At 33.9% G+C, this 115,343-nt stretch carries 117 protein-coding genes and 1 other annotated feature (2 of these 118 cut by a window edge); of the genes, 24 read left to right on the forward strand and 93 right to left on the reverse strand.

The genetic code is table 11. The annotated features are described in order from the left end of the window. Window positions 1-256: the end of a M50 family metallopeptidase gene (locus tag NGI30_RS08570; RefSeq protein WP_251943361.1), read on the forward strand. 494 nt of this gene lie to the left of the window's left edge; the window shows 256 of its 750 coding nt (coding positions 495-750); its start codon lies beyond the left edge, outside the window; the stop codon is at window positions 254-256. Window positions 257-383: 127 nt separating this feature from the next. Here NGI30_RS08570 and NGI30_RS08575 read toward each other — a convergent pair whose 3' ends face one another. Next, window positions 384-1,034 (reverse strand): metal-dependent transcriptional regulator, encoded by a 651-nt coding sequence (locus NGI30_RS08575; RefSeq protein WP_251943363.1) that lies wholly within the window; start codon window positions 1,032-1,034, stop codon window positions 384-386. A gap of 120 nt (window positions 1,035-1,154) precedes the next feature. Here NGI30_RS08575 and NGI30_RS08580 point away from each other — a divergent pair, with 120 nt between their 5' ends. Genes NGI30_RS08580 through mntC form a run of 3 tightly spaced genes read left to right on the forward strand, consistent with a single transcriptional unit; the run spans window position 1,155 to window position 3,636 of the window. Further along, window positions 1,155-1,883 (forward strand): metal ABC transporter ATP-binding protein, encoded by a 729-nt coding sequence (locus NGI30_RS08580; protein WP_251943365.1) that lies wholly within the window; start codon window positions 1,155-1,157, stop codon window positions 1,881-1,883. Further along, entirely contained in the window at window positions 1,883-2,716 is an 834-nt protein-coding gene (locus tag NGI30_RS08585) for a metal ABC transporter permease (RefSeq protein ID WP_502960381.1), read from the forward strand. Before NGI30_RS08580 ends, NGI30_RS08585 begins: the two co-directional genes overlap by 1 nt. Beyond that, the gene (gene mntC, locus NGI30_RS08590) at window positions 2,713-3,636 is read left to right on the forward strand and encodes a manganese ABC transporter substrate-binding lipoprotein MntC (RefSeq protein WP_251943366.1); all 924 of its coding nucleotides are present in this window, start codon (window positions 2,713-2,715) and stop codon (window positions 3,634-3,636) included. The genes NGI30_RS08585 and mntC overlap by 4 nt, the downstream gene beginning before the upstream one ends. A 292-nt stretch (window positions 3,637-3,928) precedes the next feature. On the opposite strand, the gene NGI30_RS08595 is transcribed toward mntC, so the two are convergent. From NGI30_RS08595 to NGI30_RS08635, 9 genes are all read right to left on the reverse strand, one after another. Then, a complete protein-coding gene (locus NGI30_RS08595) occupies window positions 3,929-5,980 on the reverse strand; it encodes a cation:proton antiporter (RefSeq protein ID WP_251943368.1) in 2,052 nt (683 codons plus the stop codon). A 372-nt stretch (window positions 5,981-6,352) separates the two neighbouring features. Continuing rightward, complete coding sequence (locus NGI30_RS08600) at window positions 6,353-6,799, reverse strand: Na+/H+ antiporter subunit G (protein WP_251518808.1); 447 nt, start codon at window positions 6,797-6,799, stop codon at window positions 6,353-6,355. Next, entirely contained in the window at window positions 6,774-7,076 is a 303-nt protein-coding gene (gene mnhF2 / locus NGI30_RS08605; RefSeq protein WP_251518806.1) for a Na+/H+ antiporter Mnh2 subunit F, read from the reverse strand. The genes NGI30_RS08600 and mnhF2 overlap by 26 nt, the downstream gene beginning before the upstream one ends. Further along, complete coding sequence (gene mnhE2, locus NGI30_RS08610) at window positions 7,073-7,555, reverse strand: Na+/H+ antiporter Mnh2 subunit E (RefSeq protein ID WP_251518803.1); 483 nt, start codon at window positions 7,553-7,555, stop codon at window positions 7,073-7,075. The genes mnhF2 and mnhE2 overlap by 4 nt, the downstream gene beginning before the upstream one ends. After that, window positions 7,555-9,057 (reverse strand): Na+/H+ antiporter Mnh2 subunit D, encoded by a 1,503-nt coding sequence (gene mnhD2 / locus NGI30_RS08615; RefSeq protein WP_251943370.1) that lies wholly within the window; start codon window positions 9,055-9,057, stop codon window positions 7,555-7,557. Before mnhD2 ends, mnhE2 begins: the two co-directional genes overlap by 1 nt. Further along, window positions 9,050-9,391: a Na+/H+ antiporter Mnh2 subunit C gene (mnhC2, locus tag NGI30_RS08620; RefSeq protein WP_251518799.1), complete on the reverse strand. Its 342-nt coding sequence runs from the start codon at window positions 9,389-9,391 to the stop codon at window positions 9,050-9,052. Before mnhC2 ends, mnhD2 begins: the two co-directional genes overlap by 8 nt. Beyond that, entirely contained in the window at window positions 9,388-9,813 is a 426-nt protein-coding gene (gene mnhB2 / locus NGI30_RS08625; protein WP_251518797.1) for a Na+/H+ antiporter Mnh2 subunit B, read from the reverse strand. Before mnhB2 ends, mnhC2 begins: the two co-directional genes overlap by 4 nt. Beyond that, window positions 9,800-12,196 (reverse strand): DUF4040 family protein, encoded by a 2,397-nt coding sequence (locus NGI30_RS08630; RefSeq protein WP_251943371.1) that lies wholly within the window; start codon window positions 12,194-12,196, stop codon window positions 9,800-9,802. The genes mnhB2 and NGI30_RS08630 overlap by 14 nt, the downstream gene beginning before the upstream one ends. 22 nt (window positions 12,197-12,218) lie before the next feature. After that, complete coding sequence (locus tag NGI30_RS08635; RefSeq protein ID WP_251518793.1) at window positions 12,219-12,770, reverse strand: tyrosine-type recombinase/integrase; 552 nt, start codon at window positions 12,768-12,770, stop codon at window positions 12,219-12,221. A 146-nt stretch (window positions 12,771-12,916) separates the two neighbouring features. Here NGI30_RS08635 and sroA point away from each other — a divergent pair, with 146 nt between their 5' ends. Together sroA and NGI30_RS08645 are read left to right on the forward strand one after the other, a co-directional pair. After that, window positions 12,917-13,123: a sigS mRNA-stabilizing protein SroA gene (gene sroA, locus NGI30_RS08640; protein ID WP_251518791.1), complete on the forward strand. Its 207-nt coding sequence runs from the start codon at window positions 12,917-12,919 to the stop codon at window positions 13,121-13,123. A 13-nt stretch (window positions 13,124-13,136) separates the two neighbouring features. Further along, the gene (locus NGI30_RS08645) at window positions 13,137-13,349 is read left to right on the forward strand and encodes a DUF2922 domain-containing protein (protein WP_251518789.1); all 213 of its coding nucleotides are present in this window, start codon (window positions 13,137-13,139) and stop codon (window positions 13,347-13,349) included. A 97-nt stretch (window positions 13,350-13,446) separates the two neighbouring features. Here NGI30_RS08645 and NGI30_RS08650 read toward each other — a convergent pair whose 3' ends face one another. Then, window positions 13,447-13,683: a hypothetical protein gene (locus tag NGI30_RS08650; RefSeq protein WP_251518787.1), complete on the reverse strand. Its 237-nt coding sequence runs from the start codon at window positions 13,681-13,683 to the stop codon at window positions 13,447-13,449. A 254-nt stretch (window positions 13,684-13,937) separates the two neighbouring features. On the opposite strand from NGI30_RS08650, the gene NGI30_RS08655 reads away from it, so the two are divergent. Beyond that, window positions 13,938-14,867, forward strand: a complete 930-nt coding sequence (locus NGI30_RS08655; protein ID WP_251518785.1) for a DMT family transporter — start codon at window positions 13,938-13,940, stop codon at window positions 14,865-14,867. Window positions 14,868-15,585: 718 nt separating this feature from the next. Next, on the forward strand, window positions 15,586-15,960 hold the full coding sequence (gene sarA / locus NGI30_RS08660) for a global transcriptional regulator SarA (protein WP_251943372.1): 375 nt from the start codon (window positions 15,586-15,588) through the stop codon (window positions 15,958-15,960). Window positions 15,961-16,401: 441 nt separating this feature from the next. Here sarA and NGI30_RS08665 read toward each other — a convergent pair whose 3' ends face one another. The 7 genes from NGI30_RS08665 to NGI30_RS08695 form a co-directional block, all read right to left on the reverse strand. Then, a complete protein-coding gene (locus tag NGI30_RS08665) occupies window positions 16,402-17,199 on the reverse strand; it encodes an alpha/beta fold hydrolase (RefSeq protein WP_251518782.1) in 798 nt (265 codons plus the stop codon). A gap of 165 nt (window positions 17,200-17,364) precedes the next feature. Next, a complete protein-coding gene (locus NGI30_RS08670; RefSeq protein ID WP_251943373.1) occupies window positions 17,365-18,078 on the reverse strand; it encodes a hypothetical protein in 714 nt (237 codons plus the stop codon). Window positions 18,079-18,266: 188 nt separating this feature from the next. Further along, window positions 18,267-18,773: an SA0570 family protein gene (locus NGI30_RS08675; RefSeq protein WP_251943374.1), complete on the reverse strand. Its 507-nt coding sequence runs from the start codon at window positions 18,771-18,773 to the stop codon at window positions 18,267-18,269. Between the two features lie 259 nt (window positions 18,774-19,032). Beyond that, entirely contained in the window at window positions 19,033-19,833 is an 801-nt protein-coding gene (locus NGI30_RS08680; protein WP_251518778.1) for an alpha/beta fold hydrolase, read from the reverse strand. A 3-nt stretch (window positions 19,834-19,836) separates the two neighbouring features. Continuing rightward, complete coding sequence (locus tag NGI30_RS08685) at window positions 19,837-20,532, reverse strand: HAD family hydrolase (protein ID WP_251518777.1); 696 nt, start codon at window positions 20,530-20,532, stop codon at window positions 19,837-19,839. Between the two features lie 71 nt (window positions 20,533-20,603). Beyond that, window positions 20,604-21,548 (reverse strand): FecCD family ABC transporter permease, encoded by a 945-nt coding sequence (locus tag NGI30_RS08690; protein WP_251943375.1) that lies wholly within the window; start codon window positions 21,546-21,548, stop codon window positions 20,604-20,606. A 71-nt stretch (window positions 21,549-21,619) separates the two neighbouring features. Beyond that, the gene (locus tag NGI30_RS08695; RefSeq protein ID WP_251943376.1) at window positions 21,620-22,174 is read right to left on the reverse strand and encodes a helix-turn-helix domain-containing protein; all 555 of its coding nucleotides are present in this window, start codon (window positions 22,172-22,174) and stop codon (window positions 21,620-21,622) included. 107 nt (window positions 22,175-22,281) lie between these two features. Here NGI30_RS08695 and NGI30_RS08700 point away from each other — a divergent pair, with 107 nt between their 5' ends. Further along, entirely contained in the window at window positions 22,282-23,481 is a 1,200-nt protein-coding gene (locus tag NGI30_RS08700) for a CynX/NimT family MFS transporter (RefSeq protein ID WP_251518772.1), read from the forward strand. A gap of 67 nt (window positions 23,482-23,548) precedes the next feature. Here the strand turns inward: NGI30_RS08700 and NGI30_RS08705 are convergent, their stop codons facing one another. The 15 genes from NGI30_RS08705 to pta all read right to left on the reverse strand — a co-directional run bounded on the left by NGI30_RS08705 (window position 23,549) and on the right by pta (window position 38,211). Then, window positions 23,549-24,442: an ABC transporter substrate-binding protein gene (locus tag NGI30_RS08705; RefSeq protein WP_251518770.1), complete on the reverse strand. Its 894-nt coding sequence runs from the start codon at window positions 24,440-24,442 to the stop codon at window positions 23,549-23,551. A 62-nt stretch (window positions 24,443-24,504) separates the two neighbouring features. Further along, the gene (locus NGI30_RS08710; protein WP_251943964.1) at window positions 24,505-25,140 is read right to left on the reverse strand and encodes an endonuclease III domain-containing protein; all 636 of its coding nucleotides are present in this window, start codon (window positions 25,138-25,140) and stop codon (window positions 24,505-24,507) included. A gap of 157 nt (window positions 25,141-25,297) precedes the next feature. Continuing rightward, complete coding sequence (gene argS / locus NGI30_RS08715) at window positions 25,298-26,965, reverse strand: arginine--tRNA ligase (protein ID WP_251518768.1); 1,668 nt, start codon at window positions 26,963-26,965, stop codon at window positions 25,298-25,300. A gap of 2 nt (window positions 26,966-26,967) precedes the next feature. Next, complete coding sequence (locus tag NGI30_RS08720) at window positions 26,968-27,381, reverse strand: YwiB family protein (protein WP_251943377.1); 414 nt, start codon at window positions 27,379-27,381, stop codon at window positions 26,968-26,970. Between the two features lie 226 nt (window positions 27,382-27,607). Then, window positions 27,608-28,120, reverse strand: a complete 513-nt coding sequence (locus NGI30_RS08725; protein ID WP_251518746.1) for a YwhD family protein — start codon at window positions 28,118-28,120, stop codon at window positions 27,608-27,610. Window positions 28,121-28,243: 123 nt separating this feature from the next. After that, window positions 28,244-29,557, reverse strand: a complete 1,314-nt coding sequence (locus NGI30_RS08730) for an HD domain-containing protein (protein WP_251943378.1) — start codon at window positions 29,555-29,557, stop codon at window positions 28,244-28,246. Between the two features lie 19 nt (window positions 29,558-29,576). After that, window positions 29,577-30,056, reverse strand: coding sequence for a GNAT family N-acetyltransferase (locus tag NGI30_RS08735; protein WP_251943379.1), 480 nt, complete (start codon window positions 30,054-30,056; stop codon window positions 29,577-29,579). A 123-nt stretch (window positions 30,057-30,179) separates the two neighbouring features. Further along, the gene (locus NGI30_RS08740) at window positions 30,180-30,728 is read right to left on the reverse strand and encodes a flavodoxin family protein (protein ID WP_251519076.1); all 549 of its coding nucleotides are present in this window, start codon (window positions 30,726-30,728) and stop codon (window positions 30,180-30,182) included. A gap of 163 nt (window positions 30,729-30,891) precedes the next feature. Further along, window positions 30,892-31,827 carry an aldo/keto reductase gene (locus tag NGI30_RS08745; protein ID WP_251518733.1) on the reverse strand — a complete coding sequence of 312 codons (936 nt, stop codon included), beginning with the start codon at window positions 31,825-31,827 and terminating at the stop codon, window positions 30,892-30,894. A gap of 378 nt (window positions 31,828-32,205) precedes the next feature. After that, window positions 32,206-32,547, reverse strand: a complete 342-nt coding sequence (locus NGI30_RS08750) for a YuzB family protein (protein ID WP_251518731.1) — start codon at window positions 32,545-32,547, stop codon at window positions 32,206-32,208. A 215-nt stretch (window positions 32,548-32,762) separates the two neighbouring features. Beyond that, window positions 32,763-33,845, reverse strand: a complete 1,083-nt coding sequence (locus NGI30_RS08755) for a phosphomevalonate kinase (protein WP_251518729.1) — start codon at window positions 33,843-33,845, stop codon at window positions 32,763-32,765. A gap of 12 nt (window positions 33,846-33,857) precedes the next feature. Next, window positions 33,858-34,841, reverse strand: a complete 984-nt coding sequence (mvaD, locus tag NGI30_RS08760; protein ID WP_251518727.1) for a diphosphomevalonate decarboxylase — start codon at window positions 34,839-34,841, stop codon at window positions 33,858-33,860. Window positions 34,842-34,844: 3 nt separating this feature from the next. Next, window positions 34,845-35,768, reverse strand: a complete 924-nt coding sequence (mvk, locus tag NGI30_RS08765) for a mevalonate kinase (protein ID WP_251518725.1) — start codon at window positions 35,766-35,768, stop codon at window positions 34,845-34,847. A gap of 614 nt (window positions 35,769-36,382) precedes the next feature. Further along, on the reverse strand, window positions 36,383-37,225 hold the full coding sequence (locus tag NGI30_RS08770; protein WP_251518723.1) for a lipoate--protein ligase family protein: 843 nt from the start codon (window positions 37,223-37,225) through the stop codon (window positions 36,383-36,385). A gap of 2 nt (window positions 37,226-37,227) precedes the next feature. Continuing rightward, window positions 37,228-38,211, reverse strand: coding sequence for a phosphate acetyltransferase (gene pta / locus NGI30_RS08775; protein WP_251943380.1), 984 nt, complete (start codon window positions 38,209-38,211; stop codon window positions 37,228-37,230). Between the two features lie 225 nt (window positions 38,212-38,436). Here pta and hemQ point away from each other — a divergent pair, with 225 nt between their 5' ends. After that, on the forward strand, window positions 38,437-39,186 hold the full coding sequence (gene hemQ / locus NGI30_RS08780) for a hydrogen peroxide-dependent heme synthase (protein WP_251943382.1): 750 nt from the start codon (window positions 38,437-38,439) through the stop codon (window positions 39,184-39,186). Window positions 39,187-39,703: 517 nt separating this feature from the next. Here the strand turns inward: hemQ and NGI30_RS08785 are convergent. From NGI30_RS08785 to NGI30_RS08810, 6 genes are all read right to left on the reverse strand, one after another. Continuing rightward, window positions 39,704-41,083: a DHA2 family efflux MFS transporter permease subunit gene (locus NGI30_RS08785; RefSeq protein ID WP_251943967.1), complete on the reverse strand. Its 1,380-nt coding sequence runs from the start codon at window positions 41,081-41,083 to the stop codon at window positions 39,704-39,706. A 113-nt stretch (window positions 41,084-41,196) separates the two neighbouring features. Then, window positions 41,197-41,667, reverse strand: coding sequence for a MarR family winged helix-turn-helix transcriptional regulator (locus NGI30_RS08790; RefSeq protein ID WP_251943384.1), 471 nt, complete (start codon window positions 41,665-41,667; stop codon window positions 41,197-41,199). Window positions 41,668-41,809: 142 nt separating this feature from the next. Further along, window positions 41,810-43,285, reverse strand: coding sequence for an APC family permease (locus NGI30_RS08795; protein WP_251518715.1), 1,476 nt, complete (start codon window positions 43,283-43,285; stop codon window positions 41,810-41,812). Window positions 43,286-43,347: 62 nt separating this feature from the next. Beyond that, on the reverse strand, window positions 43,348-43,710 hold the full coding sequence (locus tag NGI30_RS08800; RefSeq protein WP_251519074.1) for a DUF423 domain-containing protein: 363 nt from the start codon (window positions 43,708-43,710) through the stop codon (window positions 43,348-43,350). 24 nt (window positions 43,711-43,734) lie between these two features. Further along, window positions 43,735-44,112, reverse strand: a complete 378-nt coding sequence (locus NGI30_RS08805) for a DUF5327 family protein (protein ID WP_251943386.1) — start codon at window positions 44,110-44,112, stop codon at window positions 43,735-43,737. 2 nt (window positions 44,113-44,114) lie between these two features. Beyond that, window positions 44,115-44,771 (reverse strand): uracil-DNA glycosylase, encoded by a 657-nt coding sequence (locus tag NGI30_RS08810; RefSeq protein ID WP_251518711.1) that lies wholly within the window; start codon window positions 44,769-44,771, stop codon window positions 44,115-44,117. 176 nt (window positions 44,772-44,947) lie between these two features. Here NGI30_RS08810 and thiD point away from each other — a divergent pair, with 176 nt between their 5' ends. Together thiD and vraX are read left to right on the forward strand one after the other, a co-directional pair. Continuing rightward, on the forward strand, window positions 44,948-45,778 hold the full coding sequence (gene thiD / locus NGI30_RS08815) for a bifunctional hydroxymethylpyrimidine kinase/phosphomethylpyrimidine kinase (protein ID WP_251943388.1): 831 nt from the start codon (window positions 44,948-44,950) through the stop codon (window positions 45,776-45,778). 222 nt (window positions 45,779-46,000) lie between these two features. Continuing rightward, the gene (gene vraX, locus NGI30_RS08820; RefSeq protein WP_251518707.1) at window positions 46,001-46,177 is read left to right on the forward strand and encodes a C1q-binding complement inhibitor VraX; all 177 of its coding nucleotides are present in this window, start codon (window positions 46,001-46,003) and stop codon (window positions 46,175-46,177) included. 579 nt (window positions 46,178-46,756) lie between these two features. Here the strand turns inward: vraX and NGI30_RS08825 are convergent. From NGI30_RS08825 to nagB, 8 genes are all read right to left on the reverse strand, one after another. Then, the gene (locus NGI30_RS08825) at window positions 46,757-46,846 is read right to left on the reverse strand and encodes a type I toxin-antitoxin system Fst family toxin (RefSeq protein WP_251518705.1); all 90 of its coding nucleotides are present in this window, start codon (window positions 46,844-46,846) and stop codon (window positions 46,757-46,759) included. Further along, window positions 46,833-47,111, reverse strand: a complete 279-nt coding sequence (locus NGI30_RS08830; protein WP_251518703.1) for a hypothetical protein — start codon at window positions 47,109-47,111, stop codon at window positions 46,833-46,835. The genes NGI30_RS08825 and NGI30_RS08830 overlap by 14 nt, the downstream gene beginning before the upstream one ends. A 1-nt stretch (window position 47,112) precedes the next feature. Further along, the gene (locus tag NGI30_RS08835) at window positions 47,113-47,475 is read right to left on the reverse strand and encodes a VraC family protein (RefSeq protein WP_251518701.1); all 363 of its coding nucleotides are present in this window, start codon (window positions 47,473-47,475) and stop codon (window positions 47,113-47,115) included. Continuing rightward, complete coding sequence (locus tag NGI30_RS08840; protein ID WP_251518699.1) at window positions 47,447-48,589, reverse strand: thiolase family protein; 1,143 nt, start codon at window positions 48,587-48,589, stop codon at window positions 47,447-47,449. The genes NGI30_RS08835 and NGI30_RS08840 overlap by 29 nt, the downstream gene beginning before the upstream one ends. Further along, window positions 48,586-50,025: an AMP-binding protein gene (locus NGI30_RS08845; protein WP_251518697.1), complete on the reverse strand. Its 1,440-nt coding sequence runs from the start codon at window positions 50,023-50,025 to the stop codon at window positions 48,586-48,588. The genes NGI30_RS08840 and NGI30_RS08845 overlap by 4 nt, the downstream gene beginning before the upstream one ends. Before the next feature lie 186 nt (window positions 50,026-50,211). Continuing rightward, on the reverse strand, window positions 50,212-50,760 hold the full coding sequence (gene hxlB, locus NGI30_RS08850) for a 6-phospho-3-hexuloisomerase (RefSeq protein ID WP_251518694.1): 549 nt from the start codon (window positions 50,758-50,760) through the stop codon (window positions 50,212-50,214). A 1-nt stretch (window position 50,761) separates the two neighbouring features. After that, window positions 50,762-51,394, reverse strand: a complete 633-nt coding sequence (gene hxlA / locus NGI30_RS08855) for a 3-hexulose-6-phosphate synthase (RefSeq protein WP_251943390.1) — start codon at window positions 51,392-51,394, stop codon at window positions 50,762-50,764. 120 nt (window positions 51,395-51,514) lie between these two features. Beyond that, complete coding sequence (gene nagB, locus NGI30_RS08860; protein ID WP_251943392.1) at window positions 51,515-52,237, reverse strand: glucosamine-6-phosphate deaminase; 723 nt, start codon at window positions 52,235-52,237, stop codon at window positions 51,515-51,517. Between the two features lie 333 nt (window positions 52,238-52,570). Here nagB and NGI30_RS08865 point away from each other — a divergent pair, with 333 nt between their 5' ends. From NGI30_RS08865 to folE2, 3 genes are read left to right on the forward strand one after another with little or no spacing between them, the layout of a single operon-like run. Beyond that, a complete protein-coding gene (locus tag NGI30_RS08865; protein WP_251518688.1) occupies window positions 52,571-52,963 on the forward strand; it encodes a YojF family protein in 393 nt (130 codons plus the stop codon). 12 nt (window positions 52,964-52,975) lie between these two features. Next, window positions 52,976-53,641 (forward strand): bacillithiol biosynthesis deacetylase BshB2, encoded by a 666-nt coding sequence (gene bshB2 / locus NGI30_RS08870; protein ID WP_251518686.1) that lies wholly within the window; start codon window positions 52,976-52,978, stop codon window positions 53,639-53,641. Window positions 53,642-53,655: 14 nt separating this feature from the next. Next, window positions 53,656-54,534, forward strand: coding sequence for a GTP cyclohydrolase FolE2 (gene folE2, locus NGI30_RS08875; protein ID WP_251518684.1), 879 nt, complete (start codon window positions 53,656-53,658; stop codon window positions 54,532-54,534). Window positions 54,535-54,805: 271 nt separating this feature from the next. On the opposite strand, the gene NGI30_RS08880 is transcribed toward folE2, so the two are convergent. Together NGI30_RS08880 and NGI30_RS08885 are read right to left on the reverse strand one after the other, a co-directional pair. Next, a complete protein-coding gene (locus NGI30_RS08880; protein WP_251518682.1) occupies window positions 54,806-55,027 on the reverse strand; it encodes a hypothetical protein in 222 nt (73 codons plus the stop codon). 2 nt (window positions 55,028-55,029) lie between these two features. Then, complete coding sequence (locus NGI30_RS08885; protein WP_251518680.1) at window positions 55,030-56,217, reverse strand: DUF418 domain-containing protein; 1,188 nt, start codon at window positions 56,215-56,217, stop codon at window positions 55,030-55,032. Window positions 56,218-56,358: 141 nt separating this feature from the next. Between NGI30_RS08885 and NGI30_RS08890 the strand changes: the two genes are divergently transcribed. Both NGI30_RS08890 and NGI30_RS08895 read left to right on the forward strand, forming a co-directional pair. Next, window positions 56,359-57,018, forward strand: a complete 660-nt coding sequence (locus tag NGI30_RS08890) for a response regulator transcription factor (protein WP_251518678.1) — start codon at window positions 56,359-56,361, stop codon at window positions 57,016-57,018. A 4-nt stretch (window positions 57,019-57,022) separates the two neighbouring features. Further along, complete coding sequence (locus NGI30_RS08895; RefSeq protein ID WP_251943393.1) at window positions 57,023-58,501, forward strand: sensor histidine kinase; 1,479 nt, start codon at window positions 57,023-57,025, stop codon at window positions 58,499-58,501. Between the two features lie 230 nt (window positions 58,502-58,731). On the opposite strand, the gene NGI30_RS08900 is transcribed toward NGI30_RS08895, so the two are convergent. The 5 genes from NGI30_RS08900 to tadA all read right to left on the reverse strand — a co-directional run bounded on the left by NGI30_RS08900 (window position 58,732) and on the right by tadA (window position 63,100). Next, window positions 58,732-59,583 (reverse strand): LysR family transcriptional regulator, encoded by an 852-nt coding sequence (locus NGI30_RS08900; protein ID WP_251518674.1) that lies wholly within the window; start codon window positions 59,581-59,583, stop codon window positions 58,732-58,734. Next, window positions 59,584-60,789 (reverse strand): YbfB/YjiJ family MFS transporter, encoded by a 1,206-nt coding sequence (locus NGI30_RS08905; protein ID WP_418129283.1) that lies wholly within the window; start codon window positions 60,787-60,789, stop codon window positions 59,584-59,586. It lies immediately after the preceding gene. A gap of 267 nt (window positions 60,790-61,056) precedes the next feature. Next, entirely contained in the window at window positions 61,057-61,623 is a 567-nt protein-coding gene (locus NGI30_RS08910) for an NADPH-dependent FMN reductase (protein ID WP_251943394.1), read from the reverse strand. Window positions 61,624-61,641: 18 nt separating this feature from the next. Continuing rightward, window positions 61,642-62,514, reverse strand: coding sequence for a Cof-type HAD-IIB family hydrolase (locus NGI30_RS08915; RefSeq protein WP_251518668.1), 873 nt, complete (start codon window positions 62,512-62,514; stop codon window positions 61,642-61,644). Between the two features lie 94 nt (window positions 62,515-62,608). Beyond that, window positions 62,609-63,100 carry a tRNA adenosine(34) deaminase TadA gene (gene tadA / locus NGI30_RS08920; RefSeq protein WP_251943396.1) on the reverse strand — a complete coding sequence of 164 codons (492 nt, stop codon included), beginning with the start codon at window positions 63,098-63,100 and terminating at the stop codon, window positions 62,609-62,611. 62 nt (window positions 63,101-63,162) lie between these two features. On the opposite strand from tadA, the gene NGI30_RS08925 reads away from it, so the two are divergent. Both NGI30_RS08925 and NGI30_RS08930 read left to right on the forward strand, forming a co-directional pair. Then, window positions 63,163-63,780 carry a deoxynucleoside kinase gene (locus tag NGI30_RS08925; RefSeq protein ID WP_251518664.1) on the forward strand — a complete coding sequence of 206 codons (618 nt, stop codon included), beginning with the start codon at window positions 63,163-63,165 and terminating at the stop codon, window positions 63,778-63,780. Beyond that, window positions 63,773-64,435 carry a deoxynucleoside kinase gene (locus NGI30_RS08930; RefSeq protein WP_251518662.1) on the forward strand — a complete coding sequence of 221 codons (663 nt, stop codon included), beginning with the start codon at window positions 63,773-63,775 and terminating at the stop codon, window positions 64,433-64,435. Before NGI30_RS08925 ends, NGI30_RS08930 begins: the two co-directional genes overlap by 8 nt. A 111-nt stretch (window positions 64,436-64,546) precedes the next feature. Here the strand turns inward: NGI30_RS08930 and NGI30_RS08935 are convergent, their stop codons facing one another. The 4 genes from NGI30_RS08935 to NGI30_RS08950 all read right to left on the reverse strand — a co-directional run bounded on the left by NGI30_RS08935 (window position 64,547) and on the right by NGI30_RS08950 (window position 68,748). Further along, window positions 64,547-65,236 (reverse strand): HAD family hydrolase, encoded by a 690-nt coding sequence (locus NGI30_RS08935; protein ID WP_251943398.1) that lies wholly within the window; start codon window positions 65,234-65,236, stop codon window positions 64,547-64,549. Window positions 65,237-65,504: 268 nt separating this feature from the next. Continuing rightward, entirely contained in the window at window positions 65,505-66,584 is a 1,080-nt protein-coding gene (locus tag NGI30_RS08940) for a branched-chain amino acid aminotransferase (RefSeq protein ID WP_251518659.1), read from the reverse strand. A 134-nt stretch (window positions 66,585-66,718) separates the two neighbouring features. Next, a complete protein-coding gene (locus NGI30_RS08945; RefSeq protein ID WP_251943400.1) occupies window positions 66,719-67,663 on the reverse strand; it encodes an NAD-dependent epimerase/dehydratase family protein in 945 nt (314 codons plus the stop codon). Window positions 67,664-67,818: 155 nt separating this feature from the next. Then, window positions 67,819-68,748 (reverse strand): LysR family transcriptional regulator, encoded by a 930-nt coding sequence (locus NGI30_RS08950; RefSeq protein WP_251943402.1) that lies wholly within the window; start codon window positions 68,746-68,748, stop codon window positions 67,819-67,821. Window positions 68,749-68,865: 117 nt separating this feature from the next. Here NGI30_RS08950 and NGI30_RS08955 point away from each other — a divergent pair, with 117 nt between their 5' ends. Then, a complete protein-coding gene (locus NGI30_RS08955) occupies window positions 68,866-70,047 on the forward strand; it encodes an MFS transporter (protein ID WP_251518656.1) in 1,182 nt (393 codons plus the stop codon). A 52-nt stretch (window positions 70,048-70,099) separates the two neighbouring features. On the opposite strand, the gene NGI30_RS08960 is transcribed toward NGI30_RS08955, so the two are convergent. Both NGI30_RS08960 and NGI30_RS08965 read right to left on the reverse strand, forming a co-directional pair. Next, a complete protein-coding gene (locus NGI30_RS08960; protein ID WP_286009876.1) occupies window positions 70,100-70,513 on the reverse strand; it encodes an SRPBCC domain-containing protein in 414 nt (137 codons plus the stop codon). Between the two features lie 163 nt (window positions 70,514-70,676). After that, window positions 70,677-72,041 carry an amino acid permease gene (locus NGI30_RS08965; RefSeq protein WP_251943404.1) on the reverse strand — a complete coding sequence of 455 codons (1,365 nt, stop codon included), beginning with the start codon at window positions 72,039-72,041 and terminating at the stop codon, window positions 70,677-70,679. Between the two features lie 415 nt (window positions 72,042-72,456). Here NGI30_RS08965 and NGI30_RS08970 point away from each other — a divergent pair, with 415 nt between their 5' ends. From NGI30_RS08970 to NGI30_RS08980, 3 genes are all read left to right on the forward strand, one after another. Then, window positions 72,457-73,464: a fatty acid desaturase gene (locus NGI30_RS08970; RefSeq protein WP_251943406.1), complete on the forward strand. Its 1,008-nt coding sequence runs from the start codon at window positions 72,457-72,459 to the stop codon at window positions 73,462-73,464. A 276-nt stretch (window positions 73,465-73,740) separates the two neighbouring features. After that, window positions 73,741-74,685, forward strand: coding sequence for an agmatinase family protein (locus NGI30_RS08975; protein ID WP_251943408.1), 945 nt, complete (start codon window positions 73,741-73,743; stop codon window positions 74,683-74,685). Between the two features lie 17 nt (window positions 74,686-74,702). Then, window positions 74,703-75,926 carry an Nramp family divalent metal transporter gene (locus NGI30_RS08980; protein ID WP_251518647.1) on the forward strand — a complete coding sequence of 408 codons (1,224 nt, stop codon included), beginning with the start codon at window positions 74,703-74,705 and terminating at the stop codon, window positions 75,924-75,926. A gap of 497 nt (window positions 75,927-76,423) precedes the next feature. Here the strand turns inward: NGI30_RS08980 and NGI30_RS08985 are convergent, their stop codons facing one another. From NGI30_RS08985 to NGI30_RS09070, 18 genes are all read right to left on the reverse strand, one after another. Beyond that, the gene (locus tag NGI30_RS08985; RefSeq protein ID WP_251943410.1) at window positions 76,424-77,320 is read right to left on the reverse strand and encodes a LysR substrate-binding domain-containing protein; all 897 of its coding nucleotides are present in this window, start codon (window positions 77,318-77,320) and stop codon (window positions 76,424-76,426) included. Between the two features lie 1,652 nt (window positions 77,321-78,972). Then, on the reverse strand, window positions 78,973-79,812 hold the full coding sequence (locus NGI30_RS08990) for a sialate O-acetylesterase (protein WP_251518643.1): 840 nt from the start codon (window positions 79,810-79,812) through the stop codon (window positions 78,973-78,975). 48 nt (window positions 79,813-79,860) lie between these two features. Continuing rightward, entirely contained in the window at window positions 79,861-80,823 is a 963-nt protein-coding gene (locus NGI30_RS08995; protein ID WP_251518641.1) for an ornithine cyclodeaminase family protein, read from the reverse strand. A gap of 202 nt (window positions 80,824-81,025) precedes the next feature. Next, window positions 81,026-81,955 (reverse strand): LCP family protein, encoded by a 930-nt coding sequence (locus NGI30_RS09000; RefSeq protein WP_251943412.1) that lies wholly within the window; start codon window positions 81,953-81,955, stop codon window positions 81,026-81,028. Window positions 81,956-81,970: 15 nt separating this feature from the next. Further along, window positions 81,971-83,113 carry an aminotransferase class I/II-fold pyridoxal phosphate-dependent enzyme gene (locus tag NGI30_RS09005; RefSeq protein WP_286009867.1) on the reverse strand — a complete coding sequence of 381 codons (1,143 nt, stop codon included), beginning with the start codon at window positions 83,111-83,113 and terminating at the stop codon, window positions 81,971-81,973. Between the two features lie 5 nt (window positions 83,114-83,118). Continuing rightward, entirely contained in the window at window positions 83,119-83,736 is a 618-nt protein-coding gene (locus NGI30_RS09010) for an acetyltransferase (RefSeq protein WP_251943414.1), read from the reverse strand. Beyond that, window positions 83,736-84,329 (reverse strand): sugar transferase, encoded by a 594-nt coding sequence (locus NGI30_RS09015; RefSeq protein WP_251943415.1) that lies wholly within the window; start codon window positions 84,327-84,329, stop codon window positions 83,736-83,738. The genes NGI30_RS09010 and NGI30_RS09015 overlap by 1 nt, the downstream gene beginning before the upstream one ends. 3 nt (window positions 84,330-84,332) lie before the next feature. Beyond that, a complete protein-coding gene (locus NGI30_RS09020) occupies window positions 84,333-85,580 on the reverse strand; it encodes a glycosyltransferase family 4 protein (RefSeq protein WP_251943417.1) in 1,248 nt (415 codons plus the stop codon). 27 nt (window positions 85,581-85,607) lie between these two features. Then, on the reverse strand, window positions 85,608-86,813 hold the full coding sequence (locus tag NGI30_RS09025; protein WP_251943419.1) for an O-antigen ligase family protein: 1,206 nt from the start codon (window positions 86,811-86,813) through the stop codon (window positions 85,608-85,610). A gap of 34 nt (window positions 86,814-86,847) precedes the next feature. Then, window positions 86,848-87,456 (reverse strand): hypothetical protein, encoded by a 609-nt coding sequence (locus NGI30_RS09030; protein WP_251943421.1) that lies wholly within the window; start codon window positions 87,454-87,456, stop codon window positions 86,848-86,850. Window positions 87,457-88,052: 596 nt separating this feature from the next. Further along, window positions 88,053-89,171: a glycosyltransferase family 4 protein gene (locus tag NGI30_RS09035; protein ID WP_251943424.1), complete on the reverse strand. Its 1,119-nt coding sequence runs from the start codon at window positions 89,169-89,171 to the stop codon at window positions 88,053-88,055. A gap of 19 nt (window positions 89,172-89,190) precedes the next feature. Beyond that, window positions 89,191-90,468, reverse strand: coding sequence for a nucleotide sugar dehydrogenase (locus tag NGI30_RS09040; protein ID WP_251943426.1), 1,278 nt, complete (start codon window positions 90,466-90,468; stop codon window positions 89,191-89,193). Between the two features lie 34 nt (window positions 90,469-90,502). Then, window positions 90,503-92,272, reverse strand: a complete 1,770-nt coding sequence (locus NGI30_RS09045; RefSeq protein WP_502960385.1) for a polysaccharide biosynthesis protein — start codon at window positions 92,270-92,272, stop codon at window positions 90,503-90,505. A gap of 54 nt (window positions 92,273-92,326) precedes the next feature. Continuing rightward, complete coding sequence (locus NGI30_RS09050) at window positions 92,327-93,094, reverse strand: tyrosine-protein phosphatase (RefSeq protein WP_251943430.1); 768 nt, start codon at window positions 93,092-93,094, stop codon at window positions 92,327-92,329. Then, window positions 93,087-93,782 carry a polysaccharide biosynthesis tyrosine autokinase gene (locus NGI30_RS09055; RefSeq protein WP_251943433.1) on the reverse strand — a complete coding sequence of 232 codons (696 nt, stop codon included), beginning with the start codon at window positions 93,780-93,782 and terminating at the stop codon, window positions 93,087-93,089. Before NGI30_RS09055 ends, NGI30_RS09050 begins: the two co-directional genes overlap by 8 nt. A 14-nt stretch (window positions 93,783-93,796) precedes the next feature. Further along, complete coding sequence (locus tag NGI30_RS09060) at window positions 93,797-94,462, reverse strand: YveK family protein (RefSeq protein ID WP_251943435.1); 666 nt, start codon at window positions 94,460-94,462, stop codon at window positions 93,797-93,799. Between the two features lie 233 nt (window positions 94,463-94,695). Beyond that, window positions 94,696-95,199 (reverse strand): GNAT family N-acetyltransferase, encoded by a 504-nt coding sequence (locus NGI30_RS09065; protein ID WP_251943436.1) that lies wholly within the window; start codon window positions 95,197-95,199, stop codon window positions 94,696-94,698. 214 nt (window positions 95,200-95,413) lie between these two features. Further along, complete coding sequence (locus NGI30_RS09070; RefSeq protein WP_251943438.1) at window positions 95,414-96,604, reverse strand: glycine C-acetyltransferase; 1,191 nt, start codon at window positions 96,602-96,604, stop codon at window positions 95,414-95,416. Window positions 96,605-96,777: 173 nt separating this feature from the next. Here NGI30_RS09070 and NGI30_RS09075 point away from each other — a divergent pair, with 173 nt between their 5' ends. Continuing rightward, window positions 96,778-97,974 carry a M20 family metallopeptidase gene (locus NGI30_RS09075; protein WP_251943440.1) on the forward strand — a complete coding sequence of 399 codons (1,197 nt, stop codon included), beginning with the start codon at window positions 96,778-96,780 and terminating at the stop codon, window positions 97,972-97,974. 107 nt (window positions 97,975-98,081) lie between these two features. Here NGI30_RS09075 and tuf read toward each other — a convergent pair whose 3' ends face one another. The 15 genes from tuf to rpmG form a co-directional block, all read right to left on the reverse strand. Next, complete coding sequence (gene tuf, locus NGI30_RS09080; RefSeq protein WP_251518605.1) at window positions 98,082-99,269, reverse strand: elongation factor Tu; 1,188 nt, start codon at window positions 99,267-99,269, stop codon at window positions 98,082-98,084. Between the two features lie 224 nt (window positions 99,270-99,493). Further along, window positions 99,494-101,584, reverse strand: a complete 2,091-nt coding sequence (fusA, locus tag NGI30_RS09085) for an elongation factor G (protein ID WP_251943442.1) — start codon at window positions 101,582-101,584, stop codon at window positions 99,494-99,496. A 119-nt stretch (window positions 101,585-101,703) separates the two neighbouring features. Further along, window positions 101,704-102,174 carry a 30S ribosomal protein S7 gene (gene rpsG, locus NGI30_RS09090; protein ID WP_251518589.1) on the reverse strand — a complete coding sequence of 157 codons (471 nt, stop codon included), beginning with the start codon at window positions 102,172-102,174 and terminating at the stop codon, window positions 101,704-101,706. 70 nt (window positions 102,175-102,244) lie between these two features. Then, window positions 102,245-102,658 (reverse strand): 30S ribosomal protein S12, encoded by a 414-nt coding sequence (gene rpsL / locus NGI30_RS09095; RefSeq protein WP_251943444.1) that lies wholly within the window; start codon window positions 102,656-102,658, stop codon window positions 102,245-102,247. 95 nt (window positions 102,659-102,753) lie between these two features. After that, a complete protein-coding gene (locus tag NGI30_RS09100; RefSeq protein WP_251518587.1) occupies window positions 102,754-103,008 on the reverse strand; it encodes a ribosomal L7Ae/L30e/S12e/Gadd45 family protein in 255 nt (84 codons plus the stop codon). 348 nt (window positions 103,009-103,356) lie between these two features. Beyond that, entirely contained in the window at window positions 103,357-106,953 is a 3,597-nt protein-coding gene (gene rpoC, locus NGI30_RS09105; RefSeq protein WP_251943977.1) for a DNA-directed RNA polymerase subunit beta', read from the reverse strand. 171 nt (window positions 106,954-107,124) lie between these two features. Beyond that, complete coding sequence (gene rpoB / locus NGI30_RS09110) at window positions 107,125-110,676, reverse strand: DNA-directed RNA polymerase subunit beta (RefSeq protein ID WP_251943446.1); 3,552 nt, start codon at window positions 110,674-110,676, stop codon at window positions 107,125-107,127. Between the two features lie 201 nt (window positions 110,677-110,877). Continuing rightward, window positions 110,878-111,486 (reverse strand): class I SAM-dependent methyltransferase, encoded by a 609-nt coding sequence (locus NGI30_RS09115; RefSeq protein WP_251943448.1) that lies wholly within the window; start codon window positions 111,484-111,486, stop codon window positions 110,878-110,880. Window positions 111,487-111,672: 186 nt separating this feature from the next. After that, a complete protein-coding gene (gene rplL / locus NGI30_RS09120) occupies window positions 111,673-112,038 on the reverse strand; it encodes a 50S ribosomal protein L7/L12 (protein WP_251518582.1) in 366 nt (121 codons plus the stop codon). Between the two features lie 44 nt (window positions 112,039-112,082). Further along, a complete protein-coding gene (gene rplJ, locus NGI30_RS09125) occupies window positions 112,083-112,592 on the reverse strand; it encodes a 50S ribosomal protein L10 (protein ID WP_251518581.1) in 510 nt (169 codons plus the stop codon). A gap of 60 nt (window positions 112,593-112,652) precedes the next feature. Then, window positions 112,653-112,799 (reverse strand) — a sequence feature (ribosomal protein L10 leader region). Window positions 112,800-112,886: 87 nt separating this feature from the next. Next, a complete protein-coding gene (rplA, locus tag NGI30_RS09130) occupies window positions 112,887-113,576 on the reverse strand; it encodes a 50S ribosomal protein L1 (RefSeq protein WP_251518580.1) in 690 nt (229 codons plus the stop codon). A gap of 230 nt (window positions 113,577-113,806) precedes the next feature. Next, the gene (gene rplK / locus NGI30_RS09135) at window positions 113,807-114,229 is read right to left on the reverse strand and encodes a 50S ribosomal protein L11 (RefSeq protein ID WP_251518579.1); all 423 of its coding nucleotides are present in this window, start codon (window positions 114,227-114,229) and stop codon (window positions 113,807-113,809) included. A 218-nt stretch (window positions 114,230-114,447) separates the two neighbouring features. Next, window positions 114,448-114,996 carry a transcription termination/antitermination protein NusG gene (nusG, locus tag NGI30_RS09140; RefSeq protein WP_251518578.1) on the reverse strand — a complete coding sequence of 183 codons (549 nt, stop codon included), beginning with the start codon at window positions 114,994-114,996 and terminating at the stop codon, window positions 114,448-114,450. 14 nt (window positions 114,997-115,010) lie between these two features. Then, a complete protein-coding gene (gene secE / locus NGI30_RS09145; RefSeq protein ID WP_251518577.1) occupies window positions 115,011-115,190 on the reverse strand; it encodes a preprotein translocase subunit SecE in 180 nt (59 codons plus the stop codon). Between the two features lie 125 nt (window positions 115,191-115,315). Further along, on the reverse strand, window positions 115,316-115,343 hold the final stretch of the coding sequence (rpmG, locus tag NGI30_RS09150) for a 50S ribosomal protein L33 (RefSeq protein WP_251518575.1). The gene runs 116 nt beyond the window's last position; 28 of the gene's 144 nt are visible here — the last part of the coding sequence; its start codon lies off the right edge, out of view — the gene reads right to left on this strand; its stop codon occupies window positions 115,316-115,318.

The raw sequence follows: 115,343 nt of genomic DNA on the forward strand, positions 1-115,343 counted from the left end.
ACAAAATAACGATCCGATTATCATGACTTATATCGTCCCAATTGTATATCACTTTATCGTAGGCGTATTGCTTGGCGAAGTCCTACAATCATCTTGGACAATTGTGAATCTAACGTTTAATGCTCAATCTATTACTTGGGACGGCAGTACATTAAAGGATTTAACCCACATACCAACTTTTATTTTTAGTATTGTTTGGATAGCGATTAACCTTCTAACCGTATACCATTTATTTGGAGATTATTTACCTTGGTAGAATTACTTCAAATGCCTACATATTCACTTCATCACAATATAAAATAAGCCTCTCAAAAGATTTATTAAAATCTTTTGAGAGGCTTTACTCTTCGAATTTTTTAAATACACATTTTTACTCTTCTTTATTATTCGCTGACCTCTGCATAAACATGTTGCGCATTGTCGTAACTTAACAAAATCGTGTCATCTGCTTTCTTTAAGATAATTACACGATTAGTTTCATCTTTATCTATGATTTTAACGGTTTCATCAATGTAAATGTTTTTACTCGTTAAATAAATGAGTAAATCAGTTTTATCACGGACACGTTTGATTTTTACACTTTCACCAGTCTGGTATTGCAATATATTTGATGTATATAACTCTTTATATTGATGATCTCTTGGAATAATACCACCGTGCGGACATGTCTTAGGGTAATCTAACAATTCATCCAATCGTTCGACAAATAACTTCGAAACTTTATGCTCTAATACCTCTGCCTCTTGATGGACCTCTTCCCAATTATATTTCAATATTTTAATTAAAAATAATTCAATTAATCGGTGGCGTTTAATGATATCTAAGGTGTAAGTCAAACCAGTTTCTGACAACTGAACCCCTTTATAAGGCTTGATGTTAACGTAACCTGATTTTTCCAATCGGTTAATCATCTCACTTACTGAGGGTGGCTTTATATTTAAGTATTGGGACAACGTTTTATTAGAAACAAAGGATTGATCACCATCATGCGTCAAAATAGCTTTCAAATAGTCTTCTTTTTCTTCAGTCAGCATTTTCTCACCTCTTAAATCATTCATCTTATTGTATCACGAAATAACTTGACACGCTAAAAGTTTCTGATATATCATAAAATAAATTAGGTTAACCTAAACTTTTAATTAAGGAGGTCTAAAGTGTTATCTATTAAAAATTTGAATTTAACTTTAGGTGTGAAACACGTCTTACATAACGTCACCTTAAACATTCCTATACAAGGAGAAATTATCGGTGTATTTGGTCCAAATGGTGCAGGAAAATCCTCACTTTTCAAATCTATTATTGGTGAATTTAAATATTCTGGTCAGATTAACTACCAAAATAAACCGATAACCAATCATCTCAAAGCCATTACCTACATACCTCAAAAATCACAAATTGATTTGGACTTTCCAATAGACGTGACAAACGTGATTATTTCTGGATCGTATAAAAATATAGGATGGTTTAAGAAAAAAGGACGTGAAACGAAAGATAAGCTCAATGAATTACTCAAAAAGATGGAATTAGAGGATTTGAGACATCGCCAAATTTCTCAGTTAAGTGGTGGTCAGTTACAACGTGTATTAATCGCACGTGCATTAATGAGTGAGAGCGATATCTATTTACTCGACGAACCATTTGTAGGCGTGGATTTTCGTAGCGAACAAATTATAATGACCCAACTCAAACAGTTAAAGGAAGCAGGCAAGTTACTACTCATCGTTCACCACGATTTATCATCTGCTGAAACATATTTCGACCGTATCATTTTGATTAATAAAACGGTAAAGTTTTTTGGAGATAGCAAACAGGCAATGGAACCGGAACAAATCAATAGCGTCTTTCTTTCGGCCAACAAGGAAACGAAAGGAAGTTATGCATAGTGGATTTTTTACAACATTTATTCGATTATAAATTTTTAAATCATGCCTTTATTCTCTCGATTATCGTAGGGATTGTGTGTGGCACAGTTGGTTGTTTAATCATTCTTCGAGGACTGTCGTTAATGGGAGATGCGATGAGTCATGCTGTGTTACCAGGCATTGCTTTATCTTATTACTTCGCAGTCCCGATGTTTTTCGGAGCGTTAGTAACTGGTATGGTTGCAAGCTTTTTTATCGGTTTTATTACAAAGAACAGTAAAACGAAGCCCGATGCCGCCATTGGTATTAGCTTTACAGCATTTCTAGCTTCAGGCGTCATTTTAATTAGTTTGATAAATAGTACAACAGATTTATACCATATTTTGTTTGGAAACTTATTAGCAGTTACAAACGAAACCTTTTGGTCAACGATTGGCGTAAGTGTTTTTGTCATGGTCCTCATCATCGTATTTTATAGACCACTAATGATTTCAACTTTCGATCCAACTTTCAGTAGACTAAGTGGATTAAAAACAACATTTTTACATTATTTCGTTATGTTGTTACTGTCTCTTGTCACTGTACCAAGTATACAGACAGTAGGTATTATATTAGTTGTCGCCTTATTAATTACGCCCGCTTCAGCGGCCTTTTTAATCGCGAAACGTTTATCCACGATGATGATCATTTCAAGTTTAATTAGTACGATAAGTGCAATCATCGGTCTTTATTTTAGTTATATATACAATATTCCGAGTGGAGCAACTATCGTATTATGTGCCTTTAGTATATATATCATTATTTTTATTTATAAAAAGTTAACTATTTTAACAAGGAAAGGACAAACAACATGAAAAAACTATTCGTAATTATGCTCTTTACTATGCTCATATTAACTGGGTGTAATACACATAAAAATAACGCATCAGACCACGAAAAGTTAAAAATTGTAACAACGAACTCTATTATTTACGACATGGTAAAAAACATTGGTGGCGATGACGTCGAAGTACATAGCATCGTACCCATTGGTCAAGATCCACACGAATATAAAGTAAAACCAAAAGATATTAAGGCGTTAACTGATGCTGATATTGTGTTTTACAATGGATTAAATTTAGAGTCAGGCAATGGTTGGTTCGATAAAGCATTAGACCAAGCTGGTAAATCTACGAAAGACAATTCAGTCATTCAAGTATCTAAAAAGGTTAAACCACTTTACTTAAATAACGAAAAAGGCAATGCGTCCAAACAAGACCCGCATGCTTGGTTAAGTTTAGAAAATGGCATTAAATATGGTAAAACGATTCAAGAAACACTTATTAAAAAAGATCACAAACACGCAACAACGATTAAAAAACGTAGCCACAACTACATAGACAAATTGGAAACGTTAAACAAGAAGAGTCATCGCTTATTCAAAGATATTCCTAAAAAAGAACGTTCTATGATTACAAGCGAAGGTGCGTTTAAATATTTCTCAAAGCAATATGACATCAACTCGGGTTATATATGGGAAATCAATACAGAAAAGCAAGGGACACCTAACCAAATGAAACAAGCAATTTCATTTGTAAAACAACACAAGCTTAAACATCTTCTTGTTGAAACAAGTGTCGATAAAAAATCAATGAAAAGTTTAAGTGAAGATACGAACAAAGATATTTATGGTGAAGTGTTTACTGACTCCATCGGTCCAAAAGACTCAGATGGTAACTCCTATTACGATATGATGAAACATAACATAGACACGATTCATAAAAGCATGAAATAACGAGCAGGCTATTTTAAGAATTGAGACTTAACCACAGTAATCACCTCAAGTTAAATCTCAATTCTGAATAGTTCCATGCCGTACGTTATCCTCCCCTAGTACGTACGGCATGGCGGTATTCAATAGCCCCAATCAATGAGAGCATTACTATTATATAATAATGTTTTTATAATCTAGTACTGCCTAGGCACAGCTAACTCAGTTTGAAATAAGTTTCATATTCCCTTTTTCGTGTAAGTTAGTAGTTGCCAATAAAAAGGCTGGGAAATATAAGATTTCCCAGCCTTTTTATTTAATCTGTTAAGCGATCTACGATAATCATTTCATCATAGTTAATCGCTTCACGAATTTTCAATGCAGTTGCTTCGCTCACCTTTTCATCTTCAATCATTTGTCCTAAAATACGGCGTTGTTCTCTCAATGCTGTGAGTTTAATTTTCGTTACAGAAGTTTCCTTTTGAGGACTTAAGAAGTTTGAAGGCGTTAAGTTTTCAGAACGAATTAAATAACTATCGCCGACCATACCAATTTCAAGTTTATTATCTTCAGTTGTTTCTTCAACTAGTCGTGTAACCACATCATAGTGTACATGACGCATGACAGCTGAAATTTCTTTTAAATTTTCAATAATTGATAAAGATGATGCAGCATTCACTCTCATGTTGCGTTTCATTCTCTTTCTCAAAATAAGTAATTTCCCTTTTAACTTCAATCTTTGCAATAACGTTGCCTGCTTATAAATTTGTGTTCTTTCAGAATATCGAATGTAGTTATCTAAAATACTAGATGTAATTTTGCCTTCTTCGACTAATTTATTAAGCGTTTGATTTTCCACATCGAAGGCTATCGCTTGTAGTCTTTGAAGCTCTTTCGTGTTTTCATCGTCCTTTTCAACAGTTCTTATGAACGCAAGCTTGTCATGATAGTCTTTTATTACATTACCATATTGGAAACTAGATTCGATTGAAGACATTTGATGTAAATTATCTATCACTTTTTCCAATATATAAATACGTGCTTGTTTAAAGTTCATCCCTTTATCTTCTGGTTCTACGATTGAAGGTGTGACGAGTGGCAATACAAACTGTGCCACGATGAGACTTATCAATACCATACCTGAAGATATGAATAATAAATCATCACGGAAAGTAAATGCTTTTTGATTCGCCAATAAGTGCGGTAAAGTCAATGCAATTGCCAATGAGATTGTTCCATGAACACCACATAGTGACATGATAAAAGCATATTTTCTACGTTTAGGTGGTGTTTCAGTTACAGCCTGATCTTCTTCGTTTTGTGTAATCATTTTTTGGAATGGGTTGACAGGTAAGTAGAAATATGGATAGAGCACTAACACCCATAAGAATCTAAACGCATAAACAGCAAGTGCGATAAGACAAGTGATTATAATTAAAAATAACAAATTCTCTGGTTCATGTTTAATAATACGTCCTACAACTTCAGGTATGAGATAACCTAAGATCGAGAATACAAAGCCATTTAACGCATAACTCAATATATTCCAAGTATGATTGTAACTCATTTGAAGTTGTGTCCTAGATTGGGCAATTCGATCACGTTCAAATCCATGGATGAGTCCTGCAACGACTGCTGCAATAATGCCTGACGCATGAAACATTTCAGCTACAAGATAAGTAACGAAAGGCGTCATTAATTGGATAAAGGTAAACATATTAATATTTTCTATACTTCGGCGTGATAACGTCACTCTGAAACGTACCAATGCCATACCAATAATAAATCCTACGACTAAACCACCTATAGAGGAAATTAGGAATTGTTCAACCGCCTGTCCTATTGAAAATACGCCCGTCACTAATGCGCCGACTGCTATTTTAAAAGAAATAATACCAGCAGCATCATTTAACAGCGATTCACCTTCAAGAATTGTCATAGAACCTTTCGGCAAGACTTTACCTTTAGTGATTGCTTGCACCGCTACCGCATCTGTCGGACAAAGAATAGCTGCTAATGCAAAAGCGGCTGCCATAGGTAAATCAGGCCAAATCCAATGTACAAAGAAACCTACGACAATAACAGTTGTAAATACAAGGCCTAACGCCATCATCAACACAGGTTTAATATACCGTTTCAAATGTACTCTGGATACATCGACACCTTCAACAAATAATAATGGAGCGATTAAAACAACCATAAATAATTCAGAATCGAAGTTAAATTCCACGGGGATAGGTGTAACATAAAGTAACACACCTAGTATAATTTGAATAAAAGCAAGTGGGACTTTAGAAAGGAATATATGTACTAAAGAACTAATAATAACTAAAGCCAAAAATATGAGTAGTGTTTCAAATAGTTGCAAAGTTTCACCTCTTACATCTTATTTTGTGATTGATTATTTGTGGAGGTTGAAACAAATATAAACTGCTGAAGCTAAATGTGTCTCAATCTCTAATTTGTCATTTACTGAATGTTCTGACAACAACTATTTAACTTATATTAAGCACAGGCACCTTATATCATTTTTAACCCATGCTAAATTTCTCAATAAATTAAACATACAATTACACTCGAATTAATTTTACCATTATTTTTGTTATTGATTAAATGTCTTGCTCTATTTTACTTATAATTACATTACTTTTAATTATTTTATATTATTTAAATATATATAGAAAAACCTATTCGCAATCTATTATCTCACAGATTACAAATAGGTTATTACATTTTTATTTTAATCTTCATCAGTTGTTTCAGCATAGTCACGTCTTCGCGCCTCGCGTGCTTCCGCTCTTTTCTTTAATTGTTCAAACGTATTATTTTCATTGGAACTTAATAAAATACTCGTTCCTCTAGGTGCATCACTCTTACGGTACATATAGGCGCCATTTCTATAGGCCGCTCGAGCAATCAAATGGCCTCCCACAGGCGAAGTCAAGTTGATAAATACGAGTGCTAATATTAAACGAACACTGATGTATCCTTGGGAAGAGATAAAGTAAATAATAACGCCAACTAAAGTGAGTAATATGGATAGTGTCGAACTCTTGGTTGAGGCATGACTTCGTAAAAATACATCTTGGAATTTAATCAATCCAATCGCACTAATCAAAGCAATAATACTACCTAAAAACATCATAATCGCTGCGATAAGATTAACGCTTTCGTTTACTGTTGGCATGGAAGACGTGCCCCCCTTCGATAAATCGTGAAATCGATACAGAACTTACAAATGAAATAATAGCAATGAGCAATATTGAATCTAAAAATGTGAAAGTCCCAAATATTATACTTAAAACACCCACGATAGACATGAGCACCGCACTAACCGTATCAAATGCGACGACTCTATCTGCAGTCGTTGGACCTTTAATGATTCTGAATAATGTTAACAACAACGCAATACCGAAAATAACAAGTGAACTGGTAATGAAAAAGTTAATTAATATATCTATCATTCCGTCACCTCCAAAATGAGACTTTCATATTGTTGAATGCTTTTAAGTAATTTCTGTTTCTCTTTTTCCGAAATATCTATGGCATGAATGAAGAATTTCTGCTTTTGCTTTGAGATACGCAACACTGTAGACCCCGGAGTAATAATGATTAAGATCGTTAAAAAAGTGACTTCCCAGTCACTAGTCAGCTTTGTTTCATATGCTACGAGTCCTGGATTGATACGCTTTGTTTTAAATAAAATATAATTAATTGTCGAAATACTTGAAGTAACGAGTTGGTATAAATATACTGCTAAAAATTTTACAGCTACCCATACTTTTTTCAGGTAAAATTGTTGTCCAAAAAAACGATGTAATATATAAATTACGATGACACCGATTAAATATCCTGCAAAGAATGTCGAGGCTTTAAATGCTTCTTCGTCTTGGAATAAGACCCATAATAAAGCAATGACAATATTGAGTAAGACTTGTCTCATTATTTAGCCTCCTTTACAAGATGAGGATTGACTGTTTGTTCATATAAACCATCTTTATAATTTAACTCGGTAGCTTTATTAGTGACGCTTAATAAGACAGGTGCAGCTATTCCGATAAAGATAACAGCCGTTAATAATATGCCAAAGAGCACTTTACGATATTTAGGAATAGATAGGTAATCTTTGTGCTCTCCTTTTTCACTATTTCCGAAGTACATGACGAAGAAAATTCGGAACAAACTATACATTGCAATCAGACTCGTTACCACCATCATACCTAACGCGACATAATTTCCATTTTGTATCGCACCTTGGAAAATTAATAATTTCCCAGGAAATCCACTAAACGGAGGAACGCCACCAATTGCAAGAATCATAATTACAAATACTACACCGAAGAATGGCTCTTTCTTCGCCAATCCTTTGAGATGGCGAAAATGACGGTGTCCAGTAACGTAAACTAAGCTACCGATAACAAAGAATAGTAGTGTTTTTACGACAATATCATTCGTTAAATAATAGATTGCCCCGTTCGTCCCAGCGAAAGTATGTGTACCAAGCCCTAATATGATGAATCCTATCGATATAATCACTTGATAGGCAGCGATTTTTTTCATATCAGTGTATGCGAGCACACCAAATGCACCAATAATCATCGTCAAACACGACAAGAAGATCATAAGATTGTGCGTAAGACCTACTTTTTCATCAAAGATTAATGTAAAGAATCGAATCAATGCATAGGCACCTACTTTCGTCATTAACGAAGCGAATAATGCTGCAAGTTCAGTATTTAACACTGCATAGGCTTTCGGTAACCACATAAAGAGGACCAACGCAGCTTTAGCACTAAATGCCACGAGAAAAATCATCGAAATAATGAAAACTGCACTGTTGTCATGCATGTTTCCTATGCGTTGTGCAACTAACGCAAAATTGAGTGTGCCAGTTAACTTATAGAGTAATCCAACCCCAAGTAATAACAACCATGAGCCAATAATATTTAAGACTACGTATATAATTGCTGCACGTAGCTGTTCAACTGATTGGCCTAATGTGATAAGTACGAACGAGGCTAATAACATGACCTCAAACATGACATAAACATTAAATAAATCTGCTGTTAAAAATGAGCCAATCACACCAACTGTTAGGAATAAAATAAAACTTGGTAAATAATAACGGATTGCTCTTTTTTCAGCACGACCAAAGCCATATGACAAGATAAGCGTTACGACAAAGCTCGATGTCGTTACTAATAGTAAACTCAACTCATCACCAACAAATTGAATACCATAAGGTGCTTTCCAACCACCGAAATCTAATACAATCGGTTTATATCTCATAACATGTATTAATAAATATAAGGAAATGAGCGTCGTAAGCGCCATTACACCGATAGATAACACACGTGATAATCTACTTTGAGTTCGGACAAAAGCAAGAATTAATCCACAGACGGCTGGAAGTAACAATGGAAAGATTAATAAATTACTAATCATTCTCTTCACCTCTCAACACGTCAATTTCGTCCTCTTTCGTCACACGATACGTTCTATATACGAGCACAAGTAAAAACGCTGTCATCGCAAAGCCAATGACGATCGCAGTCAGCACGATTGCTTGTAATAATGGATCAACATATGCCGTATTACCAGAACCTATCAATGGTTCATTCATATGCTTATTATATTTCCCCATGCTCATAATGATGAGGTTGCCTGCATGAGTAAAAATAGAAATACCGATAACGATACGGATTAAATTCACTGACAGAACCATGTACGTTCCAATAAATATTAAAAATCCTATAACTAATAACAATAAAATATTCATGAACGACCCCCACTTATCGACAACATCACAGTCACTACTACACCAACAACTGCTAAAACGATGCCCGCTTCAAATAGTGTCACTGTAGTCACATGTACTTCACCTAATATAGGAAAATGAATGTGTGCGTCCGTTTGATAGAGGAATGGTTTACCAAAAAACATTGGTAAAACTGCCGTAACAAATGAAATTAACGAACCAATAATCATTAATATTCTAAAATCCAGCGGCAATGAAACTAATACCTTTTTGACATCAAAGGCCAAGAACATGAGTAAAAACGCTGAACTGAAAATCAATCCGCCAATGAAGCCACCGCCAGGATTATTATGTCCTGCTAAAAACAAATAAAATCCAAACGTTAACAGAATAAAAACGACAATTTTTGTCACGGTTTTTAATACAACGTCATTCTCTTTCATCTTGACCCCTCCTATCTTTAAAGTTAAGTAACGTATAAATACCTAAACCAGCGATAATCAATACTAAGCCTTCAAATAATGTATCCAATGCACGGAAATCACCTAAGATAGCATTAACAATATTTTTACCACCTGTTAATTTATATGCTTGATGATAATAAGTAGAAATTGAAGACATCGCATCACTTTGTTGAGCTATAAATACGAGTGTCACGACCGTGATTGCCATCATTAATGAAACACCAATTTTAATAGCTTCTCGACGTTTATGTACCTTGGATCTTGGCACGTTAGGTAATCTAGAGAAACTGACGATGAATAAAATTGTGGTAATCGTCTCAACAACGAGTTGTGTTAAAGCTAAATCAGGTGCTTTCATTAAAATGAAAAAGATTGTGACACAATAACCAATGATTCCATTTAATATGACCATCGTCAGACGTTGACGTATAAATATTAATGCAATACCAATGATAAATACTACCACCAAGGTAATCACTTCTAACGGGCCAAATCCGCTGACATGTATGAGATGTACTTTAGGCATACCTATTTGAATCATTCCATAAAAAACAATGCCAATAAATATGAGCAACGTAAGAATAATATAATGATTCAATCGGTTATTCATTAACCCCCGTATACTTTTACCAGAATAATGTTCAAACTGTTTAAAAGTATTTAAATACATACTAGAGATAGATTGTTCTGATGTAATTGCGCTATACCTTTTCCAGTTAACTTTAAGTGCACCGAGTATACCGATGAGGATAACAATAACACTTAATAATAATGGTAAATTAAATCCATGCCATTGAGAGACATGCGGTGCGAACTTATCTACCTTCTCTCCAACTGTAATACTTCTTAGCGCTGGTAATACAATAAAATGACCAAACACGTTAGGAACCACAAATATGATTGGAAGTAACAACATCATGATGCCGGAAGGTAAGAGGAATTTAAGTGGTTCATGTACAGGTGTTGGCGCTTGCTCGGGCTTTTCAAAATCACCCCAAAATACCTCTTTAATCATGTATAATGCATAAATTAACGTAAAAATACTCGCTATCACGCCGATTGAAGTAATTATAATGGTCAACACAATATTGAATTGTGGTAATTTGGATGCATGCACGAGTCCATCAAAGAACATTTCTTTACTTAAAAAGCCATTTAAAAACGGTATCCCTGCCATAGATAAAGCCGAAAGTAACATAATGATATGCGTTAGAGGCAAGACCTTTTTCAAACCAGATAATTTACGGATATCTCGTGTTCCTGTTTCATGATCAATAATGCCTACCCCCATGAACAATGCCCCTTTAAATAGTGCATGATTCATCAAATGGAAGATTGCTGCAAATAAGATTAAGCTGTAACTTTGTGCTAATGCACCTGTACTATTTTGTGCAAAACCACTTCCTAACCCGACCATGGAAACAATCATACCTAATTGACTGATAGTAGAAAATGCAAGAATGCCTTTTAAATCATATTGTCGGATTGCATTGATAGCACCGTAAATCATCGTTACGAGACCTACAAAAGTGACCACATAAAAATAAAAGTTACTTAGACCGAGTAACGGTGTCAATCTCAATAATAGGAAGATACCGGCTTTTACCATTGTAGCTGAATGTAAATAAGCACTAACTGGCGTTGGGGCTGCCATTGCTTTAGGTAACCAAACATGAAATGGAAATTGTGCAGATTTAGTAAAGGCACCGATTAATATCATAATAATGATTGGTATGAATAAAGTACTATGTGCAATCTCATCACTATGTTTCAATATTGAAGTAATAGTGAATGTACCGGTAATTGTGTAAATCATAATAAAACCGATAAGCATTGCTAAGCCACCAAACACCGTAATGACGAACGACTGCATGGCGCCAAATTGACTTTTACCCTTACTATACCAATATGAAATGAGTAAAAACGAAGCAACACTCGTTAGTTCCCAGAAGATATATAGAACCACTAAGTTATTTGAAGTTACTATTCCTAACATACTTAACATAAACAGTATTAAATAAATATAAAATCGCGGTAAATGGTCATAATCCTTAGATAAATATTGTGTTGCGTAATAAAATACTGCCACGCCTATTAGCGAGATAAGTAAACTGAAAAATAAACTCAACCCATCTATTCTAAAATCAAGGTTAATATTCAAATTAGACATCCAAGGTATATGCACATTAATATAATGTCCATTTAACACCTTTGGTAACTGTACTAAAAAATAAATAGATGTGATTACTGGTGCTAATAATGCAATGTAACCGCTGAGTCGTTGTAGTTGATCATTTAAACAAGTTACTAATAGCACACACATGATTAGCAACAGCATACAAAATATTACGATTAAACTCATCATCTACCCCCTTCCCTAAAGTTTATAAATTTAATGCAATTGTGGTTTTACTTTTTTGAGTAGAAATGCCAATAAATTTCATCGTTTCGAATGTTGTTTGATGACCTAAATATTTCTGAATAATAGAAATAGAGATACCTGATTGGTATGCATGATATGCAAACGTCTTTCTCAACGTAGTCAATCCAATATGTACCATACCTAACTCAGCCGCAGCTGAATGAATAATGCGGTAAGCTTGTTGTCTAGACAAACAGTTTGCAGTTCGATTTGATTGAAATAACAAACCATCATCTTCTAACTGTTCTACTTTAATATATTGGGATAACTCGTCACGGAGTAAGTCAGGTAACTGGATATAGATATCCGGCGCTTGTTGTTCTACCCAATAAGCCTTTACATCCCCTTCTGAATCTTTAATATCATTTACCTTCATATTTAATAAATCACTGAGTTTCACTCCGGTATGTATTGCAAATTTAAATAATAAATAGTCTCTCGTCGATTTATGTTGTAAAACATCATACATCGCAGTAATTTCTTCAATTTCCCTTATTGGATCAACTTGATTCAACTTCGTCACCTCTTTTTCAATGTTCCTTATTTAAGGATATAATATATTTTAGTAACATTAAAGTATTTAAGCTAAATTTTCAGAAATTTATTTGTCCAATTGCGCTATTTTTTTCGATATATATAAGTGAAAGGAGGGAAATCATCATGAATAATATTAATAAGTTAGAAGTTACTATGTCGCGCAATACAAATGATAAAGACGGCAAACCTGTTACTTATAAACGCCACTTCTCAAACTTAAACACTTCAGCAACGCACGACCAATTAAAGAGTTTTCAAGCTATTATTGAAAAACTAACTGGCGAACGATTCGAAAAACTTGAAGTTATTACTACAGAACAAATTAAATAAGGAGGAAAAATTAATGACACAAACTTTAGAACTTTTATTCAATGATGCTGTTAACAAAACAATTAAGTTACAAATTCCTAAAATTGAACACTTCACGCATGATTCAGTGATTAAAGAGAGCATGAAAGATATGCTTGCTTTAGATATACTACGCCCTAAAACAGGCATTCCGACAGATATCCAATCTGCTCAAATTATAGATAAAACGACGAAAGTATTGTTCTAAACTTTATAATACCCAGTCAATAAAATCAGTAATTCATTTATTTAAATTCATAGAAAATAAACGCCCTAGTAGAGAACGCCTATAATCTCTGCTAGGGCTATTTATGTTTAAGTGGTCTCAATCTCACTGTATCTCCAAAGAATATTTTCTTTTCTCCTAACTTTTCGCACATCGCATATTGGTCAAATACCTCAGTGACTTGAGCTAAGTTTTTATAAGATCTACGCGGGTTAAGCACCTCGATAAATTGATTTTTCACAATACCGATGTCATGACCAGCACCAATGAAAAATATATCTTCATTCAAAAGACGTATGATATTTAATTGCTTCAATATATTTTCTCACTCGTTTCTAATGTGATTATGACTATTTTAAATAATAGTATTTACCATGTATTCCTTTGGCAAATTGGAATTTATTAATTACTAACTTAAAAGTAATCACTAATTATATTTTAATGTATTTTGTGTATTGTGTACATCATTTTTTTATTATGTAATTAAACACATCAAAAAAATCGGTTTAATGGGAAATTATTTTACAATAAACTATAATGATTTTACAACTACATATAAAAGGTGATTCTATGTTTTTACTTTATTGTTTAGGTATCATTGCCGGAATGGTGCTACCTTTTCAAACTTCAATCAATTCACGATTAAGTCTTTATACTAAATCTTCTTTTTATGCGTCGACGATATCTTTTGCTACGGGTACTGTTTTCTTAATTTTTTTAAATTTATGTATTAACCCGCACGTATTTACGCCACATTTTTACGAATCACAATCATTCAATTATTTATGGTTTTGTGGTGGATTATTAGGTGTAATATTCCTGACAGGAAATTTATTACTATTACCTCGGTTAGGCGCTTCGTTAACCGTTGTGATCACTGTTGCCGGACAAATTATTATGGGTGTCATCATCGATACGTTTGGTTTCTTTGGTGCTAATGTAGAATCGTTTACATGGTTAAAGGCGCTTGGGATAGTGTTATTACTTTTTGGCATTATTTTAATGAATTATGTGCGAGAGCAAAACACTACATCGGTTCAAAATACAAACACGCGCTTATGGCTAATACTAGGGTTTTGCTTTGGATTTTGTCCTCCAGTACAAACTGCCATTAATAGTGCTTTAGGAAAGCAACTACATTCATCTTTTATGGCTTCACTCGTATCATTTGCTGTCGGGACTATTGCTTTATTTATGTTGACGCTTATCTTTAATCGCAGTTTAAAAATGACAAAACATCATAAACAACAAGGACGTTTAAAACCTGTGTATTTTATAGGTGGTTTGTTAGGTGTAGTATTTGTAACTACAAATATTATTTTAATGCCTCATCTTGGAGCTGCTTTAACAACCATCATTGTTATGCTCGGTCAAATGTTGATGGGACTTATCATTGATCATTTCGGTTTATTAGGCACACATGTAAATAAAGTCACTACAAGAAAAATAATCGGTATCACAGCTATTTTGGTTGGCATAATTATATTACGTTTATTTTAAAAATATTACATTTATTTATTGATAAAATCGTTATAAAGTTGCGACTTGCGAATCAAACACAATAAATATTTATCATTATTATTTTCAAAGAAATCCTTATAAACTTTAGTCTTATTGCAATCACATTTTGCTAGACCCTTCGTAAAATTTATTATTGTAATATTTCTTAAAAGAAAAAGTTGATACACCAAAAGTTTATCAGCAATATTAAATTTATAGTAATTATTTTACGATTAAATTATAATTTTATTAAAACCGTTAATCTGGTGTGATAATGGGTATTATTGTTTATATATTAAAGTTTCATTTTCTGAAATTTAGTGATGCTTTAATTAAATTATATGTAACATATGGATAGATTGTGTACACATCGTAAATATAATTTTTTTGAACGTTTTATTTTCTAGTATTATATTTATTGAATGACAAAAAATTGAAATGGTGTGAAATAAATATATATAAAATTTTGGGTAAGTTAATTATTCAATTTATAGCTTATTCCATTGTTGTGTTGCTTAAACATTTTTTTGTTTACTTTTTATTTTCATTTAGTTATAATTAACTAAATAATAGAGGCTTTAATATATTCATCATGAATATAATTAAGCCATAAATTATTGTAGGTGTTTGAATACCTAAACAATTTAAGCTAGGCAATGATACAAAAATATAATTATTATGTATTCTAAAAGGCTATTTCAAATAGGGAGGAATTTCAATGGCTATTTCAAAAATCAATGATTGCTTTGAATTATTAGCTATGGTTACATATGCTGATAAATTAAAAGGAATTATTAAAAAAGAATTTTCAGTCAGTTTTGAAGAATTTGCAGTATTAACGTATATCAGTGAAAATGAAAGTGAAGAATATTATTTAAAAGATATTATTAATCACTTAAATTACAAACAACCACAAGTTGTAAAAGCTGTTAAAAACTTATCTCAAGAAGATTATTTCGCTAAAAAGCGTAATGAACACGATGAGAGAACAGTATTAATCTTAGTTAATAAAAAGCAACGTAAAAAAATCAATGAACTATTAACACGCGTTAATGACCGAATTAAAGAAGCAAACGACAACAAAGAAGTTTAATTAATATCACATTCACACAACAAATAAAACGTGTGTACCTTATAAATACACTATTCATATTTTATAAACGTATATGCGTCTGGAATATCACGTTCACAGACCGAGAAAAGGCAATTTCTATTGAAAAATATAGAAATTGCCTTTTCTATTTTTATACAATGAAAGTATCTTATTTTAATAATTATTAACTATAAGATTTGGTTAAAGTTTGAACAGGACATATTGAAAGTGAAGCTCGTACAAATTATATAAATAAAATAATACAAAGCCCATTTCAAAGATTGAATGAACCTTTGAGATGGACTTTTTTCAATAATTTACTATACATATTCAAGTATAACATTGAAATATTTTTAAAATTGCAAAAAATTCGCATAAAAGGATGTAAGTATAATAATCAATAACATGTATATTATAAAGACTTAAACCTTGACTATCTTGCTATTCTACAACGCCTTGATTAGTAAATTCTAAGTATTTTTGAATAAAATTTTCAGCTTCTTCAATATGCGGGGCATGTCCCGAATGTTCAAAGGTATATACGGTTAATTCATCCCCTGCTATTGATTCTTGATTGAGATTATCTAAATCAACTAACGGGTCATGTTTTCCATAAATCATAAGTGTTGGTACATTTACTGTTTCAATCACTTCATTTTGACTCAATAATGGAAAATTCATTAATGCTCGCGTTGCAATAGCACTATCTTCTGACGTTTGTCTGCTGTAAATTCTTTGATCCTGTAACCACTTACGGGCTTTAAGTTGTTCTTGATAAATATAAGGGAATAAAATAATCAACGCTTCAGATTTATCAAACCCTTCTATTTCATCTTGGTGGTCGATCATTAATTTATTTAAACCACCCACACTATCAAATAGGTTGGTAGCTACCAATGTTAAAGATAAAACTTTTGTGTCAAATTGATTTGTAAAATGTTTAGCGATTAAGCCACCCATATCATGTCCGACTAAATGTGCCGCTTCGATATTTAATTTTTCCATTAAACTATATAAATCTTTAACATGGTCATTTATATCAAAAGATTCATGCTTCGTTGATTTACCGTGACCACGTACATCATAAATGATGACTTCGAAAATCGTCTTTAATTCGTCTTTCAAACTATAAAATGAAGCCATATTACTATCCAGTCCATGGATTAAAATTAAGGGCACTCCATGGCCTTCACGAATATAAGCAATTTCATTGTCGAAACTTGTTTCAACTTTTTTCATATTGGGTCACCTCCCTTTACTCTGATTTATACCCTCAATGCGTATAGGTTACGCTTGATACAGAAAACTCCTATTATCTTTTTACATAAACGTGCTTTCCCTTGAATTTTATAGTGTCTTTTAAAATAAAAAAGGTCGATTCTAACGTAGAACCGACCTTTTTTATTAAGCATTTCTTGAAGAAATACGAATGGTATAATAAATAATTACGATTAACAGTAGAACCCAAATAACGAGTGAAACAATTTGAGCAATATTTGGGTCACGTACCATTGAATCTATTGTTTTTTGACAGAGTAATAAACCAATACCTGTGAATTCTAACCTTTTAAAATAAACACCCGCAATACTAAGAATAATACCTACAAAAAATACAAATTGGTGTGTAACCATCGTCACGGAGACAATGCCTAAATTTAAGCCAAATGTATGTGCTACTACGAGAATAAAGGCGACAACCGCTATAACGGATGCGATAATCCGTTCAAACCTATTACTATATAAATAATTTTTCCACTGTATGCGGAAATAAATAAATATCGATAATGGTAGAATGATAATTAAATAAAATATGTTTAGACCAGGTGTCGCTTGGAATTCAACGTAATGTTTGTCATATAAGTACGAAATCAATATAAAATTGATAATAAAGAATACGACGGGGTTAATTTGTAACGTGAATAAATTCCTTTGAATTGTCAAAATGATTTCAGCTGGAGATTTTGACCGATATTCAATATAATCCATTTTTCGTTCTTCTGATTTTTTCATGTCTTTCTTTAACTTAACTTTGATATCATCTATTAAATTAGGAGAAAGCCCTTTATGAGTAAAATAATCATTAATATTTTCAATTAATACTTTGTCATTCGCTTTCATAATCGTCTCCTTGTCTACTTCAATTGAAACGTGCGCTTTATATTATGTATATCTTATGTTACTACATCCCACATGTAATTCAATTTAAATTTATTATATCAACTATAATAACAAATAAAATAACCGACAAGTCCTATTTATTTAAACTTGTCGGCTATAATATATTTTAATTTATATCTATAAGCGCTCTATTTTGCAATATCAATGCGATATAATTTAATATCTTTGTCTTGTGGTGATTGTGAACTGAATTGGTATGAAACGTTACCGTCTTGGATGTAGCCAAAGTTACCTGTTACACTGTTATAATTTGAACGTGAAATAACATCGTCACCTAGTTGTTTTTTAACATCTTCGAAAGATGGGCCATTTGTTTTATTATAACTCATAGAAATACGTGTAATATGGCCTTTGTTCTTTTTACCGTCTGCTGTAATTACAAAACGACCGTCTTTTTTATTAAATTCATAAAAGTGTTCATTACCATCAGCACTTTCTGAATAAATTGGTGTGCTATTATGTTTCAATACGCTTTGAATTGAATCACCTAATTTGGCATTTTCTAATGTTGTATCACCATTCTGTAATTGTTCAACATTGTGCATTGTATTACCTGTTGCTGCTGAAGCATTGCCCGCACCTACGCCTGTAACTGCTATACCTGTGACTAAAACAGCCGCTATCATTTTTTTCATAGCACTCTCTCCTTCTCTATATGTAATGCTTTATATCCATTTTACTTTTGTCAGTTATCAATACATCTTTTATATTACAGAAGTGTTACAAATAATGCAAATAATTTAATTTGACTTTAGAAGTGCAAAGTGAAAAATATTGTTACTTACTATAAAAAACAAAGATTCATTGAAATTTTCAACGAGATGTATAGTTATCATTACCCAAAATATAGAACATTATACACATAGAGAAATATTACTAAGGACAAGAATGTATTTATTTTTCTTTCACTAAATTATTTTCCAAAAAATGTTTCACTGATGTTACAAACTTTTCTTTTTCTTCGCTAAATGGATATAGACCTGATTTATCAAATACTACAAATTTCACTTCATTATTAATGTAATCTCCTACTTCTTTAGCTTCTACAACTGTTGTACGTTCACCGTGTTGCCCAGCAATAATTAAAGTTGGTAGATCTAATTGACTTAAATAATCCGTAATACGGTTATCATTAAATGAGGCTTTAACAGCATTTCTTTCTTTTTTCGTTAATAAATCATTTGTCGTAGACATATGTTTAAGTTGTTTTTTAGCTTTACGTTTAGAATAATACAAATGTGAATCTAAGAATTTTTGTTGATCATTTTCATCCCAGTTACGTATTTTTTCCGCATACTTGCGATATAAACGTTCTCCTGGGAACATATCATTAAGTAATGTTGGGTTTATTAAGGTAAGAGATTTCACCATGTCTGGATTACGCGCTGCAATCGTTGCGGCAATTGAAGCACCCATTTCATGCCCGATAAATGAACAATGATCTATATATAAGTAATCAAGTAATTGTTTAATATCTTCAGCATATTCTGCAAAATGAATATAATCCTTTTTATCTGAGTAGCCATGACCTCTTAAATCAACGAGTACGACTTGATATTTATCATTAAATTCGGACTCTATATCATTAAAAATAGTTAAATTATCAAAAGCTGTATGAAGCATTACAATTGCTTCACCTTCACCTGTTGTCCTGTAATTGATTACTGTACCATCGTTCGTAGTAAATAAATCCATTCGCTAACTCTCCTCTTTTGAAATTGGTAATATCGTCAATAGCTCTTCTAATGTGGAAATAGTAAAATCTACTTCCTCAGGTAATGGCTCTATTTCAGCCTCACCTTCTTTGAACCAAACGCTAATCATTCCCATTGCTCTTGCAGGGGCGACATCATTTAAGGCATCATCACCTACATACATTGTTTCTTCAGGTAACGTTCCTAATTGGTCTAACATATCTTCAAAAATCTTTGGATGTGGTTTACGATAACCTACTGTTTCAGACGTTGTTAAATAATTGATAGCATCTTCTACACCTAAAGCGTGCATCCGAAATTGCTTGATTTTCGATTTACCATTTGCGATAACACCAGTTAAGTATTCATGTTTATTTAATTTTTCTAACGTATATAACGTATCATAATATGGAAAAACATAACGATAAAAATGCATTTCAAAATCATTAAACAAATCTTTCCAAGTCAGACGATCCACATGGAAATCTCTAATGATAGCTTTATATACTTCAGGCTTATCGTGGTCTTCGTCATCATCTAACTCGATAAATTTGTTTCTGAAATCAGCTTGTTGAATACGAACGAAGTAATCGTGAAAACGTTCATACTGTTCCTCAATAAATTTATCACGTGATTTTTTTCTATCTAAGAGTGTTCCTTCTAAATCGAAAACAACTGCTTTTACTTTTGTTAAGTCCATTATTCATTACCTCTTCATTTAAACAAAGCGTTCTTAATATAAATTCTTAAATACTCACATCAATATCTAAACTAGCTACGTTGCTCTGTTACCATCATATAAAATAAAACCGGAATGCCTAATAATGCCATTACAATGCTCGCAGGAATTTGTAACGGTTGGAATAAGCTACCGCCTATCCAATCTGCAATTACCATTACAATACCGCCAATGGTCACATTTAAAATCATTTGTTGTGTTAAGTCAAAGCTATTACACTGACGCCGTACAATTTGAGGAATAACCATGCCTATAAACCCTATGATACCTACAAATGCAACAATCACTGCTGTTAAGACTGATGATATCAATAAAACACCATAAGTTACAATAGTCACATTTAAACCTAAAGATTTAGCGCTTAACTCTCCTAATTGTAATAATTTAATACTTGGCATCAACGTTAATAGAATGATGATACTTAAGATAAATACAATACTAATATACACGACTTCGTGATATTCTGCAGAAGAAAAACCACCGAACATATAATTAATAATATTATTTAGCTTTCTTTCATTAAAGATAATTAATACATACAGAAATGCATTGAATAAAGCTCCAACCATAATCCCAGATAAAATCAAAGTTCTCATAGGATAACCTTTAGACATCGCCATAGTAAGCGTAAGCACAAGTATTAATGTAAGCACACTAAACATAATTGAAAATATTGATAACCAGACAAAAGATAACCCAAATACCACCGCTAGTCCTGAACCAAATGTGGCGCCACTAGATAACCCAAGTGTAAAGCTGTCTGCTAAAGGATTATTTAATAAGGTTTGAAACATATGACCTGCTAGCGTTAAGCCCATCCCTGTTATCATCGCTAGTAAAATTCTAGGCACACGTACTTGTACTAAAATCGGTTCAAATAGATTTTTCTCAATACTAGAAATATCCCACATCAAACTCAAAGCCACCGACATACAAAGTACGATAAAACATATTGAAAAGACGCTTTTGAACTTCATGTTTTCCACACTTTCATTGAATTTTTCAATACTCACTATACTATTACTTGTTAACTTTTTTGAATATTTTATTAGTCAATATAGTGTAATAGAGAAATAAATTTCGATAGTTTTGATGAATCATTCATATAATGGTGATTTAAATTGGAATTAAACTTGATCGCTTGTTCTTCATATAAATGATATGTTTCACCCTCTATATTTATTTTCAATTCACCTTTAGTAACAAATAAAAAAATCATTGATTCTTCGTGGTGCGAATTCGTCACTAAACAACTATTCGGCTGCAACTCTGTTTGGAACATTTCAAAGGGTCTATATTTTTTATATAAAAAATAAGGATATATAGCTGTTGTCTTATCATCGTTGTACATCGGTTGAATCTGGGATTTATCAACAATATCAATATCTTCTTCATTATCAGTAATCAGATTACTAAGTGGTATATTTAATCCGTTTGATATTTTCCATAATACAGTAATTGAAGGGTTGGATTGACCTGACTCGATTTGGTTGAGCATTGTCTTACTCACTTCAGTCATTTCTGATAACTTCTGCAAACTCAAGCCAGCTTGCTTTCTATATTCCGAGATATTGTCCGAAACTATATGTCTAATATCTTTCATCTATTTCCCCACCATTTACAATTTAAGTTAATTTATTATATCATAACACTGGACGTTATAGTTGTACATTCGTACACTAAAATGATCAATTGAGGAGTTTTATATTTATGTCTTTTATTCGTAAACATAAAAAGGCGATTTTATTATTAGGTATTTTACTCATTGGCGCAAATTTACGTGCGCCCATTACTTCAATAGGTGTAGCTATCCCTAATATTAAAATCGATTTACACTTGTCTAATAGTGTAATTAGCTTATTAACAATTATGCCATTATTGGCTTTTGCAATCGCTTCGTTATTTGCAGCAAAAACAGGTAATCGCATCGGGTTAGAGCGAACGATGTTTATTGCACTTATACTGATCGTCATCGGCTTGTTAACACGTACTTTTACCAATACTTATTTCTTACTTATAGGCACCCTTTTAGTTGGCATCGGTAACGCCTATGGGAACGTACTTACACCAGCGATAATCAAAGGACGTTTCCCACGTAGAATAGGCGTCGTAACAGCATTGTATACAGTAGTTATGAATCTATGTGGCGCATTATCTTCATTTATTACGGCACCATTATTACATCAGTGGCACTATAACATTGTGTTAAATTTAGTTATTCTTGTCACATTATTTACGATGTTTGTATGGGTCTTTCAATTAGATAGATACCAACTTAAAGTAAAAGGTGCTGATTCATTACAATTTAACGTATGGAAGTCTACGCTTGCTTGGCAAATCACTTTATTCATTGGCAGCCAATCATTAATATTCTACTCATTCCTAAATTGGTTACCAGAATACTTATCCAGTAAAAAGGTCGACTTAAGTGTATCTGGAACATATTTAACGATTTTACAACTTTGTCTGATTCCAATGACTTTCGTAACTCCAATGATTATTGAAAAAATGAGAAAACAAAACTTAATTATCTTTATATCCGGCCTATTATTTATCATAGGTACATTATTAGTCATGTTTAATATCCATCTTGTACTACTAGGTGTCATCTTCATCGGCGTTGCGAGTGGCATCTCATTCGGTATCTTTAATACTTTCTTCGCAATGAAGACTGAAAGCAGTGTTACTGCAGCTAAATTATCAGGTATGGCCCAAGCGGTTGGCTATTTAATCGCAGCAGTCGGACCTTTATTATTCGGTATATTGCATGAACTTACGCATACATGGTTGTTCTCATTCATCTTACTAATCATAACAGCTTGTATTATTATGACTTACTGTACACGTTCAGGACGAAAACAAACTGTTGAAGGTGAATTAAGATCTAAAGGTCAGCCTACGCAATTATAGTAAATAAAAAAGAGTCGAGCGTCCATATAATTATATTATTGGACGGCCGACTCTTTTTTTATTATGTTTAATTGGTTTTTTCTTCATAAATTGCTTTTTCTAATACTTTCAAACCATCATCGATACGTGGACCGGGACGGGATATTTTATCACCATCGACGGCTTTGATTCGGTTATTTTTAACTGCTTTAACTTGGTTAAATCCTCCACGTCCCTTGACTTCTTTCTGGTATGCTTTTTGTGAAATACCACTTGTAGCTATCATCATATCTGGGTTCTTCTTAATAATATCCTCTTTACTTACCTTTGGCCATCCTTCTAATCCCGCAAAACTATTTTTCACTTTCAATTGCTTTAACATATCATTGAAAAACGTATGTTTACCTGCCGTATAAATTTCAGGTTGTGAAGAAATTTCCATAAATACTTGTTGCGATTTTTGAGAATTAGGAATTGATGATTTTACTTTTTCCACATTATGCTTCGTTTCTCTAACTAGATCATTCGCTACTTTTTCTTTCCCAGTAATTTTACCAATTTGTTTAAATGTATCATAAGTTTCATCTATTGACTGAGCGTCTTTAATATAGACAACTTTAATGCCACTCTTTTTTAACGACTTTAATACATCACCAGCTGTTGATTTTTGAGATTCGTGAGCTAAGATTAAATCCGGTTTAGCTTTCAGTAATGCTTCTTTATTAAGTTTCATGGCATTGAATTTCTTCTTATCTTTAACTTGTTTTGGATAGTCATCGACTGTAGATACACCTACTATTTTTTTGCCTAGACCTAATTCATATAAAATTTCCGTATTACTCGGCATTAAAGAAATAATACGATGATATGGATGCTTATTTGACTCGTGTTGTTCTGTAGATTGCTTGCCACCTGAACTACAAGCAGATAACACTAGCATGAGAATCAGTGTTAAATAAATCAATAAATTTATTTTTTTCATTGGCTTAACTCCTCAAAATAACGTTAAGTTTATCATAGCAAAACCACGCACAATTTTAACTACTATTTAACAAAATATTGATCTAAAAAAGTCATCTTTTCTGTATTTTTTCCGTTAAAGTAGTTTTTTCCAAAGTTATCGAGTAAGGCGTGAAATTCTTTTGCATCTTGATTCGTAAAGTCCGTAGGTAATTCAATATGTTTCTTGAACTTATCATATGTTTCTATTTGGTCGTAACCTAATTTTTCATAAATCCTACGTGTATATTTATCGGGGATAAATTCGATACCGCCAAATACGTACACAAATAATACATCTGCAGTTTCACTTCCAATACCTTTAATCTTCAACAATTCATCTCTCATAGATTTGTGATAATAGTTCGCGATGGCTTCATAATCAAAATCGTGTACATCAAGCCATTTTAGTAATGCATGAATTGTTTTTGCTTTATTTTTATAGAAACCACTTGAACGGATGAGTTGTTGCAATGTTTCTAAATCTAAACGCAATATGTGATGAGGGTCGAGATTCGTAGCCTCCTTCAATGATTGTATCGCATAGGCTGCGTTCCGCCAGTTTGTATTTTGTACTAATATCGCGCCTAACATCATCTCTATTTGTGTTTCGGCTGGCCACCAGCCTTGTGGCCCCATATGTTGATATAATTTTTTATACAGTGACGCTGTATCTAACATATTCCAAAATCCCTTTCTCAAAGTTTCATCATTAAACAAAAAGAACCCACGTACCATGCTGCAACGTTCATTTTATTTAAATCGTTGTATTTGCATTGGCAATGGATTCTTTATCATTGTTGTTTATTCAATTTGGATGTAATGCGATTTTAAATCATTACATTGATTCTGGTGCATTGACACCTACTAAAGCTAATGCATTGTGTAATGTGATTTTCACCGCTTCTACAAGTGCAATTAAAGCTTTTGTTTTCTCAATATCTTCTGTTAATACCTTTTCAGCATTATAAAACTTATGGAAATGAGCCGCTAAATCTTGAATATAGTTCGTAATTCTATGTGGTGCACGTTGTTCGGCAGCATTTTGAATCGTTGGTTCAAATTCAGCTAATTTCTTCATCAATTCAATGGCTTTGTCGTTTGTAATTGGTGAGAAATCAACATCAGCTGATGGCGTGATATCGCGCTCTTCTGCTTGCTTTAAGATAGAGCAAATACGTGCATGTGCATATTGTGCATAGTACACTGGGTTGTCTTGTGATTCTTGTTTCGCTAATTCCATATCAAAGTCAAAGTGCGTATCCGGACTACGCATCGTTAAGAAATAACGTGCCGCATCTACACCAACTTCATCCATGATTTCACGTAAAGTAATCGCATTACCTGTACGTTTACTCATCTTAACTTCTTCACCGTTTTGTAAAAGACGTACCATTTGCATGATTTGAATTTCTAGACGTTCACTATCAACACCGAATGTTTCCATTGAGGCTTTCAAACGGTTAATGTAACCATGATGATCTGCACCAAATAAATTGATTAATGTATCATTTCCACGTTCAATCTTATCGAAGTGATATGCAATATCTGGTAGGAAATACGTATAATTACCGTCGTTTTTAATTAACACGCGATCTTTATCATCTTTAAAGTCCGTTGTACGTAACCAAGTCGCATCATCTTGTTCATACGTATAGCCCAACTCTGTCATCTTATTTAACACTGCTTTGATTTCACCTTTTTCATAAAGTGAAGTTTCACTAAACCAGTTATCAAAGTGTGTATTGAAATCAGATAAATCTTTTCTTAATTTCTCCATTTCATAATTTACACCGAGTTGTCTAAACGTTTTGATGCGCTCCTCTTCAGCTAAATCCTTTAACTCTGGTTGTTTTGCAGCTAAATCGTTAGCGATATTGATGATATCTTTACCATGATAGCCATCTTCAGGCATCGTTACTGATGAATCCCCTAACGCTTCGAAATAACGCGCTTCAATTGAACGTGCAAGGTTTGTAATTTGGTTACCTGCATCATTGATATAATATTCTCTTGTGACTTGATAACCAGCTGCAGTTAAGATGTTTGCTAAAGTATCCCCTACTGCCGCATTTCTCGCATGTCCAATATGTAAATCACCTGTCGGGTTAGCTGATACATATTCAAGTAGTATGCTTTGATCTTTCGATGATTCTGCATAACCAAATTTATCGCCTTTATTAATCGCTTCTGGGATAACAGCTGTTAGATAGTGGTTATCTAAATAAAAGTTTATAAAACCTGGGCCTGCGATATCTACCTTTTCAACATTTGCTTTCGCTGTATTTAAATTGTCAACAATTGCTTGTGCGATTTCACGTGGGTTTTTCTTAGCGATTTTCGTTAAAACCATCGCTATATTTGTTGAATAATCACCATTTTTAGTATCTTTAGGAATCTCAACTTTAATTTCTGGTAAACTCTCTGAATCTGCGAGCTCTGAAGTTAAAATACTATGTTTGATTTCTTCAATTAGTGTTTGTTTCACTTGGTCAATAATATTCATCTTTACAGCGTCTCCTTATAAGTTATTTCATATTGGTAAGTGCCCATTTTCTCTTCATCTTGAATTAAATCATAATGTATTTTAAGTTTTCCACCATTATCATTTAAAAAATGGTTAACACGGTGCGTATGCACTGTTAAAGGAATACGTCCACCGCCGATTTCATATAAAGTGATTGTGTCTTCACCTTCTACAAAGTGAAGATTCATATTGATATCGCCTTTGCGAATGATTTTTATTCCACTTTGTTCAATCTTAACCGTAACGTTAACCGATGCATCTTCAATCTGTTCTTCATAACGAATGAACTCAGCATGGCGTTTTTGCCATGTCCCATGTGTGTTAAATGCAAATTTCTGTTTATCTCCATGTTGCTTAACAACTTGCTTGGTCTCGATACTCACATTGTTTTCCAATGAACGCTTCACCCTGCTCTTTAAATTATTACACATTATTATAGCATATTTATACATTGCAAGACAGGTGTGCATACCTAACAAACTTCGATGGTAAGCCCCCATTTAATTTAAAATAAAAAAGACACTTCTTTATCATTGTATTGAAATAAAAGAAGTGTCTTGCTTATAAAAATGATTCAAATTAAAGTTTTTAACTTTCCTATACTAAAAACTTCATAAACAATTATGATTCTGAAAATGCCTGATGTAATTCTTCTGTTGAATTGTCCCACATTTTAATATCATGTTCTTTTAAGAAATCTTTTAATATCGCTCTATTTTCTGCTCCGATATGATCAACAATAATATGTCGTTTCATTGATTTATCCATCATATTCACATGTTCAGGCATACTCTTATAACCGCGTCGAATAGATTTATTTACTAACATATAACAAGCTGTAACACCAGCGTAGTATGGGCCATTTTCACCACGTTCGGTCGTCACCCAACATAACCAGTATTCCTTGGCTTCGTCACCTTCAACAGTTTCTTTATCTTTAATCCATTTAACGCCTTTTTCAACTTTTGCACGTGCATGCATACCACCAATATCAATAAATGCCTCTTTATTTGCAACATCAATAAAGACTGGCGCAACGTTATCTAAACTAATTGAACCAATATTCGTTCCTTTATGCCCATCAAGTGGATCGTTTTTTATAATATTGAAATTAAATCCTTTATTTTCAGCCATTCATTACACCTCCATCTCTGTTATTTAGACATCTAGTGAATATCTTACGCGTTACCATACCTACTATGTCTTTTAAAAATAAATTTAACAAATATAACCCTAATTTCTCAAATAAATGACGTTTTAGTTTAATTCATTCAAAATACCGAAAATAGCATTACGTACTTGTTCATCTTCAATATTTGAGATGAGTTCTTTAGGATAATACAGTTTATAATCTTTACGATTAATACCAGTGATGCTAGCGATAACTAGCGATTGATTACTAATTTCTCTAATATCTCCGTTACGTCTTAACAAATGTATCGGCTGTCGATTTGATCCCGGACGATCATAATCATACGGTAAATCTGAAAAGCCTTCACTCACAAAGTAATAGTTCGGGTCAATATCTGCTTGGATAAATAAATCAGTCAGTTCTGTAATCGTAATAATCGAACCATCGAATGGCATATATTTAAATAAATCTCTATTAATAAATCGGCGCGATAAATCACTCAATATTTCATCTTCTTCATTAATCCATGATTTTAAATAATACACTACTACCGCTTCGTCTAATTCAACATATTGTTCTATCGTCATAGACTCTTCAAAAAATGGTATAAACTCATGTGGTGGCTTGTTAAATGAATAACCTTCTTGATATAACTGTTTCGCACGTTTTAAGCAGTTGTTTAGTAGTACTTCTCCACCACGACTAACGGGATGGAAGTATACTTGCCAATACATTTGATATCTACTCATGATAAAGTTTTCAACTGCATGCATACCACTTTCTTTGATGAGCACCTCATCCTTTGTCGGTCGCATCAATCTTAAGATACGTTCCATATCAAATTGACCATATGTCACACCAGTAAAGTAAGCATCTCTTTGTAAGTAATCCATTCTATCAGCATCTATCTGTGAAGAAATCATCGAAATCACAAGTTTGTTATCATGCGTCTTGTTAATTACATCGGCAACTTGCTGAGGGAAGTCTTCACTTACACGCTTTAATACTTGATTCACTTCGGTCGGCCCAGTAATAATCGCTTGGGTAAAGGCTTCATGATCCGTATTAAAAATCTTTTCAAAGCTATGAGAAAACGGACCATGCCCTAGATCGTGCAACAGTGCTGCACAAAGTGCTAGCGGTCTATCATCATTATTCCATGCCTTTCGCCCATTAAATGAGTCGTCTATCAATCGGCGTACAATCTCGTAAACACCTAAAGAATGCCCAAAACGACTATGCTCTGCTGTATGGAAAGATAAATATAATGTGCCTACTTGCTTAATTCTTCTAAGACGTTGAAATTCTTTGGTCTTTATTAAATCCCAAATCACTTGATCTTTAACATGGATGTATCGGTGAATAGGATCCTTAAAAACCTTTTCTTCATGTAACTTTTGTGTGGCATATGTTGAAAGTGTCAATTTTGTCCTCCTCATTATGCATGTTAAGCAATAGCTAAGTTAATGATTTACACATCAATGCTAAATCCATAGCTTCGCCATACATTTCATGTTGATATGAACGTATCTTTTCAAAGCCTTTCTTCTCATAAAATGAAACTGCATCACTGTTTTTATTGTCTACCTCTAAATAAACCTTACTGTAATTATCCTTATAATAATCTAAACCTTCCGTTAACAAATCAGAACCATAACCGTGGTGTTGCCATGAAGGTCTTACATAATGGGCTGATAAATAAAGTTCTTTACCATTTATAAAATTAGCGAACCCGATAATTTCATCTTCCTCTTCGATTACTAAAAATAATTGGTCGTCTAATCGTTTCAATAAATGTTGTTCATTGTAAGAAGCTGCTAATAACTCGTTCACAGTCTTTGCAGCATAAATATTTAAATATGTGTTATACCAAGCCTTTGTTGCGACATCTCTTATACCGACAACATCATCTGCTGTTGCTTTCCTCACTTTATGCATGTTGCTCTCCCCTTACTCACAATAGGTATTAATGACTTTATTATATCATAATTTCAATAGTCAAAATACTTAATCTATTTAAGATAAAATAGTTAGGGTAACGCTACAATTTCAGACATTCATTTAACCTGCAAAATCGCCTAATGTTTCTTGCCATTCTTTCGCGCGTTCTAATGCATAGACATCTTTTTTAATATCTCCAGGCTTTTCCGCTCTGCCTATAATATAACCACTTAAATGCGCATTGATATATTCTAAACTATATTTAAATTGAGAAATGCATGGTTTTGCTTTAATCTTAGGCCAATCGCCACCTACCAATATTAATCTTATATCTTTTTTAGACATTTTTTCTTTAAAATCTTTATAGTTAGGATCCATCAACGTCTCAGACCAATGATCTATAAATGCTTTCATAGAGGCTGAAACACTGTACCAATAAACAGGTGACGCAAAAATGATTGTATCGCTTTCTAATACCTGATCAATTAATGTCTTGTAATCATCATTATAAGTCGTGATTTCTCCATTATCGTGTCTCACATCTCTCACTGGGTCTAACTGATATTGAGTTAAATCAATCCAACGGTATTCATGACCAGCAATTGCTTTCTGAGTTATGTAAGCCGTATTACCATCAGGTCTGCTTCCACCAAATAAAACTGTTATCATCATTTTCACCTTCTTAAGTTTTTAATGATTTATTCATATATTCAAAAATAGTTGTACCTATTTTATCAAATTTCTCTAAATTTAATAGTTTGATACAATTTAAATATATAAAACACTACGAACAAAACTGAAAGTTTATTCGCAGTGCTTTGGCTTAAATGTCTTATTTTAAAGGAAATAATGTCTCAATTTTTTCGATATCTGCATCCGTCAGTTGAACATCTAATGTTTTCAAATTATCTTCTACTTGTTCTGGACGTTTAGCACCAGGAATCACAACATCAAGGGATGGTTTTGTTAAATAGTACGCTAATACGACATGAGCTACTTCCGCATCATGTGCTTTTGCGATTTCTCTTAAACCTTCAATTTTTTTCAAGTTTTCTTTGAATTTATCACCTTGGAATTCTGGATTTTTAGCTCTGATGTCATCAAATGTTGTATTTTCGTTATATTTACCTGCTAATAATCCAGAAACGAGTGGGAAATAAGGCACAAAAGTAATATTGTTTTCCGCAGTATATTCAAAGATAGCTTCGTTTTCTCGGTTTAACAGATTATATTCCATTTGTACTACATCTACGTCACCATTTTTATTCGCTTCTTTCAACTGTTCTAATGAGAAGTTCGATACACCAATTGCTTTAATTTTCCCTTCGTCTTTAAGTTCTTTTAACGCTGCTACTGCCTGATCTTTAGGCGTATCTTTATCTGGGAAATGAATATAATATAAATCGATATAATCAAGTTGCAAACGTTTTAAACTTTTTTCTACTTGATCTTTTAAATATTCAGGTTTATTAGACATTTTAATTTCTTTGTTTTCATCGAAATAATGTGCACCTTTTGTAGCGATAGCAAAATCTTCTCTATCAAAATCTTGAACGGCTTCGCCAACAAGTTCTTCTGAGCGCTCTGGACCATAAATATACGCCGTATCAATTAAGTTCATACCATTGCGTATTGCATTGCGAACTGTTTCTTTACCTTGTTCTTCATCTAAATCGTTATAAAAATTATGTCCACCAACAGCATTGGCTCCCATTGCAATTGGTGTTACTTCAACGTTTGATTTGCCTAATTTCACTTGTTTGACCATCTCGACACAACTCCTTTTCTCTTGTATAACGCTTGTTTAAAACTACTCTTATGAATAAAAGGCTGAGACAAAAATAGTTGTCTTAGACGCTTAGTCAACTAGGTGGGACTACGAAAGCTTTATTAGAAAATTCGATTTCTGCCCCACTCCCAATTAGCCATTTGATATAATATACTACATTAAAAAAATATCATTAATCTATGTAGTATCTAAATAATCTGCTTATTACTATGATGATAAGTACTTTTTATAGCTAGAAGATAAATTGAGGTATGAAGCATAAAGTAAGATTAGATTTTAGTAAAAAGTATTGTAATTAAAAAACCAGTAAATGCATTCATTATTCAACATTTACCGGTTTTATCAAATTTATATTTATTATTTTGCACTTTTACGTCGTGCAATTTTTTCTTTTAACTTTCTATCTTGTTCTTCTTTACGGCGTTTACGTTCTTCGTGTCTTTGTCTTAAACGCTCTTCTTCTTCTGGGTCTCTTGGTTTTTGTAATTGCTTAATGACCTTTTCCATGAGTTCATCTTCAGTAAGTGCAGCTAATGGCCGATTATTAATGAATGCAAATGTTTTACGACGTCCAGGACCACAATATGACTGACAACCAATATCGATTTCTGCATCAGGATCTAATTTCGTTAATTTCTTCTCCAAAGATTTACAGTTCACCCCATGGCAGTCATCGCAAATCATAAATTTATTTTGCAAAGACACCCTCACCTTTCTTTAAAATTCATTCTATTTATATAAAAGCAGTTATCTACAAACAACTTATTTCGAAAAATTTATGTACGTTATTACTTACAACTCTAATTATTTTACTCTCTTTGGGAAAAAATTCAAGTTCAATTTATTGGTTATTACACTTTCTCATTATAAAAATCCCGAATCTAATCGAATAGATTCAGGATTCTTTCCCCGTATTATTGGCCATTATAAATATTAAATTCTAACGGTTTCACTTCGTTAACGCGCCATTCACTATAAATCGCTTGTTTATCAATTGCATTGTGAATAATCGTAATACCACAATCGCCGCCACCTGCACCTGATGTTTTAGCAGCACCGCCATATTTTTCAGCAATAGAACATAACGTCTTTAAATGTGCTGTTTCAATTTCAACAGTGGCTTCTGCATCCATAGATTGAATGATTTCTCTATTTTGGCGAATCATCTGTTGGACACCTTGAATATTGTTTGTCTTAAAGGCATGAATTAATTTTTCTACACATGCATGAGATTGTTCTAAAAATCGACTATAAAATGAGGGATCTGATTTCAAACGTTTTACTTCACTCACTAAATGATGTGATGAGGCTGGAGAACCTGTCCAACCGATCAGTACTTCCATATTTTCTGGAGCTTGTAATGGTTCAATATGTAAACCTGGCCAATTTTTCATAACAACTTCATCTACTGACGTATCTTCAATTTGTTGAGATACCCATTCATGATCAAAGGTGCTATATGCTAACCAACCTGTATAGACGCTAACTGCAATATCTCCACACGAACTCAAACTTTGCAATTTCATATTGGCAATGACTGCTAATTTGTAAATGTAAAGGTTAGATAAATGCATCTCATAAAATTCATTTAATGCTTTAATGACTGAGACTAATACCGCTGCACTTGAACCTAATCCGTACTTATGGCCATTTGCATCATCCAAATTACTATCTATAGTTAAATGGAAATGGGTTAAATCGATGTCGTGCGTTAACGCATACTGTTCAAATACGTTGATTGCAGTAATGACATATTTTAATTGTTTTGCTGAATTTGTATCAGAAACAATGATTTCATCTTCATCACGGTAAAATACAACCGGTTCGTGATGCAATGTTTTCGAATGAATCGTGCCTGTACCTTCTACAGAATCTGCTTTTTCTATAGCGGCAGTTACAAAACGATCAACTGCGATGAGTACTGATTTATAACCAGGTTCTGTTACCGCATATTCACCTGCAATATACAATTTACCCGGTGCTTTTACATGAATCATTTTATCTCTTCCTTATTCAATAATTTCTACACCTGAACGCGTGATATCACTCGATAGAACTTGTGTTTCATCAAATACTTTACATAGTTCTTCCATAACTTGTTGTTGGTGTTCTTTCTTAACTAAAATTTTAACGTTGGGACCTGCATCCATTGTAAAGTAACAAGAAAGATTCTGTGCTCTACATTGTTCAACAATGTCCATAACTTGGTAACTTTCATCGACTAAATAAGAAAATGGTGGTTTAGCACCTAAATTTGTAGCATGCATGCGTAAGCCATTTTCTTCAAATACTTCTCCTAATCGGTCGAAATCTTTAACTTCAATGGCCGCCTTTGCTTCAGTTAAATCAGCATCCACATGATCTAACCAGTATTGATAAAAACGTGACGTCTCGCGTGTATGCGACATACCTGAACGACTTGATACTTTTTTCGATTGATTGTTAATCACTACAAATATCATAGCTAATTCATCTTCCCAATGATTTGTATCTAACGGGAAACTGTATGATGTCTTATCACTATCCCCTTTTTCCCATTCAACAAAACCACCGAAAATACTTCTAGAAGCTGAACCAGAACCACGACGTGCTAAACGGGATAAGTCTTTGTCTGATAGGTTCATTTGTAAAGCTTCATTGCAGGCAGTAGCTAAAGCAGCATAAGCACTTGCAGATGAGGCTAGACCAGCAGCTGTCGGTACGAAATTTTCACTTTCGATATAAGCATACATTGAAGTGTTTGCACGTTCTCGCACAACGTCCATAAAACGGCGTATTTTGGCAGATTCTTTATCATTAACCGCTTCACCATTTAAAATCAATGTATCTTTTTCGTAAGATGCATCAAAAGTTACCTTCGTTTCTGTATAAAAACGCTCTAAAGCAACCGATAAACTGTTATTCATCGGTATAATATATTGTTCATCTGCTTTACCCCAATATTTGATGAGGGCAATATTTGTATGTGCACGTGCTTTGCCACTGTTTACCAACTTTTATCCTCCTAAATATTCAATCCAAGTATGATGCGCACCTAAATCTAGTGCATTCTGTGCAATCTTTTCAGCTATATCAATGCTTGCAGCTAGCATAATCATGCTACCGCCACGTCCACCACCTGTTAACTTACCAGCGATAGCACCTTGGGACATACTTGATTTGATTAGTTTCTCAATTTTTTCATGACTCACAGTTAATGTGCGTAAGTAATCTTGGCACAAATTAAATACTGAAGCTAACTTTAAGAAATTAGAGTGTTCTATTGATTCACTCGCTTCAAATACTAACTTACCAATTTGTTTAATATACTGCTTATATGTGTTGTCATTGTTACATAGTTGATGTACGTCTTCTACAGCTTGTTTCGTAGATCCTCTTACACCCGTATCGATCACAATCATATAACCTTTTAAGGATAAAGGTTTAAGTTGTGTGACACGACCTTTATGGAACCAAACTGGTTTATTGGAAACAATCGTTTGTGTATCAATGCCACTCGGTTTACCATGAGCAATACGTTCTGCCCAGTTCGCTTCTTCGATAAGTTGTGCATCAGTTAAAGGCTTGTTGATATAGTCGAAACTTGCACGTACGAAAGCAACTGCCATGGCTGCACTTGAGCCTAGTCCTCTTGAAGCAGGCAAATTCGTTTCAATCGTTACCTTGATTGGTGTATTGATATGATATTGTTCAATAAAACGATCTATGACTGATTTTAAATGCTCTGGCGCATATATTAATTCACCTTCATATACATCGCTATTCACGTACGATTGACTATTCTGTTCTAATTCATCAATCGACGCTCTCACTATTCCAGTCGTGAAGGGGATTGCAATTGCAGGTTCGCCGAATGTCACTGCATGTTCACCTATTAATATTACTTTTCCATTTGCTTCCCCATATCCGTGTTGTCCCATTTTCCTAATCACCTTAATATATTCATTAAATTTATGGTTTAGACATCATTAATTGATGGGCAGTTCAACAGCTTACATTTTACAATGTCCCGTAAATTGCAGTGTTGGGCTAAAACCATATTTTCTTTTATTTATCGATCGATCTAATTACAATTGGTTGTTAGTGCTCGTAGTTATGTAAAATCTTGATAGATACTGTAGAAGATGTTTTTACCATTTTATATTACCTTACATATGAACATAACTCTATACAACTATAGTCATAGATATTATGAAACACATCTCTTGAAAATTAATACCAGATACTAATAATTTTTAACATGTACATATTATAAAACGCTTTAACATTATATTCAAAAAGTACACTTTATTTCGTATGAAAGTGTAAATAATTATTATTTTAGACTACACTTTGTCTATATTACTTTTTCAATAATATAATTCAACAATTTATCAAAGAATAAGTAGAATTTTTATTGCCATATAAAAACCCTAAAAAGTCGTTGTTTGGGCTCGTACTTTTTAGGGTTTTTGTCATATTTATTATGTGGTTGATGCCATTGTGACTTATAAAGTTTTACTGAATTTAAATTATAAAATATATGTCAATCTTACTACGCTTCGTTCATTTTTTGATTTAGTTTCGCGTTACGCTCAATCATTTTCTCAAAGTACACTTCATATCTCTCATACTCATTGTCCGTCATAGGATCCATATTGAGTTGCCCGCCTAAATCTTTAATTGCATGTAGTAATTTAAACATGACATCTTGGACAGTTAGAGATTGACCTAACAATGTATTGAGAGAAGCCATACATTCAGGATCGATATCTGGGTATTTAAATTTAGTTTCTTCTCCCTTTAATGCATGTTCATAAAACGTCTTCATCATCGCTGCCCGTTCACTTCCATCACCTTCAACACAAAGGTACACTTGGACAGCTATGCCGCCACGCACGCGTCGTTGAGAAATACCTGCAAATTTCTTACCGTTGATACTTAAGTCAAATTTACCTGGACAATAGGATTGTTCAATTTCATGTGTTTCTATTTCCACATCTTCATCTTCGAACATTTTTGCGACTAATAAATACATGACGGTAAACGCTTCATCTATTGTTGTTTCATTCTTTCCTTTAAAAATCAATGAAATGTTAAGAATACCTTGATCTAATACCACGCCAAGGCCTCCGGAATTTCTGACAATCGCATTATAGCCTTGTTGCTCCGTTAAATAACGGATACCATCTTGCAAGTAAGGTAATCTCGAATCGTGGATACCTAATATGACTGTATGTTGATGTACCCATGTGCGAACTACATTACTAGATAAAGACTTGCCAACACTTTCAGAGAAAGTATCGTCAAACGCGAAAGATTGCATTGGCGCTAACCCTGAAGAATGATCAATGTAACGCCAATTAATATGATTAAAATATTTAGCTGCTAAATCCATAATTACAGTGTTTGAGCTGCAGTAATGATTGATAGATTAAATACGTCTTCAGTTGAGCAACCTCTTGATAAGTCATTAACAGGTGAATTTAACCCTTGTAATACAGGACCTACTGCATCATAACCGCCTAAACGTTGTGCAATTTTGTATCCAATATTTCCAGCTTCTAAACTTGGGAAGATGAATACATTTGCGTTACCTTGAATATCAGCTTCTGGCGCCTTTTTCTTAGCTACTTCTGGGACAATAGCAGCATCAAATTGGAATTCACCATCGATTTGGACATCTTCCAGTTGTTCTGATTTAAGTTTATCTTTAGCAAAGTCGACAGCTTGAGCAACCTTTTCAACGTCATCTGATTTTGCTGAACCTTTAGTTGAGAAGCTGAGCATAGCTACGCGTGGATCCATGCCAAAGCTTTTAGCCGTTTTAGCACTTTCAACTGCAACTTCTGCTAAATCCTGTGCTTCTAACTTAGGATTGATGGCACAGTCACCAAAGACATATTGTTCGTCTCCTTTAATCATGAAGAAAACACCTGATGTTTTAGAAACGCCTGGTTTAGTCTTAATAATTTGTAATGCAGGACGTACCGTATCTCCAGTAGAATGTGCTGCACCACTCACGAGGCCTTGTGCTTTACCAGTGTAAACGAGCATTGTACCAAAGTAATTGACATCATTTAACATATCTTGTGCTTGTTCTTCGGTTGCTTTACCATTACGACGTTCAACAAATGCATTGACTAATTCTTCTTTTAATTCACTTGTTGCAGGGTTAATGATTTCTAATTGTGAAATATCTAAACCTTTGTCATTCGCTAAAGCTTTAATGCTATCTTCATCACCTAATACAATTGGATTTACGTAATTTGTTTGGTGCAACTCTGTAGCTGCTTTTAACACACGCTCATCTTCACCTTCAGGCAATACAATACTCACTTGTTTACCTGATAGCTTGTCTTTTAATACATCTAATAAAGTCATAGTGCCCTCCTAGAATTTAAAATTATTCCTTTTATCAGTATTATACGTCATATTTTTATATAATGCCATGACACTAATTTGAGAGAGGAACAGAAATCGAATTTTCTAAATAAAGTTTTCGAGTCCCACCTAATTGATAAAGAGGCTGAGACATCTATATTTGTCCCAGCATCCTTTTATGATAAAATTTACGTGTATACAAATGTTAAAGAAGGAGCGATTTAAATGCCACAAGCACCAGAAACTTTAGACGGTTGGTACAGTTTACATTTATTTTATGCTGTTGACTGGACAAGCCTACGTTTAGTACAAGAAGAAGAAAGACAACAACTTGTTGAAGAGTTACAAGCATTTTTAAACAAACACGAAGAAGCACGTACAAACAACGTTGGTGATCACGCCTTTTATAATATTATGGGTCAAAAGGCCGACATTTTACTTTGGGCATTACGTCCTGAAATGAAAGATTTAAACCAGTTTGAGAACGAATTTAACAAATTAAAAATCATGGATTTCTTAATCCCTACTTATTCATTTGTCTCAATTATTGAATTAGGCAATTACCTAGCTGGTAAATCTGATGAAGATCCATATGAAAACCCACACATCAAACCAAGATTGTATCCAGAATTACCACAATCAGAATACATTTGCTTCTATCCAATGGATAAACGTCGTAATGAAACATATAACTGGTATATGTTACCTTTAGAAAAACGCCAAGAACTTATGTATAATCACGGCAAAATCGGTCGTCAGTATGCTGGTAAAATCAAACAATTCATCACTGGTTCAGTCGGTTTCGATGATTATGAATGGGGCGTGACGCTTTTCGCTGACGATCCATTACAATTTAAGAAGATTGTATATGAAATGAGATTCGACGAAACAACAGCACGTTACGGTGACTTCGGTAGTTTCTACGTAGGACACATTCTTAAAAAAGAAGAATTGCAAGGATTTTTCGAACTTTAACGTTAAAACTTTATAATATTAACTAAAGCCACATCCAATGTTTAAACATTGAATGTGGCTTTTTATAAATTGCTTCGTATTTACTTTGGAAATATAAATAGTAGCATTGAATTGTCCGAAACAGAAGGGAGTGGGACAGAAATCGAATTTTTAATAAAGCTTTCGTAGTCCCACCCCGGCAAGGATGACTAGAATTGAAAAAAGCTTGATATAAGCGCATTTCAATTTAGACATCTACTGCCAATTTGACAAAGAGTCTGAGACGCCTATTTTTGTCTCAGACTCTTTAAGTGTGTGTTTGGGAGAACTTTAATCACACTTAAACTTATTAACTGCTACTATCATTGTTACATTGTCGCTACTCAATAAACATATAAAACAGTTAACTACTTATATATTATCCGATATAATATTTTTGAAACATAATTGTCTTGTAAAAAGTGGTGACACTATAAGTTAGATGGTAACTTAAAATAATATGTCTGTCATCTTACTTGTTCAAGGCCATTTCTATGTTTTAAACTGCGTTGTTTTCACCATCATCCATCGATTTTAAAAACAAAGCAGGCACTATAATAATCATTAATATTATTATCGAAATACCGAAGCCTAGATGATAAGCAGTAGCTATATTTAAATTTGATACATGTACATATGTTAAGGCCGCGGAAGTGATCGATGCCATTAAAGCAGATCCAAAACTAGAGCCAATATTTTCAATCATATTAATACCTACACCCGCTTCAGATATGGCTTTAGAGTTCAGTCCGATATAAGCAGAATTAGTTAATGGCAACATAATACCTCCAACAAATAAACCACGTATAAACAATGCAATCACATCAAAAATAATAGGTGTAGATTGCGAGATAAAAATAAACGGCAAAGTCCCAATTACTGAACAACTGACACATATAATAATTACAATTTTCGCACCATATTGGTCAGTTAGACGTCCAATATACGGTCTTGCTATAAGCATACCAATACCTTGCGGCATGAGTAACATCGCTGCTTCTGTTTCATTAAAGCCATTAATTTGTTGAAAGAAAATAGGAAATAAAATCATCGGACCGAGGATAGCAATGTTCGCTAAGAATAGTCCTAAACTAGATAAACCGTAATTTCTCTGTTTAAATAATGTCGTAGGTAACACAGTAGCGTAATTTTTCTTACGATTATAAATTAAATAGATAACAGCTAGTACGATAGCACTCAAAAATGTCACTATTGTTTCAAAATTAGTGAAACTTGCTTTTTTCGAAGCTTCGGTCACGCTTTCTATGAATAACACGCTGATGAGTGATAACAAAATCACGCCTAGGATGTCTAACCTTTTAGAACGATTAATCGGTAAAAACGAAGGCAATTCCTTAACCATGATAGGTACTAACACCAAAGTGATTATGACATTAATAAAGAAAATCCAGTGCCATGAGGCCATATGAACGATGAATCCACCTAACACTGGTCCAAATATAGGACCAAGTATCATCGGCGTGCTCACGATTGCCATAACTCGGCCTAAATATTGTTCTCCTGCAATTTTAACGAGCATCGTCGACATTAAAGTCGTAATAATACCTGCACTAAATCCTTGAATTAGCCGTAATATAATGAACATTTGAATCGTCCAACTCAACCCCAAACCAATTGATACGAGACCAAATAGGGTTGCAGCAAAGATGAAAACCTTTTTACTATTAAATTGGTCCATGAACCAACCTGAAATCGGCACGGCAATCGCCAATGCCAATACATAACCTGTTATGCTCCATTGTACGATGTCCAATGGTACTTTAAATTCTTGGGTCAATTGATTCACTGCGATATTCACCATAGTAGAATCTAACATCGGCGCAATTGCTCCCAAGGCAAGTGCCCATGCTGGTTTCATAATATCGGCAGGAATCTTTGTAGATTGTTGAGACAAAAACAACCCTCCTTTTTGTTTCTCCGTCAACAAAATATAACGTATTTTTGTTTCCTAGTCAACAAAAAGAAAGGCGATTAATTATTTTTTTGTGTCCCTTTGCCTTCAATTTCTTCAGTTAAATGTTGATTGTATTTTTCAAAAAACGATAACATTACTTCATACTGTTCATCCGTAACTTGGTCAAATACTTCAGCATCTCTTTCACGAAATTGTTGATGCAAACTTTCATGTTTATCGAAAATAGCTGTCCCTTTATCAGTAAGTTTAAAATAGACTTCTTTTTTATTGTGTTCATCTTGGTAGCGTTGAATCGCATCCTTATCTATTAATTTCTTCGTTAATTTACTTATAGCGCCGCGCGTCATAAACATATTGTAAGATAAGTCACTGACATTCGGTTTTGCATGTCTGCCTATTTCTTGGATACAGTGCACCTCGCCTGACGTATATCCAGCTAACTCTTGTTCCATAATCGGTTTATTTAATAATACGATTTTGTTATAAACCTGTCTGATTTCATTTAATAATTGTTCTTCCTTATCCATAAGTTTCACATCCTTTTCATTGCCTTTAACGTGTTTATCATTATTATGACCAATTTTCCATATATTGAAAAGAAGTTCATTTGTATACCTATACAAAAAGAGTCTGAGACATCTATTTTTGTCCCAGACTCTTCATTTATAATTATTTATTTGACTTCGTACCTTTAACCATTTTATTTACTTCACTTTCAGATTTATTTAAAATCAATTTACTTAACGTGTCGTTGTCCATTTTCTTCAATTTAGGATAACGGATGATAAAGAAGATAAGTCCTATTAAGAACCAACCAGCTAAAGCGATATATGATGGCATTGATAAACCTGCTGGTGAAAATGGCACTAATAATAAAATTAAGAATGCTAATGACATGATTGAACCTATAATTGCAAATGTCTTATATATCGGTGCATATGTCGGACTATTTTTATCATAGCTAAATAATCGAACTGCAGACAAGCAAGTAACTAAATAAGCGATAGACACACCAGAAGAAGACATGTTTACAATCCATGTTAATGCTGTTCGACCTAACCAAGGTGCGATTAGAGTTATAGCTACTAAGAAGATAATCGCAACGTAAGGTGTTTTATATTTTCTGTGGAGTTTACTGAACATTGAAGGCATGATACCTGAACGTCCCATTGAGAAGAGTAGACGGCTTGAGCTCATTAAGAAACCGTTTAGTCCAGTAAAGATTCCCATAATTATCGCAATGGCTAAAATGGCTAAACCGATATATCCGAATGCACTTTGTGTCACGGCACCTGTTAACCAAAGGTCACTCTTGCCGCTTGATTTACTGTGCAACCATCCAGTATAAAGTAACATTAATACGTATGTGAAAGCTGCTGCTAATAAACTATATACTATTAGTTTAAATGTCTTATTTGGTGAAAAATCAAATTCTTCTGCTGTTTGTGGAATATTATCGAATCCTACATACGCCCATGGTGCTATCGCAACGATAGAGATGATTGATAAGAACCAACCCTGTTTTTCACTTTTAAGTGGCTGTAAATTATCCAATGAAAAACCATGACCGAAAAATGAGCCAATGAATAATAATACAATTGTAACTACCATAGCCACACAGAAGTAATATTGTAACGATCCTGAAACACTCGTACCTTTAATGGCAATGAACATAAAGATTATTAATAGTACGGATGCAATAAGAATTTCCGTAATATAGACGTCCCATCCTGCAATGGTGTATAACTTACCATGTTCTAACACGCCCGGCATTAAGAATTTAATCAATAAACTAAATGCGGTTGCGTTCAAGGCTACTACACATATGTAGCCAAACGTTAAAAACCAGGATGAGAAGAAACTGACGTATCTACCAAATCCTAAAAAACTAAATGCGAAAGCGCCACCAGAAACTGGAAAGCGTTCAACTAATGCACCATAACTGACTGCAATGAGTATCATCAATAATGCACCAATAACAATACCTATTGCTGATGCGATTGGACCTGCTTTATGAATCCAATCACCTGGTAGGATAAATGCCCCCCATCCTATACAGGACCCATAGGCAATTGCCCATACAAACTTCTCTGATAGATTTTGTTTTAAATCTCCTCTATCAACTTGCCTTTCATTTTTGCCCATAAAAAAATTCACCTCATGGGTTGTATTATAACCAAAAGGTGAATCCTTAAACAACGTAAATTTTACAATTTAAAGGCAGCGATAACGAGTAATAACCAACTCACGATGAATAACACACCGCCGATTGGAGTAATCGCACCTAATATACGGATTTGAGTTAGTGCTAATACGTATAGTGAACCACTGAAAAATACAATACCAAAGAACATTAACCAACCTGCCCAATTAATATGAATGGGTGTTGTACCGGTAATAATTCCAAGTAGGATTAATCCTAAACCATGATACATTTGATATGTTGTGGCTTTCTCCCAAACATTCATGTATTTATCAGACAGTTTTCCTTCCAAACCGTGTGCACCAAATGCACCTGTTCCTACTGCCATAAGAGCATTGAGCGCTCCTAGAATAATAAAAACTTTCATCATAATATGATTATCCTTTCTCTATTAGAAATCAAAAATTGAATCTCCATTACCTATGCCATCGTCCGTCTTAAGGTTAGACGATGTCGTCATATCTGACGAAGAATGGGATTGAGCTGACTTATATGGTACTTTCGCCCCCATCGCTTTCAGTTCTGCATCAGAAATACTCTGATTCTTAGAAGCTTGCTGTTGTGAGGGTTGTGTAGCTGCTAACTCCGTAGAACTTGGTGTTTCATATAAATCAGTATGTTGTGAACGTTGTCCGCTTTTATCGGTAGCAATCAATTCCGTCAATTTATAAATCGCATACATATGCTTTTCAAATTCTACCTCTGATGTGGACTCATCTGCAGAAACGAGTTCTTGTTCTATTAACTGAATCATTTTCTCTTTTTCCATAGTTATTCCTCACCTTCGCACCAATTTACAGGTGTAATATTGTGTGCCTGTAAGTATTCATTCGTCCTAGAATACGGTTTCGATCCTAAAAAACCTCTATGAGCTGATAACGGACTGGGATGCGACGATTTAATAATATGGTGTTTCGTTTGATCAATTAATTTAATCTTTTGTTGCGCAGGTTTACCCCACAAAATAAACACAACATTATTCAACTGTTCAGAAATGGTCTTAATCACAGCATCCGTAAATACTTCCCATCCGATATTACGATGAGAATGTGCCTCTCCTTGGCGAACGGTAAGCACTGTATTTAATAATAATACACCTTCACGTGCCCAATCTTGCAAATGTGGAGACACGCGACAACACCCGATGTCAGCTTCTAATTCTTTATACATATTTCGTAATGATGGTGGAAACTTCGCGTTAGGTTGTACTGAAAACGCCAAACCATGCGCTTGATTCGGGCCATGATATGGATCTTGACCTAAGATTACGACTTTAATATCTTCAAATGGCGTTAAGTCGAACGCTTGATATATATTCTCCCTATCAGGATAAACGACTTGCGTTGTATATTCCTTTTCCAGAAAATCATGCATCTCTTGGAAATCATGTTGGGAAGTAATTTCGTGAAACACCTCTGACCATTCCATTAAACATCTCTCCTTACTTGAATATATTAACATATACGCACTATCCGTGATTATCTTTTATAATTATGGTAATTTCATTTTATGTATAAAACAAGTACCAAGAGAACGATAAGATTTAGAATAGTCGATAATCGTGGTATGATATAGATAAAAATTTAGTGAGGGAGTGATTTTTCATGGCATTGAAAACAACACTAACAATCGCCGGTTCAGATACAAGTGCCGGTGCAGGCATGCAAGCAGATTTAAAGACATTCCAAGAATTAGGAACTTATGGCATGGTAGCCTTAACATCCATCGTAACTATGGATCCAAAGACGTGGTCACATGACGTCACACCAATTCCATTTGAAACCTTTAACAAACAATTAGAAACAGCTATTTCTATCCAGCCTGATGCGGTTAAAACAGGTATGCTTGGCACACAAGAAATTATTAAACGTGCCGGAGAAGCCTTCTCGGAGTCTGGCGCAACATACTTTGTTGTCGATCCAGTAATGGTATGTAAAGGGGAAAATGAAGTACTTAACCCGGGAAATACAGATGCGATGATCGAATATTTATTACCAAAAGCAACAATCGTGACGCCTAACTTATTTGAAGCAGGTCAATTATCAAATTTAGGCACGTTGAAATCTATTGATGATATGAAAGAAGCGGCTAAAGTGATACACCAACAAGGCGCGCAACATGTCATCATTAAAGGTGGTAAAGCGTTAGATCAAGAAAAATCATACGACCTTTACTTCGATGGAGAGCAGTACTATCAATTAACTACTGATATGTTCCAACAAAGTTATAATCACGGTGCAGGTTGTACATTTGCAGCTGCAACGACGGCATATTTAGCAAATGGTAAATCACCTAAAGAAGCTGTAGTAGCAGCTAAAGCATTCGTCGCTTCAGCAATAAAAAATGGTTGGAAGATGAACGAATTCGTTGGTCCCGTTGACCATGGTGCATACAATCGTGTAGAACACATCGATGTAGAAGTTACTGAAGTATAGAGTTAAGTTATAACCCGTTCACATCCCATGTGGACGGGATTTTTTGTTGATATAAAAATGCGCATTTTAAAAGAAAAAAAGGATGCTTTAATAACGCTATATTTAAACAAAATATAAACTCCGTCGTAAGTACCATCCAAATTTGATACTACGGCCTCATGTTAAATATTGAAATTTGTATTAATCTATAAAGTGTAGAGAGAGAAAGGAGGTTATAACAACATGATTATCTACAAACAGACCATTGAAAACGGCAACCCAATTTATGAGATTATCACCAAGAGTTTTAAATCAATATCTGTTAAATTCGATGAAAGCTTTAGTAAAAATGAGTTATACAAGTTACTCTCTCTACTTGAAGGTGACGTTGATAATATGAAAAGTTTAAATTATCAATAACACTTTCTATCAATCGAATGAGAAATACAGACGAAAGCTCCAGAGACAAATTCATAAGTTTAAAACCCCTACTAAAAATATATGAAGTTAAGATATGAAATTATAGTAATTTTGTCCCTATTACTATAGTTTCACACATATCCCTATAAACACTCACCCTATAAGATAAGTGACACAGAGTCAGACAAAGTTGTCCCCTTTGCTTAGCTTGGAGAGCATCTCGAAGCAATTCTGACTCCAGTGTCACTCTTTTTGTATGACCTTTACCTTACTCAATATTATTCACCTGTAAATGGATTACGCTAAAAAGCACAGAAAAGATATATAGAGTTATGAATCAGCTAAATAAAGTGTTTATAGATCGCTCATTATAAAGCTTTTTATACATAGTATCGCTACACAATTCAAAGTGATAATCACTGTTAGAAACCCTATATTATTTCCACCTCCTGTATAGATAATCGTTTGGTATTCCTACCCACTATGGTGTTATAATTCAAGTAACAAAGATGTCGTGCAGGTATGCACCACCCCCTCACTATGCCAGTAGTGAGGGGATTTTTTTGGTATGACTAGTCACTATTTATCATTGCGTTTGCGTAGCCAGTTCGCAAATAAACCAACGATACAACCGCTTGTAGATGACAGAACTTGTTTACATTCCGTCACCCTTTTTATTAATAATTTGAAACTTTAGCTTTTCTTGAATATCCGAAACTATAATTTTATCTTTTTCTAAAAATTCTACTTTGAATTCTTCATATACATAAATACTTTCAATGTATTTAATCCTGTATTCAGACCAATTGATATTTAAGTTTATAAAAACGCTTTGCACGATCATTTGACCTGGCACCACTTTCGCATGCACAGGGTTTTTATCATTAACTATAGTAAGGTACCTTTCAACTTCTTCGGGAGTAAAATGCATCATTTTAAATCTCCTCCAAAAACACTTGTGTAATAGAAATACACTTTTCTCTATTTTTATTTATTTCTAATTTAAAGGTATATTTCATAAATTGTCTCACCTTTGATTGATTCAAAAAATACAAATGTGCATGATACCGTTCATTAACATATAAGGTTTGTAGTTGCTGAACTTCTGTTTCTCTCAAGATTAAATTTTTATATCTAAATGGTTGAAACAATTGAAACTCAGGCCATAATTTCGCACAAAATAGTGGTGCAACTTGAGTGAGCGGTTGAATACCAAATAATTGATTATATGCTTTAACTTCTGATGCATCGAATTCAATTTCTAATAACTCATGACCATCTTTCAAATAACGCTGCATTGCCAATACCTCCACCGATGCCCATCGTCGCAATCGTCCGATAGTAGTTTTCCATATAAAATAAACGCGTTACGAGTGCTGCACCACTTGCTCCATATGGATGCCCCGTTGCAAGTGCGCCTCCAAACAAGTTTAATTGCTCATCAGAAATCCCTAATAACTGCTTACTTGCCAAGACTTGTGAGGCAAACGCTTCATTCAATTCCACCGCTTCTATGTCATTTATTGTCAATTGTTGTCTATGTAAAAGTTGTTTAACTGCATTTACTGGACCAATACCTAATATTGTAGGATCAACACCAACCGTTGCACTATCTATAAATCTCATTCCTGTTGTAAATCCAAGACTTTCCGCAGTTTCTCTCTCCATAATGAGAAGTAATACTGCCCCATCATTCTTCATACAACTATTACCAGCTGTCACGGTCCCATCCGTTAATAATGGTTTTAACCGACCGAGTAAAGCAGGCGTCAACCTAGATTTAACACTTTCGTCTTGTTGAAATATAGTTGTTTTTGCCTTTACAGGTATAATTTCTCGGGAAATAATATCTTGCTCATAAGAAGCTATCGTTTTTTGGTGACTCTTCCATGCATATTCATCTTGGGCTTGTCGAGAAATATTATAACGTTGCGCTACATTTTCAGCCGCTTCAATCATCGAAACATCTTGCCCCTCAGGAGCGAATGACGCGCGCTCGAAAAACGCAGGCGTTGGTGCATCATAAACAGATTGGGGCCTCTGAATCTTCCAAGGTGCTCGACTCGTACTTTCTACTCCACCTACGATATAAATCGAACCTGCTTGCGCTTGAATCATACGACAAGCAGTCGTAACTGCATCTAACCCTGAACCACACTGTCTATCTATAGTGACACCAGGGATGGATTTAGACATCCCTGCTTCTAACAATGACTTTCTCGCAATATTGCCGTCATTACCCACAACATTCCCTAAAATAACATCATCCACTTTCGCCATTGCTTCTGGATAATAAGACTGAAAGTGTTGAAATAAAGGTTTAAGCAACATTTCAGGCTCTATGTGTTTCAATGTGCCCCCAAACTTACCGAATGCTGTTCGTTTTGCTGCAACAATCACTGCTTCTTTCATGGCTTATACCTCCCATTTAAATACAAAGACTTCATTTCTGAGCGCGCAATTTTACCACTTGCAGTATAGTTCATACGAGGAACTTGAATTATTTTAGAAGGTATTTGATAACGTGCTAATCGATTTGATAAATACGTTCTTAGCGTTGATTTTGAAAGAGTTTCTGAGGCGGTATACAACATACACGCAATTTCACCAAAGCGATGATGAGGCACCCCCATGACCACTACTTCTTCTATTTCGGGATACGTCATCGCTACCCTTTCAATTACTTGTGGGAACACGTTGCGACCTCCAATTATCATGCGATCATGCTTTCTTCCATGTAGAAATAAATAGCCGTTACAATCGACGGACGCATAATCCCCTGTTTCAATCCAATCAAGTGAATGCATCGATCCACTATCTACGTATCCACTAAATACCATATCACTACACACCTGTAATAACCCTATATGATGTTCATCTTGATGAGATAATTTAACTTCTACATTTGAAAATAACTTCCCAACAGAATGGGTAGGCGCTTGATTATCATAGTTATAACTAATAAAACTCGCTTCTGATGTGCCGAAAAATTCTATCAATACACTCTTTGGAAAGGTATGTCTTACTCTTTCTCTAAAATGGTCATGCAATTTATCACCAGTAGAAAAAATATGATGCGTTTGTGTTAGCTCATCTTTTGTAGCCGTGCACGCTGCGAGCATCGTAGGTACTAAAAACATCGCCACGTTTTGTTGTGCTTGCTCAATATTTTGTAACAAACGTTGGGCATTGAAGTGATGCTGGCCTTCAAAGGTTCTACCACTATATAAAGCATAAACACAAGCATAGAGTGATAACGAATGAGATAAAGGACCAGGAGCCACAATCGTTTCAATTTGATTTAACATCAATGATTCATTCTCTTCAAAAGAAATAATCCACGAATATTCATTTCTATAATAAGCCTTAGGTAAACCTGTTGTACCTGATGTAAATCCAATATGTAATAATCCCTCTATGTCGGATGTAAATTGATTTGTTACGTCCTTATTAATATGTACACGCTGTGTATCATCTACTAAATACGATAAACCGTAATGTCGAATCAATTGATCTTGTTGTTCTCGAGACCAACGATGATCTAATAAACACGGCACACATTCATGCATTAATAATGCTAAATAATATATCATCGTATCCATGGGATGACTTAACGTAAGTCCAACATAAGTTTGTTTAGGAATATGTGCTATGCGATGTTTAATCTGCATTACTCTGTCGTACAATTCTCCATAGTTCAAAGTAGCTTGATCAAATCTAAAAGCACATTGATGAGGGCGTTCTTTTGTATATCGTTTTAATCGATTTAATAATTCCATAATCACACCACTTTTGTTAACTTCGATACAAGTTATCTTAACATTAATTTCTACAATTTGTCTTTTCATCCTATGTGGTAACACGTAACATATTAATCCCAAATAAGCATTATATTGAATCAATTTATGGAAACCATATATTGAATAATCCCATTTTCAACCTTTAAAGTGGAACTTCATCCCAAAAGCAATCAATTTAAAAACAAAAAAGGCATACTCACTAATGAGTATGCCTTGTCTATTGATTAATAAAGATTATTCTAAATTTGCGTGATTACTTTGCATCGTTGTTTCATCGACTTTAAGTGATTTCATTAAGTCTAACACAATACTGTCTAAAAATATTTGTGCAGATTGTTCAAATAAACTACCTAAAGGTTGTGAAGAACCTTCTATGTCATATTTCGTGCCTGCAGGTAATTCAATGACTGCATTTGCTAATTCACCAATAGCCGACTCTGGCTTTGTTGTGAGTAATACAACTTCAGCACCTGCTGATTTCGCTTTATCCGCAAGTAAACGTAAGTGCTCTGTTGAACCAGAACCTGATGCTACGACGAATAAATCATTTTCAGAAATCGATGGTGTTGTTGATTCCCCAACAACATGAGCTTGTTTACCCAATTGGTTTAAACGCATTGCAAAGCTGTTCGCTACGAAACCTGAGCGTCCTTTACCTGCAACAAATACACGTTCACTTTCTACGATACGGTTTAAAAATGTCGTTGCTTCATCACCATTTACATGGGATAATGTTTGTTCTAATTCATCGAGAATTAATCGATAATTTGTAAATTCAGTCATATTATTTACCTTCAATCGCATCTCTGCATTGTTTTGCAGCTGCTACTGGATCGTCAGCATTGGCAATACCGCCACCTACAACAACTAAGTCAGGATCTTCTGCTACGACTTCTTTAATAGTTTCTGGCTTAATGCCTCCGATAACAGCTACTTTAGAGTTATTTATTACTGACTTAACTTGACGTAAGCTTTCTAATGGTGATTCACCTTCTGCTTGTAAATCATAACCTGTATGCACTGCGATATAATCTGCACCTAATTCATCTAATTCTTTCGCACGTTTTTGTAAATCTTGTACAGCAATCATATCTACAAGTAATTCTTTATCATTTTTATGTGCTTCTTCAACTGCTGCTTTGATTGAAGCATCTTCTGCAACACCTAAGATTGTAACTACGTCTGCACCAAATTTAACTGCTTGGCTTACTTCGTAGTCTGCAGCGTCCATGATTTTTAAGTCGGCAAGCACTTTAACACCATCAATGTTATCATTTAAATGTTGTACAGATGGTAAACCTTCATTAATCACAATCGGTGTACCAATTTCTACGATATCTACATAATCTTTCACTTTATTTGCAAGCTCTGCAGCTTCTTCTTTATTTAATAAATCAATTGCTAATTGTAATTCCACTTTAATCATCCTTTCCATTGTTTAAAATGTTCCATAAGTCATGATTAAATATCCCTATTAAATCAATGCTTTTACATTGTTTTCGTACCCTTTTGCATACAATTTAAACGCTAGCCACGTTTAAGGCATCGCCTCATCGTCCACATACACCTCAACATTAGGATGCTCATGTAAGATTGTAGCTGGAACATCAGGATTCACTTTACCCTCTTGTAATCGCATCATTGCTTCTCGTTTAGATTTACCAAAAGCTAATAAAATAATACGTTTCGCTTTAAAGATTGAATTCAATCCCATGGAGATAGCTTGTTTAGGTACTTCAGCTTCATTATCGAAATAACGACTATTCGCTTTAATCGTACTTTCAGTTAAATCTACAACATGTGTTGGACTATCGAAAGGTGTCCCTGGTTCATTGAATCCGATATGACCATTTTCACCAATACCTAATATTTGTATATCTACAGGCCCCTGTTGATTAATTAAACTTTCATAACGTTCCGCTTCTTCTTCTAAATCAGGTGCAACGCCATTGGGTACATGTATTAAATCCTTTGAAAAATGAGGATAAGGATTAAATATAATATCTTGCATATAATGGTGGTAACTTTCTGGATGATCTTGAGACAGACCGACATATTCATCTAAATTGAATGTTTCTATTTGTGACACATCTTGCTTATTTTTTAACAATAACTCTACGAGATAATGATAAACTTCTATCATTGTCCCTCCTGTAGCTAATCCTAATATACTCTTTGGTTGTTCACTGATTTGGTTAAACAGTTCACATGCAACATAAAATGAAGCGTGATCACGAGAACCTAAGTTTGTTATTTTCATAAAAGTACAACCCCCTATGTCATTGAATCAACAAATATATTCACAATCTTCTTAATTATCTAAGTTTCGAACTCACCTTCATTATACGTCTTTAACTATGGAATAAAAGCATTGCGATGAGTACTTTAAAGTCTTATCAATATTTTAAAATTCTTTACAGAAATTGAGCAGAGATATACATTTATTTAACTTTTTCTAGTAAAATAGACAGATAAACATTTCACAATTACATTGTATATAATTTGAGTTAAATAATTAAAATGCCAGTTGACAATCAAAGTGATCGAACTCATCATATATATATTACGATAATTATTATTATTTATTGGGAAGATGTCAGGTTCAAACGAGCAAGGAGGCAACACTTTGGAACAAATAAATGAACAGAAAGTACAAGAAATCCTTTCTTCATACGCAAACCAACCTGTCTACTTACACGTAGAAACGACAAACGGGGCATACGCTGCACACTTTGATCAACGTGTTTTTAATGCAGGTACTTTTTTAAGAAATATCCAAGTCACATACGAACATGCGCAACTTAAAGGTGGAGACAAAGACCCATACAGAGTTGGGCTTAAATTAAAGGATAACGGTTGGACTTATGTTCAAGGGTTAACACATTACGAAATAAACGAGAGAGGCGAATTCCTCTTAGCAGGCTTTAACTACGAAGGTCAACTTGCGGCTGCACTCGAAATTAGCACGCAACCATTTCATGTATAAGGAGGTCGAATAATGGCAGAGGACAGTCAAGTATTAGTTATATTTCCACATCCTGATGATGAAACTTTCTCATCTGCTGGAACATTAGCTAGATATATAGATAACGGCGTACCCGTAACGTATGCTTGTTTAACACTTGGACAAATGGGACGTAACTTAGGCAATCCGCCATTCGCAACACGCGAAACGTTACCTGACATTAGAGAGAAAGAGCTAGAAGACGCAATGGACGCAATTGGCATTACTGACTTACGTAAGATGGGATATCGTGATAAAACGGTAGAATTTGAACCTCACGAAGAAATGGATGCGATGGTGAAATCACTGATTGATGAATTACAGCCATCAGTCATCATTTCATTTTATCCTAAATTCGCAGTACATCCGGATCATGAGGCAACTGCTGAAGCCGTGGTACGCACAGTAGAACGCATGCCTAAAGCAGAACGACCACGCTTACAACTCGTAGCATTTAGCAATGATGCACCTGAAAAACTAGGCGAACCTGACATATTAAATGAAATTGGTGAATACAAAGACGTTAAATTACGTGCATTCGAAGCACATGCATCACAAACAGGTCCATTCTTAAAACAATTAGCAACACCAGATGTCGCTGGAGGCGCACAAAGTTTCTTAGAAGTTGAACCTTATTATATATATAACTTTGAATCTTAAGTGGAGGCAATAGCATGACTGAATTTGATTTATCTACAAGAGCAGGTCGGTGGAAACACTTTGGTTCCGTCGACCCAGTAGAAGGTACGAAACCGACAAATAAAGAGCAGATGACAGATTTACAAAGCACACATAAAAATTTCCTATTTGAAATAGAAGAAGTTGGAATTAAGAACTTAGTTTACCCTGTGCTTGTAGATCGTTTTCAAACTGCAGGAAACTTTAGCTTTTCAACAAGCTTAAACCAAGACGAAAAAGGCATTAACATGAGCCGTATTCTTGAAAGCGTAGAGAAACACTATCATAACGGTATAGAACTCGATTTCAACGCACTTTACCAAATCTTACGTAGCTTACAAGAGAGCATGCAACAAAATGCAGCCGGCCTTGATGTCTCAGCAAAATGGTTCTTTGACCGTTTAAGTCCTGTAACACAAATTAAAGGTGTCGGACATGCAGATGTCACTTATGGTTTAGCAATCGACCAAGATCAAGTGACGCGTAAAGAGGTGACGATTGAAGCGGCTGTTACAACACTTTGTCCATGTTCTAAAGAAATTAGTGAGTATTCTGCGCACAATCAACGCGGTATCGTAACTGTGAAAGCCTATATCGATAAAGATACTGAACTGATGGATAACTTTAAAGAGACGATACTAGATGCGATGGAAGCGAATGCAAGTTCTATCCTCTATCCTATCCTGAAACGTCCAGATGAAAAACGTGTCACTGAACGCGCATATGAAAATCCAAGATTCGTTGAAGACCTTATCCGTTTAATCGCTGCCGACTTAGTAGATTTAGATTGGATCGAAGGTTTCGACATCGAATGTCGTAACGAAGAATCTATTCACCAACATGACGCATTCGCGAAGTTAAAATATAGAAAATAAGCAAGAGGTCGGGACAAAAGCGTTTAGAATTTGAGCAGAACCGTACAAAGAGGCGAAACTGTTCTTTAGTTTAACGAATTGTACGAGTTTCTGCCGAAAATTCTGCTTTTGGTACGCCGTATATCGGTTTCCCAGCGCACAAAGTCAAAATGTCCTCCCCCCCTCACAGATATAACAAACGCCATTGAAACAAGCTGTACGCTATTCCAATGGCGTTTTTTCTCGATTTAAATAAATTGAGTATATCCACTATACAAATGAAGGATGATTTTTAACCTTTTTCGTCGCTATTTTTAAAAATACTATTCATTACAACACAAATCATGAATAAAATGATAACCACCGTAAAACTATGCGGTAGATTTTCTAAACAAAACCAACTAATATCGAAACCTGCATAATGATTTAGATTTTGAATAAAAAACCTTGTTACAAGTAAAAACGTTAAAATTACTGTCATAACACTTGTTAATTTTTCTATAATTTTTAACATGATTAACTTTGCCCCTTAGCTTTAACTTTCACTTTCCAATACGTAAACATTCTTAAAATATATTCTAAAGGCCCATATCTAAAGTATTTTTGATACCATGATGCTAAAAATATTTGAATGACATATATCCCTATAAATCCTAGAGAAGTATAAATTAGTATATTTTTCCCAAATAAGCCTAAACCGTAACTATATAATACGAGTGTCCCAATAATACTTTGCATAATGTACATTGTTAAAGACATCTTCCCCATATTTTCAAGACCTCTGAAAATTTTAAAAGTGGTGTATTTTTGATATAAATATTTGAATAAACATATATAGCCAAAAGCTAATAGTATTCCGAAAATATTATTTAAACTACCACTCACGCCTTCATTGTCTAGCCATAATATGGATGATTTTAATACTAAACTAATAGGTATTAAATATATAAATAGTTTAGACGACCAAAATGATTTTGCAGTTTTTTCGAACCATTTGTATCTTGAAAGACAAATTCCTAAAGTGAAAATAGGAATTTGTAAAAGTATGGCTCCTATAAAGAATAAACCTACTCCTTTTCCATTTCCTAATTGTTGTTCTAAGTCTTCAAACTTAGGATTTTCAGTCAAATTTTCAACATTTCTTATATCTGCATAACTTCCATTACCAAATATTTCTTTAATGTCATGAATATAATTAATTTTATCTTGAGCACTTATTGAACTCTCTGCTTGTCCAAATATTGACAAACTAAATATCAAGACAATTATAGAAAAACCTATAATCGTAAACCATTTAAAGTATTTCTTATTTAACGATATAAAAGGAATAATCATTAACATTGCAAGACCGTAAGTTGTTAATATATCCCCTTCCCAAATAAATAAGCCATGTAGTAAACCAAGTACGATTAAAAAGAACGCTCTTCTCAATAACTTTAATTTCGGTCTTTTCATTTGTCTCCACTTCATTGATTGATATAATTTATCCATTGAAAAACCAAATAAAATGGCAAATATCGGCATAAAACTGCCTTCAAATACAATCAATATCAAATTAAATACACTTTGATTTGCGGTATCTAAATGAAAATATTCTATGAAGCTATGACCTGATAAGCCAAATTGAAATATTAATAAATTGGCCATAAATATCCCTAACAAACAAAATCCTCTTAGTCCATCTGCGACTTCTATTCTTTTCATCTCTCTCACCTCAATGATGATGTTAGCAATCCAAAATAAAATCACACTTATATTAACCTTAAATGTATCTTAAATTTATAATTTCAGGTAGAAATCATTTAATTAGACATATAAAATTAAAAATAGATTGAGGTGTATAAGATGAATGGAAAAATATTAATAATAGAAGATGATCATGATATACAAACTTTAATAAAAATTGCGTTGTCGAATAAACAATTTGGCAATATTTATACTGCCGATGATATACAAAGTGCAGAAAAGCTATTACGCTCGTATACTTTTAACGTCGTACTACTAGATTTAAACTTAAAGTCGGAGAATGGATATCAACTTGTTAAATATTTAAATAATAATGTAACTAAATTAATTGTTGTGACAGCTAAAGATACTGACCTTGATGTCTATAAAGGATTTGAACATGGTGCAGTAGATTACGTTAAAAAGCCATTTGACCCAATTGAACTAGCATTTAGAGTAGGTGTACACATAGAAAAAAACAATATACATAAAAATGGTAATTTAGTCGTTAATTTTGATACTACCGATGTCTCTTTAAATGGCGAACCGATTAGTTTAACTACGAGAGAATATGATTTACTAGAATATTTTATTGAAAATAAAAATCAAATTCTTACTAAAAATCAAATATACGACCGTGTGTGGGGATATTCAGTAAGCGTGGACGACAATACGTTAATGGTACATATAAGGATGTTACGAAAGAAAATTGAAAATGATGCAAATACGCCCCAATTTATTCAAACAATTCGTGGCAAAGGCTACATTTATAGGAGCTAATCATATGAACAAACGATTTACTTTGAAAATTTTTAAATATATTTTTATATTTTTAACTATAACGTTAATCATCATGAGTATTGGAATTGTTTTGTTTTTTACCAATATAACTAAATTAGTTTATTTAGATTTAAATGAAGTAGACGAGTTTTATACAGACCTAGCAATATCTAAAAAAGGTCATACTTATGATCCAGAAGACAACTTCAAACGTATGCTAAAAGAAAAAAACGCAAAATTATATATTACCGACAATCGAGGAAATACAAAATACCCTAGTAAACATAAAAATATAAAAAAATTAATTGTTAATAACATCAATAATACAAAAGCAATTCCCTTCAAAAACAAAAACACCAACGTTATTATTATTTATCCCAAAAAAGAAAATATTAAATTGAAAAATACAAACGAAATTAATACTAAAAAATTAATAAAGAGTCTGTACATAAATAATTTAAATCCATATCAACATCACATCGTAGACGGGAAACTCAAATATACTAAAAACCCTGCAGCTAGAAAAATTATTTATGGTCAAGATGATGACTTATCCACCGTTGAAAAAAAGACACTCATATTTATATTTGTAGTTATCTTATTGTTATTCTTACTTAACTTTCTATTTGTAATTATTTTCGCAATTATTATTTCCAAACGACTTACTAAACCTTTATTTTTCTATACCGATTGGATTGCAAATTTATCAGCAGGAAAGTTATTTAAACCAAGTTCTAAACATTACAATAAAAGAAGTAAAAAGTTATTCAAAGAACTTAATGATTCAGTAGAAACACTAAATACCCAACTTACTCAAAACAGGATATATCAAAATCAAATTAACTACTATAGAGAAAAATGGTTAAATCAAATTTCTCATGATTTAAAGTCACCTTTAACTTCGATATATGGTTATGCTAGATTACTTTCAATTCAAACAGAAGATGTCCACAAACATTCAGAACTCATCGCAGATAAAGCTTCTTACATGAGTAAACTCATAAGCAGTTTGAACGAAAACTTTAAAAATGAAACTGATCAAATGAAATTGCACAAAGAAAAATTCAATGTGACAAAGACTTTCGATGAACTTATTAGATCAATCCAATATGATAAATTCAAATTAAATAACCATTTACACGATGATGAATTTTACGGAAATAAACTTTATTTCCAAAGAATGTTGATGAATTTAATTGACAATAGTATTGATCATAATAAATTCAACCCCTTCATTGAGGTCACTTTAGAAAATGATGGAGATTTTTTACTTATTGATTATAAAGACGACGGCATTGGACTCAAAGAAGATATTTTTGATCAATTATTCAATTCGAAATATACAACTAAAGAAAATAAACAGAATCATGGTTTAGGAACGATGATTATTAAAGAAGTGATAGATTATCATAATGGGAAATTTAAAATTTTACCAACAGAAAAAGGAGTACATTTTAAAATTTACTTAAAACATGATCATTAGCATTTTAACAGTAAATAATCATCCACTAATACACAAACGTAGTATTAATGACGAGTCTCCTGAGGGAGCAGTGCCAGTCGAAGACCAAGGCTGAGACGGCACCCTAAGAAAGCGAAGTCAGAGAATACGTAGTATTATATATAAAAGAAGCACAAAGATGGCTTGAAATTGAAAATCATCTTTGTGCTATTATTTTGGGTTTATGTTCCATACTTTTTTATTAGTTATTTTCAAAAGTAGTTGTGTAATGTCGTCATGAATTGATTAAATACGGGTGTTTGCATCACATCTTCTCGATGTACGAAATAAATAGGTACTTGTTCAAAAGGACTGGAGAGTTCATAAACATCGAAGTCGTTGTGGTACCCTTCTTTTAATACAGATTTGGGCAGCATTGCAAATCCTAATTCAGCTTGCACGCATCCTAGAATACCATCTAAAGTATTTAAGGTGATGTAGTTATTGACTTGAACTTGATGATAGTCGAGCCAATTTTCACAGTAGCCTCTATAGAAACACCCTTCTACAAAGACGATAATGTTATGCGGTTGATGACTTTCCAATGGGTTACCATAACCTTTAGCTGTAATGACGACTAACGTTTCGTTGTATAAATGTAACGCTGATAAAGATGGGTCGTTGACTTCACCTGATAAAAACGCACCTTCAATCTTCCGATGTCTGATTTGTTGCAATAGTTGTGCCGTCGCATTGGTCGAAATTTGTAGTTGTACATCTGGTTTCTCTTGACGAAACGCACTTAGTACATTAGGTAATACCGTAGCAGCAATAGTTTCAATTGATCCAAAATGAAATGGTGCAGATGTGCCACCTAACAATGTTTGCTCAGCCTCATTTATACGATCTAATATTTGATTCGCATAAGTTAACAATACTTTCCCATCAGGTGTAGGCGTTACTGATTTTTTATCACGGTACAATAATTGAGTTCGGTAATGATCTTCTAGTCTTTTTATCTTAGCAGTGACATTAGACTGTACAAAGTTCAATTCGGTCGCTGCTCTCGTAAAGCTCTGCAATTCAACAACTTTTTTAAAGGCTTTGAGATCTTCAATATTCATTTATATCTCTCCACGTTTCTTTATTTTAAAGCTGATTATACTACAAAATAACCCAATTAATAATACGGCTGTTGCGAAGATTAAAGCAGCATTATAGTTATTCCCTTCACCAATGAGCACACCTGCAATCGACGGCGCAATCATCTGGCCAATACTGTATACAATCGTTAAAGTAGCTACAAGATTCGTCTTACTCGTCGTCTGATACATCAATGTTTGACCCTGAGACATAAAGAGTGTCGTTAAGCCTAAAAAGGTACCCCCAAATAGTAAAGCACTTATAATTAAACTGAGACTATGGTGCGATATAACAGGACATATGACACCGATGATTTGCAGTACAAATGCACTATATATCGCTTTGTTGAACCCATACTTTTCAGCGATAATTGACCACACAACTGTTGAAGGTATCGCTCCGAGACCGACAAACATCCAACTGAGCGCTGCATAATTCGATAGTTCAGGAATGGATTTGACTATAGATACTAAGAAAGTACCTGTAACAATGTAACCTGCACCTTCACAGAAATAAGCAATATAATAAAAGCCTATAAATTTCTTATTTAACGTTGTAGTTGGGGTTTTTATACTTTCACTTTGTTGCTCATGTCCAGAGGACTTACGCGTGTTGTTTTGTTGTATCACTGGATTTTCTTTCATAAATAACACTACACATAGCCCTAACGCGAGCGAAATAACGCCGAGGATAACCCATGTGAGCGACCATGTCTTCGTATTAGTAAATAATAATACAAAAATACTACTCAAGAACAATCCGATTCCGACAGCACTATACAGAAATCCGGATATACTACCTTTTCTTGCTAGCTTTAACGCCTCTAACACAACATTTGAAGCAAGTACAAATACTGTCCCGCTCGTAATCCCCGAAATTAATCGTAGGATATTCCAAATAATATAATCATCAGTTAAACCTGTAGCAATTGTCGTTACGATATTAATGATTAAATAAATCTTTATATCGGTTACTTTACTCTTAAACACGTACCACATAGGAATCATCGCGCCAATGAGATAACCTAAATAGTTAACAGACGCCAGTAAACTCGCCTGTTGGTTCGTCATATTTGTTCCATGTTGCATAAATGGCATCATCGGTGTATAAACAAACCTTCCAATTGCCATGACGATTAATAATGCACACATGCCTAATAATAATTGTCGATAAGCATGTTTGACCACAGTCATTCCTCCCTTTTATGTATATAAGTTGAGTATACATCTACATAATCATTAATAAAAATGATTGTTTTTGATATTTAGGATTAATAATAATGATTGATAACACCATGGTCGTTCACTAAAATTTTAGACACGTTGCAATCTATAAATAATTGCACATAAAAAAACCAGTAAATGAATTAATTAAACTCATTTACTGGTTGATTAGTCTAGAATTTATATCCTATTATCCATTAACTAAAACAATCACATTAATTAACATTCAACTTATTTTAAATGTTCATATGGACTATTATTCGCAAATGATACGATTTGATCTACGAATAATTTACAACGTAATTGGAATTCGTTGTTATCAAGATAATATGTGCCGTCCTCTAATTTATTATAATCTGAATCATGTGTTGCAATTTGTGTTGGTACTGCAATACCTAATAATGTACGTACGATTAGACGTAAATGTGATAATGGTTCCGCACTCACGATACCACCACTATTTCCAACTAGACCAACAGGTTTCATTTTGAAATCATCCATTGTTAAATGATCTAAAGCATTTTTCAAAATGCCTGAGAATGAACCGTGGTAGTTTGGTGTACCTAATACGAAGAAATCAGCTTCTCTAGCTTTAGATTGTAGTGATTTAACATTATTTAAATAAGCTTCACTTGGTTCTGATGCACCTGAAACATCTAATTGATGAATTGGTGTTTCCGCTAAATCAAAGATATCAACTTCGATATCATGCTCTCCAAAGTGTCCTTTCAAATAATGTGCTAATGCGTTTGTATGTGAGCCTGATTTTGCGCTGCCTACGATGGTTAAACCTTTCATTATTACTTCCACCTCATATTATAAATTATTATTTTCTTTTAGTAATTTCATAATTGCTTTACCTACGCCACTTTCTTCATTTGAAGTTGTGACAAACTCGGCCTCTGACTTCACCGCTTCTTCAGCGTTGCCCATTGCTACCGGATGACCTACACGTTCTAACATAGAAACATCATTTAAATTATCGCCAATCGCTACGACATCTTTTAAATCAATCTTTAAACGATCTGCTATCGTTTCTAAAGCGATACCTTTTTGTGCATCAGCATGTGTAATTTCTAAATTACCTCTAGATGAAGAAGATACGGCTAAGTTACTCGCTTCTGATAACTGGACTTTAACACGGTCGATCTTTTCTAAATCACTATCAAATGCCAGAATCTTCATTACAATTTCGCCTGGCGTTTGCTCAATCTTATCGTAATTGTCAACGACCTTTAATGTACCATTATCGATACGTTTCTGGATTCCAGCTTGTATCTTTTCAACATCCGCTTTCTGTCCAGCTCGTTCAGCGATATCAACATATATGTCTAAATCACGTTGAGGGTCTTCCGTATATATTCCAAAGTTTGTATAAACTTGATAATAAATATCTTCAGCTTTCAACGTAGTTGTTACTCTTTTAATTAATTCATGATTTAAATTTGAAGTACTCATGATATTGAATGATTCATCTCTAACTTCAGCGCCATTTAAACAGATATACGGAACTTGCAAATCTGTTTGACTGATTGGTGTATTTGCCTCATAAAAAGCTCTACCCGTAGCAATCACTACAGTAATACCTTGTGATTGTGCATATTTAATCGCTTGAATATTCTCTTCAGAGACTTCGTGTGCTGCATTGAGTAATGTTCCATCCATATCTGTCGCAATTAGTTTTATCATGCATTTTCCTCATTTCTGATGATTATCCATCATACATTTAACGTTATAATGTAAAGATTAATGATGTTGTAACACAAACTATTTTAACAAATTATCAAACATTTGTATTATCGTCTGTTTGTATGATTTTTTTATTTTTTCTCAATTTTTTAAAAAAGTTAGTGAGTAATTGGCTACATTGTTGTTCTAGTACCCCTGTAGTTACTTCAGCACGATGATTAAATCGTGGTTCAGCAATTAAATTCATTAAACTGCCTGCACAGCCGCCTTTAGGGTCTTCAGCACCATAAACGACACGTGGTATTCTACTCATCACAATCGTACCTGCACACATCGCACATGGTTCCAGTGTGACATATAACGTACATCGTTCTAATCTCCAGCTCCCTATCACTGTAGCAGCTCTTTGAATCGCAATATGTTCAGCGTGAGCAGTTGGGTCTTGTAGTGTTTCACGTAAATTGTGTGCACGTGCAATCACTTCTTCATCTCTAACGATGATGGCACCTATAGGCACCTCACCTATTTGCTCTGCTTTCTTGGCTTCTTCTATTGCAATTTCCATATATTTTTGATCAACCCTCATGTGTCTCACACCTCACATATGATACAATATTGAATGTCTATTTTAACATTGGAGTGTTCAATATGAAAAAAACTTTTATCGCTATCGAAGGCCCAATTGGCGTTGGGAAGTCTTCTTTAACTCATAAACTTAGTCAAACTTATCACTTCTATGAAGAGAATGAAATTATAGATGAAAATCCATTTCTATCCGATTTCTACGACGATATTTCAACTTGGAGTTTTCAAACAGAAATGTTTTTCTTATGTAATCGTTACAAACAATTTCAAGATATTGAACACATCAATTCAGGTGTAGTAAGCGACTATCATATATATAAAAATAAAATCTTCGCTAGTAATACACTATCACAAGATGAATTTGATAAGTTTTCAAGAATTTATAATATACTCACCGAAGATTTAGAAATGCCGAATGTAATTATTTTCCTAGATGCTGATTTAAATGTTTTAAAATCTCGTATCGCCAAGCGTAATCGTAGCTTTGAACACCATATTGAAGACGATTATTTGCTCAATCTAAAGCGTGATTATCAACGATTCTATGAGTCAATGAAATCTGCAGAAACACAAGTTATCCGTATTGATACGACTAATCTGGATTTCGTCAATAATGATGCGGACTATCAACAAATTTTAAATTTAGTAGAACCACTCATTGGAGGTTATAAACATGAATAAATATGGTATCCCTCAAGATGCGATTATTACAGTTGCGGGTACAGTAGGTGTAGGTAAGTCCACGTTGACACGTGCGCTAGCCGAGCGATTGAATTTCCGCACTTCGTTCGAAAATGTAGATCATAACCCTTATTTAGATAAATTTTATCATGACTTTGAACGTTGGAGTTTCCATTTACAAATTTACTTCTTAGCTGAACGCTTTAAAGAACAAAAACGCATGTTTGAATATGGTGGCGGGTTTGTGCAAGATCGCTCAATTTATGAAGATGTCGATATCTTTGCGAAAATGCACCAACTTCAAGGAACGATGAGTGAAGATGATTTCAAAACATACTCAGAATTGTTTAATGCAATGGTCATGACACCTTACTTCCCGAAACCTGATGTATTAATTTATTTGGAATGCGATTACGATGAAGTAATAGAACGTATTAATCAACGTGGTCGTCAAATGGAGATGGAAACAGACCCTGAATATTGGAAGAAATTATATACACGTTACGAAGAATGGATTCGCGATTTCAATGCTTGCCCAGTCGTGCGCGTCAATATCAATGAATATGATCTGCTCGAAGATCCTGATTCATTAGAACCTGTTATAGAAAAAATAAGCCGTATTATTAGTGCGTATCGCAATGTCGATCAACGTTAGACAATCTATGAATAAAAAACCAACGCAAGAGATTAAATCAATCTTTTGCGTTGGTTTTTATATATTCAGATGTTTTACTAATAATATTATAAACCCAAAGCTTTGCTCTTATTATTTAATAATTTTAATAATTTCATTTGCGGTTTCGAAGACATAATCTGCTTTAGTGAACTCTTCTTCTAAGCCTACGCCAGTTAATACAGCTACACTCAAACCAAGATGAGCATTTACACCTGTTTGTATATCATTAGCGGTATCACCAACAATCATGACATCTTGTGGTGCTACATCGTAGTGATGAAATAACGGATTCAATACTTCAGCGTTCGGTTTTTCTACCGCATCCGCTTCTGTAGAAATCACAACATCAAAATAATGTTCAAGTTGTGTTGCTTCTAAAAATTGTTCAACACCTACTTTAAAATCACTCGTCACAATACCTAAACGGTAACCATCCTTTTTCAATGTGTCTAAAGTGTCGGTAATACCTTCAACTAAAATATTTTCAGGAACACGTTGATCCACTAAAGTTTGACTTCGGCGTTGTGCCCACTGCGTTACATCTTGACCTGCAATTTCGCAAAACGCCTTGATCATTTCATCTAATGCACCGGAAGCCATGATTGTTCCCGGTTGAATCTCGCCATCAATCACACCAAGCTGACGGTAAGCACGATCCACGTCATTGATATTTTCTCGATATTCATCCATAAAATCATCGACGAGTTGCAGACCTATCTTCATCCAACTACGGTCAAAATAAATTAATGTACCGTCTTTATCAAATAATATCCATTCCATGTTGCTACATCTCCTACATCATTACATATTTCCTCTTTAATTATATTCACCATTTAAGTTTAATACATTAATTTTTGATTTCCTAGAAATGTGACTAATATAAAATAGGAGCAGGACAGAAATCTAATTTTCTAATTGAGATTTCATTGTCCCACCCCAGTAAAGATGACTAGCGTTGTACGAAACTTGATATAAGCTTTAGCTATCTACTGTCTAGTTGATTAAAAAAGTCTGAGACAGCTCATTTTGCCTCAGACTCAATTGATTATTATTCATATCTTGGTACTACAACTCTCCAGCCTTCTGGATCATCCAATTTACCGCTTTGAATGCCTACGTAGTTGTCGTAAAGTTTTTGCGTAATCTCGCCTGTTTCATTGTTGTTGATAACGATTTCTCTATCTTCGTATTTCAACTTACCGACTGGTGAAATAACTGCGGCAGTACCTGTACCAAATACTTCTGTAAGTTCACCTTTATCGTATGCTTCAAATAGTTCATCAATAGATACGTGGCGTGTTTCAACTTCGTAGCCTAATTTTTGTGCTAATTCAATAACAGTCTTACGTGTAATACCTGGTAAGATACTTCCATTTAATTCAGGTGTAACAATTTTTCCATTTTCAACGAAGAAAATGTTCATGCTACCAACCTCTTCGATATATTTACGTTCAACACCGTCTAACCATAGCACTTGGTCGTAACCTTCTTCTGCTGCATTCGTTTGAGATTTAAGGCTTGCTGCGTAATTTCCTGCAACTTTCGCAAACCCAACGCCTCCACGCACGGCGCGCACATATTCATCTTCTACATAAATCTTCGTAGGTGTTAATGACTCTCCGCCATAATAGTTACCAGAAGGAGATAAAATAATTAACATTTGATATGATTTTGCAGGTCTTACACCTAATACGCCTTCAGTTGCAAAGACAAATGGACGAATATAAAGTGATTGACCATCGCCTTCTGGAACCCAGTCACGTTCGACATCTACAAGTTGTTTAAGCCCTTCTAATAATAATTCTTCATCGACTTTAGGCATTTCTAGTCTTTCTAATGAGTTATTAATACGCTTAAAGTTCTGAGATGGACGGAATAAGTCAACTTCTCCATCATGTTTATATGCTTTCAATCCTTCAAACACTGCTTGTCCGTAATGAAGTGCTTGAGCAGCTGGAGATATTTCGATTGATCCGTATGGCACAATCTTTAAATCATGCCATCCTTTATCGGCATCATATTGAAAACTTAACATATAATCCGTGAAGTGCTCCCCAAATCCTAAATCTTTTGGGTCTGGCTTTTCTTTTAATTGTTGTCGCTCTACAAATTGTATTTTTTCTGACATGATTTATCCTCCCAAAGCTTTCAAAGTTTGTATATTAAATTATATCAATGTGAATAACTTGATTCAATGAATTTTCGAAATATTTAAACTTTAACACAATTATCTAATTGTTTTATATACAATAAATGATGAAGTTATTTCTGTTTAATAGCCTCTAACATAACCTCAGTCATTTTGTTGAGATCATATTTCGGGTCGAATCCCCACTCTGCTCTAGCACAACTTACATCTATACTATTCGGCCAACTATCTGCTATGGCTTGTCTTTGCGGATCAACGTCATAACTTAATTCAAAATCTGGTAAATATTCTTGATTAGATGCTTTAACCATTTCTGGTTCAATACTCATCGCACTTAAATTATAAGCATTACGGTTAATCAATTTCACACCATCTGCTTCCATCAATTGAATGATAGCGTCGATCGCGTCATCCATAAACATCATATCCATATAAGTATCTTGTGCAATATAGCTCGTGTATTTACCTTGGCGTACTGCTTGGAAGTATATATCCACGGCATAATCTGTCGTGCCGCCACCAGGTTCTTTAACATGTGAAATCAGCCCTGGAAATCTAACACTACGCGTATCCACATTAAATTTCTCAAAGTAATATTGGCACAATAATTCACCAGCAACTTTGTTAACGCCATACATTGAAGTCGGTCGTTGGATTGTAACTTGAGGTGTGTTTACTTTTGGAGTAGATGGGCCAAATGCGCCAATTGAGCTTGGAGTAAAGAACTGTAAATCATATTCACGTGCTACTTCTAAAGCATTCATTAAACCACCCATATTTAAATCCCAAGCAAATATCGGGTTCTTTTCTGCTTTCGCCGACAATAAAGCTGCCATATGCATTAAAGTATCAGGCTGAAATGATTCAACTAATTGGTTCATATGTTTTCTATCAGTCACATCTAAAATTTCAAACGGTCCATTTGAAAGTGATGATGCTGGTTCAGGTTCTCTTATGTCCGTAGCCAACACATTGTCATTACCATATAAGGATCTACACTTTAACACAAGTTCAGTACCAATTTGTCCTAAAGCGCCAGTTATCATAATTTTTTTCATTATAAATCTCCCCTTTGTTTACTACAGAAACGTGTTGTGTTCTCTAGATGTACAAATATATTATTATTAACTATATTATAGAACATTATAATTGATTTGTATACTTAGAGTGAACAAAAGCGTAATATCAAGGAGATAAGTATCCTTATTGTGTACTATTTTCCATCTTTGTATTTGATACGATACGGAAAAACAACTCTCATTAAATAATCTACAAATGTCTCAATCGTCGTTAAATTATTACTATCTTTATGCGTCATAGCTACAAAGTGAAGGAAATAATCAAACGGCGCTCCAATTGTTACCATTTCTACCATACCACTTGCGATATAAGGATCGTCTTCTAACATTAACCTTGAGACAATACTTACACCTAATCCCTCAGATATTGTTTTAATTAATACACTCGGATTGTTTGTTTTGAAAACAATTTTTAACGGGCCGTTTTTATCTTCAAAGTTCTTTAAGTTCTCATGATAAAAATTGCGATCATAAAGTACAAAAGGATATGGCTGTATCATTGATAAATCTACATTTTCTCGTAATGATAATTTTGACTTTTTCGGTACAATCAAACGAAAGTCTGTCGAAATATTTAATGGGTAACTCGTTAATGTCTTAGCAAATGTTTCAGATTCACGTTTTCCTATTAATCCAATATCAACTTCATTGTTTTCCATCATTTTAATCACTTTATCTTTATCACTTTCGAACACTTGAACTTCAATATGAGGGAAATCTTTCTTAAAAGCAGATAAAGCTTTAGGAATAATCTTATTAAATAACGTCGGTATCGTCGCAATTTTTAGAGATCCTGTTAGATTACTCTTTAACGAATCGACTTCTTGTAATAACTGTGTACGCGCATCTAAGATATCAATAATATATGGAATAATACGTTGACCAATTTCAGTTGCAAAAGTACCTCTTCTAGATCGCTCGAATAATTGGTACCCTAACTCAAATTCTAAAGCGCGCAAAGACTGGCTCATTGCAGACTGGCTTACATGCATTTTATCAGCCGCTTGAATGATAGATTCCAATTCATATATCTTTTTTACATAGGTAAGTTGTTCAAAATTCATATTTAGCTCCTTTATATAAGCTTTACTTATATTAATATCATTAATCTTAATTATACATAAGTATGCATAATTTATTATAATGAAAATATTCAATAAATGTAGGGGTGATTCTGTTTTATGAATGAAAAGTTATGGACGAAAGATTTTATTACAGTAACACTCGTTAATTTTCTAATGTATTTAATACATTATACTTTAATCGTTACAGTAACGACGTATGCAATTCATACGTATCATGCCTCAGAAAGTATGGGTGGTCTAGCAGCCGGCATCTTTATCATTGGGATGTTATTTGGCCGACTCTTATCCGGTCGATTTATCGATCATCTTAAGCCAAGAAAGGTATTGCTATACGGTATTATATTCTCAATTATTACCGTAGCACTTTATTATACAATTAATAGCTTAACGATCTTAATGTTAGTCCGACTCATTCACGGCTTTGCATTTGGTATATCTTCTACAGCTACAGGTACCATTTCTTCACGTATTGTACCAGAAAAACGTAAAGGTGAAGGTATTGGCTACTATGCACTTAGTGTCACATTAGCTTCAGCTATCGGACCATTTTCAGGTATTATTTTAAGTCAACACTTAGGTTTTAAATCTATCTTTAATGTAAGTTTATTATGCATTGTATTATCACTTATATTAACTTTATTTATTAAAAATCTTCCAAAAACAACTAGTCTACAAAATGCACAACAAAGTCAACCTAAAGGTATTGATGCATTCATTCAACGAGAAGCGCTACCTATCTCTATCGTGGTAGCTTGTGTAGGTATTGCTTATTCAAGTGTACTATCATTCTTGTCAGCTTATACTGAACAAATTAATTTAGCATCAATTTCTAGTTTCTTCTTCGTTGTTTATGCTGTAAGTACTTTTGTTACAAGACCATTTACTGGTAAAATCTACGATAAATTCGACGAAAACAAAGTAATGTATCCAGTGATGATTAGTTTCATCATAGGGTTATGCTTGCTAGGCATGACGCACACAAGCTGGTTATTACTTATTTCAGCAGTATTCATCGGTATAGGTTATGGTACGATTGTTCCTAGTGCACAAGCGATTGCAGTGCAACAATCACCTAAGAAAAATATTGGACTCGCAACTTCAACATTCTTTATGTTTGCTGACTTTGGTGCCGGCATCGGACCATTTGTATTAGGTATTATCATTCCACTCGTAGGCTATAGATTCTTATATATCATTATGGGCATATTAGTACTGGTTTCAATCGGTCTTTACTACCTATTACATGGTAAAAATGTCCCGTATCAACACAATCATTAATCAACAAAAAAGCTGAGGTTTACGTACTAACGTAAACCTCAGCTTTTTGCGTTTATAAATCAAGTTGATTTTTAATTTCGTTTGTTACTTCATCAAAGTTGTAATTTTGTTGGTCAAGTGGTGAACCTTTTTCTACTAACTGCTGTATACTTTTCATATGAAATTGCCATCCTGTAAAATCAGCTGCAATATGTGGAAACTCGTGAGGTAAATGTTCTTCAAGTGTTATTTGAGTTGCACCTTGTATTTCAGCTAATACAAACTTCACAGTACCTTTATCCCACGTGAAACCTACTACCTTGTTTGGCTCGTAATGCGTGATTTCCATTTCTTGTCGAGTATCTTCCATATTAAATACCACTGTGCCACCAACTTCTTGGTCTTTAAATGACAATTGAGGGAACCATTGTTGTATCCCTTCAGTCGTACTTAAATAAGGAAATACCTGATCCGTAGTGGCATCAATATGTTATATGACATTTTGAGTGATACCTTGTTCGCCCTTCAAATATTTTACTTCCATTACATTTACACTCCTTGATTTCATTATAAGGTTCACATCTACTCTATTAGGTTATTCCTTTTTACAAATTACACAAAACCTCTATAAAGAAATTTAGAAACAAAAATTACTCATTCGTAGATTTAGATTTTTTCATCATAAACCAGTAAATAATGCCAAGTAAGATAAACCACAATGGAGATAGAACTACGCCCATGCGTGTATCAGGTGCAATAAATAAAAGCACTAATACAAAGACAAAGAAGAGTTGTACCACTCTCGCACTATGAATACCTCCTGGTAATTTATAATGGCTTTTTTTATGTTTTTCAGGATTATTCTTAATATATTTAATGTAAGCGTAAACGATAAACATCCATACAGCTACAAGTAAAATCGTTGATATCGCAGTTACATAGAAGAATACTTGCGTTGCGTTTGGTATAAAATAGTTCAGCAACACTGTAATCGATAGCAATAAACAAGTAACTAAAATGGAAATTACCGGTACCCCACGTTTATTTGTTTTCATTAAGTAACGGTTCGTCTGTTTTTTCTCGGATAAGCCATGTAGAATACGACTATTTGCGAAAATACCACTGTTACAAGCAGATGAGGCAGCTGTTAATACAACAAAGTTGATAACGCTTGTAGCAAAAGGAATACCAATAATTCCAAATAGACTAACAAATGGACTATCATTTGGATCGATTGTATTCCAAGGCATAATCGTCATCATTACAGCTAAAGCACCAATATAAAATAATAATATTCTCACTGGAACACTATTAATTGCTTTAGGAATTGTTTTGTGAGGATCTTTCGTTTCCCCAGCTGTAATACCTAGCATTTCTAAGCCAGTAAATGAAAAGACTACCATCTGGAATGACATAAAGAAACCAGATGCCCCATGAGGGAAGAAACCATCATGTGAGACTAGATTACTTAAGCTAGTCTTACCATATGGCGTGTGAAATGCAAAGACAATCATCACTATTCCAATCACAATAAGAAAGACGATTGTAATTACTTTAATAATAGAGAACCAAAATTCAAGTTCCCCGAATACTTTCGTACTTGTTAAATTAAGTAACATTAAAATTAATACACACGATAGTGAAGTAATCCAGTTAGGTAAATCAGGTAACCAAAATTCTACATATTTTGCAACAGCGGTGATTTCTGCCATCCCTGAAGTAATCCAAGTTAGCCAATATGTCCACCCTGTCACAAATCCTGCAAATGGCCCTATTTCATCATGCGCAACATCTGCGAAAGTCTTATAACCTGTATTAGACAATAATACTTCGCCCATTGCACGCATAAATATAAATAGGAATAGACCTACAACAGTGTAAGTTAATAAGATCGAAGGCCCAGTAATACTTATAGATTGACCTGCCCCTAAGAAGAGACCTGTACCAATGGAACCACCAATGGCAATGAGTTGAACATGTCTGTTACTCAGCTCTCTGTTTAAACTATTCTGCATCTAATTACTCCCATTCACTTTGTTTTAAAAAGCATTATTAAATGACTAAATAGTGTTTACAACCTCCTTTAATATGTAAACGACTATTTTGCATCATTTGAAAAAACTAAATTAATGCTTTGTTGTATAATATTCTTTTTTTCAGAAAATTACAACTACTTTCAAAGTAAAAATGACTTAATTTCATAAAAATCTGTTGGGAATTTAGTCCAATTTCAATAATTTTTCTTTTCATTTTCTAGCATAGCCTTAAATCAAAAGACACAAATTTTTTTAAAAATCAACTAAAACATAAGTATTTTTTATAATATTAGACTAAAGTTATAAATATTTGTAATCGCAAATTTAATTTTATATAATAAATCCATGCTACAGAGAAACAGAATAAAAGCTTGTAGTGAAAAGGTTGGTAAAGATGGAAAAAGAAAAAAAGAAACAATTATTCAAAAATGTAAAGCCATTTGCGAAAACAAATCATAAAAAAAGTGCTATTCAAATAATGAATACATTATTACCATTAGCGATAATACTCATAGCAAGTTTACTTTTATTTCAAATTCATTGGTCACTTGCAGTTATTAGCAGCATCATCGCTTCAATATTTTTAGTTCGAACATTCATTATATTTCACGATGCATGTCACGGCTCTTATTTGAAAAAGCAATCACATAATAAAATACTTGGTAACATTACAGGTTTCCTTACGTTTTTTCCATATGAAAGATGGCGTAGAGAACATCTTATTCATCATGCCGGGAACGGTAATTTAGAAAAACGAGGAACTGGCGACATTTGGGTAATGACTGTCACTGAATATAGTGAAGCCACTAAGTTCAAACGTTTATGTTATAGAATATATCGTAATCCATTTGTGATGTTTGTCATTGGTCCATTCTTCTTAGTATTTGTATCAAACCGCTTTAACGTGAAAGACGCAAAAATGAAAGAACGTATCAATACATGGGCTAATAACGTGCTATTGTTATTAGTGTACGGTGGCTTATTTTATTTGTTAGGTCCAGCTCAATTTTTAGCTGTATTCTTGCCTATGGTATTCATCTCAGGAATGATGGGTATTTGGTTGTTTTACATCCAGCATACTTTTGAAGATTCTTATTTCGAAGAACCTTCTGAGTGGGACTATGTCAAAACTGCGATTGATGGCAGTTCATACTATAAACTCCCTAAATTTATGCAATGGGTAACAGGTAACATCGGTTATCATCATGTACACCATTTAAATCCTAGAATTCCTAACTATGAATTAGAGACAACACATGAAAACGTCACACCATTGCAGCATGCAACTACGATTTCAATAGCTGAAAGTCTTAAATCGTTAAAATACAAATTATATGATGAAAGTCGTAAACGTTTTATTACTTTTAAAGAGTATACACGCCAATATAAAGCGACTTATTAAAGCAAATTAAAAAAGAGAGCGGGACAGAAATCTAATTCTCTAATAGAGGTTTCGCAGTCCCGCAAGTTGCCAAAGAGTCTGAGACACCTATTTTGTCTCAGACTCTCTTTTTATTTTTCACATAAACCAATAAAAGTATAATATACGTCCCCTTACCCAAATAAGCGTGTTCCAATTTTCAAAATGTGGTTATTATCGGGTTTTAGTTTTCAGACTTATTTGAAATGTCCGACTATTAACTATATAATTGTTTTCAATAAAGGGGATGATTAAATTATGAAACAAAATATTTACGGTAATGTACCTTGCTTTTTAAATGGAAAAAACTTAACACAATCACAATCGTTAGATACAGATGTGATTGTGTACGGTGTCCCATTTGAAGGTGAAAGCACATGGGGTGACTATACAGGCGTTGAACTTGGCCCTAAGCAAATTAGAGTAAGTTCAGCCCGTTATAGTCAATATTTACCTGAACTTAATCACATAGATATTAGTGAGCATTTATCTTTAGGAGATGTTGGAGACGTTCCTTATATTGCGCATAATAACGAAGAAAGCTATAAAAATATTGAAGCATTTGCCAAAAAACTATGGGAAAGTGAAAAATTCTTAGTCGGTTTCGGCGGAGAACACGGCGTCACATATCCAATTTTAAAAGCACTAACAAATACCGGCAAAAAAGTCGGTATCATACATCTTGATGCACACTATGATAATATGCCTGATTATGAAGGCGAAATATATGCCCGTAATACACCTTTTATGCATTTATATAACACTGAAGGTATACGAAATGAAAGTATTATTCACACAGGTATTCATGGACCACGTAATAAACCAGAAACAGGTCGTTATGCACAAGAAGCTGGTGCAGTAACGCTAACGATTAATGACATTAGAAATGCGAATGATTTAAAACAATACGCACGTGACATTTACAAACAGGCAAGTCAAGATGTCGATGTAGTATATCTGACGATTTGTAGTGATGTATTGGACTTCGCCTTTAACCCTGGTGGCCCGGTGGATGGTAATGGCCTCAGCTCTTATGAATTACTCACGATGATTTATGAATTCGCATCATTAGGTATTTGTGGCATGGACTATGTAGAAGTTTATCCAATGAATGATGCAAACCAAAACTCAGCCCATTTCGTTTCAACTGCGGTATTATACGTCTTAGCTGGTCATGTTGCTTATTTAAATAAAAATCAATAATACGAGGAGTGATTACCATGTTGAAAAACACGAGTAAACTGTTGAAGTCACTTGGACCTGGGATGATTATCACTGCCTCATTTATTGGACCTGGTACCGTTACGACTATGTCTCAAAGTGGAGCCGGTTTCGGTTATAGCTTGTTATGGGCTGTACTATTTTCAATTATTGCAACAATTGTATTACAAGAAATGATTATTCGACTATCGCTCGTTACAAGAGAAGGCTTAGGCGAAGCAATTCAAGATTTATTTGCACATAAAGTCGGCAAACTTATTCTCGTCTGCTTTACGTTGATCGCAGTAACAATTGGCTGCGCCGCTTATATTAGTGGAGACCTAATTGGTACTTCCTTAGGTGCTTCATATTTACTTCATTTACCTGAACACGTCGTAGCCCCTATTATCGGACTAATTATTTTACTCATTGGTTTATTTGGGAACTATCAGATACTCGAAAAAATTATGATCGGTTTAATGGTAGTTATGGGCATTATTTTTATCACTACAATGATTATTATCCGTCCCGATGTTATTGGTATTCTCAAAGGGATTTTTATCCCTTCACTACCCGATGGATCATTGTTAACTGTAATCGCTTTAATCGGAACAACAGTCGTACCTTACAATTTCTTTATTCATTCAACTGCAGTTCATGAACGCTTCGATAGTATTAAGGCGCTACGTTTCGCACGATGGGACACAATCATATCTATTTCAATCGGAGGAATTATCTCAGCAGCAGTACTTATTTCGGCTGCTAGATTAATGCACGGAAAGAAAATCACAAGTGTTATCCAACTTGCTGAACCTCTGAAGCCATTATTAGGAGATGCTGCTCCTATCGCAATAAGTATCGGACTATTTGCTGCAGGTTTATCCTCTGCAATAGCCTCTCCAACTGGTGCTGCTGCGACGATTAGTAGTTTGTTAAAATGGGATAAAGGCATGAACAGCAAAAAATACAAAACCGTATTCGCCTGTATCATATTAATAGGTATGATTACCTCTGCATTAGGATTCGAACCATTGCAAGTACTTCTTGTCGCTCAAGCACTCAATGGCATTATCCTCCCAACGGTAGCTATTTTAATATTTATCATTATAAATAAAAAAGGACTCATGGGTTCTCATGCAAACAATATATGGTTAAATATCATTGGTGGTCTCGTCGTTCTCGTTGTTACATTTCTCGGTATTTATAGTTTAGTAGATGCAATCAATAACTTTATTCATGCATAATCGAAATGAAGTCATTTATCTTAATACAACGATTTGAAGGTTGATACATTAAAAATAGCGTCCCAGATTACATTGGACATTGATGTAATCTGGGACGCTATTGATTTGAAGAGATATTGAACAATGAGGGGGATAAACAACCTGTGTCGTTTCAACTGTTTTGTATGTGATATAAATGTAAAAGCAGAATTAAACAGAGCGATACTAATATTCTGCGACTAACCTAAGATAGTTATAAGACATTAACAATTTAAGATGGTATGAGAACTATATAAGTACTATAGCCTTTTCAATAATAGAGATACCATACAATAGCAGCATTATTTCAATCGTCTCTGAAGTTTATATCATGGCTGCAATGCAATAATGGTTATGATTCGATTCAGAATTGAGAACCCCCTACAAGGTTATTAAATTATTTCTTCACCTATGATAAAAATACATAGTTGGAATATATTATATTCGTTTAAGGCATGCTTTAAAATGTGGAACTTCCATTATATATTTTTTGGACAGTCGGTCGTGGACCCTTTTAAAAATTCAATTAATTCACGTGTAGCAAAGTTCATATAATTACCTTTCTTCCAAATAACACCTAAATTCCATGAATCATCCGCCCCTTCTAAAGGTATACCAACAAGTTCATCATTTAAAATCTTCACGATACTTTCGGGCAAAACAGTTATACCAATACCATCCATAATCATATTCTCTATAAATGTAATCTGAGACATTTTAGCAATCGTTTTCGGTTCGAAACCTACATTTCTACAACTCTCAAAAAATTGATCTTTCAAATAGTAATCATCGTGAAACATTAAAAAATACTCATCTTTCAAATCTTTCAAATGAACAGCGTTCACGTCCGCATATTTAGAGTCTTTATTTACTACAAGTAACAACTGTTCAGTATATAAAGGTATTGAGTCATAAATATCATCGTTCACTGGTAATGTCGTTATACCAACATCAATTTCATCATTATTTAAAAATTGTTTAATGGCCTTTCCGCCACTTTCAATTACTTCATACGTTACATTAGGATATTTATTATGAAATTGTTTCAAACGTCCCGTAAAAAATCTTACATTCAGTATTGCAGATATCCCTAATCGAATATGCCCACTATCAAGATTCATAACATCTCCCATTTCAGATGTCATATCTTCAATTACTGCTAAAGTTTCCACACATTTTTCATAAAACACTTTCCCTACATCTGTTAAGTCGATGTGCTTTTTACTACGATCAAATAACTGGATAGAAAATTCATCTTCTAATAACTTTATATTCTTACTGATTGTTGATTGTGCAATAAATAATTGCTCAGATGCTTGAGTCATGCCTCCACGTTTAACAACCTCGACGAAATACTTCATTTGTTTAAATTCCATGCTTTGCTCCTCACAATACACATTTATTTTTCACCCGTTTAAAATTTAAATAATAATCTAAAAACAAGCACGTCATTGTATCAATATATTAATATTTTATTTTACAATATAATTACTATTACTAATAATTATAATTACAGCGACTTAATAATACAAATGTTATCAGTCCTTATTTCCAATTAATTTCCAAAAAATAGAACCACTTAACGTTAGGTTTTTAAAAATTTTTAATTATTTTTAAATAGCGTTTTTCGATAAAATTTACTCTGTTTTTAACTGAAAATTTGAATATATATTCTACAAAAAATCACTATAAATATCTAAAAAAATTGTCATTGTTTCTACAAGACTCATTTATTGATTTAAATTTAAATTAAATATACAAATCGCTTTACAATGCGATCCATCTGTGTCCGAGTTTTGAAATCCCTACAAAATCACTATATTATAACTGTGTTGAATAAAGTTGAAAAACATCATTAATTGTCACCTTACTCAATTTGTAAAAATTCTAATTACCGTTTAAATATTAAATAAGCGTGATAAAACTTTTTATTAAATTTTCTGAATATCTTGAATTTAAAATGTTTGAATTCGAGATAAATTGGTTAAAGATTACTGCTCAAATTAAACTGTAGAAATAAAAAAGATAAAATCATCTTAAGCCATGATTGTATTTTCAATAACTATACTTAGAGAGAGAAATTAATAGTTACTCTGAACATATTATACTTAGATTATTTTTTATTTTTACAAATTAATATGTTCGAGCTTAAAATCATTGGGTTATATTATTCATGTATGATCATTTGAAAATAAGGAGGGATTTCGATGGTACACCGTTTCTTAACACTTTTAGGTCAATTCTTCTACGATGAGATTGGTTATTATGGTCAAGATAAACCTTATACAAAATAATTTTATTTTGTAACTAATTACAAAGGAGGCTTTACCATGATTGAAGATATTTATGAAGCTTTCATCGGATTCATCAAAAGAATCGGACTTTAATTTTCTAAAGCAACCAGTTTTTTAGATTTCTAAGTGCATTGCACTTAACATACTATACTAATCAAAGGGGGCTTTTTAAATGTTACATCGTTTCTTAACACTTTTCGGTAAGTTCTTCGACGACGAAATCGAATATTATGGTCAAGACAAGCCTTACACTAAATAATTTAAGCTTAATCAATTCAATCTAAAGTAAAGGAGGCTTTACCATGATCGAAGATATCTATGAAGCATTCATCGGATTCATCAAAAGAATCGGACTTTAATTTTCAAATTGGAACAACGACAAATTCAATCAGTTTTAATCATATAAATTAAAGTATAAGGGGGCATTTATAATGTTACATCGTTTCTTAACACTTTTCGGTAAATTCTTCAACGACGAAATCGAATATTATGGTCAAGATAAACCTTACACTAAATAATTTAAGCTAATATTAGTATTAAATTAATAAAGGAGGCTTTACCATGATTGAAGATATCTATGAAGCTTTCATCGGATTCATCAAAAGAATCGGACTTTAATTTCTAATTAGAATTTTTTTTGGCAAAAATTCTTAATTATTAGGCTGTATAATTTTTGCGGTTGATGGAACACGGATTCCACCAACCGCCTTTTTGTTTCATGTATAACATAATTTTTAATAAAGGGACTGCATTTGCTTCTCAAAATCTTCGTATGATATTTGATTTCTAGATAATTTAGCTATAAGCATATACATCTTTTCATTTTTCGTATATTTCTTTTTCGTTAACTTAGATTCAATATTCTCTTCCCCATTTAATGGTACATCCACATTACTTCTCTCATTAAACGCTTTATAATAACGCATACCAAACTTACGTTGTGATAATGCATCAATATGGATACCGTCAGGATTTGGCGTTAACGCTTGTGCTGTAACGAAATAACAATTGTCTTTTTGTTGCGCAACTTCTTGAATACATGTATTAATATGTTGAAATTCAGGCGCACTGAGACCGAAACCTTGCTGTCCGAGATAATCTCCTAATAACCCCATCACGAAAGGACACTCTGGCTTATTAAACGTTTCTCTTAAATAATCAATGAGACCTTTCAATTTTTCACTATAAGTCGCATAATTACCGTTTAAACTATCACTTTCACCTTGATGCCACAATATGCCGATAAGATCACTCGATTCCATTGCAAACTGAGTTTCTGCAATTGCATGTCTCGTTAACATTTGATCTTTCGCCCATTCATCAATTGATGTACCTCCATCAGCACAAGGAATGAGCCCAATTGTTTCATTTGGGTGCGCATCTACCCACATTTTAGCGAAAGAGGCTGCTGGACCGATACCAGCAACTGCTCGATCACTATGAATCGGTTCATCCATCATTTGCCAACGACCATTGCGCAGTACAAATATACGTTCATCTATAATTGGTTCCACTTGATTTGTGAACCCTCGACCAGCCATATTAGACTGCCCGATAAGTAACACTGATTTCATATTTTTCTTCCTCCAAACAATCTATTTCATAAAAACTGTTATTGACCTTTACGATTCATTTTGTTGTTTGAACTTTTGATAAAAATAGTTTGCCACTACAATATCAACAATAGCTAAACCTACTGATTTAAATACTGTCTTCTCTTCCTCTGAAGTTCGTCCATCGAGCTGGCCTGAAACGATACGACCTAACTCACCATATAAATCGTCTTTATTAAATTCACCTTCAGAAATAGGCGTCACTAAATCACCAGTTTCCTCTAAAGCTGCTTCAGCCGATTCAACGACAACTTTATCTGCAGATGAAACCACATGTGTCGGTAACTCTTGCATTTCAGGTTTAAACGATCCTACTGCATTCACATGTACACCTGGTTTCAACTCATTATTGAATACTGGTTCTGAGGCATTCGTTGCAGTAACAATCACATCGGCTTGATGAATAGCGTCTTCCACATTTTCAAAAACTTCAACGTCTAAATCTGAATGTTGACTCTGCACTTTCTCTGAAAATTTAACTGCTTTATCATATGTGCGATTAAAGAATTGAATGCGTTTAATATTTCTTTCTGCAAGTACTGCTTCAATTAATCCTTCAGCTTGATCTCCCGTACCAACTACACAAAGTGTTTCAGCATTTTCTTTCGCAAGGTAACGTGTTGCAACGCCTGAAATCGCACCTGTACGAATCTTCGTTAAGTATGAACCTTCTAGAACTGCTAACGTTTCCCCCGTTTCATAATCTGACAAAATGACCGAACCAACAATTGTATTTTTACCAATCTTCGTATTATTCGGTGCCATCGTAACCGTTTTTAGACCAACGATCTTTAGTTCATCAGATAAAGCCGGCATAACAAGATATCGATTATCCTCATTAAATGGCAAAACATAACGCAACGGTGTTTCGGTTTTACCTTCCGAATATGCCTGTAACGATTCTGCTACCGCATCCACAACCTCTTTCATATTTAATAATTCTGCTTGTTTTTGTTCATCTATAAATAACATCATTACACCTCTTTAACTTGAATTTTATCATTTAAAACTTTCAAAAATTTTTCTTTATATTCATAATAGCAATTATATAAATTTCAAATGACGTTCTCCTTCATTATCATATGAATATGAAACAGACACAATGATAATGTTTATGGTAAATATAAAAACCCGACAACATGACGTTGTCGGGTTAAGTTGAAAAATGATGGTGTTATTTTAAATTTAAATTTTTCTTATACGCATTGATAATGGCATCATTATTACCTGGATAGAAATAGTAAATACCATCTTCACCTTTTTTATTTTGTCCTTCTAAAGTGTGACGATTCACTTTATTTTGTGCATTTTTATAATCCGAACGAATACCATTTAGCTCAGTGATACTTAAGTCTGTCTTAACGTTATCGCCTGCTGCATCAAATATACCGTTCATCTTAGGAATAGAACTTGGTTGTAATGCTTTCTTCGCTACCGCTTCAATCACGAGTTGTTGACGTACCTGACGCCCTTCATCGCCACCAGCACCTGGTTCCTTTCTACTGCGCATAAAGTTCATTGCTTCTTTACCATCCATATGATATTTCTTCCCTTTTTTAAAATCATATCCTTTGATAAAGAAAGAAGCATTGCTGACTACATCTACGCCATCTAACTCATCGATGACAGTGGATACGCCGTCCATATTAATTGCGGCATAATGATCAATCGGCACATCCATTAATTTTTCTACTGATTTAACCGCCATGTCTGGCCCGCCATATGCATAAGCATGATTGATCTTATCTTCTTTATGCTTTCCTACAATTTCAGTTCTTGTGTCTCTTGGTACACTAATCATTTCTACTTTTTTATTTTTCTTATTAATTGACATTAAGATGATAGAATCCGAACGCTGACCTTCATTCTGTTGATGTCGCACCTTGTCATCATCAATACCAAACAAAGCTATAGAAATCGGTTCACCCTTTTTCACTTTGCCCTGCCTTAATTCAGAGTGATCTCCACGGTCAAGCGGATTATTAATCGCAGTATTCAAAGCTGTTAACTTGTAGAAAATAAAAGCAGCTACTAATAACACACCAATCGCTAAGATAATGAAGCAAATGAGAATAATCTTTTTAGTTTTGGATTTTTTCTTCATATTGGTGACAGATCCTTACTTGTCACTATTTAAATCTTTAATTATTTGAATAACTCGATCCTGTTGTTCAGCTTGCATGTCAGAACTTGATGGAAGACAAATACCATTTTCGAATAAAGCTTTTGCATTATCACTATTTAATTTTATGAAGTCATAATTTGAATACAGTGGTTGTAAATGCATTGGTTTCCATACTGGACGAGCTTCGATGTTTTCTTTTTCTAAAGCTTCAATAACATCCTTAGATGAAAAACCAGCTTTTTCAGGATCAATCGTTAATGCAGTAAGCCATCTATTAGATTTAGAATTTGTAATCTCTGGTTGGAATTCGAACCCATTAATATTTCCTAATGATTGTTGATATTTTTCAAAAATGCTACGTCTTATACTCACCCTGTTATCTAAAACTTCCATTTGTCCTCTTCCAATACCTGCAGAGATATTACTTAATCGATAATTATAACCTAATTCACTATGTTCATAATGAATGGCTTTATCTCTAGCTTGAGTTGATAGGAATAATGCGTGATCTCTTGAAACCTTATCATTAGTAACTAACATACCACCGCCACTTGTAGTGATAATCTTATTACCATTAAATGAATAAATGCCGTAGTCACCAAAGCTCCCACTTTTCTTACCGTTATATTCTGAACCTAAAGACTCCGCTGCGTCTTCAATCAACACAACATCATATTGATTACAGATTTCACGAATTTCATTTAATTGAGCTGATTGCCCATATAAATTCACAACTATTACAGCTTTAGGTTTTTGTCCTAATTGTTCATACTTTTCAAAGGCTTTTTTTAATGCTTCTGGAGACATATTCCATGTATCTAGCTCGGAGTCAATAAATACTGGTTGAGCCCCTTGATAGAGAATTGGATTTGACGTAGCGCAAAACGTTAAAGAAGAACAAAATACGATATCGTCTTGACCTACATTACTTTCTATAAGTGCAAGATGTATTGCTGCTGTTCCACTACTCACTGCTAAACCTTCTCCAACGCCTGTATAACGTTTGATATCATTTTCAAATTCTGTAACATTTTCACCTAATGGAGCTATCCAATTTTTTTCAAAAGCATCTTCTATATATTTTTGTTCATTACCGCCCATATGTGGTCTCGATAAAAATACTCTTTCTTTTTCCACTATATTCACTCCTTTGGTTTGGCAGGTGTGCCTATAACTGTTTGTTCTGAAGGTACATCTTCAATTACAGTAGCTCCTGCACCGACAATACTATTACTGCCAATTTTCACTTGAGGTAGTACGTTAGAACCAATTGCGACATGTGCTAATTCACCTACTGTTACACCACCAGCTAAAAGTGCGCCTGGTGAAATGTGGACATAATCCTCAATTACATTGTCATGCTCTACAACTGCTCCTGAATTCACAATTGCATGATTTCCTATACGAGTATCCGCATTTATTACAACGAGGGGCATTACGACTGTACCTCTCCCTATTGAACTAAATGGACTTATAATGGCTGAAGGATGTATAAGCGTAGCGAACTGTTCTATATTCAAACCATATTTCAAAACAATTTTTTCTCTAACATGATTATTACCAATCGCTATAATAAAAAAATGGTCCGATGAATACTTATTAATATTGTTTAAATTATCAAAAAATAAATCATCTTGTTCATAATAAGATTCAATCGCATTATCTAAGTAGCCAACTAACTGATATTCACCTTGAGCTAAAATAATATCCCTAATGACTTTAGAATGACCACCTTTACCAATCATAATAAGTTGTTTCATTAGCTATTACCTTTAAACCTTTCCATTGTGACATGTGCATCTGCACTAATATCTTTTTTCTTTAAAACATTCTCAACTGTTTTGTATAAAATATACATATCTAATTTGAATGATTGGTTTTCAGCGTACCAAACATCTAATTTAAATTTTTGTTCCCAAGTAATTGCATTGCGTCCATTGATTTGCGCCCATCCGGTAATCCCCGGTTTTACGCTGTGCCTTTTTCTCTGTTCTTCATTATATAACGGCAAATATTCCATCAATAAAGGTCTAGGGCCAACTAAACTTAAATCACCTTTAAGCACATTAATAAGTTGAGGCAATTCATCAATACTTGCACTTCTTATTGTACTACCTAGTTTAGTCATCCTTTGTTCATCAGGTAATAATTCACCATATTCATCTTTTTCATCAGTCATCGTACGAAATTTGTATATTTCAAATGGCACTTCGTCTTTACCTGGTCGTGTTTGCCTAAATAACACAGGTTTATCTAATTTTTTAGCAATCAAAATAGAAGATACGACAATAATAGGAGATGTTATCACCAAACCTATTAAGCTAACTGTAAAGTCAAATAATCTTTTAAGCAAAGTTTACACCTCCTCATTTTCTATTACTTTTATTAATTTTGAAGTTAACTTTTCAAAATCAAATTCGTGCGCCGCACTTCTTGCATTTTCACCTTGTTCAAATGATTTTCTTTCATTATTAGACATTTCTATAATAGCATTAGCTATCATATCAGGTGTTTGTTTATCAAGGCACACACCTGCATTAAACCTATCTATTACGCTATAACCTGTTTGATAAGTCTGTAAAATTGGCTTCCCAGCTGCCAAATACTCAAATAATTTATTCTGACTTTGCCCGTATTTATTTAGTTGCGTACTTTTATTATGAAGAATGTTAGCATAGGATTGTTTTAAAATAGAAGGTATATATTTTTTTGGTACACTACCTTTAAACTCAATATTTGTTAAACCTAACTTCTGCACTTTATCTATTAAATATTCTCTTTCGTCACCATTTCCGTAGATTAAAATTTTTATATCTGATTTTTTATACTTGTTTTGTATAAGGTCCGCCGCTTCAACTAAAACCTCTATATTATTCACTTTTCTAATAGATCCTGTATATACGAACGCTTTTATATCATATTCTAGATTTTTATTTACAAAAAAGTTTTGACTATTGTAATCAAAATCACTTAAAACTACACCATTGCTAATATGGTATATTTTATTTTTGTTTATTTTATTAAACCATCCTTTATTTTTGATATAGTCTTTACCACCCTCCCATGTCATTATAATTGCGTCCGCTTTTTGGTAAATTATCTTTTCACATTTGTACATAAGCTTGCTTAGTATATTTTTTTCACTTAATATTCCGTAAGCTACAATACTTTCTGGCCATAAATCTCTAATCTCCACTATACAAGGGATATTTAATTTCTTTGCTATTCTTAACCCAACCATCAAAGTTAATGGGTGGACACTAGAGGCCACAATAATATCCGGTTTCCCATATTTACTCACAAATTCATTAGATAGATTCAATAAATTTTTGCTAAATGTTAATATGTTTATGATTCGTTTATAATTATTTTTTTCGTATAAACTTGATTTCACGAAAATAAATGGTATATCATTTTTTATTTTTCTTATATACTTACCACCGTTCAAACTAATTACATCTTTTGAATTATGACGCGTATTAGCGCAAAAAATACTTACATCATACCCATTATTTTTTAAATTTTGGCTGAACCAATAATGTCTACCGCCTTCATTAAAATAATTATCTGTTGCATAATGATTTAAAATCCATACTTTTTTCATATACAATCTCCCTTTTAAATGCTTAAATTATTTATGATTCTTACTCAATGAAGTCTCAATTACTACACTTAATCCCACAGCTAAAATAAACCATTGTAATAAACCTACTGATAATTGGTTTTGAAATAATGTTATTTCAAAAGATTGATGTACTAAAATACCTACAAAATAACTACCTACTAATCTTGCTATAAAATTATTTCTTAATTTAGTTAACCCATGCCAAATCACAAGAAATAAAAGTATATTTAAAAACAAACCAATGTAGCCTATTTGCATTAATATATTTAAATATAAATTATGCGGCGACTGATCAGTAGCAATTAAATCACTTGCTAAAGTACCAGGCCCATAACCTAAAAATAGCTTTTGATTAATCATTTCTATTAATGGAACCCACAATACATTTCTACCTGACATGATACTTTTACCTGTATGGGTTACCATCCATTGTTCAGCTGAATTAAAAAAGGAAAAGGTAGGTAATATAGGGTAGACAAATACAAACATTAATATAGCTGAAATTAATAAAATAAAGAATATAAATGATAAAATCTGTGATTTACTAATGTACTTCCAAAAAGAGAATATAACTATAGAAACAAAAACACTTAATAAAATTGATCTAGCATCACTTGCTAATATTAATATAAAACTCATAAATAAAATTAAAGAATATAAAAGTTTCTTTTTTGAATATCTAAATCCTAATATCAAAAAAAATGATGAATAAAACATATACGGCCCAATTAAATTTGAATTATTATAGATACTAGCAAACATTCGTGGACATCCAGATATAATCCAAATTATGAAATGAAAAGTAATAAATAAAGTTACAAAGAGGTTAATGAATTTTAATTTTGAATAGTCAAACTTAATACAGGATACAAAAACTAATAAATTAAAGCATGATAACATCTGCAAGGTATTAATTAGGTCTTTCAAATCATACCTATTATTAATTACAGAAAAAAAACACACTACAGTAGAAATTATTATAATAAATAAAATAATAAACTGTAACGGCAAAAAATTCTTTTTGACAAATATAAAGATTAATATTCCTATTGTTGAAACTAATAAAGTCGATATAAGAGATAATAATCCTACTATTTTCAAGGAAGACTCCATTGCATTCATAGAACCTATAAGAATTAGTAGATATAAACAAACGGTTATTAATGTGGATACTTTAATTTCAAATTTTCCAGTTTTTTGGATATTTTCCATTATCATTTCCTCCTTCCTTTAGATATTTAAATTACTAATCCTCGACTTCTAACTTTAATAGAATGAATATTTCAATAATAACTTTTAGAAACATTGAAACTAACTGTGCTAATGCAATTGATAAAAGTGAGTGATTAATTAAAACCAAGAAAATTGATAAAACTATAAAAATCAACAAAATAGAAATATCTAAAACTGATTTTTTTATTATTGAATAGTATTTCAATATAAAACTTCGTACTATACTATCTACGCATACTAACCCAAAAGTAAATACCACTATAAAATAAATACTTTGGATATTATCATAATATTCATCATATAATAATTTAATTATTAATAGTCCTATAAGATAAGAAAGAGAAGATACTATTATAAATATAATTGGTAATAATAATAATAGTTTACGTTTAATTTGCTTATTAATATTATTAGATTTAGCTAAGTAACTTAAAATTACAGTTGACATCATATTAAAAGGAAGGATCATAAGTTTAGTCGGCAGTGTAGCTATATAAAACACTGTAACACTTGAAGCACCCAATAATATGTTTATAAGAAAACGATCTGAATAGTTCATTAAGGAAGCTGAAAAACCAGATAACATTAAAAAATTTAAAGAAGCATAACTAAAATCATTCATATTATACTCGAAAAACTTATTTATATTTATTTTCAATAAAATGTAAATAATTATATTTACTAATAATTCAATAACTATAAATGACAACAATATCTCCGAGATAGTTAATGGGTTTATAACCAATACTAAAACATACATTAGGCTTAAAATTAAGTTAATAAAAAGTATAAAAATATAATTTTTATGTACTCGGTACCAAACTATTAGAAACATTCTACTAGTTGTTAATATTACTAAAATTGAAATTAAAAGATAACTTAGAGTATTGAATTTCGTAAAGAATAAAACCACGAAAACCATTAATAAAATCAGTAAACAATAAACTATCATCTTTTTATAAAAAATATAATATGTTTTCACTTCACGAGATTGATCAATATAAATATTTAGTTTTTTTTGATAAAGATTTGTAAAACTGGTAGCTATAGTAACGGTAAAAACATTAAAAATTCCATATAACAATAGAAAAAAACCAAACTCTTTTTGCCCTAAATGACTTTCAAAAATCGGAAATAAAATTATTTGTTGAACAGCCAGAAATAATGCTTGGGACAAAATATTTAAGAAAATATCTTTGAGAAATTTCATGTATATTTTCAATTTTCATTTAAAATATTTATATATATTTTTTGATGATTTCTAGCGTTACTTTCCCAACTAAATGCATTTTTATTTATATTACTGATTTTTACTTGAAGTGAGTTATACTCTTTATAAATTTTTTTGAATTTATCGATAAGCTCCTCGTCATTATTGGGATTCACCGCATAACCCACTCTTCCATTTTCGAAGTAATTATCAAACCCTTCATTTTTTGTATATAGAAGAGGTAAATTTTGAGTTAATGCTTCTAAATATACTAAACCAAACGTTTCATGAAAGGAGACCATAGCAAATATATGCATTGATTTCATAATATTTATTAATTCGTTTTTTGATTTTTTTCCTAAAAAAACTACATTATGGAATCTTTTTAGTTTTTCATAATATTCATTTTCAATCACTTCTCCTATTACATAAATATTTATTTTCTTATTGAAATTTTCATCATTTAAATTTCTAGCTATAAAATCTATATTTTTATTTTTCATTATTCTTCCTATAAAAAGAACGTTAATTTCATCTTTTATCACTTTATTTTCATTATTAGCATTATTAATCCAAAAATCATTAATGCCATTTGGGATTACGATTGACTTTTCAGCAACTTTACTTCTTGTATTTTCATTCTTAAATAATTTAACAAGAAATTTTTCTTTATATGATTCAGAAAGAAAAATTATTTTTTTTGCTTTGTTAATTATATTTTTAGCAACAGGATACAAGTGTTTAAAATATTTTAGATAATAATTAACGTCTGTATTTCTTATAGTAACTACATATGGTCTATTAGAAATGTAAGCCTGATATCCATCTGAAAATAAAGTATGAGCATGTACTATGTCATACTTAGTATAATCAACTTCTAAACTTTTAACCCAATTATTAATTTTTCTTTGTTTTCTAAAATATAAGAATCTATCAGCTTTATTAATTATTTGAGAATTATAAATTTTCGAATTTGTTTCTAATAAATTTGAGTTAAGATGTTTATTATCCGCTTTTTTCCTAGGCATTATTACATCATTGTAAATGTTAAAATATTCTAACCTTCTTAACATCTCACTATATAAAGGTGAATGTAAATAATTACTGTTTATATGCAATATTTTCAAACAGATTCCCTCTTTCTTTTTATAATGACCAGTATTTTCTTTTATCACTAGCATATTGTTTAAATCTATTTTTTAAATCTACAATTATAGCTGAATCTTGATTTAAGCTATTTATAAATGTCTCATCTTCAATATCTTTAAATGCTTTATGATTTACAGCATAGATCAGTACATCAATAGGTTTATCGGATTTAAACTCACTGGTAATTACACCATCAATTTCTCCTTTAAAACTTTTTGCGAACGGGTCTACTATATTTGGTTTAATTCCATAGTCATTTAGTTCTTTTATGACATCTAAGACTTTTGAATTTCTAAAATCTGGTGTATCCTCTTTAAAAGTTAATCCCGCTACAACAATGTTACAGTTAGAAGCTTTATTATTTTTCATCAATTCTTTCACTATATTTTGGGAAACAAATTGCGTCATTTGATTGTTAATCTTTCTTCCTGCTGAAATTATTTGTGAATAATAACCTAAGTTTTCTGCTTGATATATAAAGTAATATGGATCTACCCCAATACAGTGGCCCCCTACTAATCCGGGGTAAAACCCAAGGGCGTTCCATTTTGTATTCATAGCTTCGATAACTTCAAATGTATTGATACCCATCAGATTAAATACTTGTGATAATTCATTCATAAATGCAATATTGATATCTCTTTGGCTATTTTCAACTACTTTAGCACTTTCAGCGACTTTAATTGATGAAGCATTATGTACGCCAGCTTTTATTACTTTTCCATATATTTGTGATATTACATTTAATGCTTCATCATCAATACCTGAAACTATTTTTATAATATTCTCAACTGTGTTTTTCTTGTCGCCTGGATTAATTCTTTCTGGTGAATAACCAACTTTAAAATCATGAGGTGAATTTAAACCAGAAATTTCCTCGATTAATGGAACGCATATATCTTCTGTTACACCAGGATATACAGTTGATTCATAAATGATATAATCACCTTTATTAACATATTTTGCTACTAGTTTAGTTGCACCTTCCACAGGTTTTAAATCAGGTGTATTATCTTGGTTGATAGGTGTAGGCACTGTTACTATATAAAAATCTGCATCTTTTATCTCTTCCTCTGATGAAGTAAAGTTCAGTGTCGTTTCCTTTAATTTCTCACTACCAATTTCTCCTGTTGGGTCAATATTGTTTTTATATTTTTCAATTTTCTCTGCATCAATATCAAATCCAATAACCTCAAAATGCTTTGCAAATGCAACTGCTAGAGGCATTCCTACATAACCTAATCCAATTACTGCTACTTTTCTATTTAATCCCACAATTATTAGCTCCTTTAAAAACTGTAATATAAAATTATTTATTTACAAACTTAATTAATTGTTCTTTATCAAAATGTTCGCTTAATTCTTCTATAAATTCATATAATTCTGATTTATTTTCGAGACAAACTTTACCAATATATATTTTTTCGTATACTTGCTCTGGATGTATTTCATTTTCATTTAATAATTCTTCATATAGCTTTTCTCCAGGTCGTATCCCAGAAAATTCGATTCCAATATCTTCTTCTTTTTTTCCACTCAAACGAATAAGATTTCGAGCTAAATCTACAATTTTGACTGGTTCACCCATATCTAAAACAAATACTTCTCCACCTTGTGCTAAGGCACCTGCTTGTAATACAAGTCTTGAAGCTTCTGGTATAGTCATAAAATAACGCGTCATATCAGGATGGGTTACTGTAACTGGTCCACCCGCTTCTATTTGTTTCTTAAATAAAGGAATTACTGAACCTCTAGAACCTAATACATTACCAAAGCGTACAACGACAAAGTCAGTGCTACCTTCTGGTTCATTTAAACTTTGTATAATCATTTCAGCAACACGCTTTGATGCCCCCATCACATTAGGTGGGTTAACAGCTTTATCAGTTGATATCATTACAAACTTTCGTATTCCTACTTCTTTTGCCGTTTCAGCAATATTCCTTGTACCAATAATATTGTTTCTTACTGCTTCTCTAGGGTTGTATTCCATTAATGGTACGTGTTTATGTGCTGCAGCATGGTAGATTACATATGGTTTAAATTCATTTACCACTTCTTGTAAACGCGTTTTGTTTTGAATATCTGCGATAACTGGGATAACTTCAATCTCTTTACCGTATTTATTAGTTAGCTCATGGTGGATTAAATAAATGCTATTCTCTCCATGACCAAGTAAAATAATTTTATTAGGCTTAAATTTACATACTTGCCTACAGATTTCTGAGCCAATAGAGCCTCCAGCACCCGTTATCATGATTGTTTTATTTGTTAATTCTTTAGAAATCATTGCCATATCTAGTTCAACTGGGTCTCTTCCTAACAAGTCTTCAATTTTCACTTTTTTAAGTTGGTTTACTTCCAATTCTCCCGACATTACATCTTCTATGCTTGGCATTTTAAACATTTCTACGCCATCGATATTACAAATTTCGTTAATTTCTTTTAGCCTATCTGCGCTTAAAGTTGGAATAGCAATAATAATTTTTTTAATTTCATATTTCTTTACAAGCATCGGTATATCATTGATAACACCTTGTACTTTGACACCTTCAGCAATCGCAATACGTTGTTTATTGATATCATCATCTACTGCTAAGACTGGTTCCATTCTCATATTAGGGCTTCTTAACATTTGTCGTATTAGTAAAGATCCACCTTGCCCAGCTCCTACAATAAGCGTTGGCGTTTTTTTTACCGATTTCCCTACAATGTATTTTCGATAAATTCTCCAAAATATCCTTGAACCACCTATGAGTATGAGATGCATCATCCACGTAATGAAATACAATCTAAAAAATGGTGATATTCCTGTAAATATTGGTACGATAACAATCGTGGCAATAATAGAACTAGAAACTGCCCGAACTACTAGCAATAATTCACTTACACTCGCATATTCCCAAGCACGATGATATAAGTTAAATAACGCAGCAAATAAATGGTGAAATACCAAAAGACTGATTGCGGAAAACAATAATACTTTTATTGAATAATTTTCAAAATAGGGTTCTAGAATAAAATATCCTAAAAATACTGAGAAAGTCACTATTAATGAATCGATTAATATTAGTCCCATTAAGCGAACTTTCTTTGAAATCTGTGTCACAAAACATCCCTCATTTATTTATTTCTAAAATATCCCAAACCACTTTTTCTTTTTATAATCTTGAATTGGTCTATATTTAGTGATTTTTTCATTATTTATTAATTTTTTTGCATTTGTTAAATATTCATTTAAATCCCCATGATAATCTTCTAATTTCTTGTTATCGAAGAGTGAATTCATTATAAATGGTCTTTCGTTTGTGCTATGTGCATCTGAAGCAATAAAATGTACCAAGTTATTTTCTATCATTTTGATTGAATTTTGCGTTACTTTTTTACCAAATTGACCTGTCAATGATCCAGAAGTAAGTTGTGCTAAAGCGCCACTGTTGACCAAATCAAAAAGCACATCCAAGTCTTGACTAATAACTTTGTTTCTCTCTGGATGTGCGATGATTGGAATATATCCCATATTTTGTAATGTATAAAAAAGATTTTGTGTATAATGTGGAACTTCATTAGAAGGGAATTCAATTAATAGATATTGCGAATCATTTATTCCGGAAATAGAACCTGTATCAATTTCCTCAATAATACGATCCGTTATTCTTATCTCTTGGCCATGGTATATATTGATATTTATTTTTTCTTCATTGATTAACTCTTTTAAAGTATTGATATTATTTTTTACTGATTGAATATCATTATTAAAACGTGTCGTTAAGTGATGTGGTGTGGCAATAATATCTGTCACGCCTTCGTTCGATGCTTGCTTAAGTAAAGTAATAGCTTCTTCTTTCGATTGAGGCCCATCATCTACATTAATCAAAATATGATTATGTATATCAAACATTGCCCTCATCTCCATAGTAATTGTAATAATTTGAATTCTTTTCTACTTTTGACTTATTAAATACAACACCAATTACTTTTCCAAAAGATTTTTCTAGTAATTCTTTGGCTTTAATGACTTCTTTCTTATCATTTTTTTCACTATCAATGACTAAGATGCAATTTTCTACCAACTGTGCATACAATTGTGCATCAGTCACAGTAGTCACTGGCGGAGTGTCTATTACAATAAAATCGTACTCTGCTAATAAATGTTGAAACAATTCTTCAAATTTTTTTGAACCAATTAATTCAGATGGATTTGGTGGCACTGGACCTGCCGTTAAAACATCTAAATTGTCTACGTGCGTATTTTTTATTGCATCTTTTTTAATTACTTTACCAATAATTAAATTAGAAAGACCGCTTTGGTTTGATAAATTAAACAAATAATGTTGTGTGGGCTTTCTCATATCTCCATCGATTACTAAAGTTTTATAACCTGCTTGGGCGTAAGTAATTGCTAAATTAGCAGAAACTGTACTTTTACCAGATGATGGTTTCTCAGAAGATATCAAAACACTCCCAATCTCTTCATTTGCATTCGAAAACATAATGTTTGAACGAATACCTCTAAATTTCTCACTGACGATAGATTTGGGTTTATTATGCACTATTAATGGTGAAACATTTCGTTTAGATCTAGACATATTTACATTCCCTTCTACTCATATTTCTGTATTGAACCTAATACTGGTATATCTAGTAGTCGTTCAACATCTTCTTCATTTTTAATACGTTTATCAAACAGTGCTTTAAATCCTATGATTAATAGAGCTAATGCTAAACCAATAAATATACCTAACGCTAAATTGATAATTGTTTTAGGCTCTACTTGCTTACTCGTTCCGTCTGCATGAGATAATATAGAAACGTTATCTACACTCATAATTTTGGGAACTTCCTTACTAAACACATTTGCGTAAGCATTCGCTATTTTCTCAGATTCTTTTTTATCTTTACTTGTAATATTGATATTTAATAACTGAGTTTCTGCTTGATTATTTACCGATAACATACTTTCAAGTTCTTTAGATGTGTATTTGTTGTCTAACTTTTCTGATACTTTATTAATAATTCTAGGGCTTTTTACTATTTCCGAGTATGTATTCACTAGTTGTATGTTGCTTTGAACTTCTTGTGCTATCATCTTGGGGTCTTTTTCTTTTTCATTTACGAGTACTTGGGTAGTTGCCTGATATTTATTGTCTATAAAGAAAAATGAAATTATTGCACTGATGAGTAAGAATATTAAAGGTAGTATAATTAATAATTTCAAATTATTCTTTAGCATCTTTAAGATCTTAGTTAAATCCACTGTACTTTCCATGTATACCTCCTGAAAAAAGTTAAATTTAATATTATTAAACCAAATACATCAGTTTTGTACAAGACTCTTTTTCGCTTTTGAAAATATTTTTTCTTGAATTTACACATACTTAATAATTATATAACCTTGTTGTAATTTACATTTTAGGGCGCAATAATTTTGTAAAACAACAAAAACCCTCTAACCTTCGCAATATCACGAAGGTTAGAGGGTTCTACTCATTTTATAATATTTTATCCATTTTCTATGATAAATCTACGAAATACTGTGCCATCTTCTCTATGATATGACTCAATTTCTTCTCCACCATTGTTCATTATGACAGCGGCTGAAGCGTCATTGCCTTGTTTACACGTTACTAAAACTTCTGTAATTCCAATTCTTGAGGCATAATCTAACGATTTTTTAAGAATTTTTGTACCATAGCCTTTGCCACGATATTTTTTTCGAACGCCATATCCGATATGTCCCACAGCTTTTTTCAAACGGTCATTGAGTTCATGACGTATATTGGCAGCTCCTATGATTTCGTCATCATCAATTAAAAATAGTGTTGTATTATCTACAAAATCATCACTTGATTTACTATCTGCTAAGAAATGAACTAATTGTGAAAAATTATCATATCTCGTAATGTTTGTTATACTTGGCACAATCTTTTCATCATGGTCAATCCATTCGCTGATATAGTTACAATATAGTGGTTCATCTGCCATGGTTAATTCTCTAAATTCCATTTTTGACGCTCCCTTCCGTTACAACATTCAATTTCTGTTTTTACGTTTCATATGAACACTATGATATAAAATTAGCTAACGCTCTCATAATAAGACCTATAAAAATGAAATGCAACCACATTTATTTATTAAAATATTGCATTTTCGACAAAAATATAACGTTCGAAAATTGCGATACTTTATCTTCGAACGTTATGTTATGTTATGTTTTTAATTACTTAATCGTACCGAGTTCTTTTCCAACCTTTTCATATGCCTTCAGAGCTTGATCTAACATTTCTTTAGTATGTGCGGCTGTTGGCATATTTCTCACACGGCCTGTTCCTTTTGGTACTGTAGGGAAGACAATTGATTTAACATAGACGCCTTCTTCCTTTAAACGTTGGCTGAACATTTGTGTTTCCTTTTCATCTCCAATAATGACAGGTGTGATTGGTGATTCTGACTCGCCAATATTAAATCCTAAATCTTTTAATCCAGCCTTTAAGTAATTCCCGTTATCCCATAATTTGTCATGTAATTCAGTTGAATTCATAAGCTTTTTAACGGCTTCAGTAATTGCTTTTGTATCTCCTGGTGCTAATGATGTAGAGAAAAGGAATGGTCTTGATTGTGCCTTCAACCAATCGATGAGTGATTGCGTACCTGCTACATACCCACCAACTACTCCAATTGCTTTAGATAATGTTCCAATTTGAAAATCTATCTTATCTTGTAAACCGAAATGTTTCACCGTACCAGCGCCTTTCCCCATTACGCCAGAACCATGAGCATCATCTACGTACGTAATCAAACCGTATGTTTCAGCAATTTCTACAATTTCAGGTAACTTTGCTACATCACCATCCATACTAAATACGCCATCAGTAATATACATAACTTTGTTAAATTGTCCTGATTCTACAGCCTCTTTCGCTTTTGCTCTTAAATCATCCATATCAGAATGGTTTACGCGAATGATCTTAGCTTTAGATAAGCGACAACCATCAATAATAGAAGCGTGATTCAGTTCATCAGATAAGATTGCATCATGCTTATTCATTACTGCAGAAATTGCAGCCATATTACAGTTAAACCCAGATTGATAGGCAATAGCAGCTTCTGTACCTTTAAATTCAGCAAGTGTTTCTTCTAATTCGTCATGTAAATCAAGTGTTCCATTAATCGATCTTACTGCACCAGCACCTACGCCGTGAGAATCGATTGCTTCTTTAGCAGCTTGCTTTAAATCTTCGTCTGTCGCAAGACCTAAATAGTTGTTAGAAGATAAGTTGATGTATTGCTTACCATTAATCTTTATTTCCGGTCCGTTGGCACCTTCGATTGAATCAATTTCGTTATATAGACCGTTATCTTTTAAATATTGAATGTTGTCATCTAAAAATGAGTGTAGAGATTGAACCATGACACATCCCCCTTTGAATAGTATTAATCACTTTAATCATACCTTATTTTATAATGTTAAGGAAGAATTATTACTTTAGTTGAAAATGCGCGTACTTTGATCTCAATTTCACCTACATAGCCTATAAGTTAAATGATATACTTATTAAAAATAAACAGGAAGGATGGATGATCATGATTGATTGGTTCCAACTTGCGAGTGAAAAAGAGAATAAAATGATACAAATCCGTCGTTACTTACACCAATATCCTGAACTTTCATTTAAAGAACACCACACACATGAATTTATCTTAAGTCACTTGAGTCAATTATCATGTGATATACAAGCTCCTGTAGGTAGAAATGGAATCATTGCTACATTTAAAGGTAGAGGTGACGGACCAACGATTGCCTTGCGTGCTGACTTTGACGCATTACCTATTGAAGAGTTAGCCGATGTGCCTTACAAATCAAAAAATAAAGGAGTCATGCATGCGTGTGGTCATGATGGTCATACTGCAACTTTACTAGGTGTAGCTGATTTAATAGAAGAACATTTAAATTGCTTAAATGGTGATGTGGTGCTTATCTTCCAATATGGAGAAGAACTTATGCCTGGTGGCTCTCAAAAAATGATTGATGCTGGTTGCCTACAAAATGTTGACCGAATTTATGGAAACCACCTATGGAGTGGTTATCCTACTGGTACGATTTATTCTCGACCTGGACCAATGATGGCTTCACCTGATGAATTCCAAATAACAATCAACGGTAGAGGTGGCCATGGGGCCAAACCACATGAGACCATAGACCCAATCGTTATATTATCTGAGTTCATTTTAAGTACGCAAAAGCTTGTTTCAAGAACAATAGATCCAGTTAAACAAGCCGTTATTAGTTTCGGTATGATACAAGCAGGTGCAGCTGATAATGTCATACCAGACTCAGCAGTTTGTAAAGGCACAGTCCGAATATTTGATACTGAGGTTCAAGACCACATTATAGAAAAATTAGAGAAATTATTAAAAGGCTTATCTATAGCCAATGATATAACCTATGATTTTGAATATATAAAAGGATATTTACCAGTTAACAATAATGCAAATTGTTATGAAATAGTTAAACAAGCAGCAAATGAAATCAATCTAAGATTTAACGAAGCTGATTTAATGATGGTAGGAGAAGATTTTTCACATTATCAAAAAGTAAGACCAGGCGCGTTCTTTTTAACAGGATGTGGCAATAAGCAGAAAGAGACAGATTACCCTCACCACAGTCCTAAATTTAATATTGATGAGCAAGCGATGAAATACGCCACAAGTGAATTTATGAAAATATTAGAATTAGAAGATGTTATTCATGTGAAAAAAATAAATGATATGGCAATCTAAAAGTTAAAGAAAATAAATGATATGGCAATCTAAAAGTTAAAGAAAATAATAGCAAAAAAAGAGCCTCCCTTTTGGGAGGCTCTTAATATTTCTAGCAAATATAGAGATTATTCGTGGATTTCAGTTACAACGCCTGATCCAACAGTACGTCCACCTTCACGGATTGAGAAACGAGTACCATCTTCGATAGCGATTGGTGAAATTAACTCAACGTTCATTTCAACGTTATCGCCAGGCATAACCATTTCTGTACCTTCTTGTAAGTTAACAACGCCTGTTACGTCTGTAGTACGGAAATAGAATTGTGGGCGGTAGTTAGTGAAGAATGGAGTGTGACGTCCACCTTCGTCTTTAGATAAAACGTAAACTTCCGCTTTGAATTTAGTGTGTGGAGTGATAGTTCCAGGAGCAGCTAAAACTTGACCACGTTGTACATCTTCACGTGCAACACCACGTAATAATGCACCGATGTTGTCACCAGCTTCAGCATAGTCTAATAATTTACGGAACATTTCTACACCAGTAACTGTAGTTTTGCTTGATTCTTCTTGCATACCGATGATTTCGATTTCTTCACCGACTTTGATTTGACCACGTTCAACACGGCCTGTAGCAACAGTACCACGACCAGTGATTGAGAATACGTCCTCAACTGGCATCATGAATGGCTTGTCTGAGTCACGGTCTGGTGTTGGAATGTAATCGTCAACATTTTGCATTAATTCTAAGATTTTTTCTTCGTATTCAGCTTCGCCTTCTAATGCTTTAAGAGCTGAACCTGAGATTACAGGTACATCGTCACCTGGGAAGTCGTATTCGCTTAATAAGTCACGAACTTCCATTTCAACTAATTCTAATAATTCTTCGTCGTCTACCATGTCAACTTTGTTTAAGAATACAACTAATGCTGGTACACCAACGTTACGTGATAATAAGATGTGCTCACGAGTTTGTGGCATTGGGCCGTCAGCAGCTGATACTACTAAGATAGCTCCGTCCATTTGCGCAGCACCAGTGATCATGTTTTTAACATAGTCAGCGTGTCCTGGGCAGTCAACATGAGCATAGTGACGTTTGTCAGTAGTATACTCGATGTGTGCAGTATTGATTGTAATACCACGTTCTTTTTCTTCTGGAGCGTTGTCGATCATGTCATATGATTGAGCAACTGTGTCTCCGTTTTTCGCTAAAACAGTTGCAATAGCAGCTGTTAAAGTTGTTTTACCATGGTCGACGTGACCGATAGTACCAATATTGGCATGTTCTTTTGAACGATCAAATTTTTCTTTAGCCATTTAAAATCTCTCCTATTCTGTTAGAAAATTATTTTAAAATTATCTCTCATGACAGTTTCTCACCATCATGAGAAAATAATTATTTTTTATTGAATAAAGCAACATATAGTTCCTTTATAATGCATTTTTCCCAAAAAATCAATTGATAAAACTACAAGCAGTATAACACTATACGATTGAAATTAAATAGTGAGCATTGAAAATTCAATACGCTATCTATTTAATTATTCGCTTTGGTTACCACTGTTTTTCTTGATGATTTCATCAGCTACAGATTTTGGAACTTCTGCATAGTGATCGAAGTACATAGTGTATGTACCGCGACCTTGTGTATTAGAACGTAATGAAGTTGCGTAACCGAACATTTCTGAAAGTGGTACAAAGGCATTAACAACTTGTGCATTACCACGAGGTTCCATACCATCAACACGTCCACGACGAGCTGTTACGTCACCCATGATATCACCCATGTACTCTTCAGGCATTTCGATTGTTACTTTCATCATTGGTTCTAAGATAATTGGATCACATTTTTTAGCAGCTTCTTTAAGTGCTAATGATGCAGCAATTTTGAAGGCCATTTCAGATGAATCGACATCGTGGTATGAACCATCATATAATTTAGCTTTAACATCGATTAATGGATAACCAGCTAATACACCGTTTTCCATTGCATCTTGTAAACCAGATTCAACAGATGGAATGTATTCACGTGGAACTACACCACCAACGATAGCGTTTTCGAATTCGAAACCTGCGCCTGTTTCGTTAGGAGCGAAGGCGATTTTAACGTCACCATATTGTCCACGACCACCTGATTGACGAGCGAATTTACCTTGAACTTCAGCTGGTTGCTTGAATGTTTCACGATATGAAACCATTGGCGCACCAACGTTACATTCAACGTTGAATTCTTTCTTCATACGGTCAACTAAGATGTCTAAGTGAAGTTCACCCATACCACCGATGATAACTTGTCCAGTTTCTTCATCTGTGTGAGCGTGGAATGTTGGGTCTTCTTCTTGTAATTTAACTAAAGCAGCTGTCATTTTGTCTTGGTCTGCTTTAGATTTAGGTTCAACTGATAAGTGGATAACTGGATCAGGGAATTCCATTGATTCCAAGATGATATCGTTCTTCTCACCACATAAAGTATCACCTGTACCAGTATCTTTAAGACCTACCGCAGCAGCGATATCGCCTGAGTATACTGTATTAAGTTCTTCACGTGAGTTTGCGTGCATTTGTAATAAACGACCTACACGTTCACGTTTATCTTTCGTAGAGTTCTTAACGTAAGAACCTGAAGATAACGTACCTGAATAAACACGGAAGAATGTTAATTTACCAACATAAGGGTCAGTCATAACTTTGAATGCTAATGCAGCAAATTCTGCATTATCGTCTGCTTTCGCAATAACTTCCTCTTCAGGATTGTCTGAACGATGACCAACGATTGGTTTAACATCTAATGGTGATGGTAGGTAATCAATTACCGCGTTAAGCATTAATTGAACACCTTTGTTTTTGAATGCTGTACCAACAAGTACTGGGTAGAATTCTACGTCAGTAGTTGCTTTACGGATAGCAGCTTTTAACTCTTCGTTAGAGATTTCTTCGTCACCAAGATATTTTTCCATTAATTCATCGTTAGTTTCAGCAACTGCTTCGATTAATGTTGAACGTGCATCTTCCGCACGCTCTTTATGATCGTCAGGAATTTCGATTTCTTCAATGTCAGTTCCTAAGTCATTTGTATAACGGAAACATTTCATTTCAACTAAGTCGATGATTGCATCGAAATCATCTTCAGAACCAATTGGTAATTGGATAGGTTGTGCATTTGCTTGTAAACGGTCATGAATAGTGCTAACTGAATATTCGAAGTTTGCACCTAATTTGTCCATTTTGTTTACAAATACGATACGAGGTACACCGTATGTTGTAGCTTGACGCCAAACTGTTTCAGTTTGTGGTTCAACGCCTGATTGCGCATCAAGTACAGTTACTGCACCATCAAGTACACGTAATGAACGTTCAACCTCAACTGTGAAGTCTACGTGTCCTGGTGTATCGATGATGTTTACACGGTGGTCATCCCATTGTGCTGTTGTAGCAGCAGATGTAATTGTGATACCACGATCTTGCTCCTGTTCCATCCAGTCCATTTGTGAAGCACCTTCGTGCGTTTCACCAATTTTGTGGATACGTCCAGTATAGTAAAGAATACGTTCAGTCGTAGTTGTTTTACCAGCATCGATATGAGCCATGATACCAATATTACGAGTTCTTTCTAAAGTAAAATCTCTAGCCATGTATTTTTCTCCTTCCAGTATTACTGCGAATAAATACTATAAATATGGCGATGCCCTAAGCATGCACCTGTGATAGTAAACTATCATTACGAAACATACTCAGGGAGAAAGCTTCTATCCTACCAACGATAGTGAGCGAATGCTTTGTTAGCTTCAGCCATTTTGTGAGTGTCCTCACGTTTCTTAACTGCTCCACCAGTGTTGTTAGCTGCATCTAAGATTTCGTTTGCTAAGCGCTCTTCCATAGTTTTTTCACCACGAAGACGTGCATAGTTTACTAACCAACGTAAACCTAAAGTAGTACGACGTTCTGGACGAACCTCTACTGGTACTTGATAGTTAGAACCACCAACACGACGAGCCTTAACTTCTAATACTGGCATGATATTGTCGATAGCTTCTTCGAATACTTCGATTGCTTCACGACCGCTGCGTTCTTGCACGATATCGAAAGCAGAATAAAGAATTCTTTGAGCTGTTCCGCGTTTACCATCTAACATAATTTTGTTAATCAATTTTGTTACTAATTTAGAGTTGTGAATTGGATCTGGTAACACATCTCTTTTTGGTACTGATCCTTTACGAGGCATGATTTAAATCCTCCCTTCCTATTATAATATATTTTTAATTTCTATAGCGAATATTTACGTAATCTTTAAATTAATTTTTAGGTTTTTTAGTTCCGTATAATGAACGACCTTGTCTACGTCCATCTACACCTGAAGTATCAAGTGCACCACGAACAATGTGATAACGCACACCAGGTAAGTCTTTTACTCGTCCACCACGTACAAGTACAACACTGTGTTCTTGTAAGTTGTGTCCGATACCAGGAATGTAAGCATTGATCTCGATGTTGTTTGATAAACGTACACGAGCATATTTACGTAACGCAGAGTTTGGTTTTTTAGGTGTCATTGTACCAACACGCGTACAAACGCCACGTTTTTGTGGAGAATTTAAATCAGTAAATTGTTTCTTTTTACTGTTGAAATTTTTGTTTAATGCTGGTGAATCAGATTTCTTTGATTTGCTTTTTCTTGGTTTACGTACTAATTGATTAATAGTTGGCATGATTTGTGTCCTCCTCTCTTGAATTTATAATCCCACACATCCAGGTGGTTCATTTAAAGGTTAAATAAAATTTAGTAAGATTACTCTTACTAATCTCATTTTAATAATGCAACAATCATTGCATTAACATTAATGCCTGCATATTCTCCTAAAGCCTGTTGACTCTCGAAGTATGTGATAGGCATATTTTGAAGATTGATTTGGCTTAACACGCGAGTCAATAAATAGACTTCAACGTCTTTAGCAATAATCAATGATGCAACTTGGTCTCGTTTCAAAGCTTTAAGCGTTTGTTTAAGACCAACTACAAAATGTTGTTTGTTAAAGCGTGCAACTTTTTCATTAGACAATTACATATCCTCCAAAGTTCTGCTTGCATCAACCTAAATAATAATAACATTTTCTATAGTGTCTGGTCAACTTGTAATTGCACTATTTCTGAAAATTATCTAAAAATCTGATGACTTTATCTAAGTTTTATAACAGTGTCACTTTGGGATACTTTTATAAAAATAGAGTCTGAGACAAAATTGGTGTCTCAGACTCTTTATCAACTTGGCAGTAGATGTCTGAATTGAAAATGCGCTTAGAATAAGCTTTTTTCAATCCTAGTCATCCTTGCCGGGGTGGGACTACGAAATCTCTATTAGAAAATTCGATTTCTGTCCCGTTCCCTTTGATTGTCTAACTAAACCGAATTAAGATTCAGTAGTTTCTGTTTCTTCAACAACTTCTTGTTGTGATAAAGCTTTTTCATAGTTAACATCGCTATATCTTCTCATACCTGTACCGGCTGGAATTAATTTACCGATGATAACATTTTCTTTAAGTCCAAGTAAGTTATCGCGTTTACCTTTAATTGCTGCATCTGTAAGTACTCGAGTTGTTTCTTGGAAGGAAGCAGCAGATAAGAAGCTTTCAGTTTCAAGTGATGCTTTCGTAATACCAAGTAATACTGGTTTCGCAGTCGCTGGACGCTTACGACCTTTGAATGCTTCACGGTTGGCATCAGTAAAGTTATGAATGTCTACAAGTGAACCTGGTAGTAATTTAGTGTCACCAGCTTCGATGATTCTAACTTTACGTAACATTTGTCTAACCATAACTTCAACGTGTTTATCGTCGATTTCAACACCTTGCATACGGTAAACTTTTTGAACTTCTTTTAATAGGTAACTTTCTGTAGCATTTAGACCTGCAACAGATAAATAGTTCTTAGGTTCAATTGAACCTTCTGTTAGAACTTCACCACGGTCAACGCTTTGACCAGTTTCAACTTTCAAGCGTGCTGTACCTGAAGCAAGATATGATCTTGTTTCATTTGCACCTTTAATGACGATTTCTTGTTGACGGTCTTTACCTAGTTTGATGTCGTCTACAACACCTTCAATTTCAGTAATTACTGCTTGACCTTTAGGGTTACGCGCTTCGAAAATCTCTTGGATACGTGGAAGACCTTGTGTGATATCGCTTCCGGCAACCCCACCAGTATGGAATGTACGCATTGTAAGCTGAGTACCTGGTTCACCGATTGATTGAGCGGCGATAGTACCAACAGCTTCACCAACTTCAACTTTTTCACCTGTTGCTAAGTTCTTACCATAGCAACGTTCACATACACCATGACGTGTATTACAAGTGAATGCTGAGCGGATGTACATTTGTTCAAATCCTGCATCAGTAATTTGTTTTGCAATTTCTGGTGTGATTAACTCATCTGGTCTTACTATGATTTCATCAGTTTCTGGGTGACGCATTGTTTCTTTTGCGTAACGCCCCTCGATACGTTCGTTGAATGGTTCGATCATTTCTGTACCTTCTTTGATATCAGATACAAGTAAACCACGGTCAGTACCGCAATCTTCTTCACGAACGATAACGTCTTGAGCAACGTCAACAAGACGACGTGTAAGGTAACCTGAATCGGCTGTCTTAAGTGCTGTATCGGCAAGACCTTTACGCGCACCGTGAGTTGAGATGAAGTATTCTAATACTGTTAAACCTTCACGGAATGATGAAGTGATTGGTAATTCAATGATCTTACCTGATGGTGCTGCCATCAGACCACGCATACCTGCTAATTGAGTGAAGTTTGAAGCGTTACCTCTGGCACCAGAGTCACTCATCATGAAGATTGGGTTTGTCTTACCAAGTGAGCCCATAAGTTCACCTTGGATTTGTTCTTTAGCGTTTGTCCAAATTTCAACAACTGCGTTATAACGCTCGAATTCAGTGATTAAACCACGGTTGAATTGTTTTTGAACACGTTCTACTAATTTTTCTGATTCATCAAGGATATCTTGTTTATCAGGTAAAACAACGATATCTGATACACCAACTGTAATACCAGCTTTAGATGAGAACTTGAATCCTAAGTCTTTCATTCTATCTAACATCATAGAAGTATCTGTAATGCTAAATCTATTGAAGACTTCTGCGATAATGTTACCTAAGAATTTTTTGTTGAATGGTTCAATTAATTCTTTATCTTCAAAGTAACCTTTAAGTCCTTCTTCACCTAATTCAGTAGCAGAAACAAAGTATTTATCTGGTGTTTTATCTTCTAAGTTCGCTTGTGAAGGTTCATTGATATAAGCAAATGAATCAGGAATGATTTCATTGAATATCACTTTACCTACTGATGTCGTTAAGATTTTTTTGTTTTGCTCTTCAGTAAATGTCGGATTGTTGAATGAGCTTGCATGTACACCGATACGTGTGTGTAAGTGCACGTAACCTTTGGCGTATGCTTTTAATACTTCGTTTGTATCGTTGTAAATCGTACCTGTGTTAACAGCATCTGTACGTTCTAAAGTTAAGTAATAGTTACCTAATACCATATCTTGTGATGGTGTAACAACTGGTTTACCATCTTTAGGGTTCAAGATATTTTGTGCAGCAAGCATTAACATACGTGCTTCTGCTTGTGCCTCTTTAGAAAGTGGTACGTGGACGGCCATTTGGTCACCATCAAAGTCGGCGTTGTATGCTGTTGTAACAAGTGGATGTAGACGAATCGCACGACCTTCAACTAACGTAGGTTCAAATGCTTGAATACCTAATCTGTGAAGTGTTGGCGCACGGTTTAATAGTACTGGGTGTTCTTGAATTACATCTTCAAGCACATCCCATACTTCGTCGTCCATACGTTCGATTTTACCTTTAGCATTTTTGATATTTGTAGCAATTTCACGTTGAACTAATTCTTTCATAATAAATGGTTTGAATAGTTCTAACGCCATCTCTTTTGGTAAACCACATTGATACATCTTCAAGTTAGGTCCTACTGCGATAACAGAACGGCCTGAATAGTCAACACGTTTACCAAGTAAGTTTTGACGGAAACGACCTTGCTTACCTTTTAACATATGAGATAACGATTTTAATGGACGGTTACCTGGTCCAGTAACTGGACGGCCACGACGACCATTATCGATAAGCGCATCAACTGCTTCTTGTAACATACGTTTTTCATTTTGAACGATGATGCCAGGAGCACCTAAGTCTAATAAACGTTTTAAACGATTGTTACGGTTAATGACACGACGATATAAATCATTTAAATCACTTGTAGCAAAACGTCCACCATCTAATTGAACCATTGGTCTGATTTCTGGTGGAATAATAGGTAGTACATCTAAAATCATCCACGCTGGATTATTACCAGAATGTCTGAATGATTCTACGACTTCTAAACGTTTAATTGCACGTGTAAGTCTTTGGCCAGTAGCTGACTCTAACTCATCACGTAATGATTTAAGTTCAGTATCTAAATCGATCTCTGCTAGTAAATCTTTAATTCCTTCAGCTCCCATTTTAGCAGTGAACTGACCTGGGAATTTATCATAATATTCTCTGTATTCTGCTTCAGAAAGTAAAGTTTTCTTTTCTAAGCCTGTTGGACCTGGATTTACCACCACGTAAGAAGCGAAATAAATAACCTCTTCTAACGCTCTTGGTGACATATCTAATAATAGACCCATACGACTTGGGATGCCTTTGAAATACCAGATATGTGATATTGGGGCAGCTAATTCAATATGTCCCATTCTTTCACGACGTACTTTTGACTTCGTTACTTCAACACCACATCTGTCACAAACCATGCCTTTATAGCGCACGCGTTTATACTTACCACAACTACATTCCCAGTCTTTTGTAGGTCCGAAAATTCTTTCACAGAATAGACCATCTTTTTCTGGTTTTAAAGTACGATAGTTAATTGTTTCTGGCTTTTTAACTTCACCGAATGACCAAGAACGGATTTTTTCAGGTGAAGCGAGTCCTATTTTCATATAATGGAAATTATTTACATCAATCAAGGAGCCTACCTCCTTCAATTTAGATTAGCTGTGCAAATTGATTGATTACTTTATATCAATAAATGGAACAACCGATATTGAGGTCGGCTAGCATATTTGCTACGCCTGCCCTCAATTCGAATTATTCCTTCAACTTAAATGCGATTAGTCAGTGATTTCTTTCTGAGATTCTGGAGCGTCTTTTTGTTGTAAATCTACTTTGCGTTCAACAACATCTTCATCTTCGTTATCATGCATGTCAATTTCATTGTCATGTTCATCCATAATCTTAACGTCTAATCCTAAACTTTGTAACTCTTTCATCAATACGCGGAATGATTCTGGAACACTTGGTTTAGTGATATTTTCACCTTTAACAATAGATTCGTATGTTTTAACACGACCTACTGTATCATCTGATTTGTAAGTTAAGATTTCTTGAAGTGTGTATGCAGCACCATAAGCTTCTAGTGCCCATACCTCCATCTCACCGAAACGTTGTCCACCGAATTGTGCTTTACCACCAAGTGGTTGTTGTGTAACAAGTGAGTATGGACCAGTTGAACGTGCGTGTAGTTTATCATCTACCATGTGTGCAAGTTTCAACATGTACATAACACCAACAGAAATTCTGTTGTCGAATGGTTCGCCTGTACGACCATCATATAATACAGTCTTACCGTCACGAGCCATGCCTGCTTCTTCAATTGTAGACCAAACATCATCATCACTCGCACCATCAAATACTGGTGATGCAACGTGAATACCCAAGTTCTTAGCAGCCATACCTAAATGTAGCTCTAATACCTGACCGATATTCATACGTGATGGAACCCCTAGTGGGTTTAACATGATATCAATTGGTGTACCATCTGGTAAGTAAGGCATGTCTTCTTCCGGTACTATCTTAGAAATAACACCTTTGTTACCGTGACGTCCACACATTTTATCTCCGACATGAATCTTACGTTTTTGAACGATATAAACACGTACTAATTGGTTTACACCAGGTGATAACGTGTCATCGCCTTCTTCACGGTTGAAGACTTTAACGTCTAGTACAATACCGCCTGCACCATGAGGTACGCGTAATGAAGTATCGCGAACTTCACGTGCTTTTTCACCGAAGATTGCATGTAGTAATCTTTCTTCTGCAGTTAATTCTGTAACACCTTTAGGCGTTACTTTACCAACTAAAATATCTCCATCTTTAACTTCAGCGCCGACATATACAATACCGCGCTCGTCTAAGTTTTTCAGTGCACTATCTGCAACATTTGGAATGTCACGTGTGATTTCTTCAGGTCCTAATTTAGTATCACGTGCTTCTGATTCATATTCTTCAATATGAATTGAAGTGTAAACGTCATCTTTAACAAGACGTTCACTCATGATTACAGCATCCTCGTAGTTGTAACCTTCCCATGTCATGAAACCAACAACTACGTTACGACCTAATGCCATTTCACCTAATTCCATTGAAGGACCGTCAGCTAAGATTTCATTTTTAGTAACAACATCGTCTTTGCTAACGATTGGACGTTGGTTATAACAAGTACCAGTGTTAGAACGTTTGAATTTAGCTAATGGATAACGGTCTAATTCACCTTCGTATTCTTGACCATCTTCTTCGATAATTTGACGTACTAGGATTTCATCAGATTCAACGTGCTCAACGCGACCTTTGTGTCTAGCAACAATTGCTGCACCTGAGTCACGAGCGGCAACGTGTTCCATACCTGTACCTACGAATGGTGATTCTGGGTTCATCAATGGTACCGCTTGACGTTGCATGTTCGCACCCATTAATGCACGGTTTGAGTCATCGTTTTCTAAGAATGGGATACATGCTGTCGCAGCTGATACTACCTGTTTAGGTGATACATCCATGTAGTCCATTTTTTCTTTAGCCATCACTGTGTTGTTACCACGGAAACGACAAACGACTTCATCGTCCATGAAACGACCATTTTCATCTAATACTGAATTGGCTTGGGCAACAACGTAGCTGTCCTCTTCATCAGCTGTAAGGTAATCAATTTGATCAGTGATTGAGTTTGTTTCAATATCAACTTTACGATATGGCGTTTCAATGAAACCAAATTCATTCACGCGTGCATAACTTGATAATGAGTTAATCAAACCAATGTTTGGACCCTCTGGTGTTTCGATTGGACACATACGACCATAGTGAGAGTAGTGTACGTCACGCACTTCCATTTGTGCACGTTCACGTGTTAAACCACCAGGTCCTAACGCTGATAGACGACGTTTATGTGTTAACTCAGCTAATGGATTGGCTTGGTCCATGAATTGTGATAATTGCGAACTACCAAAGAACTCTTTAATAGATGCAATAACTGGACGAATATTAATAAGTTGTTGTGGTGTGATTGAATCTGTATCTTGGATTGACATTCTTTCACGAACAACACGTTCCATTCTTGATAAACCAATTCTGAATTGGTTTTGTAGTAATTCACCTACTGAACGTAAACGACGGTTACCTAAATGGTCAATGTCGTCTGTGAATCCAATGCCACTTAGTAAATTAAAGAAGTATGACATTGATGAAATAATATCTGCTGGGGTAATACATTTCACTTCTGAGTCTGGGAATGCATTACCGATGACTGTAGTTGTACGGCCTTCTTCATCATTTGGTACATAAACTTTAATTGATTGTATTTCAACAGGCTCATCAATGATACTGCCTTCTAATTCGAATACTTCACTGTTTGCATTTGATTCTAGTACGTCTATAATTTCGTCAATCTTTCTACGATCTAAAACAGTACCTTCTTCAGCTACAATTTCACCAGTTTCAGAATTAACAATTGGTTCTGCTAATTTTTGATTGAATAAACGGTGTTTTAAGTGAAGTTTTTTATTTGTTTTATAGCGACCTACACTTGCTAAGTCATAACGTTTTGGATCGAAGAAACGTGAATATAACAAGCTTTTAGCGTTTTCTAATGTAGGTGGTTCGCCAGGGCGTAAGCGTTCATAAATTTCTAATAACGCTTGATCAGTATTTTCAGTACCATCTTTTTCTAACGTATTACGTAGATATTCACTTTCACCAAGTAAATCTACAATTTCTTGATCTGAAGAGAAACCTAATGCTCTAAGTAACACTGTTAATGGTAACTTTCTTGTTCTGTCAATTCGTACGTAAACAACGTCTTTGGCGTCTGTTTCATATTCTAACCAAGCACCACGGTTAGGAATAATCGTTGCATCGAAGTTTGTACGACCATTTTTATCTAATTTCTCATTGAAATAAACGGATGGTGAACGAACTAATTGTGATACGATAACACGTTCAGCACCATTGATTACGAAAGTACCAGTGTCAGTCATTAATGGGAAATCACCCATAAATACTTCTTGTTCTTTGACTTCACCAGTTTCTTTGATAATCAAACGCACTTTCACACGTAAAGGTGCAGCATACGTTGTATCACGGTTTTTAGATTCTTCTAAATCATACTTTGGTTCTCCAAGACGATAATCGACAAACTCTAATGAAAGGTTGCCAGTAAAGTCTTCAATCGGTGAAATGTCTCTAAACATTTCTAATAAACCTTCTTCTAAGAACCACTCATAAGATTTAGTTTGGATTTCTATTAAATTTGGTAATTCTAATACCTCTGAAATTCTCGCATAGTTTCTACGTTTACGATGTCTTCCATATTGGACAAATTGACCTGCCAAACAGATTCACCCCTCAAAAATTGCGTGTTTACTTTCATCAAAGCAGCAAATATAATAAGACAAAAAGAAAACGGTAGCACACCTGATGACACCATTTCCTATTTCTTATCTTATATACATTATTATCTTAGAAGTAAAAGTACACACTTATTGAACATAAATTTTTACATTCTATAACTATATCAGAACATAGTGATTTAATCAACCTTTTACACTTCTTAAAATGTAATAGCCTTTACTTTTTTCTAATACTTCGACATTGCTAAATGTTTCTTCCATTTTTTTCTTCGCTGATGGCATACCTTGTTTCTTTTGTATAACAACGTAGAGCATACCTTCATGCTTTAATTTATCAAATGCATCTTCTAGTATGCTATGTACGACTGATTTACCCGCTCTAATAGGCGGATTCGTCACTATGCAATCATAGTATGCATTTGAAACTTGTGATAATCCATCACTTTCTTTAATGGTAACATTTTCGAGTTTGTTCTTTTGCTTATTCGTTTCTGCTAATGATAATGCACGGTAATTTACGTCAACCATGTTTACGTCGTGTTGTGGTGCTACTTTAGCAATCATTAATCCAATTGGACCATATCCACAACCAACATCGATAATATTTTTCGCGGTATCCGACTTATGTTGTTGAAGAAATACGTTAACGAGTAAGTCTGATCCGTAATCGATTTTACCTTTAGAAAACACACCGGCATCTGTCTTTAATGCGATATCATGGTTTTCATATGAATATGTAAAAAGTTCAACATCACTTTTTACATCTGGATCTTTATCATAATAGTGACTCATGACTACACCTCTTTTATTCAACTTAGGTTAATACTATACCCATTTTATAGGATTGGAGTCCATGAATCATACTGAATATAGTTATAGTTTAAACAATATAAAACCCCGTTACATACATAACGGGGTTTTCATTTCTCAAAGATTTCTGATTGTTATATTAAATTAGATGACTTAGACGTCATAGAATTATTTTAATTCTACTGAAGCGCCTACTTCTTCTAATTGTTCTTTAAGTTTTTCAGCTTCGTCTTTAGCAAGAGCTTCTTTGATTACTTTAGGAGCTCCGTCTACTAATTCTTTAGCGTCTTTAAGACCTAAACCAGTTGCTTCTTTAACAGCTTTAACAACTTTGATCTTAGAAGAACCAGCTGAAGTTAATTCTACGTCGAATTCAGTTTTTTCTGCAGCGTCGTCTCCGCCTGCTGCACCTGCTGCTGCTACTGGAGCTGCTGCAGTTACACCAAATTCTTCTTCAATTGCTTTTACTAAATCGTTTAATTCTAATACTGACATTTCTTTAATTGCTTCAATAATTTGTTCTTGATTAGCCATTTTTATTCCTCCATAATTAATATTTTTTAGTTAGTTAAGCGTGATTACTCAGCGCTTTCTTCGTTATTTTCTTTGTCTTCTCCAACAGCTTTAACGGCATATGCGAAGTTACGTACTGGAGCTTGTAATACAGATAATAGCATTGATACAAGTCCTTCGTGTGATGGTAATGTACCAACAGTGTTAACTTCTTCTGCTGAGATTACTGAACCATCCATGATACCAACTTTGATTTCTAATGCTTCGTGTTCTTTAGCGAATCCTGCAAGTACTTTTGCTGGAGCAACAACGTCATCAGTTGAAGTTGCTACTGCTGTAGGACCTACTAAGAATTCATCTAAGCCTTCGATTTCAGCTTTTTCTGCTGCACGACGTACCATAGTGTTTTTGTACACTTTGTATTCAACGCCAGCTTCACGTAATTGTGAACGTAATTCAGTTACTTCAGCAACGCTAAGACCACGGTAGTTAACAATTACTGTAGATACTGAATTTTTAAGTTGATCAGCGATTGTATCAACTTGTTGTTTCTTTGCTTCGATGATTGCAGACATTTAGACACCTCCATAATTTAAGTTTTGGTGCTTTTTATATTGAATGCCACGGTGTGGGTTCATCCAAATAAAAAAGCACTTTCTACCCACGGCAAAAAGTGCTTGAAAGTTTATAATTAATCACGTTCAAGTCAAATTTAGCCTCGGTAGGACATGGTTTAAGTTATTTCTAACTCCTACTGTCTTAGGTAAAATTATTACATACACCAATATATATGGTTATATACTATATGTCAATATAAATTTTCAAGACTAAATTATATTTAGCCTTGAAAATACAGTTTCATTTCTATCTTAGAAAGATGAAACGTCAACTTTTACACCAGGACCCATAGTAGTCGTGATGTTTACTGATCTGAAGTAAATACCTTTTGATGATGAAGGTTTAGCTTTTTCTAATACATCTTGTAAAGCTCTGAAGTTTTCAATAAGTTTATCAGTATCGAATGATGTTTTACCGATTGATGCGTGAACGATACCTGATTTTTCAGCGCGGTATTCTACTTTACCTGCTTTGATTTCTTCAACAGCTTTTTTAACGTCCATTGTAACTGTTCCAGTTTTAGGGTTTGGCATTAAACCTTTAGGTCCTAATACACGACCAAGTTTACCAACTTCGCCCATCATGTCTGGTGTTGCTACAACTACGTCAAAGTCAAACCAACCTTGTTTGATTTTTTCAACGTATTCGCCTTCGCCAACAAAGTCTGCACCTGCTTCTTCAGCTTCAGTAGCTTTGTCACCTTTTGCGAATACTAATACACTTTGTGATTTACCTGTACCGTTTGGAAGCACCATTGCTCCACGGATTTGTTGATCATTTTTACGAGTATCAATGCCTAAACGGAAGGCTACTTCAACAGAAGCGTCAAAGTTTGCGATACTTGTTTCTTTAGCTAGCTCAACTGCTTCTTCAACACTGTAGTATTTTTGGCGGTCGATTTTGCTAGCTGCTTCTTGATATCTTTTGCTTTTTTTAGCCATTTCATGTTCCTCCTTTAGTGGTTTTAGCGGAATTTCCTCCCACGTTTACTTGCTATCACAAGTTAAGAGCAGATGACAGAGAGGTATGGATTGATTTCATATCAGGAATTTTCCTTTAATCAATGACATAAAGCCTCATATTATACGACAATTTTGAATGCTGTCATCATGTTTGTCATTTCTGCCATCTGCTTCGATCTTATTATCTATAGTTTCATTTGCGATTCGTATTATTCTACTGTAATACCCATGCTGCGTGCTGTACCTTCAACGATACGCATAGCTGCTTCTTCGTCAGCAGCGTTTAAGTCTTTCATCTTTTGGTTAGCAATTTCGCGTACTTGATCTTTACTTACTGTAGCAACTTTAGTCTTGTTAGGTTCACCTGAACCTTTTTCAATGCCTGCTGCTTTTTTAAGTAATACTGGCGCAGGTGGTGTCTTAGTAACAAATGTAAATGAACGATCTTCATAAACACTGATTTCTACTGGAATGATTAAACCTGCATCCTCTTGTGTACGTGCGTTGAATTCCTTACAGAATCCCATGATATTCACACCTGCTTGACCTAATGCTGGACCAACTGGTGGTGCTGGGTTCGCTTTACCTGCAGGAATTTGTAATTTAACTACTTTTTCTACTTTTTTAGCCACGATGTGCACCTCCTTGATATCGTGATGTGGTCATAGGACTGAGTTTTGCCCTCCCACTCTTCTACATTTCGTGACGAAATGGAACGCTCTTAAAGCGCGACCACAGTATTATAACATCAAACAAAATTAAAAATCAATAGCCTTTTTGGGAAAACTGAAATGAAGTTCGTGTTTCCATAAAGGTCAATTGCTTTCAATATGCATGATTTTCCTAATGATTATAGTTTTTCAATTTGATCGAATTCTACTTCGACTGGTGTTTCTCTTCCGAACATGTCTACAAGAACTGTGAGTTTAAATTTATCCACATCGATTTCTTGTACTTCTCCAACTTGGTTTGCAAATGGACCTGATTTGATAACAACTTGTTCACCAATATCAATATGTACGTCCACTGTTTTTTCTTTCATGCCCATTTGTTTTAGTATAAAACGCGCTTCTTCTGGAAGTAATGGGTTCGGTTTAGATCCTGCACCTGCTGAGCCAACAAACCCTGTAACACCTGGTGTATTTCTTACAATATACCATGATTGATCAGTCATGATTAGCTCTACTAATACATAACCTGGGAACGTCTTTTTAGTTAAAGTCTTGGCTTTACCTTCTTTAACTTGCGTTTCCTCTTCTTCAGGTATTACAACTCTGAAAATTTGTTCTGTCATATTCATCGTCTCAACACGTTTTTCTAAATTTTTCTTTACTTTATTTTCATAACCAGAATAAGTATGCACAGCATACCAACGTTTTTCGCCAACTTCCTCAGACATGTCGTCACTCCTAACTATTTAATTAATTCTATGATACTTGTAATTCCAAAGTCTAAGACATAGAAGAAAACTAAGAAAAAGATTACCGTAGCCACAACAATAACTGTGTATTTAAATAATTCCTCTTTCGTCGGCCAACTCGTTTTTTCCATTTCTGACTTAACGCCTTTAAAGAAATTCTCTTTTTTAGCCATTAACAAGACCTCCGTATAATTTCATTAATTCTCTATCTGCGAATGCGTACATTAAATCAAGAAAATACAATCAACATTGTGATAGCGTTCGTTGTGCTCATCAGTTTTAAACTATAAATACAGACTTACTTCGATTCTTTATGTAGCGTATGC

It is taken from the genome of Staphylococcus sp. Marseille-Q5304 (assembly GCF_943737015.1).
GTDB classification, from domain to species: Bacteria; Bacillota; Bacilli; order Staphylococcales; family Staphylococcaceae; genus Staphylococcus; species Staphylococcus hsinchuensis.

Bases quoted from the DNA above. Each gene is read 5' to 3' on its own strand.
- NGI30_RS08575 (WP_251943363.1), bottom strand. From the start codon at position 1,034: ATGCTGACTGAAGAAAAAGAAGACTATTTGAAAGCTATTTTGACGCAT.
- mntC (WP_251943366.1), top strand. From the start codon at position 2,713: ATGAAAAAACTATTCGTAATTATGCTCTTTACTATGCTCATATTAACT.
- NGI30_RS08600 (WP_251518808.1), bottom strand. From the start codon at position 6,799: ATGCCAACAGTAAACGAAAGCGTTAATCTTATCGCAGCGATTATGATG.
- mnhF2 (WP_251518806.1), bottom strand. From the start codon at position 7,076: ATGATAGATATATTAATTAACTTTTTCATTACCAGTTCACTTGTTATT.
- mnhE2 (WP_251518803.1), bottom strand. From the start codon at position 7,555: ATGAGACAAGTCTTACTCAATATTGTCATTGCTTTATTATGGGTCTTA.
- mnhD2 (WP_251943370.1), bottom strand. From the start codon at position 9,057: ATGATTAGTAATTTATTAATCTTTCCATTGTTACTTCCAGCCGTCTGT.
- mnhC2 (WP_251518799.1), bottom strand. From the start codon at position 9,391: ATGAATATTTTATTGTTATTAGTTATAGGATTTTTAATATTTATTGGA.
- mnhB2 (WP_251518797.1), bottom strand. From the start codon at position 9,813: ATGAAAGAGAATGACGTTGTATTAAAAACCGTGACAAAAATTGTCGTT.
- NGI30_RS08630 (WP_251943371.1), bottom strand. From the start codon at position 12,196: ATGAGTTTAATCGTAATATTTTGTATGCTGTTGCTAATCATGTGTGTG.
- sroA (WP_251518791.1), top strand. From the start codon at position 12,917: ATGAATAATATTAATAAGTTAGAAGTTACTATGTCGCGCAATACAAAT.
- NGI30_RS08645 (WP_251518789.1), top strand. From the start codon at position 13,137: ATGACACAAACTTTAGAACTTTTATTCAATGATGCTGTTAACAAAACA.
- NGI30_RS08655 (WP_251518785.1), top strand. From the start codon at position 13,938: ATGTTTTTACTTTATTGTTTAGGTATCATTGCCGGAATGGTGCTACCT.
- sarA (WP_251943372.1), top strand. From the start codon at position 15,586: ATGGCTATTTCAAAAATCAATGATTGCTTTGAATTATTAGCTATGGTT.
- NGI30_RS08665 (WP_251518782.1), bottom strand. From the start codon at position 17,199: ATGAAAAAAGTTGAAACAAGTTTCGACAATGAAATTGCTTATATTCGT.
- NGI30_RS08670 (WP_251943373.1), bottom strand. From the start codon at position 18,078: ATGAAAGCGAATGACAAAGTATTAATTGAAAATATTAATGATTATTTT.
- NGI30_RS08675 (WP_251943374.1), bottom strand. From the start codon at position 18,773: ATGAAAAAAATGATAGCGGCTGTTTTAGTCACAGGTATAGCAGTTACA.
- NGI30_RS08680 (WP_251518778.1), bottom strand. From the start codon at position 19,833: ATGGATTTATTTACTACGAACGATGGTACAGTAATCAATTACAGGACA.
- NGI30_RS08685 (WP_251518777.1), bottom strand. From the start codon at position 20,532: ATGGACTTAACAAAAGTAAAAGCAGTTGTTTTCGATTTAGAAGGAACA.
- NGI30_RS08690 (WP_251943375.1), bottom strand. From the start codon at position 21,548: ATGAAGTTCAAAAGCGTCTTTTCAATATGTTTTATCGTACTTTGTATG.
- NGI30_RS08695 (WP_251943376.1), bottom strand. From the start codon at position 22,174: ATGAAAGATATTAGACATATAGTTTCGGACAATATCTCGGAATATAGA.
- NGI30_RS08700 (WP_251518772.1), top strand. From the start codon at position 22,282: ATGTCTTTTATTCGTAAACATAAAAAGGCGATTTTATTATTAGGTATT.
- NGI30_RS08705 (WP_251518770.1), bottom strand. From the start codon at position 24,442: ATGAAAAAAATAAATTTATTGATTTATTTAACACTGATTCTCATGCTA.
- NGI30_RS08710 (WP_251943964.1), bottom strand. From the start codon at position 25,140: ATGTTAGATACAGCGTCACTGTATAAAAAATTATATCAACATATGGGG.
- argS (WP_251518768.1), bottom strand. From the start codon at position 26,965: ATGAATATTATTGACCAAGTGAAACAAACACTAATTGAAGAAATCAAA.
- NGI30_RS08725 (WP_251518746.1), bottom strand. From the start codon at position 28,120: ATGGCTGAAAATAAAGGATTTAATTTCAATATTATAAAAAACGATCCA.
- NGI30_RS08730 (WP_251943378.1), bottom strand. From the start codon at position 29,557: ATGAGGAGGACAAAATTGACACTTTCAACATATGCCACACAAAAGTTA.
- NGI30_RS08735 (WP_251943379.1), bottom strand. From the start codon at position 30,056: ATGCATAAAGTGAGGAAAGCAACAGCAGATGATGTTGTCGGTATAAGA.
- NGI30_RS08740 (WP_251519076.1), bottom strand. From the start codon at position 30,728: ATGATAACAGTTTTATTTGGTGGAAGCAGACCTGATGGTAATACGGCT.
- NGI30_RS08745 (WP_251518733.1), bottom strand. From the start codon at position 31,827: ATGGTCAAACAAGTGAAATTAGGCAAATCAAACGTTGAAGTAACACCA.
- NGI30_RS08755 (WP_251518729.1), bottom strand. From the start codon at position 33,845: ATGATTCATGTAAAAGCACCGGGTAAATTGTATATTGCAGGTGAATAT.
- mvk (WP_251518725.1), bottom strand. From the start codon at position 35,768: ATGGGACAACACGGATATGGGGAAGCAAATGGAAAAGTAATATTAATA.
- NGI30_RS08770 (WP_251518723.1), bottom strand. From the start codon at position 37,225: ATGGATTTAGCAGCTAAATATTTTAATCATATTAATTGGCGTTACATT.
- pta (WP_251943380.1), bottom strand. From the start codon at position 38,211: ATGACTTTATTAGATGTATTAAAAGACAAGCTATCAGGTAAACAAGTG.
- hemQ (WP_251943382.1), top strand. From the start codon at position 38,437: ATGCCACAAGCACCAGAAACTTTAGACGGTTGGTACAGTTTACATTTA.
- NGI30_RS08785 (WP_251943967.1), bottom strand. From the start codon at position 41,083: ATGAAACCAGCATGGGCACTTGCCTTGGGAGCAATTGCGCCGATGTTA.
- NGI30_RS08790 (WP_251943384.1), bottom strand. From the start codon at position 41,667: ATGGATAAGGAAGAACAATTATTAAATGAAATCAGACAGGTTTATAAC.
- NGI30_RS08795 (WP_251518715.1), bottom strand. From the start codon at position 43,285: ATGGGCAAAAATGAAAGGCAAGTTGATAGAGGAGATTTAAAACAAAAT.
- NGI30_RS08800 (WP_251519074.1), bottom strand. From the start codon at position 43,710: ATGAAAGTTTTTATTATTCTAGGAGCGCTCAATGCTCTTATGGCAGTA.
- NGI30_RS08805 (WP_251943386.1), bottom strand. From the start codon at position 44,112: ATGGAAAAAGAGAAAATGATTCAGTTAATAGAACAAGAACTCGTTTCT.
- NGI30_RS08810 (WP_251518711.1), bottom strand. From the start codon at position 44,771: ATGGAATGGTCAGAGGTGTTTCACGAAATTACTTCCCAACATGATTTC.
- thiD (WP_251943388.1), top strand. From the start codon at position 44,948: ATGGCATTGAAAACAACACTAACAATCGCCGGTTCAGATACAAGTGCC.
- vraX (WP_251518707.1), top strand. From the start codon at position 46,001: ATGATTATCTACAAACAGACCATTGAAAACGGCAACCCAATTTATGAG.
- NGI30_RS08830 (WP_251518703.1), bottom strand. From the start codon at position 47,111: ATGATGCATTTTACTCCCGAAGAAGTTGAAAGGTACCTTACTATAGTT.
- NGI30_RS08835 (WP_251518701.1), bottom strand. From the start codon at position 47,475: ATGCAGCGTTATTTGAAAGATGGTCATGAGTTATTAGAAATTGAATTC.
- NGI30_RS08840 (WP_251518699.1), bottom strand. From the start codon at position 48,589: ATGAAAGAAGCAGTGATTGTTGCAGCAAAACGAACAGCATTCGGTAAG.
- NGI30_RS08845 (WP_251518697.1), bottom strand. From the start codon at position 50,025: ATGAAAAGACAAATTGTAGAAATTAATGTTAAGATAACTTGTATCGAA.
- hxlB (WP_251518694.1), bottom strand. From the start codon at position 50,760: ATGACTGAATTTACAAATTATCGATTAATTCTCGATGAATTAGAACAA.
- nagB (WP_251943392.1), bottom strand. From the start codon at position 52,237: ATGAAAATAACAAACTTAGGTTCTCGTGATCACGCTTCATTTTATGTT.
- NGI30_RS08865 (WP_251518688.1), top strand. From the start codon at position 52,571: ATGTCAGGTTCAAACGAGCAAGGAGGCAACACTTTGGAACAAATAAAT.
- bshB2 (WP_251518686.1), top strand. From the start codon at position 52,976: ATGGCAGAGGACAGTCAAGTATTAGTTATATTTCCACATCCTGATGAT.
- folE2 (WP_251518684.1), top strand. From the start codon at position 53,656: ATGACTGAATTTGATTTATCTACAAGAGCAGGTCGGTGGAAACACTTT.
- NGI30_RS08880 (WP_251518682.1), bottom strand. From the start codon at position 55,027: ATGTTAAAAATTATAGAAAAATTAACAAGTGTTATGACAGTAATTTTA.
- NGI30_RS08885 (WP_251518680.1), bottom strand. From the start codon at position 56,217: ATGAAAAGAATAGAAGTCGCAGATGGACTAAGAGGATTTTGTTTGTTA.
- NGI30_RS08890 (WP_251518678.1), top strand. From the start codon at position 56,359: ATGAATGGAAAAATATTAATAATAGAAGATGATCATGATATACAAACT.
- NGI30_RS08895 (WP_251943393.1), top strand. From the start codon at position 57,023: ATGAACAAACGATTTACTTTGAAAATTTTTAAATATATTTTTATATTT.
- NGI30_RS08900 (WP_251518674.1), bottom strand. From the start codon at position 59,583: ATGAATATTGAAGATCTCAAAGCCTTTAAAAAAGTTGTTGAATTGCAG.
- NGI30_RS08910 (WP_251943394.1), bottom strand. From the start codon at position 61,623: ATGAAAGGTTTAACCATCGTAGGCAGCGCAAAATCAGGCTCACATACA.
- NGI30_RS08915 (WP_251518668.1), bottom strand. From the start codon at position 62,514: ATGATAAAACTAATTGCGACAGATATGGATGGAACATTACTCAATGCA.
- tadA (WP_251943396.1), bottom strand. From the start codon at position 63,100: ATGAGGGTTGATCAAAAATATATGGAAATTGCAATAGAAGAAGCCAAG.
- NGI30_RS08925 (WP_251518664.1), top strand. From the start codon at position 63,163: ATGAAAAAAACTTTTATCGCTATCGAAGGCCCAATTGGCGTTGGGAAG.
- NGI30_RS08930 (WP_251518662.1), top strand. From the start codon at position 63,773: ATGAATAAATATGGTATCCCTCAAGATGCGATTATTACAGTTGCGGGT.
- NGI30_RS08935 (WP_251943398.1), bottom strand. From the start codon at position 65,236: ATGGAATGGATATTATTTGATAAAGACGGTACATTAATTTATTTTGAC.
- NGI30_RS08940 (WP_251518659.1), bottom strand. From the start codon at position 66,584: ATGTCAGAAAAAATACAATTTGTAGAGCGACAACAATTAAAAGAAAAG.
- NGI30_RS08945 (WP_251943400.1), bottom strand. From the start codon at position 67,663: ATGAAAAAAATTATGATAACTGGCGCTTTAGGACAAATTGGTACTGAA.
- NGI30_RS08950 (WP_251943402.1), bottom strand. From the start codon at position 68,748: ATGAATTTTGAACAACTTACCTATGTAAAAAAGATATATGAATTGGAA.
- NGI30_RS08955 (WP_251518656.1), top strand. From the start codon at position 68,866: ATGAATGAAAAGTTATGGACGAAAGATTTTATTACAGTAACACTCGTT.
- NGI30_RS08965 (WP_251943404.1), bottom strand. From the start codon at position 72,041: ATGCAGAATAGTTTAAACAGAGAGCTGAGTAACAGACATGTTCAACTC.
- NGI30_RS08970 (WP_251943406.1), top strand. From the start codon at position 72,457: ATGGAAAAAGAAAAAAAGAAACAATTATTCAAAAATGTAAAGCCATTT.
- NGI30_RS08975 (WP_251943408.1), top strand. From the start codon at position 73,741: ATGAAACAAAATATTTACGGTAATGTACCTTGCTTTTTAAATGGAAAA.
- NGI30_RS08980 (WP_251518647.1), top strand. From the start codon at position 74,703: ATGTTGAAAAACACGAGTAAACTGTTGAAGTCACTTGGACCTGGGATG.
- NGI30_RS08985 (WP_251943410.1), bottom strand. From the start codon at position 77,320: ATGGAATTTAAACAAATGAAGTATTTCGTCGAGGTTGTTAAACGTGGA.
- NGI30_RS08990 (WP_251518643.1), bottom strand. From the start codon at position 79,812: ATGAAATCAGTGTTACTTATCGGGCAGTCTAATATGGCTGGTCGAGGG.
- NGI30_RS08995 (WP_251518641.1), bottom strand. From the start codon at position 80,823: ATGTTATTTATAGATGAACAAAAACAAGCAGAATTATTAAATATGAAA.
- NGI30_RS09000 (WP_251943412.1), bottom strand. From the start codon at position 81,955: ATGAAGAAAAAATCCAAAACTAAAAAGATTATTCTCATTTGCTTCATT.
- NGI30_RS09010 (WP_251943414.1), bottom strand. From the start codon at position 83,736: ATGAAACAACTTATTATGATTGGTAAAGGTGGTCATTCTAAAGTCATT.
- NGI30_RS09020 (WP_251943417.1), bottom strand. From the start codon at position 85,580: ATGAAAAAAGTATGGATTTTAAATCATTATGCAACAGATAATTATTTT.
- NGI30_RS09025 (WP_251943419.1), bottom strand. From the start codon at position 86,813: ATGGAAAATATCCAAAAAACTGGAAAATTTGAAATTAAAGTATCCACA.
- NGI30_RS09030 (WP_251943421.1), bottom strand. From the start codon at position 87,456: ATGAATGATTTTAGTTATGCTTCTTTAAATTTTTTAATGTTATCTGGT.
- NGI30_RS09045 (WP_502960385.1), bottom strand. From the start codon at position 92,272: ATGGGACTAATATTAATCGATTCATTAATAGTGACTTTCTCAGTATTT.
- NGI30_RS09050 (WP_251943430.1), bottom strand. From the start codon at position 93,094: ATGTTTGATATACATAATCATATTTTGATTAATGTAGATGATGGGCCT.
- NGI30_RS09055 (WP_251943433.1), bottom strand. From the start codon at position 93,782: ATGTCTAGATCTAAACGAAATGTTTCACCATTAATAGTGCATAATAAA.
- NGI30_RS09060 (WP_251943435.1), bottom strand. From the start codon at position 94,462: ATGGAAAGTACAGTGGATTTAACTAAGATCTTAAAGATGCTAAAGAAT.
- NGI30_RS09065 (WP_251943436.1), bottom strand. From the start codon at position 95,199: ATGGAATTTAGAGAATTAACCATGGCAGATGAACCACTATATTGTAAC.
- NGI30_RS09070 (WP_251943438.1), bottom strand. From the start codon at position 96,604: ATGGTTCAATCTCTACACTCATTTTTAGATGACAACATTCAATATTTA.
- NGI30_RS09075 (WP_251943440.1), top strand. From the start codon at position 96,778: ATGATTGATTGGTTCCAACTTGCGAGTGAAAAAGAGAATAAAATGATA.
- tuf (WP_251518605.1), bottom strand. From the start codon at position 99,269: ATGGCTAAAGAAAAATTTGATCGTTCAAAAGAACATGCCAATATTGGT.
- fusA (WP_251943442.1), bottom strand. From the start codon at position 101,584: ATGGCTAGAGATTTTACTTTAGAAAGAACTCGTAATATTGGTATCATG.
- rpsG (WP_251518589.1), bottom strand. From the start codon at position 102,174: ATGCCTCGTAAAGGATCAGTACCAAAAAGAGATGTGTTACCAGATCCA.
- rpsL (WP_251943444.1), bottom strand. From the start codon at position 102,658: ATGCCAACTATTAATCAATTAGTACGTAAACCAAGAAAAAGCAAATCA.
- rpoC (WP_251943977.1), bottom strand. From the start codon at position 106,953: ATGAAAATAGGACTCGCTTCACCTGAAAAAATCCGTTCTTGGTCATTC.
- NGI30_RS09115 (WP_251943448.1), bottom strand. From the start codon at position 111,486: ATGAGTCACTATTATGATAAAGATCCAGATGTAAAAAGTGATGTTGAA.
- rplL (WP_251518582.1), bottom strand. From the start codon at position 112,038: ATGGCTAATCAAGAACAAATTATTGAAGCAATTAAAGAAATGTCAGTA.
- rplJ (WP_251518581.1), bottom strand. From the start codon at position 112,592: ATGTCTGCAATCATCGAAGCAAAGAAACAACAAGTTGATACAATCGCT.
- rplA (WP_251518580.1), bottom strand. From the start codon at position 113,576: ATGGCTAAAAAAAGCAAAAGATATCAAGAAGCAGCTAGCAAAATCGAC.
- nusG (WP_251518578.1), bottom strand. From the start codon at position 114,996: ATGTCTGAGGAAGTTGGCGAAAAACGTTGGTATGCTGTGCATACTTAT.
- secE (WP_251518577.1), bottom strand. From the start codon at position 115,190: ATGGCTAAAAAAGAGAATTTCTTTAAAGGCGTTAAGTCAGAAATGGAA.